109 protein-coding genes, 2 pseudogenes and 1 riboswitch (1 of these 112 only partly in view) are annotated in these 115,343 nt (G+C 34.0%); of the genes and pseudogenes, 20 read left to right on the top strand and 91 right to left on the bottom strand.

Annotated features, from left to right (window positions below; genetic code table 11):
- Window positions 1-177 precede the first annotated feature (177 nt).
- The 3 genes from tpiA to HLK68_RS01530 form a co-directional block, all read right to left on the bottom strand.
- Entirely contained in the window at window positions 178-930 is a 753-nt protein-coding gene (tpiA, locus tag HLK68_RS01520; protein WP_006783424.1) for a triose-phosphate isomerase, read from the bottom strand.
- 32 nt (window positions 931-962) lie between these two features.
- Window positions 963-2,051 (bottom strand): glycosyltransferase family 4 protein, encoded by a 1,089-nt coding sequence (locus HLK68_RS01525; protein WP_006783425.1) that lies wholly within the window; start codon window positions 2,049-2,051, stop codon window positions 963-965.
- Between the two features lie 162 nt (window positions 2,052-2,213).
- A complete protein-coding gene (locus tag HLK68_RS01530) occupies window positions 2,214-4,139 on the bottom strand; it encodes a response regulator (protein WP_006783426.1) in 1,926 nt (641 codons plus the stop codon).
- A 416-nt stretch (window positions 4,140-4,555) separates the two neighbouring features.
- Here HLK68_RS01530 and HLK68_RS01535 point away from each other — a divergent pair, with 416 nt between their 5' ends.
- From HLK68_RS01535 to HLK68_RS01560, 6 genes are all read left to right on the top strand, one after another.
- On the top strand, window positions 4,556-6,085 hold the full coding sequence (locus HLK68_RS01535) for a spore germination protein (RefSeq protein WP_006783427.1): 1,530 nt from the start codon (window positions 4,556-4,558) through the stop codon (window positions 6,083-6,085).
- A gap of 17 nt (window positions 6,086-6,102) precedes the next feature.
- Window positions 6,103-7,170 carry a GerAB/ArcD/ProY family transporter gene (locus HLK68_RS01540; protein ID WP_009606822.1) on the top strand — a complete coding sequence of 356 codons (1,068 nt, stop codon included), beginning with the start codon at window positions 6,103-6,105 and terminating at the stop codon, window positions 7,168-7,170.
- Complete coding sequence (locus HLK68_RS01545) at window positions 7,167-8,381, top strand: Ger(x)C family spore germination protein (protein ID WP_132942876.1); 1,215 nt, start codon at window positions 7,167-7,169, stop codon at window positions 8,379-8,381. The genes HLK68_RS01540 and HLK68_RS01545 overlap by 4 nt, the downstream gene beginning before the upstream one ends.
- A 236-nt stretch (window positions 8,382-8,617) precedes the next feature.
- Window positions 8,618-9,436, top strand: a complete 819-nt coding sequence (locus HLK68_RS01550) for a hypothetical protein (protein ID WP_155062087.1) — start codon at window positions 8,618-8,620, stop codon at window positions 9,434-9,436.
- Window positions 9,437-9,543: 107 nt separating this feature from the next.
- A complete protein-coding gene (locus HLK68_RS01555) occupies window positions 9,544-10,854 on the top strand; it encodes an MATE family efflux transporter (protein WP_006783431.1) in 1,311 nt (436 codons plus the stop codon).
- Window positions 10,855-10,868: 14 nt separating this feature from the next.
- Entirely contained in the window at window positions 10,869-11,681 is an 813-nt protein-coding gene (locus HLK68_RS01560; protein WP_006783432.1) for a MerR family transcriptional regulator, read from the top strand.
- Window positions 11,682-11,705: 24 nt separating this feature from the next.
- Here HLK68_RS01560 and HLK68_RS01565 read toward each other — a convergent pair whose 3' ends face one another.
- The 4 genes from HLK68_RS01565 to HLK68_RS01580 all read right to left on the bottom strand — a co-directional run bounded on the left by HLK68_RS01565 (window position 11,706) and on the right by HLK68_RS01580 (window position 15,492).
- Window positions 11,706-12,260: a hypothetical protein gene (locus HLK68_RS01565; protein ID WP_006783433.1), complete on the bottom strand. Its 555-nt coding sequence runs from the start codon at window positions 12,258-12,260 to the stop codon at window positions 11,706-11,708.
- Between the two features lie 74 nt (window positions 12,261-12,334).
- On the bottom strand, window positions 12,335-13,348 hold the full coding sequence (locus HLK68_RS01570; protein ID WP_132942877.1) for a sensor histidine kinase: 1,014 nt from the start codon (window positions 13,346-13,348) through the stop codon (window positions 12,335-12,337).
- A complete protein-coding gene (locus tag HLK68_RS01575) occupies window positions 13,345-14,016 on the bottom strand; it encodes a response regulator transcription factor (protein ID WP_006783435.1) in 672 nt (223 codons plus the stop codon). Before HLK68_RS01575 ends, HLK68_RS01570 begins: the two co-directional genes overlap by 4 nt.
- Before the next feature lie 525 nt (window positions 14,017-14,541).
- Window positions 14,542-15,492: an alpha/beta hydrolase gene (locus tag HLK68_RS01580; protein ID WP_009606818.1), complete on the bottom strand. Its 951-nt coding sequence runs from the start codon at window positions 15,490-15,492 to the stop codon at window positions 14,542-14,544.
- A gap of 169 nt (window positions 15,493-15,661) precedes the next feature.
- On the opposite strand from HLK68_RS01580, the gene HLK68_RS01585 reads away from it, so the two are divergent.
- Window positions 15,662-15,823 (top strand): DUF1540 domain-containing protein, encoded by a 162-nt coding sequence (locus HLK68_RS01585; RefSeq protein ID WP_006783438.1) that lies wholly within the window; start codon window positions 15,662-15,664, stop codon window positions 15,821-15,823.
- 247 nt (window positions 15,824-16,070) lie between these two features.
- On the opposite strand, the gene HLK68_RS01590 is transcribed toward HLK68_RS01585, so the two are convergent.
- The 6 genes from HLK68_RS01590 to rlmD form a co-directional block, all read right to left on the bottom strand.
- Window positions 16,071-16,415 (bottom strand): hypothetical protein, encoded by a 345-nt coding sequence (locus HLK68_RS01590; protein WP_006783439.1) that lies wholly within the window; start codon window positions 16,413-16,415, stop codon window positions 16,071-16,073.
- A 44-nt stretch (window positions 16,416-16,459) separates the two neighbouring features.
- Window positions 16,460-17,773, bottom strand: a complete 1,314-nt coding sequence (locus HLK68_RS01595; protein WP_132942878.1) for a sensor histidine kinase — start codon at window positions 17,771-17,773, stop codon at window positions 16,460-16,462.
- Window positions 17,763-18,455 carry a response regulator transcription factor gene (locus tag HLK68_RS01600; RefSeq protein ID WP_006783441.1) on the bottom strand — a complete coding sequence of 231 codons (693 nt, stop codon included), beginning with the start codon at window positions 18,453-18,455 and terminating at the stop codon, window positions 17,763-17,765. The genes HLK68_RS01595 and HLK68_RS01600 overlap by 11 nt, the downstream gene beginning before the upstream one ends.
- A gap of 112 nt (window positions 18,456-18,567) precedes the next feature.
- Entirely contained in the window at window positions 18,568-19,278 is a 711-nt protein-coding gene (gene mtnN, locus HLK68_RS01605) for a 5'-methylthioadenosine/S-adenosylhomocysteine nucleosidase (RefSeq protein ID WP_132942879.1), read from the bottom strand.
- A 298-nt stretch (window positions 19,279-19,576) separates the two neighbouring features.
- Entirely contained in the window at window positions 19,577-20,848 is a 1,272-nt protein-coding gene (locus tag HLK68_RS01610) for a tetratricopeptide repeat protein (RefSeq protein ID WP_006783443.1), read from the bottom strand.
- A 424-nt stretch (window positions 20,849-21,272) separates the two neighbouring features.
- Window positions 21,273-22,679, bottom strand: coding sequence for a 23S rRNA (uracil(1939)-C(5))-methyltransferase RlmD (rlmD, locus tag HLK68_RS01615; protein WP_006783444.1), 1,407 nt, complete (start codon window positions 22,677-22,679; stop codon window positions 21,273-21,275).
- 252 nt (window positions 22,680-22,931) lie between these two features.
- Window positions 22,932-23,104: riboswitch (Lysine riboswitch) on the top strand.
- A 157-nt stretch (window positions 23,105-23,261) separates the two neighbouring features.
- Between rlmD and HLK68_RS01620 the strand changes: the two genes are divergently transcribed.
- Window positions 23,262-24,869: a Na+/H+ antiporter NhaC family protein gene (locus HLK68_RS01620; RefSeq protein ID WP_132942880.1), complete on the top strand. Its 1,608-nt coding sequence runs from the start codon at window positions 23,262-23,264 to the stop codon at window positions 24,867-24,869.
- A gap of 423 nt (window positions 24,870-25,292) precedes the next feature.
- Window positions 25,293-25,445 carry a hypothetical protein gene (locus HLK68_RS01625; protein ID WP_006783446.1) on the top strand — a complete coding sequence of 51 codons (153 nt, stop codon included), beginning with the start codon at window positions 25,293-25,295 and terminating at the stop codon, window positions 25,443-25,445.
- Between the two features lie 867 nt (window positions 25,446-26,312).
- Here the strand turns inward: HLK68_RS01625 and pdaA are convergent.
- A complete protein-coding gene (gene pdaA, locus HLK68_RS01630; protein WP_006783447.1) occupies window positions 26,313-27,101 on the bottom strand; it encodes a delta-lactam-biosynthetic de-N-acetylase in 789 nt (262 codons plus the stop codon).
- Window positions 27,102-27,292: 191 nt separating this feature from the next.
- Between pdaA and HLK68_RS01635 the strand changes: the two genes are divergently transcribed.
- Both HLK68_RS01635 and HLK68_RS01640 read left to right on the top strand, forming a co-directional pair.
- Window positions 27,293-28,222, top strand: coding sequence for a YihY/virulence factor BrkB family protein (locus HLK68_RS01635; RefSeq protein ID WP_006783448.1), 930 nt, complete (start codon window positions 27,293-27,295; stop codon window positions 28,220-28,222).
- 65 nt (window positions 28,223-28,287) lie between these two features.
- Entirely contained in the window at window positions 28,288-28,926 is a 639-nt protein-coding gene (locus HLK68_RS01640) for a hypothetical protein (RefSeq protein WP_006783449.1), read from the top strand.
- A 12-nt stretch (window positions 28,927-28,938) separates the two neighbouring features.
- On the opposite strand, the gene HLK68_RS01645 is transcribed toward HLK68_RS01640, so the two are convergent.
- The 3 genes from HLK68_RS01645 to HLK68_RS01655 are packed head-to-tail and all read right to left on the bottom strand — an operon-like array spanning window position 28,939 to window position 32,815.
- Entirely contained in the window at window positions 28,939-30,057 is a 1,119-nt protein-coding gene (locus HLK68_RS01645; protein WP_055164946.1) for a GerAB/ArcD/ProY family transporter, read from the bottom strand.
- Between the two features lie 15 nt (window positions 30,058-30,072).
- Window positions 30,073-31,236: a Ger(x)C family spore germination protein gene (locus tag HLK68_RS01650; protein WP_006783451.1), complete on the bottom strand. Its 1,164-nt coding sequence runs from the start codon at window positions 31,234-31,236 to the stop codon at window positions 30,073-30,075.
- Between the two features lies 1 nt (window position 31,237).
- A complete protein-coding gene (locus HLK68_RS01655; RefSeq protein ID WP_055164949.1) occupies window positions 31,238-32,815 on the bottom strand; it encodes a spore germination protein in 1,578 nt (525 codons plus the stop codon).
- 162 nt (window positions 32,816-32,977) lie between these two features.
- Between HLK68_RS01655 and HLK68_RS01660 the strand changes: the two genes are divergently transcribed.
- Together HLK68_RS01660 and HLK68_RS01665 are read left to right on the top strand one after the other, a co-directional pair.
- Window positions 32,978-34,555, top strand: coding sequence for a ClC family H(+)/Cl(-) exchange transporter (locus tag HLK68_RS01660; protein WP_132942881.1), 1,578 nt, complete (start codon window positions 32,978-32,980; stop codon window positions 34,553-34,555).
- Between the two features lie 80 nt (window positions 34,556-34,635).
- Window positions 34,636-34,986: a hypothetical protein gene (locus HLK68_RS01665; protein WP_039930959.1), complete on the top strand. Its 351-nt coding sequence runs from the start codon at window positions 34,636-34,638 to the stop codon at window positions 34,984-34,986.
- A gap of 81 nt (window positions 34,987-35,067) precedes the next feature.
- Here HLK68_RS01665 and HLK68_RS14645 read toward each other — a convergent pair whose 3' ends face one another.
- From HLK68_RS14645 to HLK68_RS01725, 13 genes are all read right to left on the bottom strand, one after another.
- Window positions 35,068-35,190, bottom strand: a complete 123-nt coding sequence (locus tag HLK68_RS14645; protein WP_006783455.1) for a hypothetical protein — start codon at window positions 35,188-35,190, stop codon at window positions 35,068-35,070.
- Window positions 35,191-35,314: 124 nt separating this feature from the next.
- Window positions 35,315-35,905, bottom strand: coding sequence for a hypothetical protein (locus HLK68_RS01670; protein WP_132942882.1), 591 nt, complete (start codon window positions 35,903-35,905; stop codon window positions 35,315-35,317).
- A gap of 69 nt (window positions 35,906-35,974) precedes the next feature.
- A complete protein-coding gene (locus HLK68_RS01675; protein WP_238843615.1) occupies window positions 35,975-38,281 on the bottom strand; it encodes a glycoside hydrolase family 2 protein in 2,307 nt (768 codons plus the stop codon).
- 119 nt (window positions 38,282-38,400) lie between these two features.
- Window positions 38,401-40,071 carry an FAD-dependent oxidoreductase gene (locus tag HLK68_RS01680; RefSeq protein WP_132942884.1) on the bottom strand — a complete coding sequence of 557 codons (1,671 nt, stop codon included), beginning with the start codon at window positions 40,069-40,071 and terminating at the stop codon, window positions 38,401-38,403.
- Window positions 40,072-40,820: 749 nt separating this feature from the next.
- On the bottom strand, window positions 40,821-41,384 hold the full coding sequence (ahpC, locus tag HLK68_RS01685; protein WP_006783459.1) for an alkyl hydroperoxide reductase subunit C: 564 nt from the start codon (window positions 41,382-41,384) through the stop codon (window positions 40,821-40,823).
- Window positions 41,385-41,614: 230 nt separating this feature from the next.
- A complete protein-coding gene (locus tag HLK68_RS01690; RefSeq protein WP_238843617.1) occupies window positions 41,615-42,025 on the bottom strand; it encodes a zinc ribbon domain-containing protein in 411 nt (136 codons plus the stop codon).
- A 359-nt stretch (window positions 42,026-42,384) separates the two neighbouring features.
- Window positions 42,385-42,711, bottom strand: coding sequence for a (2Fe-2S)-binding protein (locus tag HLK68_RS01695; protein WP_006783465.1), 327 nt, complete (start codon window positions 42,709-42,711; stop codon window positions 42,385-42,387).
- Between the two features lie 84 nt (window positions 42,712-42,795).
- A complete protein-coding gene (locus tag HLK68_RS01700; protein WP_170837657.1) occupies window positions 42,796-44,007 on the bottom strand; it encodes a nucleotidyltransferase domain-containing protein in 1,212 nt (403 codons plus the stop codon).
- A 138-nt stretch (window positions 44,008-44,145) separates the two neighbouring features.
- Window positions 44,146-44,700, bottom strand: coding sequence for a hypothetical protein (locus tag HLK68_RS01705; RefSeq protein ID WP_132942887.1), 555 nt, complete (start codon window positions 44,698-44,700; stop codon window positions 44,146-44,148).
- A 9-nt stretch (window positions 44,701-44,709) separates the two neighbouring features.
- Complete coding sequence (locus HLK68_RS01710; RefSeq protein ID WP_238843618.1) at window positions 44,710-45,177, bottom strand: hypothetical protein; 468 nt, start codon at window positions 45,175-45,177, stop codon at window positions 44,710-44,712.
- Between the two features lie 553 nt (window positions 45,178-45,730).
- Window positions 45,731-46,657, bottom strand: a complete 927-nt coding sequence (locus HLK68_RS01715) for a nuclease-related domain-containing protein (RefSeq protein WP_132942889.1) — start codon at window positions 46,655-46,657, stop codon at window positions 45,731-45,733.
- A gap of 131 nt (window positions 46,658-46,788) precedes the next feature.
- Window positions 46,789-47,460 (bottom strand): SHOCT domain-containing protein, encoded by a 672-nt coding sequence (locus HLK68_RS01720; RefSeq protein ID WP_132942890.1) that lies wholly within the window; start codon window positions 47,458-47,460, stop codon window positions 46,789-46,791.
- A gap of 103 nt (window positions 47,461-47,563) precedes the next feature.
- Complete coding sequence (locus HLK68_RS01725; RefSeq protein ID WP_238843619.1) at window positions 47,564-48,160, bottom strand: SHOCT domain-containing protein; 597 nt, start codon at window positions 48,158-48,160, stop codon at window positions 47,564-47,566.
- A 147-nt stretch (window positions 48,161-48,307) separates the two neighbouring features.
- On the opposite strand from HLK68_RS01725, the gene galU (HLK68_RS01730) reads away from it, so the two are divergent.
- Window positions 48,308-49,189 carry a UTP--glucose-1-phosphate uridylyltransferase GalU gene (gene galU / locus HLK68_RS01730; RefSeq protein ID WP_132942892.1) on the top strand — a complete coding sequence of 294 codons (882 nt, stop codon included), beginning with the start codon at window positions 48,308-48,310 and terminating at the stop codon, window positions 49,187-49,189.
- A 766-nt stretch (window positions 49,190-49,955) separates the two neighbouring features.
- On the opposite strand, the gene HLK68_RS14850 is transcribed toward galU (HLK68_RS01730), so the two are convergent.
- From HLK68_RS14850 to HLK68_RS01760, 6 genes are all read right to left on the bottom strand, one after another.
- The gene (locus tag HLK68_RS14850; RefSeq protein WP_132942897.1) at window positions 49,956-50,261 is read right to left on the bottom strand and encodes a leucine-rich repeat domain-containing protein; all 306 of its coding nucleotides are present in this window, start codon (window positions 50,259-50,261) and stop codon (window positions 49,956-49,958) included.
- 9 nt (window positions 50,262-50,270) lie between these two features.
- Window positions 50,271-50,633: a hypothetical protein gene (locus HLK68_RS01735; RefSeq protein WP_132942893.1), complete on the bottom strand. Its 363-nt coding sequence runs from the start codon at window positions 50,631-50,633 to the stop codon at window positions 50,271-50,273.
- A 35-nt stretch (window positions 50,634-50,668) separates the two neighbouring features.
- On the bottom strand, window positions 50,669-50,854 hold the full coding sequence (locus tag HLK68_RS01740) for a hypothetical protein (protein WP_132942894.1): 186 nt from the start codon (window positions 50,852-50,854) through the stop codon (window positions 50,669-50,671).
- A 331-nt stretch (window positions 50,855-51,185) separates the two neighbouring features.
- Window positions 51,186-51,431: a hypothetical protein gene (locus tag HLK68_RS01745; protein WP_132942895.1), complete on the bottom strand. Its 246-nt coding sequence runs from the start codon at window positions 51,429-51,431 to the stop codon at window positions 51,186-51,188.
- 115 nt (window positions 51,432-51,546) lie between these two features.
- Window positions 51,547-54,693, bottom strand: coding sequence for a hypothetical protein (locus HLK68_RS14495; protein ID WP_202983261.1), 3,147 nt, complete (start codon window positions 54,691-54,693; stop codon window positions 51,547-51,549).
- Window positions 54,694-56,003: 1,310 nt separating this feature from the next.
- A protein-coding gene (locus HLK68_RS01760; RefSeq protein WP_170837658.1) for an IS3 family transposase occupies window positions 56,004-57,136 on the bottom strand; the annotation gives its coding sequence in 2 pieces (ribosomal slippage) (window positions 56,004-56,875 and window positions 56,875-57,136; 1,134 coding nt in all).
- Between the two features lie 144 nt (window positions 57,137-57,280).
- Here HLK68_RS01760 and HLK68_RS01765 point away from each other — a divergent pair.
- A protein-coding gene (locus HLK68_RS01765) for an IS3 family transposase (RefSeq protein ID WP_100068695.1) occupies window positions 57,281-58,419 on the top strand; the annotation gives its coding sequence in 2 pieces (ribosomal slippage) (window positions 57,281-57,506 and window positions 57,506-58,419; 1,140 coding nt in all).
- 204 nt (window positions 58,420-58,623) lie between these two features.
- Here the strand turns inward: HLK68_RS01765 and HLK68_RS01770 are convergent.
- The 24 genes from HLK68_RS01770 to HLK68_RS01890 form a co-directional block, all read right to left on the bottom strand.
- Window positions 58,624-59,775, bottom strand: a complete 1,152-nt coding sequence (locus HLK68_RS01770) for an acyltransferase family protein (protein WP_132943007.1) — start codon at window positions 59,773-59,775, stop codon at window positions 58,624-58,626.
- Window positions 59,769-61,319, bottom strand: coding sequence for a lipopolysaccharide biosynthesis protein (locus HLK68_RS01775; protein WP_132943006.1), 1,551 nt, complete (start codon window positions 61,317-61,319; stop codon window positions 59,769-59,771). The genes HLK68_RS01770 and HLK68_RS01775 overlap by 7 nt, the downstream gene beginning before the upstream one ends.
- A 15-nt stretch (window positions 61,320-61,334) precedes the next feature.
- Entirely contained in the window at window positions 61,335-62,438 is a 1,104-nt protein-coding gene (locus HLK68_RS01780; protein ID WP_132943005.1) for a glycosyltransferase, read from the bottom strand.
- 8 nt (window positions 62,439-62,446) lie between these two features.
- Entirely contained in the window at window positions 62,447-63,625 is a 1,179-nt protein-coding gene (locus HLK68_RS01785; protein WP_132943004.1) for a glycosyltransferase, read from the bottom strand.
- A gap of 17 nt (window positions 63,626-63,642) precedes the next feature.
- The gene (locus HLK68_RS01790) at window positions 63,643-64,827 is read right to left on the bottom strand and encodes a glycosyltransferase (protein WP_132943003.1); all 1,185 of its coding nucleotides are present in this window, start codon (window positions 64,825-64,827) and stop codon (window positions 63,643-63,645) included.
- A 15-nt stretch (window positions 64,828-64,842) separates the two neighbouring features.
- Window positions 64,843-65,823 carry a glycosyltransferase family 2 protein gene (locus HLK68_RS01795; RefSeq protein ID WP_132943002.1) on the bottom strand — a complete coding sequence of 327 codons (981 nt, stop codon included), beginning with the start codon at window positions 65,821-65,823 and terminating at the stop codon, window positions 64,843-64,845.
- Between the two features lie 14 nt (window positions 65,824-65,837).
- Complete coding sequence (locus HLK68_RS01800) at window positions 65,838-66,794, bottom strand: carbohydrate deacetylase (RefSeq protein WP_132943001.1); 957 nt, start codon at window positions 66,792-66,794, stop codon at window positions 65,838-65,840.
- Window positions 66,791-67,768: a glycosyltransferase gene (locus HLK68_RS01805; protein WP_132943000.1), complete on the bottom strand. Its 978-nt coding sequence runs from the start codon at window positions 67,766-67,768 to the stop codon at window positions 66,791-66,793. The genes HLK68_RS01800 and HLK68_RS01805 overlap by 4 nt, the downstream gene beginning before the upstream one ends.
- A 9-nt stretch (window positions 67,769-67,777) precedes the next feature.
- Window positions 67,778-68,197, bottom strand: coding sequence for an adenylyltransferase/cytidyltransferase family protein (locus tag HLK68_RS01810; protein WP_132942999.1), 420 nt, complete (start codon window positions 68,195-68,197; stop codon window positions 67,778-67,780).
- Complete coding sequence (locus tag HLK68_RS01815; RefSeq protein ID WP_132942998.1) at window positions 68,184-69,344, bottom strand: CDP-glycerol glycerophosphotransferase family protein; 1,161 nt, start codon at window positions 69,342-69,344, stop codon at window positions 68,184-68,186. Before HLK68_RS01815 ends, HLK68_RS01810 begins: the two co-directional genes overlap by 14 nt.
- 6 nt (window positions 69,345-69,350) lie before the next feature.
- Entirely contained in the window at window positions 69,351-70,388 is a 1,038-nt protein-coding gene (locus HLK68_RS01820) for a glycosyltransferase family 2 protein (RefSeq protein WP_132942997.1), read from the bottom strand.
- 12 nt (window positions 70,389-70,400) lie between these two features.
- On the bottom strand, window positions 70,401-71,576 hold the full coding sequence (locus HLK68_RS01825) for a glycosyltransferase (RefSeq protein ID WP_132942996.1): 1,176 nt from the start codon (window positions 71,574-71,576) through the stop codon (window positions 70,401-70,403).
- Window positions 71,573-72,664, bottom strand: coding sequence for a glycosyltransferase family 1 protein (locus HLK68_RS01830; protein WP_132942995.1), 1,092 nt, complete (start codon window positions 72,662-72,664; stop codon window positions 71,573-71,575). The genes HLK68_RS01825 and HLK68_RS01830 overlap by 4 nt, the downstream gene beginning before the upstream one ends.
- A gap of 14 nt (window positions 72,665-72,678) precedes the next feature.
- A complete protein-coding gene (locus tag HLK68_RS01835; protein WP_132942994.1) occupies window positions 72,679-73,734 on the bottom strand; it encodes an EpsG family protein in 1,056 nt (351 codons plus the stop codon).
- A gap of 12 nt (window positions 73,735-73,746) precedes the next feature.
- Entirely contained in the window at window positions 73,747-74,631 is an 885-nt protein-coding gene (locus HLK68_RS01840) for a glycosyltransferase family 2 protein (protein WP_132942993.1), read from the bottom strand.
- 3 nt (window positions 74,632-74,634) lie between these two features.
- On the bottom strand, window positions 74,635-75,747 hold the full coding sequence (locus tag HLK68_RS01845; protein WP_132942992.1) for a glycosyltransferase: 1,113 nt from the start codon (window positions 75,745-75,747) through the stop codon (window positions 74,635-74,637).
- A 12-nt stretch (window positions 75,748-75,759) separates the two neighbouring features.
- On the bottom strand, window positions 75,760-77,511 hold the full coding sequence (locus HLK68_RS14500) for a NeuD/PglB/VioB family sugar acetyltransferase (protein WP_202983262.1): 1,752 nt from the start codon (window positions 77,509-77,511) through the stop codon (window positions 75,760-75,762).
- 17 nt (window positions 77,512-77,528) lie between these two features.
- A complete protein-coding gene (locus HLK68_RS01860; protein WP_132942991.1) occupies window positions 77,529-78,125 on the bottom strand; it encodes a sugar transferase in 597 nt (198 codons plus the stop codon).
- A 2-nt stretch (window positions 78,126-78,127) separates the two neighbouring features.
- Window positions 78,128-79,252, bottom strand: a complete 1,125-nt coding sequence (locus tag HLK68_RS01865) for a DegT/DnrJ/EryC1/StrS family aminotransferase (protein ID WP_132942990.1) — start codon at window positions 79,250-79,252, stop codon at window positions 78,128-78,130.
- Between the two features lie 12 nt (window positions 79,253-79,264).
- Window positions 79,265-81,175: a nucleoside-diphosphate sugar epimerase/dehydratase gene (locus HLK68_RS01870; RefSeq protein WP_132942989.1), complete on the bottom strand. Its 1,911-nt coding sequence runs from the start codon at window positions 81,173-81,175 to the stop codon at window positions 79,265-79,267.
- Window positions 81,176-81,207: 32 nt separating this feature from the next.
- Window positions 81,208-81,948: a CpsD/CapB family tyrosine-protein kinase gene (locus HLK68_RS01875; RefSeq protein ID WP_132942988.1), complete on the bottom strand. Its 741-nt coding sequence runs from the start codon at window positions 81,946-81,948 to the stop codon at window positions 81,208-81,210.
- On the bottom strand, window positions 81,923-82,651 hold the full coding sequence (locus tag HLK68_RS01880) for a YveK family protein (RefSeq protein ID WP_132942987.1): 729 nt from the start codon (window positions 82,649-82,651) through the stop codon (window positions 81,923-81,925). Before HLK68_RS01880 ends, HLK68_RS01875 begins: the two co-directional genes overlap by 26 nt.
- A gap of 238 nt (window positions 82,652-82,889) precedes the next feature.
- Complete coding sequence (locus tag HLK68_RS01885) at window positions 82,890-83,540, bottom strand: CpsD/CapB family tyrosine-protein kinase (protein ID WP_132942986.1); 651 nt, start codon at window positions 83,538-83,540, stop codon at window positions 82,890-82,892.
- 151 nt (window positions 83,541-83,691) lie between these two features.
- A complete protein-coding gene (locus HLK68_RS01890; protein ID WP_132942985.1) occupies window positions 83,692-84,486 on the bottom strand; it encodes a metallophosphoesterase in 795 nt (264 codons plus the stop codon).
- A 208-nt stretch (window positions 84,487-84,694) separates the two neighbouring features.
- Here HLK68_RS01890 and galU (HLK68_RS01895) point away from each other — a divergent pair, with 208 nt between their 5' ends.
- Entirely contained in the window at window positions 84,695-85,576 is an 882-nt protein-coding gene (gene galU / locus HLK68_RS01895; protein ID WP_132942984.1) for a UTP--glucose-1-phosphate uridylyltransferase GalU, read from the top strand.
- 37 nt (window positions 85,577-85,613) lie between these two features.
- Here galU (HLK68_RS01895) and HLK68_RS01900 read toward each other — a convergent pair whose 3' ends face one another.
- From HLK68_RS01900 to HLK68_RS01940, 9 genes are all read right to left on the bottom strand, one after another.
- Entirely contained in the window at window positions 85,614-86,627 is a 1,014-nt protein-coding gene (locus HLK68_RS01900) for an LCP family protein (protein ID WP_132942983.1), read from the bottom strand.
- A gap of 464 nt (window positions 86,628-87,091) precedes the next feature.
- Window positions 87,092-87,538 (bottom strand): hypothetical protein, encoded by a 447-nt coding sequence (locus HLK68_RS01905; protein ID WP_132942982.1) that lies wholly within the window; start codon window positions 87,536-87,538, stop codon window positions 87,092-87,094.
- A 3-nt stretch (window positions 87,539-87,541) separates the two neighbouring features.
- A complete protein-coding gene (locus HLK68_RS01910) occupies window positions 87,542-88,039 on the bottom strand; it encodes a sigma-70 family RNA polymerase sigma factor (RefSeq protein WP_132942981.1) in 498 nt (165 codons plus the stop codon).
- Between the two features lie 552 nt (window positions 88,040-88,591).
- A protein-coding gene (locus tag HLK68_RS01915; protein WP_238698366.1) for an IS3 family transposase occupies window positions 88,592-89,730 on the bottom strand; the annotation gives its coding sequence in 2 pieces (ribosomal slippage) (window positions 88,592-89,505 and window positions 89,505-89,730; 1,140 coding nt in all).
- A gap of 104 nt (window positions 89,731-89,834) precedes the next feature.
- Window positions 89,835-90,973 (bottom strand): IS3 family transposase gene (locus HLK68_RS01920; RefSeq protein ID WP_238698356.1). Its coding sequence is split into 2 segments (ribosomal slippage): window positions 89,835-90,751 and window positions 90,751-90,973, totalling 1,140 coding nucleotides; the frame shifts between segments, so codons are not numbered across the junction.
- A gap of 59 nt (window positions 90,974-91,032) precedes the next feature.
- A complete protein-coding gene (locus HLK68_RS01925) occupies window positions 91,033-91,308 on the bottom strand; it encodes a glycosyltransferase family 2 protein (RefSeq protein WP_132943021.1) in 276 nt (91 codons plus the stop codon).
- Between the two features lie 16 nt (window positions 91,309-91,324).
- Entirely contained in the window at window positions 91,325-91,981 is a 657-nt protein-coding gene (locus HLK68_RS01930) for a sugar transferase (RefSeq protein WP_132943020.1), read from the bottom strand.
- A 190-nt stretch (window positions 91,982-92,171) separates the two neighbouring features.
- Window positions 92,172-92,876, bottom strand: a complete 705-nt coding sequence (locus HLK68_RS01935; protein WP_238843620.1) for a CpsD/CapB family tyrosine-protein kinase — start codon at window positions 92,874-92,876, stop codon at window positions 92,172-92,174.
- Between the two features lie 13 nt (window positions 92,877-92,889).
- Window positions 92,890-93,585 (bottom strand): YveK family protein, encoded by a 696-nt coding sequence (locus tag HLK68_RS01940; protein WP_132943018.1) that lies wholly within the window; start codon window positions 93,583-93,585, stop codon window positions 92,890-92,892.
- A 272-nt stretch (window positions 93,586-93,857) separates the two neighbouring features.
- Between HLK68_RS01940 and HLK68_RS01945 the strand changes: the two genes are divergently transcribed.
- Window positions 93,858-95,513: an ABC transporter ATP-binding protein gene (locus HLK68_RS01945; protein WP_132943017.1), complete on the top strand. Its 1,656-nt coding sequence runs from the start codon at window positions 93,858-93,860 to the stop codon at window positions 95,511-95,513.
- A 29-nt stretch (window positions 95,514-95,542) separates the two neighbouring features.
- On the opposite strand, the gene HLK68_RS01950 is transcribed toward HLK68_RS01945, so the two are convergent.
- The gene (locus HLK68_RS01950; protein ID WP_132943016.1) at window positions 95,543-96,343 is read right to left on the bottom strand and encodes a methyltransferase domain-containing protein; all 801 of its coding nucleotides are present in this window, start codon (window positions 96,341-96,343) and stop codon (window positions 95,543-95,545) included.
- A 379-nt stretch (window positions 96,344-96,722) separates the two neighbouring features.
- Between HLK68_RS01950 and HLK68_RS01955 the strand changes: the two are divergent.
- Window positions 96,723-97,626: pseudogene (locus HLK68_RS01955) on the top strand (IS30 family transposase).
- Window positions 97,627-97,678: 52 nt separating this feature from the next.
- Here HLK68_RS01955 and HLK68_RS01960 read toward each other — a convergent pair.
- The 14 genes and pseudogenes from HLK68_RS01960 to HLK68_RS02015 all read right to left on the bottom strand — a co-directional run bounded on the left by HLK68_RS01960 (window position 97,679) and on the right by HLK68_RS02015 (window position 105,784).
- Window positions 97,679-97,942, bottom strand: a complete 264-nt coding sequence (locus HLK68_RS01960; protein ID WP_132943015.1) for a hypothetical protein — start codon at window positions 97,940-97,942, stop codon at window positions 97,679-97,681.
- A 206-nt stretch (window positions 97,943-98,148) separates the two neighbouring features.
- The gene (locus HLK68_RS01965) at window positions 98,149-98,397 is read right to left on the bottom strand and encodes a hypothetical protein (RefSeq protein WP_132943014.1); all 249 of its coding nucleotides are present in this window, start codon (window positions 98,395-98,397) and stop codon (window positions 98,149-98,151) included.
- 19 nt (window positions 98,398-98,416) lie between these two features.
- Window positions 98,417-98,869, bottom strand: a complete 453-nt coding sequence (locus HLK68_RS01970; protein ID WP_132943013.1) for a lasso peptide biosynthesis B2 protein — start codon at window positions 98,867-98,869, stop codon at window positions 98,417-98,419.
- Window positions 98,862-99,152, bottom strand: a complete 291-nt coding sequence (locus HLK68_RS01975) for a lasso peptide biosynthesis PqqD family chaperone (RefSeq protein WP_238843621.1) — start codon at window positions 99,150-99,152, stop codon at window positions 98,862-98,864. The genes HLK68_RS01970 and HLK68_RS01975 overlap by 8 nt, the downstream gene beginning before the upstream one ends.
- A gap of 12 nt (window positions 99,153-99,164) precedes the next feature.
- Complete coding sequence (locus HLK68_RS01980; protein WP_132943012.1) at window positions 99,165-100,100, bottom strand: phosphoenolpyruvate carboxykinase (ATP); 936 nt, start codon at window positions 100,098-100,100, stop codon at window positions 99,165-99,167.
- A gap of 298 nt (window positions 100,101-100,398) precedes the next feature.
- The gene (locus HLK68_RS01985; RefSeq protein ID WP_132943011.1) at window positions 100,399-100,908 is read right to left on the bottom strand and encodes a dockerin type I domain-containing protein; all 510 of its coding nucleotides are present in this window, start codon (window positions 100,906-100,908) and stop codon (window positions 100,399-100,401) included.
- A 768-nt stretch (window positions 100,909-101,676) separates the two neighbouring features.
- Window positions 101,677-102,101, bottom strand: a pseudogene (locus HLK68_RS01990) (transposase); the annotation flags it as partial.
- A gap of 73 nt (window positions 102,102-102,174) precedes the next feature.
- Window positions 102,175-102,417, bottom strand: coding sequence for a glycosyltransferase (locus tag HLK68_RS01995; protein WP_055163698.1), 243 nt, complete (start codon window positions 102,415-102,417; stop codon window positions 102,175-102,177).
- Window positions 102,418-102,463: 46 nt separating this feature from the next.
- Window positions 102,464-103,117, bottom strand: a complete 654-nt coding sequence (locus HLK68_RS02000; RefSeq protein ID WP_238581437.1) for a sugar transferase — start codon at window positions 103,115-103,117, stop codon at window positions 102,464-102,466.
- Between the two features lie 157 nt (window positions 103,118-103,274).
- A complete protein-coding gene (locus tag HLK68_RS02005; RefSeq protein WP_238843623.1) occupies window positions 103,275-103,973 on the bottom strand; it encodes a CpsD/CapB family tyrosine-protein kinase in 699 nt (232 codons plus the stop codon).
- Window positions 103,974-103,991: 18 nt separating this feature from the next.
- Entirely contained in the window at window positions 103,992-104,564 is a 573-nt protein-coding gene (locus HLK68_RS02010; RefSeq protein ID WP_238843648.1) for a YveK family protein, read from the bottom strand.
- Complete coding sequence (locus HLK68_RS14545; RefSeq protein WP_238843625.1) at window positions 104,545-104,688, bottom strand: Wzz/FepE/Etk N-terminal domain-containing protein; 144 nt, start codon at window positions 104,686-104,688, stop codon at window positions 104,545-104,547. Before HLK68_RS14545 ends, HLK68_RS02010 begins: the two co-directional genes overlap by 20 nt.
- Before the next feature lie 417 nt (window positions 104,689-105,105).
- Complete coding sequence (locus tag HLK68_RS14650; RefSeq protein ID WP_262942105.1) at window positions 105,106-105,234, bottom strand: hypothetical protein; 129 nt, start codon at window positions 105,232-105,234, stop codon at window positions 105,106-105,108.
- Between the two features lie 22 nt (window positions 105,235-105,256).
- The gene (locus HLK68_RS02015) at window positions 105,257-105,784 is read right to left on the bottom strand and encodes a hypothetical protein (RefSeq protein WP_055163707.1); all 528 of its coding nucleotides are present in this window, start codon (window positions 105,782-105,784) and stop codon (window positions 105,257-105,259) included.
- 227 nt (window positions 105,785-106,011) lie between these two features.
- Here HLK68_RS02015 and HLK68_RS02020 point away from each other — a divergent pair, with 227 nt between their 5' ends.
- A complete protein-coding gene (locus tag HLK68_RS02020; protein WP_055163710.1) occupies window positions 106,012-106,263 on the top strand; it encodes a DUF2500 family protein in 252 nt (83 codons plus the stop codon).
- Between the two features lie 24 nt (window positions 106,264-106,287).
- On the opposite strand, the gene HLK68_RS02025 is transcribed toward HLK68_RS02020, so the two are convergent.
- From HLK68_RS02025 to HLK68_RS02035, 3 genes are all read right to left on the bottom strand, one after another.
- Window positions 106,288-106,515: a DUF2500 domain-containing protein gene (locus HLK68_RS02025; RefSeq protein WP_055163713.1), complete on the bottom strand. Its 228-nt coding sequence runs from the start codon at window positions 106,513-106,515 to the stop codon at window positions 106,288-106,290.
- A gap of 600 nt (window positions 106,516-107,115) precedes the next feature.
- Window positions 107,116-109,710 (bottom strand): cation-translocating P-type ATPase, encoded by a 2,595-nt coding sequence (locus HLK68_RS02030; RefSeq protein ID WP_132942837.1) that lies wholly within the window; start codon window positions 109,708-109,710, stop codon window positions 107,116-107,118.
- 178 nt (window positions 109,711-109,888) lie between these two features.
- Window positions 109,889-110,470 carry a DedA family protein gene (locus tag HLK68_RS02035; RefSeq protein WP_155062366.1) on the bottom strand — a complete coding sequence of 194 codons (582 nt, stop codon included), beginning with the start codon at window positions 110,468-110,470 and terminating at the stop codon, window positions 109,889-109,891.
- 118 nt (window positions 110,471-110,588) lie between these two features.
- On the opposite strand from HLK68_RS02035, the gene HLK68_RS02040 reads away from it, so the two are divergent.
- A complete protein-coding gene (locus HLK68_RS02040; RefSeq protein ID WP_039930849.1) occupies window positions 110,589-110,768 on the top strand; it encodes a hypothetical protein in 180 nt (59 codons plus the stop codon).
- Between the two features lie 341 nt (window positions 110,769-111,109).
- On the opposite strand, the gene HLK68_RS02045 is transcribed toward HLK68_RS02040, so the two are convergent.
- The 4 genes from HLK68_RS02045 to HLK68_RS02060 all read right to left on the bottom strand — a co-directional run.
- A complete protein-coding gene (locus HLK68_RS02045) occupies window positions 111,110-111,424 on the bottom strand; it encodes a diguanylate cyclase domain-containing protein (RefSeq protein WP_132942836.1) in 315 nt (104 codons plus the stop codon).
- Between the two features lie 149 nt (window positions 111,425-111,573).
- On the bottom strand, window positions 111,574-113,526 hold the full coding sequence (locus tag HLK68_RS02050; protein ID WP_132942835.1) for a GGDEF domain-containing protein: 1,953 nt from the start codon (window positions 113,524-113,526) through the stop codon (window positions 111,574-111,576).
- A gap of 123 nt (window positions 113,527-113,649) precedes the next feature.
- Window positions 113,650-114,684, bottom strand: a complete 1,035-nt coding sequence (locus tag HLK68_RS02055) for an oxidoreductase (protein WP_132942834.1) — start codon at window positions 114,682-114,684, stop codon at window positions 113,650-113,652.
- Between the two features lie 211 nt (window positions 114,685-114,895).
- Window positions 114,896-115,343, bottom strand: the 3' end of a protein-coding gene (locus tag HLK68_RS02060) for a tetratricopeptide repeat-containing diguanylate cyclase (RefSeq protein ID WP_132942833.1). Its footprint extends 1,505 nt past the window's final position; only the last 448 of its 1,953 coding nucleotides appear in the window; its start codon lies off the right edge, out of view; its stop codon occupies window positions 114,896-114,898.

The following is a 115,343-nucleotide window of genomic DNA, read 5'->3' on the forward strand; positions in this document are numbered from 1 at the left end:
ACAACTATCTAAGCATAAGTTATGTTAATCCACTCTACTAGGCTACAATACTCATCCAAAAAAATATAATATCTTTGAAAACCTTAAATGATTGGCATTGAAGGTGTTTTTCTTCTCTTTTAAATACATAGCTCATTAAAGAAAAAGACGTTAGGCCTACCACCTAACGTCTTTTGTTTATCCTTGATAATTAACTAAAGCTAAGAATGATTGAGGATCAAGTGATGCTCCACCAACTAATGCTCCATCAATATGTTCTTGAGCCATTAACTCTTTAATATTTGATGGATTAACTGATCCACCATATTGAATGCGTACAGCTTCAGAAACTTCTGTTCCATATACTCGTTCAACAACTGAGCGAATATAACCAATGGTTTCATTTGCTTGTGCAGCTGTTGCAGTACGCCCCGTTCCAATAGCCCAAATTGGTTCATAAGCAATGATAACATTTTTTACTTGTTCTGGCGTTAATCCTTCTAAAGCTTTCACCGTTTGAGTATCGACAACTTCATTTGTTGTCCCACCTTCACGGTCCGCTAAAGATTCACCGACACACACAATCGGAATTAAATGATTCGCGAAAGCAGCATGAACTTTTTTATTAACTGTTTCATCTGTCTCATTAAACATTTCACGGCGCTCGCTGTGACCAAGCACAACATAAGAGACACCAATTCCTTTTAACATATCCGGAGCAACTTCACCTGTATAAGCACCATTTTCTTCAAAGTGCATATTTTGTGCTCCAATACGAAGTGCATTTCCTTGACGTTTCACTAAACAACGTAAATATGGAAATGGTGCACAAATAACTGATTCAACAGTTTCTGATGATACAACGTTATCTTTAACCGCATAAATAAACTGTAACGCCTCATCTCGTGTTTTATTCATTTTCCAGTTTCCAGCAATAATTGGTTTTCTCATTTTTCTCCACCTCTAAGTTATCATGATTTCTATTATTCAACAGAAGAGGTCGTTCCCTCAACTTTCTCCTCTGCCTTCTTCTTATTTTTTGATTTTGATCTAAATAACCCCGTTGTGTTAAAGACTAACTCAACAACAACAATCGCAATCACTAACATAACTAATCCATAGAATTTCGATGAAACAGTATATAAAATAGCTGTTAACGAGAATAATAAAGCAATTCCATATAACACTAAAACACTTTTAACATGCCCTAAATTACGATCTAGTAATTGATGATGAACATGTCCACGGTCTGGTGCAAACGGTGATTGACCATTTAATGTACGTCTAATAATGGCCCATAGCGTATCGAAAATTGGAATCGATAAAACGATAATTGGAACAATGAATGAGACGAATGCTGCATTTTTATATCCAAGTAAAGAAAAGACAGAAACTGAGAATCCTAAAAATAATGATCCTGTATCTCCCATAAACACTTTAGCTGGATGGAAATTATGCACTAAGAATCCAAGAGTTGATCCTAGTAATAAACAACACATCGTTGCAACAAAAAGTTCTCCTTGAAAAGCTGCTAAAAACGCCATGGTTCCAAATGAAATCGCAGAAATTCCAGAAGACAACCCATCTAATCCATCAATCAAGTTAATCGAGTTGGTCACCCCAACAATCCAAACAACTGTGACGATTCCGCCTAACCAGCCTAAATCAATAACAGGAATAAACGGCAAGTAGATTTTATCAATCATAAAATGACCGTATGAGACCATAATGAGTGCTGCAACTAGTTGAGCCAATGCTTTCGGTTTAGCTGGAAGTTCAAACATATCATCGAGCATTCCTGTGACGATAATGACAAATGAGGCAATAAAGTAGGCATCAATAAATGCAATCTCACTCGCATCCAGTGCCTTTCCCTTTACATTGAATACCATGTATCCAATTAAAAAGGCAATGTAAATAGCGAGTCCTCCCATTCGTGGCATCACTTTACTGTGAACTTTTCGTTGATTTGGTTGGTCAACTGCATTCGTAAAATGAGCCAATTTAATCACATACGGCGTAATTACTACCGCTAAAATAAAGCAAAAGCTTATGACTAATAGGTAAATCATAATGACACCTCAATATTTAATTTTTTCTGTTATTATACCACAAATTTCATCTGTTTAGAATAATAGCTCAAAAAAGAACTTCACAAACCCTTAAAATTTCAAATAAAATCCACATATTATCCATGTATAACCAAAAATAAAAGGTAGTATAAACTCTACCCTTTATCGTTTAATTTGGTCTTCAATACGCCCTAGTTCATCTGTTACTTCCATGAACTCTTCGAGGAAGATACTTAAAATATCTTCAAATCCCGCTTCAGCTTTTAAAGCAGATTCTAATTCACGACTATATTCGTATAACTCATCTGCTCCTAGTTGTGCGGATAACCCTTTAATCGTATGAACCGTTCGAATAGCATCTTCTAAGTTCGATTCAATCAACTGAGGTAGATGTTCTACAATCATATAGAAATGTTTTCTAAAATTATGAGCGATGCGTAAATATAACCTAACGTTTCCTGCAATGCGTTCTAAAGCATATGAAATATTTAAAGACATTGATAACTCAATTAACTGTTCTGCTTTAATTGGTTTAACATCGAATGGTTTAGGGTTGATAACACTATAAACACCACTTGATAACGTATAGTGGTCTACCGGTTTTGGAACATATGCATCTACTCCATGACGTAAAATGAAATCTAACTCAAAACGATCACTAACTCCCGTTAATAAAATAACTTTAGCATCCGGATTAATGAGCTTAATCGCTTTAAAAGCTTCCACGCCACTTAAACCAGGCATGATAACATCGAGCAAGATACAATCATATTGATTTGCTGCTTTAGCATAATGTTTAACGGCTTGTTTTGGATCTGAAAAAGCAACCACACTATATCCAAAACTCTCAAGTAACGCCTCCGTAATTTCAAGATTTGATAGTTCATCATCAATTAATAAAATCTTCCCCGCACCCCGTGGAATAGATTCTTCGTTAATGACTTCTTCAATTCCATGATTGATTGGAAGATACAGTGTAAATGTTGTTCCTTTCCCAACGACTGACTCTAATGTAAGTGCTCCATTATGTGAGCGAATCGCATCGACAACTCCTGCAAGTCCCATTCCGGTTCCTTTTCCTACTTCTTTTGTTGTAAAGAATGGTTTGAAGATTTTATGTTGTAAACGTTCTTCAATTCCACAACCGGTATCTGTGATTTTTAAAATAGCATAGTCATTAGGCGTAATATTTGTATTCAAAAGATTTCCAGGAATGCTCTCCATTTGAGCATGTGTTAAAACTAATTCAATTCTCCCCTGACCTTTAATAGCATCTCGAGCGTTAATACATAAATTTAAAATCGCATTATTAAGCTGCGAAGAATCCCCTAAAATAAAATATTCATCTGGTTCAATTTGTAAATCGATACAAATTCGACGATCAATCGTATGTTTTAACATATTAACTGTATCTTTTACGATGGGAACTAAATCGATATTCATTCGTTTACTTTCCGGTTTATGTGAAAAAGCTAATAGCTGACGCGTTAATTCAGTTGAATGACGAACTGATCGCTCAATCCCATCCATATAACGAAGCAATGTTTCATCTTCTGTCATCGTTTTCATGAGCGCTACATAACCTAAAATCCCATTTAACTGATTATTAAAGTCGTGACTAACCCCACTAGTTAATTGACCAAGTGCCTGTAATTTTTCTAACTGCCCATCGATGACATCATGGCGCTTTTTATTGGTGACATCAATAATCATCCCCTGAACAACTAACACTTTGTCATCATCAAACACTTTTGCACATTTTATCATTAACGTTTCCCATGGCTCATGTTTATGACGAAGTAATAAATCCTGAGTCAGAATAACCTCTGGACTCAATAAAAAACTTTCAATGATTTCATTGATTGATTCATTTTCAAATAAACTTTGAGATTTAGAATGACGATTTGAATGCCCCTCAACATCTAAAAGTTGTTTCACTTTTTCCGTTACGTACCAAGTATTTTCATTCACTTTATATTCAAAAAAACCGCAAGCCAACTCTAATAAATTAGTATACCACGAGGGACTCCCCACTGTATCAACTTCATCATAAATTTTAACTAACCTATCCATTTCAATAATTCTCATAAAATCACCTGTTAAGTTCTAACAGAAACCCCACTTTCTACTTAAAGATTTCGATACTAATAGGTATCCCCAATACCATTTAAGTATATACATTCTTTTTCAAATTATTTCCTTTTATATCACTCCTATTATAAAGGTTTTCATAAATAGATTCAATGAATTCGCTAATTTAAATGTAGAAATACTTGGAATGTCGTAAATATCATGTTAAAAACATATTTTTTTATTCAAGAAATTTAAACAATTAAAATCCCGTTTATCTGTTGAAGCAAGAGAAATCGAATCTTTCATTATTGTCACATGACACAAATTTAAAGAAAATTTTATGGTAATTCATATCTTCTATTGTCTTTTTTAGAATAGATTTCTAAATAATTCAAAAAATATATAGACAAAAAATGAAAATAGGTGACGATATGTTCAAATTTATCCGAAGTAAACTATCTTATTTGAAGAACCCCTCACTTTATCAATATAAACCCGCTCATTCAAGTACTAACGCTGAACTACTTTCAAAGAATTTAACTGAAACGCTCCAAAGATTAAAAGAAAAATATCATGATTCGGCTGATTTAGTTATAAAAGAGACGACGATTAAAGGACGAAAGATTGCATTTATTACAATAGAATCTATGGTCGATATGACTCAGCTATCTGAAATGGTTCTAGCCCCAATGATGAACTTAGAATTAAACGACATAAAAAAAACAAATCTAAGTTCATTTATTAAAGATCACCTCGCGATGGGAGTTGATATTAAGGAGATTTCAACTTATGAGGAAATCTTTCATATGATTATGTCCGGATCAGTCACCATTCTAATTGATGGATATCAAGAAGCCATTGCATTCTCTATGGTCGGCTATGCATTTAGATCCCCCGATGAACCGTCAGGTGAAACTAATATACGCGGTTCTAGGGAGGGATTTTGTGAAGTCATTCGAATTAACATGACAATGGTTAGACGACGATTAAAATCTAATCATTTAAAATTTGAATTACTACAAGTCGGAAAAAAGAGCAACACAGATGTTTGTCTGATGTATTTAACCGATAAAGCAGATCCTGAATTATTAGCTTATATTAAGGATAGGCTAAATAAAATCAATTTAGACGTTATTCTGGATACAGGTTACCTGATTCCCTTTTTAGAAGGTAAACCCTTTTCAATCTTTTCAGACATCGGTACAACCGAAAGACCAGATTTTGTTTGTTCTAAACTTTCAGAAGGAAGAATTGTGCTTCTAGTAGATGGGTCACCCTTCGCTATTTTCTTACCTTTCTTTTTTTCTGATCATTTTCAAAATCTTGACGATTATACGACTCAACCTGTTTACGTATCATTTCTACGTATCATTAAATATATTGCCTTTATCCTCACTACCTTACTACCTGGGCTCTATGTTGCACTTGGAAATCATCATCCCGAACTACTACCTGAAATCTTACTCTACAGAATTGCTACTTCAGAGCAAACAACTGCTTTTCCTTTAATCTATCAAGCTTTAATCATTGCCTTAATCTACGAGATTATGCGTGAAGCTGGACTGCGTCTACCTCGGCCAGTTGGGACCGCAGTTAGTATTATTGGTGCTTTGGTAATAGGTGATGCTGCTGTTCAAGCTGGACTTGTCGGTACACCAATGGTCATGATTATTGCACTAACAGCCATTTCAGAATTTGTTATCCCTTCATTACATGTTCCATCCTCTTTTTTAAGAATGACTTTTATTTTATTAGGAGCTGCTCTTGGTTTATACGGGATTGCACTCGGTATATGCGGACTATTCATCAATTTATGCGCTCTCCATAATACAGGTTATTCTTATATGACTCCATTAAGTCCATTAAAATTTAAAGCCCTAAAAGATACAATATTGAGGTTTAGTCTTAAGCACACGAATTCTTCGATGGATAATGTTAACCATTCATCTAATGAAGACTAAAGATAAGGATGATATCCATGAAAAAACCATTGAGTACCGCCCAATTAGTCATATTATTATTCTTCTGTCGACACTACTCACTTTTAACCTATACCAATAGTGAACAAGCACTAGAAGCCAGTTTATACGCCATTGTAATAGCTGATATAATCAACCTACTATTTTTAATTCCTGTATTTTTATTGTTAAAAAAAAATCATTCACGTAACCTTATGGCAATCGCTCAAGATATTTCTCCATTTTTAAATAAGCTGATTTATCTTGTACTTTTTGTCTTTTTTATTCTCACTACCTTTATTTCATTAACCGAGTTTGGAACCTTTATGACAACTACTATTTTTCCAACTACTAGTTCGGCAATTATTCTGTTTAGCATGTTAATTTTTTGCATGTATGCTGCCATAAATGGACTAGAAACAATCGCCAAAACAGCTTCACTCCTTTTACCCATGATTATTATAGGGATTCTTCTTATTACCTTCTTTTCCATGTCTAATATTGATTTTGATAATTTTAGACCCATTTTAGAAAATCCAATCTTAACCATCATAAAACGTGCATGGACCATCTCAATTAGAAATATCGAATTAGTTGCGCTTATTTATTTACTGCCGTTTTTTAATGGAAGTAATAAAAAAGTGGTTGGTGGATTCTTAGGATCTTACACCGTGTCACACGCACTCTTAATCTTCATGACAATTGCTGTTCTTGGCGAATACGCCTATGTCCAACAATATCCCTCCTACTCTATTGCAACTGTCGCTAAATTTTCAATTTTCCAAAGACTTGATTCCTTATATATGGGGATTTGGGTCTTTACCGGATTTATTAGAATCTCTTTAAATCTGTGGTTATCTATCCATCTCTTAAAATATTTAGTTCCTGCTAAATATCATAAATTTCTTCTTTTAATGACTTCAATCATTTTATTTATTGTCAGCCTATATCGTAATTATTTCTTTAATATTTCATTAGCAGAATCTATTTTTCTTATTCATACGGTCCTATTTATCACTTGTCTCATCTTTTTCCCTCTACTATTGCTTATCATCCAAAAAATTTTTAAAAAGGAATCTTACTCATGATAAAAAAACTAATCTTCTCTTCTTTTATCTTCTGTTTTTTAACAGCCTGCACCAATATAAAACCTCTGAGTGAGAGATTAATTGTAGAGGTTATAGGAATAGATTATGATGCCCAAAATGGTGAATACAATTTGTCTATTCAACTATTTACACCACAGGGAAGAAGTAGTCCCACTACCATTGATCCTACTCAATCCAATACCAAACTAGTAAATGCTACAGGGGAAAGTATGTATGAAGCCTTACAAAATGCAACATTATCGATTGGTAATAGTTTCTTTTATGGAGATACACGTATTATTATTTTAGGAGAATCTGCTTCAAAAAACTGTTTCCAAGAAATCATGGATTTTTTAAGTAACTTTAGCGAAACGAGTGCTAATCTAATGATTGTCACAACTAAAGGCCCCGCTTCCGAATTATTAAAGTTAAATATCACAGAAGGGATTACTCCTGCTGTCGGGATTACTAATTTATTAAAAAACTCTCGACTTACAGGGGAAGGGATAGAACTCTCTTACCTCGAAGCGATGCAAGGATATCTTAGCAAAACCCTTTCTCCTATTTTACCAGTTGTTTCTTTAACACAAGAGAAATCTAGTAGCGAGACTGCTGTCAATGGAAGTTCTAGTGAAAAAAATGATAGTCATTCATCTTCCGAAATTTCAAATACTGCTCCAATTAAACTTGATGGCACGGCATTATTTCTCAATAAAAAATTGATTGGCTATCTTAATCAAAATGAAACAAAGGGTCTGGCTATAATTAGAAATAAGCTTGATTCAACTCATTACACGGCAAAGATAGAAAAACTTAAATATGCTAATGTATCACTCTACAACTTAAAATCAACTATTAAAGTTGAACAAGAAGGAGATCAATTTAGTTTAAAAATAATCATTAAAACCCAAGGAGATATCAAAGCCTTTACGTTTGCCGATAACGTAAATAGCTTAAATGATGACGATATCCGGCAATTAGAAAAAGAAATTGAAAATCAAATTAAATTTGACTGTGAGCAAACCATCACCAAGTCAATGAAAGAATTTAATGTTGATTTATTTAGGATAGGTGATAAAGTTTGGAAAAAAGATGCTAAAGCATATCCAAAAATTAGAGATAACTATGCTGATTTTATAAAAAACTTAGATGTCACACTCGATATCCATGTGAATATTAATCGAATTGGATTAGAAAATATCTTAAAATAATGAAATTTAAATCGTTACTCAAACAAGATAAAAATCATTGATAGATAGGACAGCATTTCCTAATGATCTAGTCTTATTGCTATATCATATCTTCATTTTCTTTAGGACTAAAAAAGGCACTGATTAGTGCTTTTTTTAATCCGTTAAAATCACTTTTATAAAAACTTGGAAGACATGTTAAGACTATTAGGCATATGCTATAAGTGAATTAGTTTGAATTTTTATGAAAAGAGGGGATGAGCGTGAAAGAGAGTCAATTAAAACAATTTCGTTCAAAATTAAATAAGACCGTAGAAGAAATTCCTGAATCTACACCCGAAGAAGAAATGACCCATCAACTGATTGAAGCCTTATCAGATAAAATCGATGATATGAATTTATTTATTTCACAAACACAAGCACTGCTTTCCCAATCATCCCTTCAAAATAAATCTGATGTTCGCTCTTGTTCAACTGAATCCTCTACGTCTAACGGTAACTCTAACACCTCTACTTCATCTGATGCCTCTTCAAATCAGACTGCTTCATCTTGTGATTGTTCAACTAATACGACTTCGGCTAGTACTAATTCAGCTAATACGACTTCATCCAATGATACTGATGAGCGAATTGGAATTGTAGGCAGTGGCATTGGAGGAACAGCAGGTTCAAAAAAAATAAGCCCTGATACTTTTCTTTTAGGATCTAGTAATTATGAATACTACTCACCAGATAAAACAAACTATCTCTATGGATTTACCAACTCTGAATTTTTTGCTTTTATTGGGGCATTAGACCCTATTGAATATATTCTTGTCATTACTGTCATTTCTATTTTAATCGCAACTCAATTAAATACTAATGAGCAACAACTTGTGGGAGGTGCCTTAATCGACATTGGAGTCACCATTGGGAATATTGTCGAACAAACCCTATTCCAACAAGCGCGTCAAAATGAAATCAATACTAAAAAACGTCAAGCGGCCTTTCAAACCGATATCAGTAATATTTACAACAGCCTTGTCACCTTACAAGAAGAAATTAATGCCTTAAGAGATGAGCTTAATCTAGATTAATTGACCTGCAAAAGCACTCCGTCCTTTTGCTTTTTTAAAAAAGTCATTGACTCTCCACTTACTATACAGTTTACAATAAAACATGATAGAAAAGGAGAGTTGATAAAATGACTAAAAAGTTTTTAAGCTATGCCATTCCCTCAGCACTAGCCATGTTCGTAGCTTCCCTATACACCGTCATTGACGGAATCTTCATCGGAGCTGGAGTTGGAGACACAGCCCTGGCTGCCATTAATCTTGTCATTCCTCTAACCATCATGTTATTTGGAATGGCAACTATGTTTGCTGTTGGTGGTGGCGCTTTAATTTCCAAAAATCTCGGAAACAATGACCCCCAAAAAGCTAACCACCTGTTTAGGCAAGTCTTTAAATTTTTACTCATCATTAGCTTGGTGATTAGTTTTATTTGTGTTATCTTCACAGGTCCTATTGTCAAAGGACTTGGTGCAACCCCTGATTTAATGAGCGATGCTAAAACATACCTCAGATTCTATTCACTATTTTGCATTCCAAACATCATTGGAATTGCCTTAAATAGTTTTATCCGAAATGACAGTCGTCCAAAACTAGCGATGATAGCAACCATCCTTGGAGCCATCACTAACATCACCCTTGATTATCTCTTCATTTTCCCGCTTCAAATGGGATTACGTGGTGCTGCCATCGCAACAGGGCTTGGACAAATCGTAACCGTAGCAATTCTACTTCCACACTTCATCAAAAAACGTGGATCGCTAAGCTTTGGAAACGTCAAATTAGACTTTACCGTCATCAAAGAATTTTCAAGTATTGGATTCCCATCCTTCTTTGCTGAAGCCGCCTTTTCCATTATTATCTTTCTGACAAACATCGCCCTAATCCAAACCGTTGGTGAACAAGCCATCACCTCATACAGCATCACCAACTACCTGACCACTCCAATCTACATGCTATTACTTGGTTTAGCATTCGGAGCACAACCTCTTTTAAGCTACCATTTTGGAGCCAAAGAACCTCACACCATGTTAAAATACTATCGATTAACCATTATCACATCTTGTATCATTAATCTCATCTTTATTGGGCTCTGTTTCTTCTTAGGACGTCAAATGATCAGTATTTTCACCCAAGATGCACAAATTATTAATATGACCTATATCGGGCTTAATATCGTCAACCTTGCCTTCACCGTAATTGGCATCAATTTAGCGACTACCATCTATTATCAAGCGATTGAACAACCAAAATACTCAAACTGGATTTGTGCTTGTCGCTGTATCATCTTTTTACCCGTTGTCCTACTCATCCTGTCATTCCTTTTTGGCATTCATGGTATTTGGGCAAGTCTACTCGTCTCAGAACTTTTCACGATGCTGACCTTCTATTTCAGAACCAATATGACTCAACTAACAACTAACGCTATCGAAACTTATGCCTAAGGAGTTGAAGAGACATGTCTACCTATTTTACAATTGGTGAAATTGCGAACATGTACAACCTTTCCATCCAAACATTAAGACATTACGATAAAATTGGACTTCTAAGTCCTGCTTATACTAACCCTAAAACGGGATATCGCTACTACTCGATTCAGCAATTCGTTAAAATTGACTTCATCAAACATGGAAAAGCACTTGGCATGACACTAGATGAAATTAAAGTATTAATAAAAAAAGACCTCGACTTATTCGCTTTAACAGACGTTTTAAATAAGCAAAAACTTCAAATCAAACAAAAAATAATTGAACTTCAAGAAATTGAACAACACATCAACAATCTACAGGCAAGGTTATCTGAAGTTGAAACCTTTGGCCTAAATAAACCCTTTTTAAAAAGCGAAGACAGTCGTCACTTTATTCGCTACAACTACGTTTCAAAAAATGAAATTGAAGTTGAAATCAACATCCGAAATGTCGTACTTGATATGGAAACTAAATATGGTCGTCATAACTCTGAACTCGTACTGGAAGCCAACTATGAGATTTTAAAATCAGAAAATCGTGTTCAGTACGATCAAATGCTCATTAAACTATTAGATTCTACCTCTTCAAACACAACATTAGAAGCGGGAACCTATGCGACATTATTTTATGACGACCATTATGGAAACAATAAAATCTATTATAGTCAACTAGAAGAGTTTATCTCTAAGCAACGACTAACCCCACTTAGCGATGTTTATGAATTTGTGATTATGCCTCGTATTGATCAAAATGGGATTGAAAAATCCATCACCCAACTTCAAGTCCTAGTCAAAAAATCCTGAATGCACATGCACTCAGGATTTTTTTTATAAATCAGCCCCATCATTTAATAAAAATCCAACAACTTGACGAATATCTTCATTCACATAAACTTTAATGATGCGTTGATTTAAATCTTCAAATCGGTAAATGACGTCATTTCCATCTTTTGATGAATCGAGCAATGATACGGTATCGGCTAACTGATGCTCACTTAAAAAACTCACGGCTAATTGTTCTAAGCTTTGTTCGTGATACTCACTATCTTTTGTATTAATATCAAAACGAATTCCAATTAATTGCCCCTCAATATATTCACCGACAATGCGATTCACATCATTTTCTTTTGGCTCACGATCTAGCACTAATCCAACACGGTCACCCTTATAATTGACCTGTGTGTCTTCTTCAGCTAAATCAGTTGATTCATAAACACCTACAGAATAATCATTTAAATCAATGCTTTGATGAAAATATAATTGATAATCCTCTACTAATTGATTAACCAGCGTTTTAACTTCTTCTGAGGGGACTTCATTCGCACACCCTGATAATATCAAAACTCCTACCGATAGAAATAAAACTAGTCTCAACCACTTCATTGATGCACTTCCTCCTTAAAAAACAACCTAAAATGCAACTTTAATAGTTACAGTATGGCAATTTTTAGAGGAAATTATTTAAAAATTAATAAATTTCCTTGTGGAAAAATCAATTTAACAGTCGTTCCTTTGTTCACTTCCGAATCGAGATAAATTCCAATACTTAACTTATGACACAGTTTTTTACACAAATAAAGTCCCATTCCCGTCGACTTACCAAAAATGCGACCATTTTCACCTGTAAATCCTTTATCAAAAACACGTCCTAAATCTTTCTCACTAATGCCTACCCCATTATCCTCAATCCTTAAAATAATTTGCTGATTATGCACGTTTGATGAAATCTTAACCACAGCATTCTCAGGTTTTGAATACTTAATGGCATTCACCACTAATTGATTAATAATAAATTCAACCCACTTTAGATCACTCAATAAGCAACCCTCGATTTCACCTAAATCGACGGAAACTTTCTTTAAAATAAAGTCTCGTGAATTTTGACGAATCACCTTCATCACAACAGATTTCAACTCAAACTCTTTAATCACATAATCTTTACTGACATCATTGCTTCTCGCATAATAGAGTGCCTGTTCAATAAAAGCTTCCACCTTTTTCACTTCATCCTCAACACGACGTGCCACGTCACTTTCATTATTTTCAAGAATCAATTTCAAAGAAGCAATCGGCGTTTTAATTTCATGAACCCATGTCTCAATATATTCCCGATATTCCGTTTCAAGTTCTTCGTATTTATTGACATTTTCATGCATCGATTTCGTAATATCATACAATAAACTGTGAAAAAGTTGGCCTTCTAAAAATTCTGGCTCTTCAACCACCTCTGCCACTAAATATTTCTCCTCAAGTTCTTCTAAGACCGACTCCAATTGATTAAAGTAACGTCGCCATTTAAAGTATTCAATCAGCATATAAGAGATAACTGGAATAAACCATAAACATCCAACTAAAAAAATAACGACTCCGCTCACTTTAGCAATAAGCATAAACATTAAAATAACTAAAAAAACTAACATTTGAATGACTAAAAAGGTAACATGATTCTTTACATAATCAACGAATCTCATGGCATGATGTACCCTAGCCCACGACGCGTTTCAATCGCATCCTTAAGACCAATTTCCTCTAGTTTTTTTCGAAGACGTGTCACATTCACCGACAACGTATTATCGTCAACAAATAAATCTGATTTCCATAAATGCTCCATCAAAACATCCCTCGAGACAATTTGGCCCTGATTTTTAATGAGACATCCTAAAATTTTCAGTTCATTCTTTGTAAGCTCCATCGTCTTTTGTTCATAAGTGATACTTCCATTCGACAAATTCAGCGTCAGACCTTTATAACAAAGCGTCTCACTTGCCGACAAAGAACCATACGTTCGTTTTAAAATGGATGAGATGCGCGCTAATAAAATTTGCGTATTATACGGTTTGGTAATAAAATCATCAGCGCCTAAATTCATACTCATTAACTCATCTAGCTCACTATCTCGACTCGTTACGACAATAATTGGAACATCAGATGATTTTCGCACTTCTTTACAAATATAATATCCATCAAAAACAGGTAAATTAATATCTAATAAAATTAATTGTGGCTTGATCGTTTCTACCTGTTCTACAATATTTGAAAAATCCGTTGGTGCTTCAACCTCATAACCATAACGGCTTAAAAAAATTTGAAGCTCTTCACGAATCACTTCTGCATCTTCAATAATCATAATTTTTTGCAAAATGATACCTCCACTTCTAAATCCAACTACTCTTATTATACCCTAGCGTCTGGTATAATTATCCTTACAATTTTGTCACAAAAAAAAGAGTTCATCTATCTGAACTCAAGTTTACTCTGCTACATATAACTCATTGACAGTCTCTTCTTTTACTCCGATTACTAAGACTAATACGATGACTTTTAAAATTTCCATTACTGCTCTTAACATGATCATCTCTCCCATCTTCCTTTAATTAAACTGATGTATTTAAAATGCTACTTGCACCACTCATTCACATTCTCTTCTTTAATCCCTACTATTAAGACTAAACCAATTACGTTTAAGATTTCGATTACAAATTTCATCTCCATCATCTCCTCAAAAAGTTTTGTTAAAACTCGCTGACAGATACATTATATCTCCTGCCCTAATCTTATAACATCGAACTAGATGACAGAAATCTTTCATTTTTGTCATATAAAAAAATCATCTCAATTCGTCTAAACGAAATGAGATGAGCCTGTCTTCATATTGTCATTCAACTTATCTAACGTATTTCTCGATAAATTGATAAATTCCACTAAAATACTCCTTCTCCATTAAGTCATCCGCTTCACAATGACCGAGTCCCTCTATGTACCAAAGTTCTTTTTGTTCATGTGGAATCGCATCATAAATATACTGGCTACTCTCTGGTGGGGTAACCTTATCTTCTGTTCCATGAATTAATAACACGGGAACCGTAATATTCGAAACAGCTTTAACAGGTTGAATATCATCATAAACTAGATTTTCTTTAAGTTTTAACACGACATTCCCAGCCCATTTAGCATAACTCACCGGTAAAAATGGAATATTTTCAGCGATAATTCCAAGTTCAACAGCACTCTCCATCGTATGATATGGCGCGTCTAACACATAAAAATCAGCATATTTACTTTCTTCATTTAACTCAGTATGCATCGTTGCTGTGGCAGCTCCCATCGAAAATCCGTGAATTCCTAAAATTCCATTTGGATATAACTCACGAGCAAATCCTGCAACAGCATCTAAATCAAATCGCTCATATAATCCAAACGTATAATTTTCACCACCTGTTAATCCGGTATGACGTTGATGGTAAACAACCACATTATAACCATTTTCTAAATAATTAAAAGCCGAATTTAAGACCTCATGATAATTGCTTCCGATTCCGTGAACAATTACCATCACATCATTTGTTGGCGTATTCGCCTTAATATCTAAAACTTCAACCTCATAGCCATTTATAGGACTCTGTACAAAGGTTGTAGCATGTTCATATTTATCTAATGTGTCTAACACTTTATCTTCACGCTCTGTGTAAAAAACAGTCATATCTTCTGCACTAACTGACGGATTCTTTCCAACTGTTCCATCATAAACCATATTCCCAATAATCCAAGTTGCTAACGCAAAAATAGATCCTGCACCAACCGTTGAACCGATAATGACCTTTTTCTTTTTTTTCATTCTAAATCACCTCTTTTTGGAATTCAGTCATTGCTTTTTATTTATTATATCAAAATTATTTTGTTTTTCAAATTATTTGATTTGTAAACATTTAACATTCATAACTTTACTCCTAAATTCTCATACTATAATTGTTGTTTAACAACAAATTTATTGGAGGATGATCACAATGCATGATAAAAATCCAGGTGTCAAATGTACAGTAAGTAGTTGTAAATTTAATAACAATCAAAAACATTTCTGTCAATTAAATCAAATCACAGTGGGAACACATGAAAAGAACCCAGTCCAATGTGAATGTACTGACTGTCAGTCATTTGAATTAAAATAATCACACGTTGTCTCCATCCTAATATCTTCTAAAGCTAGGGCTACCCTAGCTTTTAAAATTTCCCAGGAAAACCATATTTAATTCATTATATTCAGCAATTCCCTAAAATAAGACAACTGATTTAATAAAAAAGGATTTTTTTTACTTCCTATCTGATCATCATGTCTGTTTTCTTATATGCCCCTTAATTGAGTTAATAAACTGATAGAAAATAAAAAAAGCAAACATCGAGCGTTTGCTTTTTAAATTAGAATAAAAATAATTGAACAATGTTTGCAACAATGGAAAAAATAACAAATCCTTTTGCCCATCCCGTACGATGTCGATAATATAAAATAAGTCCAACTAATGCACTTGTACCAATCAAAATTCCAATTCCTTGTTCTAAATAAAAATTCGTCGGCAATGAAGTGACATTTATCCAGGCTAACCAAAAACTATAAACAGCTGAAATCCAGATCATAGCATGTGTTAGTTTAGACTTTTTAACGTTTATCAAAAGAACAACGATTAAAAATGCTAAAATAAATAAAATAACAAATAACAAAAACAAATAACCAAGTGCCATTTCATTCCCTCCTTTTTCTAACATCTGTATTATAGCATCCAAATCTTTAAAATTTATGTTGAAAAATCTTAACAATTCTGTAGGATTGGTAACTCACACTCAAAAATAAACTGATCTGATTCTTGATAAACTTCTAGTTTTCCTCCAACACTCTCAATCAGCATACGACAACTTTGCAGTCCTACTCCATGACTTTCAATCTCATCACTGATTTGAAGTAAAACTTTATTACAAACCTTGATAACTAAAACATCTTCTAATTCGCAAATTCTAAACTTAATCGGATGTGAAGCATCCGCATATTTTAATAAATTTGAACAAATATTATCGATTAAACGGTAAAAATCATGACGTTCCATCTGTAAACTAAATGAATTCTCGATTTCAACCTCTACCAAAGCCTCAAACCCTTCACTTTCCAGTGAAGAAACGACTTCATGTAAACACTGTTCAATCATCTCATCTGCATTTAGCGTCATAACTGGCGCTTTTTTTTCTTCTACAACACACTGACGAAACAACTGATCAATTAAATATTTGATCTGAAATGCCTTGCTAGACACAATCTCTAGATATTTCGTCTGTTCTCCCTTATCTTTTTCCTGCTTGATGATATCTAAATAAGAGATAACAGCGGTTAAGGGGGTTCTTAAGTCATGAGATAGTGATCTAATCATTTGAATGTTTTGCTGTTTTAATTCTTTCTCAAGTTCTATTTGTTGTTCTAAAGTTTTAGCCATGTCATTAATGTCTGCTGCTAACTGAGAGATTTCATGCTGACCTCTCACTTCAATTTGAGTCGATAACTGACCATTTTTCATTCGTTCAACGGCATGGCTAATTTCTAAGATATAAGTAATCTGTCGATGCAACAAGGTCATAAAGGTAATCATAAAAATCACCATCGAAGCTATGACACACAATACTCGTCCCCACAAATAAAAATTAAGATTAAAAAACGGATAAATATCTATCCAAGCCGTCCCGTCACTAAATTGGAGTGCATAAGTTTTTGGAATGTACATGACATCAGATTCTTGATACCCATAAGAGATTAAGCTTGAATCATAATAAAGTTCATCTCCTTGGTAAATCAAAATTAGCAAATCATCATGTGCTCGATGCCATTCTTCTAGTTGCTTAGCATTTTCTAAAGATAATTGATGATTCGTAATGTACGCCTGAATATCTCGATTGATTCGATCCATTTCGTCTGCATAACTGGGAGACTGATTCACAACTTTACTCGTTAACGAATAAAGTGATTCCTCTAAAATAACATAACTTATAAAAGATAGTAATAATGAAATGACCACATATCCTGTAATCACTAAGCTCCACTTTGGTAACCCTACCTTTTCAAGAAATCGATTAATCCACATAATACCCTTTTCCCCAAGCCGTCTTAATATAGACTGGATTTTTTGAATCCTTCTCAATTTTTTTTCTCAAATTTCGCACGTGAACCATGACGGCATTGTCACCAATCACTTGCCCTGAATCATTCCAAATACTTTGATAAATTTGTTCCATCGAAAATATTTTTTTACGATGAGTAATCAATAGTCGTAAAATCTCATATTCTGTCGTGGTCAAGGAAACCTCTTTTCCCTCTAAAATCACACGCGTCGAATTCAAATCCACCACTAAATCACCAATCGTAATCGTCGGTTCTACCTTTACCTGAGTCGTTGAATGATACTGATACGCTCGTCTTAATAATGCTTTAACACGGATCAATAAATCACTATTTGAAAAAGGTTTCGTGATATAATCATCGCCACCCGCTGAAAATCCCATCGTTTTATCCGATTCTTGGCCATAGGCCGTTAAAAATAAAATCGGAACAAAAGACTTCTGACGTATTTCAGAGCAGACAACAATCCCAGACTTCTTTGGCATCTCGACATCTAAAATCACAAGTCCAATACTCTCATCCATTAATTCAATGGCTTCCTCACCATTACAAGCCGTCACAACCTCGTACCCATCACCTGTTAATAAGATTTGAAGAATTTGACGAATATCTTGATTATCATCAGCGACTAAAATTCTATTTTTCATCTACTTCATCCCACCTTTAAAAAAATTAACTTATCTCAGTTATATCATAAATTAAATAAAATTCATCAAAAAAAGACAACCATAGGTTGTCTTTTTCAATTATTTTATATTCCTAACAATAAACACCTTTTCGCGTCATGGCTTCAAGCATCGTATAAACAACATCACTTGATCGTTCATTAGCAGCTTGAAACGCCTGTTTAAAGGTTTGAAAAGCGTCATCATCTCCATAATGAGAGATTGCTTTAACACAAATAAATGGGAGATGATGACGATAAGCGACTTGACCTAAAACAGCTGCCTCAACATCTATAAACTCAATGCGATAACTTTGATTTAAATGTTCGGAAATAATGCTACTATTAATAAAACGATCTGCTGTTCCAAAAAGTCCAACCTGGCCCTTATAATCTAAATACTTACAAGCCATTAAAGCAAATTGCTTTAAATGTAAGTCACTTGGGAAAACAACTTGATTCGTTCCAGGAATTTCAAATAATCGATAATGATTGGCTTGAAAATCGACATCATATTGGAAAACCATATCTGAAATGGCAATATCTCCAAGATCTTTTTTTTGCTTTCCGATATATCCGCAATTTCCAAATCCAATAACCGCGGTAATCGGATACTTCTCTGTAATCACACCCATTGCATAAGCAAAATTAACTTTTCCCTCTCCTGCTTGAACCAAAATGATCTCTTTCCCATTCAATTTTATTTCATAAATGTTGAAGAGATAATCTGTGACGATTTTATAATCATTCAATTTAGCTAATAATTGTTGCGCTTCAAACTTAGATTCGCAAAAAATACACAACATGTTCATCACCCTTTATCCAATTCAGGATCAATTTTATCTGACTCATTTCTACCTATCTTACTATATGCAATAGTTAATAGACGAGAACCTATTGAAGGGATTTCATACAAAAACTCGCTCCAATTATTGAAGCGAGTTTAATTAAAATGATGATCATTCGACTTAAACACGAATATCTGGGGTCGTTTCCCAACCATGTTCTGTAGTGTGATCATAAGCTAAAACTTCAAAATTGAATAAATTACTATGGATGAAGACCCCCATCATCACGAATAACCTTAATCATTTTCTCTTCATTTTAATCCCTTCCTAAACATTCGACATGAAACATCCATAATTTGAACTGTCTTTCATCAATTTTATTATGATAAAATTGATCAAACAAATAAGATTTGACATGATGAAAAATAGCGGGTGATAAATACTTCTGACCAACATACTCATTTATTTCATCAAAGAAGTTAATCATCTGTGATTCAACTCCTTTTAAAATGTACATATCAATTAAAGAACTCGTGACAGCTTTCGCTTGTTCGAATATCCCATATTTTAAAATTTTTTCTTTTGATTGATTTAAGTAATCCTCTGCCAGTTCATAATCACCTAACTCGTAATAAATAGTCCCCATTAATCCAAGTGCTAAATGCTTTTTTACTTCATCGGTCACAACCTGAACTAAATGATTTAAAACCTCCAATGCCTCTTCAAATCTCCCTTGAGATTTGTATAAATAACTTAAATTTTGATAAACTTCGGTGACAAATGGCGGATAGCATGGATTTTCAATAAAAGCAACTTGCACGTCTATGGCCTCTTGAATTCGACCACATTTGCGCAAAACAATCCCTTTAAGAATAATGTGAGCTGCCCGAGTTAGAGGTTGGGGCGTCTCTCCCTCTCTTAGTGCTAAGTCAATATGATTTAACGCTAAATCAAGTTGGTCGACCTGAAAATATCCTTTGGCTAAATTATAAAGAATTTTATAACGATACTCCGTCATATCTGGGCTTAGTGAATGAAGGCTCATCTTCAAATAAGAAATGCTCTCTTCATACATTCCCATTTTCTCCATATTTAAACCAATCCCACGGTACAATAACGTTGGATTTTGATGACTTAAAGAAGCGTAGGAAATCGCCAACGAAAAGTGTTGATTCGATTCAATCCATTGACTTTTTTGTTGATAATCAACGGCAATTAATTCTTCTAACTTTAGGCCTTCTTCATATAGTTCATACTGTGCCACGACTTTTTTAAATTTTTCATATTCAGTTGATAAGGTTTCCAATCGACAGCGCTCAGACACCCAATCCTTTGCCTGTTCAACGGCCGATTTTTTAAATGATTCTAGTGTAAACTCTTCTTGTAAAGCCCCATCTGATAACTCCAAAAGAATGCTATAAATCAACTCAACTGTTTCATTAGGAATAATGCGGCGTCCATTTTCTGCCATACTAATATAACTACGAGAAATACCATACGCCTGAAAAGCCTCTTGCTTAATATGATATTGACGTCGACACCATTTGATTTTTTCTGATACTTCTAAAAACAATTGCTTCAACTCCATCCAATCTAAATCATCCTGAGAATTTAAGTCTTTTTGAGACTAAGACATCCTATAAGTATCTATTCTCAACTCCACGAGTATCGCTAAAAATTTTCCAAGTATGAAAAACTTATTTTAAATGATAGATATAACCTAACTCTATTTTACAACAAAAAACATCATTTTTCTTGGTTTTAATGATAGAAAATAAACTTCTCATCCTCTTAATATTCTAATTCATGATTCATCTCTTATAAACCTGTCATTTTATGCATTTAAATTTCACTCATCTAAATCATCTAACAACAAAAAAAGTCAAGAACATTACAATTTAAGTAATCTTCTTGACTTTAATTCTAGTCGCAAGGTCTATGCCTTTAACCTTATAAAATTATCTTTTATGACGCTTAAGATAAAATTTATGATGTCGATTCAGTCTCCTAAATTAACGACGTGAATCTTTTTTTACTTTTTCTGATTTATCCATACGAGTTAAACGAACAACCGCTTCAACATGAGATGTTTGAGGGAACATATCAATCGGTTGAATATAATCTACTCGGTATTTTTTTGTTAACTCTTTTAAGTTTTTAGCTAACGTTGATGGATTACATGATACGTAGACAATACGTTTTGGTTGGACACGTTTTAACATCTCAATTAACTCAGGCCCCATTCCCGTACGAGGTGGATCGACGATAACCACATCTGGTTTGAATCCTTCATTTGCCCATTTTGGCACGATTGACTCTGCTTTACCAACCGCATAATACGTATTATCAATGTTATTTAATTTTGCATTTGCTTTCGCATCAATGATAGCCGCACGAGTAATATCCACCCCACGTACTTCACTTGCCTGATCAGCCACCCATTGACCAATCGTTCCAACTCCACAGTAAGCATCTACCACTTTTTCAGTTCCTGTTAAAGAAGCAGCATACTTCACTTGATTATATAACTTCACTGTTTGTTCTGGATTTAATTGATAGAAAGCGCGTGGTGATAAATTAAATTTAAATTTACCTAAACGATCTGTAATAAAATCTTCTCCCGCTACTTTAATCATATCTGGTCCAAAGATTTCATGCGTGTCATCAGAATTATAGTTGACATAAACTGACTTCACTTCAGGACAATACTTCATTAAATCAAGCGCTAAAGAATACATCTTCTTGAAGTCTTTATTCGCTAATACAAACGTCACTTGAATCTCACCTGTTCGATATCCACGACGAACGACAATGTGACGAGCTGTTCCTTTTTTCGTTTTGGGTGCATACGCAAAAACTTTATAATCATCTAATAAATCAACCGCGTGATTCACGACTTTGTTGATTTCTTCGTATTGAACCTCACAATCTGTGACATTTACTAACTCTCGTGAGTTCATGCTATAGAATCCGACCATCACACCATCTTCATCATACCCAACTGGCATTTGAGCACGGTTACGATAATTATATGGATTATCCATTCCCATCGTTGGACGGATATCTAATTCTTCAGGATCTAAATTGGTGTAACGTTCAACCGCTTGCCAAATGGCATCGCGTTTAATACGCAATTGTTCCGGGTAGGTCATATGTTGTAATTGACATCCACCACATTGTCCATAAACCTCACAAGCTGGTTGACAACGATGTCTTGATTTTTTCTTAACGCGTACTAATTCTGCTTCTGCATAACCACCTGCTACACGTGTACAAGTTGCCACAACTTCTTCCCCAACTAATGTTCCTGGGATGAACACCGCTTGTTTTTTATAATAACCGATTCCCTCACCGTTAATCCCGATGCGTTTAATCGTCACTAAAAATTCTTGACCAACCTTTAAAGGTGACATATTCATAAAAAAAACCTCCAATGCTTTTAAGCTACCCTTTATCTTACCACATTCGTGATTATTTTACATATCTTATTCGCAGATAGTTGACAAAATCCTCTCTTATTCGCAATAAATACACTGAGATGATGATCTTTCATTTATTATGTTGCAATGATACGTAATTTTATACCATTTTTACTTATTTATAACAATTTATATTGACTCTACAATAAAAGATGCTACAATAGGGATAATTGAATACGTCTCTGTTCTCTTTGATGAGTTAGAGGTGCATGGCTAAAGAGTAGGAATTTCGAGAGTGACGTCTAAGACAAATTCTAAAAGGTATCCATGCCGAAGTGAAAATAGTGTCCGCTATTTTTTGCTGGGGTTAGATTGAAGAAGTCTAACACTGTCACTGCCTATGGTAGTGGAGAACTAATGATCGGAGAGTTAAATAATACGTGTATCACTAAGGGATCTTTTTTTAGCTACCCCATTATTGAGCAATGTATGAGTTTAACTCTGCATTGCTCTTTTTTTTATAACTTTCAGAGCCGGACGAGATGATTCAATCAAAGTTCAATATAAAAGGAGAGAATGAAAATGGTTGGAACCATCTATGCCTTAATTCCGGCAATCCTCACAATTCTTTTGGTTATCATCACACGTCGCGTTATCTTATCACTAGGAGTCGGTGTCATCTGTGCTGCTTTAATTTTATCAGCATTTAGCATCGGAGATACCATCTCAACCATACTCATCACTTTTAGTTCTCTAGTCATTGAAGAGGATGGACTTTACGGATTCTTAAATGAGTGGAATATGTCCATCATCTTCTTTTTAATCGCCCTAGGTATTATTACAGGCTATATCGTCTTATCAGGAGGGGCCACTGCTTTTACAAAAGCCATTATTCGTCGCGTTCAAACACGCGAAGGGGTACAATATACCGCTGCTATTTTAGGAATTCTGATTTTTGTTGATGACTACTTCAACGCTTTAGTCGTTGGAAATGTCTCAAAACCATTAGCCGAAGCACAAAAAGTATCGCGAGCTCGTCTCGCTTATATCGTTGATTCAACGTCAGCACCTATTTGTGTCATTTCCCCCATTTCAAGTTGGGCAACTGGAATCATGGGTTCTATGGCTGTCATCTTAGCAGGAGCAGGCATTTCTTACAGTGCCTTCTCAGCCTTCTTAATGACCATTCCTTATCATTTTTATGTCATCACAACCCTCATCATGGTCTTCGTTGTCATTCGCTTTAACTTAAATCTTGGATTAATGAAAAAATACGAAGCCGACACGTTACAAGGAAGCGACAGCTCAATTGTAGGCAGCGAACTATCGAATCCTCATGAAAAAGATGTTGAATCTTCAAAAGGAACGATTTGGGACTTAATTCTTCCTATTCTAACCTTAATTATTGTCACAGTTGGAACGATGGCTATCACCGGAATTCAAGGGGCACAATCAGTCACTGATCCTGAGTTTAACTTCTTCTTCACCGTCCTTGACAACATCGCTCTCTCTAAAGCACTTCGTTATGGAGGAATGGCTGGATTAATCGTTTCAATGGGACTGGCTTATCGTCATGTTTTAAACAAAGAAGTCACACTACCTGATTTTTTAAAAGCTTTTATGATAGGAGCTCGCTCTATGTTTGGAGCGATTGGAATTTTATTATTAGCTTGGGCGATTTGTGAACTAGTTGGAGCCTTAGATGCTGGAGGCTATTTAGCTTCAGTGATTACAAGCACCAATATTAATCCAAACTTTATTCCAGTTGTCATGTTTATAGTCGCAAGTTTTATGGCTTTCTCAACCGGAACATCTTGGGGATCATTCGGAATCTTACTTCCAATTGCGGGAAGTGTTGCCGCAGCCATCGACTTAAATCTGATGATACCGGTTATGGCTGCTGTCTTATCGGGTGCAATTTTTGGAGATCACGCGTCACCGATTTCAGATACAACCCTTCTATCAGCCACTGGGTCAGGTTGTGACCTCGGAGCTCACTTCAACTCCCAACTCCCTTACGCTCTATTATCAGCAGGTATCGCTGCCTTAGGCTATATGGCGTTTGGGGTGACAGGGACTTTAATGACGTCTTACATCGTCATGGCTTTAGGATTTGCTTTGGTAATTTTCTATGCTCGACGTCAAAACGTTAAGAAAGTTGAAAACCTACACTTAATGCCAAATGAATAAGAAATCAAAACGGGAGAATATGACATAAATTTAAAAGGAGTCAATGAACAGGGGGGAAACTGATTCAATGACTCCTTTTTATTATATTTCTAAGAGAGGTTGAGAATTGGAGAAAAGATTTATCATCTTGTACTAAACATAACATAGGGGGAGAGTTACGTCTCATACAAGTACATTATGGGAACACTTTTCAAATCTTAAACAAAATAAACAAACTTTTTTAAAATTTTATTTTCTTCCTTTTATAGGATTTAATGTTTCAGATGTTGCAAAATCTGAAGAGGAAACTGAGGGCTTTATCATCACAATGATAAACTTTAAAATTCAACGAAAATCGTCATAAATTTTAAAATAACTAATAAAGTATAATAGGAAACAAATTACCTATACTAATAGTATTTCGAATAAAAGGAGAGACTCTTCATGGAAAAAACAAAAACTTTCCAACTTACCGAAAGTCAATACAATCTAGTCGAAGAATTACTCGAAATCGCACCCGGTCATACCGAAGCTGAAAAACTCATTTCTGCTCTTGAACTTGCCGTCGAAGTCGGGGCTCACACCGATATGTTTTAACATAAAAAGGTCCCAATAGAAGCGGGACCTTTTTATGTTAAATAATAAAATTCTTTTATAAAAATGAGATGGGTCACCTAGCATCTTATCCTCCGCTACTAGGCAATGGGTTACCTAGCGATTGGGACTAGCATCTTATCCTCCGCTACTAGGCAATGGGTTACCTAGCGATTGGGACTAGCAATCTTCCCCTCCGCTACTAGGGAATGGGTCACCTAGCGATTGCTACTAGCAATCTTATCCTCCACTACTAGGGAATGGGTCACCTAGCGATTGCTACTAGCAATCTTATCCTCCACTACTAGGGAATGGGCTCACACCTATGGTATTTGGCACCCCATTAGTGGAGAAAACCACTTCGTGGATGGGGTCCCCCTTGTTAGGATAACTCGGCCTGACGCCGAGTACACCACAGGTGTATAGTTGTTCTATCCTTCACTTCGTTTAGGAAGAACAGCTAACATAGTAGCGCTAATCCATCATTCTGCTAAAATCTACACCTTCTATAAAAAAAGAGATAGACTCACGTCTATCTCAGCACTTGCATGGATAACTCCGCCTTTCAGTCTACTAAAAAATATATTTTCTATAAAAATACGATAGACTCTCGTCTATCGTGGCACTTGCATGGATAACTCCGCCAAAGGCGGAGTATAGTCCAACTAATTTTCGTAAAACGAAAATAGTTGGGCTAACAAATAAACGGCCTGTGGGGGAACACAGACCGTTTAGGGAGTGAGAAAACATAATGAATAAGAAAATCAAAGGGGGAGAAAATTTTTTATCATTTTCATCCGTTTATATTATGACATATATTTATGTACGAATAATGAAAAGAGTATGTCTTTTTTGTGTTTTTTTGGGTTTTTATTCAATAGGTTCAGGCATATCACGTGTCAATAAATATTGCACAGATCTAAACTCATATCCTTCTTCTCGGAGTTTTGGAATTAGACGATCAAGGCATTCTGCGTTGTCCTTTGAAATACTGTGCATTAAAATAATCGCACCGGGATGAATGCGAGCCAAAATCTGATCATAGGCATACTGCCAACCACGTTGTTGATCGACGTGCCAATCCATATAGGCTAAAGACCAGAATAGATTATAGTATCCACGCTCTTTTGACCAATCTAGAACTTGTTGATTAAAATGCCCTTCGGGTGGTCTTAAAAAGCGCACCATTTCTTTTCCTGTAATTTCTGTATATTTATTTTCAATTAATGTTAATTCTTCGTTAAATTTTTCCTTGCTGACTTTTGTTAAATCGGGATGATGATACGTATGGTTCCCGATAATATGACCGTCATCCACCATTCGTTGTACTAATTCAGGATTTTGTTCCATAAAATGACCTGTAACAAAGAAAATGGCTGGAACATCATATTTTTTTAATACATCCAAGATTAATGGGGTATTTCCATTCTCGTAACCACAATCAAATGTTAAATATAAATCCATCTGATCAGCTGGTGCAATATAAAATGCATCATTATTTCGAACGATATCATCATATTCTTGGCCTGGCCAAGGTTGTTGATGATTTTCACCTTTAGGAATTCCCCAACCAATATTCTTTGCTGAAGCCGTAAAAAATGACCCTAAACAAAGTAATAATGTTAACATTATTGTTCCAAAGTTGAACTTTCTTTTCATTTTTATCACCTCTCATTATCAAAAAGAATTCTATAATAATTTGTCGAATTTCTGCACAATATATACATAAACAACTGATAAATTTTAGCGATAAATTTGATTCATTTATGATGATTCATTTACTATAATGGAATTAAATGTTAAAATCTAATAGTTTTTTAATCAGAAATTATAAACAGGAGGCACACCCGATGGAGCATATCTTTTCTCTCGAATTTCTTAAAAAGCTAAGTGAACAACTCAAAAAACGGGAAATCAAAGGATTACCCGAGCAAATTGCTTTTAACCTCGTGATGGCCATTGTTCCTCTTCTTGTTGTAATTGTTCAACTTGGAACCTATTTATCTTTGAATACAGATTTAGTCGAGTATTTAATCATGGCTTATGCACCCAATGAGTTAAAACTACTTTTAATGAATCTTTTTTCAACAACGTCGACCCCTTCTGGAAATATCTTTTTTCTTATTACAACGGGTATTTCGTTTATGTGGTTAATCTCTAAAGGATTCTACGGAATTGCCGCCGCTGCCAATACCACTTATCAAGTTCCTTATATGAAATTTGCCTATTTAGAACGTATTTTTTCTTTCCTTATTGTTATTTTCATGATTTTATCACTTGCCTTAGTCACAGTATTCGCTTTATTTGGTCAAGGCCTTATCATTTTAATTTTTAAAATTTTAAATATCCATATCCAATCTCATTTACTGCTGATTTTTAATATCATTAAATCACTGATTAGCTTCTTAGGTTATTTTAGCTTCTTTTTATCGCTATTCTATTTAGCACCAAGTATCAAAATGAGAGTGGGTGAAATCATTCCGGGAGCTCTTGTCACCTCAATTGGATGGAGTGTGTCATCAATTGGATTCACCTTCTATGCCAACCATATTGCAAACTATAATAAATTTTATGGGAGCCTATCCGTGATCATCATGCTACTGTTTTGGCTCTTTATTCTCGGATATACCATTATGATTGGCCTCCAAGTGAATTACATTCTTAAACGTGATTACTTCGGTGGCGTTTCCTACGAACAAAAACTTGGAATTTTCAATCGTTTTCGCTATCTATCAAAATGGACAAAATTTGCTCCTACAGAAATATCAGATTCAAAATAATCGCATATCTTTAGCACCTCATGAATAGAATTTAGCAAGACTATTTTGATTACTGAGGTGAAATCATGAAAAAATATTGCCTATCCTTCGCCATGCTCACGCTACTTTTAAGTGCATGCTCACAGGATTCAACGTTATCTAAAGTCTCAACGCCTCAAACCGTCGAGAACTTTATAACCAGTAACACCCTAACCACCACTGACACACCAACAAAAGAGACGACGACTACCACCGAAACACCTGAAGTTTCAACTCCTCAAGAAGAAGTGGCTTTAACATTCGCCACTCAACAAGACTTTGTTGATTACATGTATAAAAAAATTGTGGCCCTCGAAGACACCATTGCACTACTCGATTCTAATCTTTCACAACTATTTGCCGTGAGTACCTCAGAAGATACTTCTGGTTACCAAAGCATTCGTCAAAATTTATTTGATCAAGCCACAAATGAAATGGATAACATGGCGACTTTAACCTTACCTAACACTGAGGTAAAAACGCTACATGATTATGTGCAAAAAGCATATCAATATACCATTAAATCCAAACAAGCAGAATATGATATTTTCAATTCTGAATCACTTGATGCACGCCAACAACTATTAGAAGCTAATTCTGAAAACGAACGCTTAAGTGCCCATTATATTCAATTATCATGGGACGAAATCGATCGCTTATCAACCACAACCATTTATCGTAAATAGAAAAAAGTGAGACTAATTTGTCTCACTTTTTTCTATAGGATGCTTATGATATTTAATCTCACTAATAATCCAAACTAAAACAGGAATGGCTAATTCAAAGATTGGTAAGAGGTAAGTTGGATTTACATTTAAAATCTGATTTAAATTTTCAACTTGGCTTTCTTGGAAATGTGCCCCACATAGACACATTACTACAAGAATAGGAAAAGAAATAATTTTATGATTTATTTTTTTAAAGACTCCATTAATTAAGCTAGTACCGGCATAAAAATAAACACAAATCTTAAAGAAACAAGTGGTCATTAAAATAATAATGGCAAGAGGATCAAGACGTTCAAAAAAGATATTGACTCCGACCATCTTCATCGAGTTAAAGAAGGGATAAACAAAGTTATAAACTAAATCCTCACCTAATATTCCAATATTAAAAATATCTACCATTAAAAGCAAAATGGTTCCGCAAATTAAGGCTGCAAATCCAACCTTTAAAATTTTTGGACTCTGAGCTTTAGGCACTAAAGGGAAAATGACTAAAAAGGCAATCAATTCACCGTAAGGAAAAACAGTGGTTTTATAAATTTCTGGGATTACTTCTTTGAACCCATGTTCTAAAATCGGAAAAAAATGATCAAAATTAAAGATACCTGATGTAAACACCCCTAAAACAAGTGGAATGAAACTGATTAATACCAAATAAAATAACAATTCAGATGCTCGTCCAATCGTATTAAATCCTAACATCATTCCATACCAAATCACTAACGCTAACAATCCAAGAATTAAAAACATGCTAGCGCCTTCCATGACAGTAAATTGAATCATATTACCAGTACTAATCACAATTCGATATCCCATATAAAGAAAATATCCTGAGTAGACTAGCACAACTAGGCTTCCTAAAACCTTTCCAAATACATCTTGAAGAATTAGCGTTAAGGACTGATATCCATGTAAGTAACTAATTCGATGATAAATAACAAATAAAATACTACCCAAAACAGCCGCAATTAACATCACAATCCAAATATTTGGTCCAGATAATCGTCCAACATTACTTAGGGTTGCACTTGCGGTTAAGTATAGAATTAATAGGGTAAACATCTGATTTAAACTAATCCGTGATGTTTTCACACGACTAACCTCCCTTTATTTTTGTTGTAGATTTTGAATATCTCCAACGGATATAATATTAGCTTCTACTTCAACATCAAAGGTCAATGTCGGATAAATGTCTGACCAATACCCTTGCAACTCATGCCATTTTTTTGGATCTTTCATATAAATTTTTGATCCTACTCCAATAATATCACTCTTAAATTCAGTTTGAGTTTTCGTAATGACTTGAATTAAATTTTCCTTCATTGCTTGTGCGATATAGGTTTCAACCGTTGTCAGATTCTCAGGTTTACTTAAGTCAATTGGATATTGATTTTCCATAATATAACCTGATACTTCACATTTAACGGATACCTTATTTTCATCCATATTTGGCTTAATGTCCGTTTTAGTCCCTCGTGCTTCAAACGTAATATTATAGTCATCAACAACGGCATTCACGACATAACGTTCGGCATTATCCATCAAAACATTATAGAACTCTGCCTCATGACTATTTAAATAGCCAACAAACTTATCTTGCTTAAAAGCCGCTAAATAATTAACCTCAAATTGACTAGGGGAATTAACCTCTAAAATATTATCAACATTTTCCCCAGCACTTGGGTCATTACTTTTAATTTCAACACTATTTAAAACAAGCTCTACTCCTCTAGCATTTACCATATTAATCGCATCATATAAGTTATAACTGACTTGTCTTCCGGTACACACATGACACATGTTCGTTAAAGAATTTAACTGATTAATCGGAATCGTCTCGTTTGGAGCTAACGTTGATAAAACCGTTGCAGCCATGGTTTCTTTTGCGACGACTAAGGAAATATTAGGACGAATTTTAACATTGCGAAGAGCAGCATCTAATACATCATTAATGCCATCTTTGGCAATGTTTTCATCAATGACAATCACGCTTAGATGAGGCAAATATAGCACTTTAGAAGTCAAATTTGATAATCGACGATACGACTCAAATATCGTACTCCCCTCAGCTTGAATCGTTACGATTGGAAGTGTATTTTGATGATTACCGGCAATCGAAGTTGGATTAACAACTTGAGCTGTCATCAAATATCCCGTTGATGTTTTATCAATTCCAAGCCCTGCCACAAGTCCAATATTGCTCATTTCAATTTTATGGGCGCATCCGGTTAAACAAAAACACATCATAACTAAGATAAACAACCGTTTCATCTTATACCTCCTCTTCTCGTTTTGGATTTTCTAGATTGTGTTGGACACGATCTGGAGAGTTAAAAATTTTCGGTCTATATTTCATCCAAGAAAGCGGTAAACGAATAAATTGATCTTCTTGATCATGTAAATTAAAAGGCGCAATCGGTGCCATAAAAGGTTGATTAAAGGTCGTTAGACTACATAAATGCAGAATCAGAGCAAGGAATCCAAGGGTAATCCCATATAAACCAAATGCTGCACCGAGTAACATGAACACAAAGCTTAAAATTCGAACCGCATTATTTAAACGAATATTTGATAAAATAAAAGAAGAAATAGCCGTTAATGAACCAATAATAATCACCATCGAGGAAACAAGTCCTGCTTGAACTAACGTTTGTCCGATAATTAATGAACCCACAATGGTCATCGAATCCCCAATGGCTTTTGGTTTACGAACGGAAGCTTCCCGTAAAATTTCAAATAAGGTCATAATGATTAACGTTTCAACAATGGTAGGGAATGGATTGGCACTCCGTTGATCGATAATCGTCACCAGTAAAACGGTTGGAATCATTTCTTGATGATACGTTGAAATCGCGATATAAAGACCTGGAATCAAAATAACAATCATAAACGCTAAGTAACGAAGTAACCGTTCAAATGTTGCAATAACCGGACGATTATAGTAATCATCGGCTGTTTGAAACATCATTGGAAAATAAGAGGGGGCAATGATTTGAAATGGTGTATTATCGACCATAATGGCAATCGCACCATGTACAACAGCGGCCGTTACCTTATCAGGACGTTCGGTTTCAATCAAACGTGGAAAAACGGTCCAATGATGATCTTCAATTAATTGCATCAACTGGCTACTATCCGTGATACAGCTAATATCAATCGCTTCAATTCGTTGCTTTGCAATCTGAACGAATTCTTTATTTACTACCCCTTCAAGATAAACGACAAAGACATCTGTTTGAGAACTTCTTCCGACTTTATACGTGTCAAATCGAAGACGTGGGTCCTTAATATGACGGCGAATAAGCGCTGTATTCACGCGAATAGTCTCAACAAAAGAATCTTTTGGTCCGCGTGTGGCAATCTCTGTTTCAGGTGCTGTAATAGAGCGCATTTGCCACCCTTTACAGTCAAAAGCCATAAACTGAGCAACCCCATCTAAGATGACAATAATTTGTCCTGTCAATAATTTATCGTATAGATCAGTATAATCTTCGCCACAACTTGCCGACATCATACTGATACGTGATTGATAAATCGTTTTAAAGGTTTGTAACGGTCGATCTTTTTCTCCACTATCACCTACTAGAGATAAATCAATCATTAAAACACGAACAATAAAATCCTCGGCTTGATTACTATCAATTAACCCATCAATTCCAAGAACAATTCCTTTTAAGCCTGATACGCCTTTTAATTCAAATTCCCGAACAATTAAATCATTAGCATTTCCTAAATCCTGTTTAATTTTTTCTGTATTTTTATCTATCTGCTTAAATAAAGGAATCTTTTTTGGCTGATGCTCAGGGGCTTTTGTATTTTTCTTTCCTTTAAAAACGCGAAAGATATCCATAAAGTTCACCTACTTTTTACATTTAGTCTTATTATTTGAGAATGTGAACCAGTTATACAAAATTAACTTAATAATCACATTTACCTATTTTTGTAAAACTCCTTGAATTTCATTTCACGAGGAACTATAATAAAGACGAAAATCTTAGGAAGGGGGCCTATTATGAATGATAGAATTTCGATAAGGGGGCTCATCACGCAGTTTGACCATTTAAAATTAAAACTAGCTATGCAAGGCATTTTAGTTGGGATAGCTTCGGGATTCATGGTTGTTTTTTATCGAATGATCTTAGAAAAAGCTGAGCATATTAGACAGCTCATCACCTTAAATCAACCATTATGGATGATTGGAGGATGGTTTATTTTATTAGTTCTCGCTGCCCTTTTCGTGGGACGGCTCATGATTAAAGATCCCATGATTTGCGGGTCTGGAATTCCACAAGTGGAAGGGGTGCTTGCTAATAAACTGCATATGAATCCAGTGTCTGTATTAATTCGTAAATTTATCGGTGGAACCCTTTGTATAGGAGCCGGGTTATCTGTTGGAAGGGAGGGGCCTTCTATTCAACTCGGAGCTGCAACTGCACAGTGGATTAGCCGCCTATTTAAACGCCCAAATATCGAGGAAAAATACCTGATCACAAGTGGTGCTAGTGCAGGACTTGCTGCCGCTTTTAATGCCCCTCTTGCGGGTGTCATGTTTTCACTAGAAGAAGTTCACAAACATTTCTCACCACTCATTCTAGTGTCCGCCATGTCTGCATCACTAACCGCTGACTTTATTTCTAAACACTTTTTTGGATTAAAACCTGTCTTTCAGTTTAATCGACTTGAAACCATTCCACTGACATCTTATGGACTTATCGTTATTCTTGGAATCATAACCGGCTTATGTGGGGTCTTTTATAATAAAATAACGGAAAAAACATTAGATACTTACGACTCTATGACGTGGCTAAAAAAACAATATCGCCCTCTCATTCCCTTTTTAATGGCCGGCGTTTTACTGTTTGTGTTGCCTGAAGTTTTAGGAGGGGGGCACTCACTGGTTGAAAGTTTGACGGAAGGAAATTTTACAATTGCCTTTATTTTGATTTTGTTGATGAGTAAGTTTATTTTTTCAATGATTAGCTTTGGCTCTTCAGTACCAGGAGGCATCTTCTTCCCATTACTCGTGCTCGGAGCTTTAACTGGTGCGCTTTTTGGAAATGTCTTATCTGCTTATTTTAGAATCGATGAACAGTTTATTCAAAACTTTATCATTCTCGCGATGGCCGGTTATTTTACAGCGATTGTCAGAGCCCCTATGACTGGGATTATTTTAATTACTGAGATGACTGGCTCATTTTCACATTTACTGTCACTGTCTTTAATCTCACTCATTTCTTATACAGTAGCTGAATTATTTAGAAGTGAGCCTATTTATGAAACACTTCTGCATCGTATTTTAAAAGGCAGCCAAACAGATTCAAATGATGCCCTGTGTGAAACCAAAACCTTGCTCGAAGTCCCTATTTTCTTCGATTCTTTTATTGATGGCAAATGTGTGAAGGATTTGGCGTTGCCTGAAAATTGTTTGCTAGTCAGTGTGAAGCGAGGAAATGAGGAGATTATTCCAAGGGGAAATACGCTGCTTCATTCTGGCGATATTTTAATTGTCTTGGTAAGTGAATCGGTAGCAGGAACGATTAGAGATGACCTTCTCACCTACTGTGATTCCACTCATATTAAAACGGCGTGAAAAATTTTCACGCCGTTTTGATTAATTTTCATAAAATCATCCATAACAAACTCACGAACTAAAAAAAGGAGTGAGTTATGATGATACTTTACTTAAAAAACTATGAATTCAAAACAATTGCTCACAAGCTTGGGCTCATATACATCCTAAATATTATCGATTTAATGCTTGGGATGATTTTATTTAACGCTAACTTTAAGCCTGCTACGAACGGATTCAACGCCATTTTATTCGGAAATCCTTTCGGTATTATCTTTCTTAAAATCCTTCTACCTATTGCACTCCTTGGATACCTCCTCTATCGCATCCAACAAATCGATGATCGCCGCATTCTACGCCTCATCAATTTGACCATTAGTTTAATTCTAATCTTCTTCTTAATCACAAACCTCGTTCATCTAAGTAACTGGATTAATACGTCATTCATCTAAATGATGGCTTGAGTCGTCCTGATCTTTTACTAAATCGTAACAAGACGATAAAAAAAGTCGCTCAAACTTTGAGCGACTTTTTTAATTTGAACTACGTTTTCTTAACTTATTGAATCTTTCCTCTAAATGAACAGCATTTAACGTTAATAAAACGGTCAATACTAACATAAGCATACATAAACCTAAACCAATTAATAGGTACATCGTTCTCCCCCACTTTCCTACGACAAATTATACCAAAATCATTTTTATTTTTCAAAAATAATTGATGGCTAAATATCTGCTCAAAGTGTTTCAAAAAAAACTCGTAAGCTTTTGCTCACGAGTTCTATTGACTCATATAATTTTCTATTTCAAGCCACGACGCCGCGTTCCAATCTTTATTAGCAATCGCATCCTTATCAAAACTTAATAACATGACTTCTCCAACTGGATTTTCAATACTTGTAAAACGATTGTCAAGGTAGAGAATATCTAGCTGTTTAAGCTCACTGACATGCTCCATCTTTGAAATATCACGTAACAACTTTAACGTTTGTTTGTAAATTCGGCTTGTCATTTCATTTCTTGGATAATAATTCAACGCCATCTTAGGAATGACCTCAAACGTTAAACTCGCGATGCCATCTTCAAGCAAGACCGTTGTTTCGCACCCGACGACAAATCTTGAAATCCATTCTAATTCCGCAACCAAAGGATCAACTACCTCTTCAACTTCAACAGGCACAATCACTGGATTACTCACCAAAAGGTCCTCTTGAACCAGTTCAGTCACCATTGAACGATTCTGTTGAAATGGTGCACTAATCATCGTAATAACCCATATCCCTCCACGATAAATACCGTATCCTAACAGCCCAATCAATATGATAAAGACGATACAAGCTATCGTAAATCGTCGTGGATTAACAATTCTCATCCTAATACTCTCCTATATTTTATTTATTTTTACTAATTATAACAGATTTTCTACTATTTAAATACACTTTTAAATAATTGCAAACTCAACTTCACAGTCCCCAAACTGCCCGCTTCTAATCATCACATCCCCCATTCCCTTACCTGTCGTTTTCACATAAATCGCAGCTGCTCCTCCAACAATGGCTGGTGCATGACCAACCAATTCAATCGGACCTAGCGTTTCAACTCTTAAACTATCAAATGCATACGGCAACACATTCCCATTCTCACACCTCACCTGAACCACAATTCGATTTATCTCATACGTCTCATGAAGAGGCACCACCTCATAATCAGCCTTTGCCACCAACCTTGGATTTCTCACTGATCCCAAGCACTTCGTCTTCACCAACTGTCCACCTTTATATCCTTCTAGTCGATATACCGTGTGCGAATCTTTGAGATTTCCGACATACTTTCCATACATCCCCATCTCTTCTTCAACACTAATGCCATATCGAAGGATGGCAATCGCCATTCGTAACTTATAGCGAGGTGGTAAATTCATGCCATGCATCGAAGATGCCATCAACACCTTTTTAACATTATCAGCATCCCACTTCGTCATTCCTTCCTCTTCCTGAAGCATATCTCCAATCAAATCATCAATTAAAATAGGAGGATGCTTCAAATACTTAAACTCCCTGTGATTTGGATAAAATCCTTTAATTAACACATCATTCTTAAATAAATTTACATAATCACAATTTGTAAACACATAAATCGGACCGAGTATCCCACCAGCATGCTCCCCAATATTAAAGCTTGTTCCGACCTCCATAACGGGAATCTTTTCTTGCTGTGAAGCATAAACAAAAGCTGATAACTTTGGAATGCGATTAAAATCAAGCACCCCGTGATAACACATGCCATCGCCACTTCCAAACTCCATATGCGTTGGATAATCAAACAAACAGCATCCAATAGCTCCACTTATTCGTTTACTTCCCATCATCTTATTCATCACTTTAACATGACGCATCGCCTGCTCTAATCGCTGTTCCTCATTATCATAACGTTTCGTCGGATACATATGACCGGTATGGGCACTGACTAAATAAGGAATCTTCGAATCCTTTACCACCTTTTTCGTACTTAAGAGTGGCGCATTTGAAAAATCATCAAACGTGTAAACATCTTCAAATAATTGAGGATGCCCAAACTGACCTCCACCTCCCGTTTGACGAGTCGGATCCAGGTCATGAGCGAGTAGATTGGCCTTTGTATAAAGGGACTCGTCATCAGATGAATCATTAACTCCCACTCCCCAAAGCACAATGCTTGGATGATTTCGGTCCCTTAAAATCATATCCTGAACATTTTGAAGCATTAAATAGTGCCATGATTCACTCTCACCAACAGATTGCCAGCCTGGAACTTCCTCAAAAACTAATAATCCCAGTTCGTCACAACGATTTAAAAAATGTTTCGACTGCGGGTAATGAGACGTTCGTACCATATTCAACCCGAGTTCCTGCTTCAAAATTTCTGCATCACGCTCTTGTAATAATCTTGGCATCGCATCCCCAACACCGGGGTAACACTGATGGCGACTTAATCCAACCAATTTCACTAATTGATCATTTAAATAAAACCCATCACTTCTAAACTGTGCATCTCGAAATCCAAAACGAGTTGACGCCACATCGATGACTTCATCTCCTTTTTTCAATCGAACCTCAACCGTATATAAATAAGGATGCTCTAAATCCCAAAGTTTTGCCTGCTTCATCAACGTCGTTAAATGAACCACCTTCTGATTTAAAATAGGTACCTGTATCGCACGAACAACATTTTTTTCATGCGAGATCATGACATCAAGTTTATCAACTGACGTTGTCGATGATAACGTCACATCGACGTCGATAACCTTACTTGCTGATCCGCGTACAAAAATATTTTCAATGTAAACAGATGAGACTCGCTTCAAATAAACTTCCCGATACATCCCCGCATAAGTTAAATAATCAATCACGCCTCCAAACGGTGGAATATGCGCTTGCTCGGCACCATCGACCTCTACCTTAAGCTCGATATCACCTGAGGGAATTTCGACCTCAAATGGCGTATAGCCACCCTCATGATGAAAAATCAACTCATCATTCACAAAAACTTTGGCCGTTGTCGCCACCCCATCGAATGTTAGGAAAAAACGTTCCCCTTTAAATCTTGGCGCAAGGCTCAATGATTTACGATAAAGACTCTTGAATTGGTATGCCTTTGCGTCTAAGTAATTAGGCGGCATCATCGTATGAGTATGAGGAATTTTCACCAATTCCTCTTCATGTCCATCATATGAAAAATACCAATCATCTAGAAATTCGACTATTCTCATCAGCATATCCCTCAAACTTCATTTTAATATCTAGTCTTATTCTAACCGTTCGTCCGTATTTTAAATCAAATATAAATTAAAAAGACCAATCTTTACGACTGGTCCTTTTCTATATTCAATTAAGCGATGAAATTAATCATATCCTGGATTGATTTTGATCCGAATGTTACTTTTTCATCGTTGATGATCATACATGGTACTGACATGACTTTGTGTTTTGTTTTTAATTCTGGGAAGTTTGCGATGTCTAACATTTCTGTTTCAACGTTTGGATTTTCAATCGCAATACGTTGTGCTCCGACTACAACGTCTGGACATAAGTGGCATGATAATGACACGGCAACTTTAATGTTAACTTTTTTGTCGATTCCTTTGATTGCTTCTAAAACAGATGCATCTAATGCTTGTCCTGGTCCAGCTAAATTATAGATAGCTAATAAGAATGAGTTTAACTCATGTCCACCAGGTACTCCGTGGAATTTAACTCCTGAATATTCTCCATCTTTATTTAATAAGGCAACCACTGGATATTTATCGGCATTTACTTTTTCTTCTAGAGCTTGGTCTTCACCTTTAATTTTCACGACTGCTTCTAACTTATCACCTAAGTTTGCAATATCAATCACAAGGTCACGTAACTCGATTGATTTTTCGTTAGATGGATCCACGATTGTTACTAAAGTCACGTTATTTTCCATACGACTTAAAACGGTTCCGATTTGTTCACGTAAGGCATCATTTAATAAAGCTGAACGTCCTCCAACTGGAGCCGCTTTTGGCGCTTCAGGTTGTTTAACTTCTTGTTTAGGAGCCTCTTCTACAACTTCTTCTTCAACAATTCCTAAACGTTCTTTTTCATGAGCTACGTATTTTTCAGCTTCTAAAGAAGCGATGGCTCCATCAGATACAGCTGTTACAATTTGACGTAACATTTTTGGACGTAAGTCTCCGGCTGCATAAACTCCTTCTACACTTGTGTGCATATTTTCATCCGTGATGATATATCCTTGACGGTCCATATCAACTAAACCATTAAATACTTTTGTTTGTGGCACGTATCCTGCAAAGATGAAGATTCCAAAAGTTCCATCCTCTTCTGACGCTACATGCTCAAAAGTTTCTCCCGTTTGATTATTGATGAATTTTACTCGACGTAATAATTCGTCCCCAGTCGCTTCTACTACTTCAGTGTTGAATTTAACTTCAATTTTTGGATGAGCTAATACTTTATCAGCGATTGTTTTTGCACAAGTGAATTCAGGTTCACGGGCGATAACTGTTACTTTACGAGCGAAACGAGTTAAGAAAATCGCTTCTTCAGCTGCTGCAAATCCAGCACCAATCACGAATACTTCTAAACCTGTATAGAACTCACCATCACAAGTTGCACAGTATGCTACCCCACGTCCACGATATTCTGCTTCACCTGGGAATCCAAGTTGTCGTGGAGTTGCTCCAGTTGCGATGATCACTGAACGCGTTTGGAAATCACCATTTGTTGTTTTTAAAACCTTAACTTCACCTTCTAAGTTAGCTTCTAAAACTTCAGCTTGAGTAAATTTCACACCGAAATCTTCAGCTTGCTTATGCATTTCTTCCATTAACTTTGGTCCTGTTGTGTGACGTACCCCTGGGTAGTTCACGATTTCATTTGTTGTTTTCGCTTGTCCCCCAGCAGAACCTTGCTCTAACACTAACGTTTTCATTTTCGCACGTCCAGAATAAATTCCAGCAGACATCCCAGCTGCTCCAGCACCAATAATAATAACATCATAAATTGTTTTATTCATTTTTATTTCCTCCTTATAATTCTTCTCTTCTTATAGTTATTGTGATTAAACGTAGTGAAACCAAGAGGGAGTTTTATAGCTATTCTTGGCGAGATTTTTTGAGCTTTAGAATAGCTTAATCCTTTAGGGAATCCCGGAGATTTAAAATTTCTGTTGAACTCGTTCAACTTAGAAATTTTTCTCTGGGGATATTTCCTCCATTATCCACATTTACATTCTCTTATCTTAAATGATGAGTCGCACACCTCTTCATTTAAATGCTTCTTTATTTTTTCGTTATTATAAATAACGATCAAAGGGACTTAAATCAGTTCCTCTCATCACACATTTATAATGAATATTACAATATTATACAATTTTATTGAAATCATTTTCTATTAGTATATTTATAAGAATAAGGAGGAAATCTCCTTATTCTTATAAAATGTTACAAACCTCTTGATTTACCTAGCCTGATTATAGCTTTGTTTTATACATCACCTATCAGGACTTTGTATAAAGGCCTATCTACAAATCCAGCTTCGATTGGCAACACACTGGTAAAATTCAATAGCCACTTGTGTCTCTGACACTACGGGCTCTTATCATTTTCTGCGTGTGTTAAGCGCCAATCTCAGCTTTTTATAATCAATCTAGTTTCATCGAGCAACATCTCTATAAAGTTCTTCTCCCTCTCCTTGTTCACAATTCGAACAATCCGGTGAGAATTCACTTTTACGAGATGATAACCGCTCGACTCAACCTTTTTCTTATAGCTTACCTACTAAGTCTAAGCTTGGTGTTAATGTTTCTTGTCCTGGTTTCCATTTTGCAGGGCAAACTTGGTCTCCGTGAGCAGCTACGAATTGAGCAGCTTGTACTTTACGGAATAATTCGTCTGCATCACGTCCGATTCCATTGTCATGGATTTCGTAAGCTTTGATAACACCTTCTGGATTAACAACGAAGCTTCCGCGTAAAGCCATACCTTCTTCTTCGATCATAACTCCGAATGCACGAGTTAATTTTCCAGTTGGGTCAGCTAACATTGGATATTGAATTTTAGCGATTGTTTCAGATGCATCAGCCCATGCTTTGTGAACGAAATGAGTATCTGTTGAGACAGAGTAGATTTCGCATCCTGCTTCTTTAAATTCAGCATATTTATCTGCTAAATCTCCTAATTCAGTTGGGCAAACGAAAGTGAAATCTGCTGGATAGAATACATAAACAGCCCATTTTCCTTTAGCTGCTTCAGCAGTGAATTCTTTGAACTCCCCGTTTTGATAACCTTGTAATTTGTAATCCATAATTTGAGTACCGATTAATGACATTTTACATTCCTCCTCTAAAATAGAAACAGTAATCATTACTGATATTAGTATTATAGGCTTTGACTTCTTAAAAGTCAATATGATTTCAAAAAAATTTAAAGCTTTTTATTTGACCTAAATACCCTTGATTATTATGAACCCGTCAAAGTTGTCTATACTCAATTATCTGATAACAAAAAAATGAAAAGAATTTAGACTCATTCTAAACTCTTTTCATTTAAGTTTCTTATCTATTCTTTTTTTACTTTAAGCCAATTTAAAATTTCTTTATTGACATTCGTTAACTCTTCAATTGCTTTAGCCATTTGATAATTTTCTTTTTCAACTTGTACCATCCAATCTAAAATCTCTGCTAGCCCTAAAAAAAGAATAATGACTACCATCATTCCAAATCCAATGATACTTGCCATCATTAAATCTTCTTCATGAAGAATTTGACTGAGTATCAGAATCAATCCAAACAAAGATCCTCCAATAGCTAAAACTCGCAAACTATTAGCATATGAGCTTAACATAAAAAAAGAGTTTCTCGTTAATTTATCTGCTGGTACGACATATGCCGTCTTTTTTTCACCACATGCCTGACAAAAATTCGCTTTTTGTCTATTTAATTTTGCACACTTTTCACAGCTCCACTTCATTAAATATCCTCCAATCATACTAAATTTACCACCATTACAAAAAGATGTCTACTCTTATTCTCAATAATATTCATTTAGATATTTAATAAAATGAGGCAGAACTTTAAATAGAAAGTACTAACTTTCGTCAACTGGATTTAAACCCCTCCACTTTGTATGAAATAAACTATTTTCCTTATTAATTAATAAAAATCACCTTTCTTCAAAAAAATAGTAGTCTGAACAACTCTATTATAGAATGAAAGGTGATTTTACATTTCTCTCAAAAAAGCTATAGTCTTTAATGAAAAAGAGCATCTGACTCCATGACTATATCATCTCAGTCATTTAATACAGCTCATCTCTTAATGACACATCAATTAACGTCCTAAATCAATAACATTTTGAACTAGTGCTTTACAACGTCCGCAAGCTGTCCCAGCTCCCGTTTTTTCTCCAACTTCTTCAACCGTTGTGGCTCCACCTTCAACAGCTGCTACCACATCCGCTAACATCACTTGTTTACATCCGCAAACAGAATCTAAAATCGCTTGGATTTTTGGTAAACATCCACCACAAGCTGTTCCAGCTCCTGTCATTTCTTTAATCTCGTCAATCGTACGAGCTCCCTGAATCATTGCTTTACGAATTGTAATGTAATCCACTTGCTTACAGTGGCAAATCATTTTGTGTGCATGTCCTGCCATGATTTGATTCCTCCTAATAAAAAATAATCCTTTTTATCATAGCATATTTTGTTAGTTTGTCACATCATTTGCAAGATTATTCCCCTACTCCAAGTCTAACCAACGAATTAAATCTGAACGTTGTTTCATTGAATTCATTCCGAAGAAAAAGAATCTAACTTTTTCCCCTAACTTGTAATCCGAATGAAAAACACCAGCAAAAAAGTGGTGAATCCACGCCACAAGAGTTAAGTACCGACGTTTTTTTGCATAATCATATTTCTCACTCATCGAGTCAATCGGTGGAAAAATAAACTTCAAAAATCGCTTAAATAACTGGCGTTCTTCGCGATTATACGCCATTTCTTTAACAATTAAATTCCCTTTTTCACGGAGTCCATGGACCCCGCAATCTAAAATTTCGGTTTCTAAGGCATCTAAATACTTCAAATTCACATCTGCAATCTCTTCTAATTCCATTGGAATCTTAAAATCAAATAAATCTTCACAACAGCAAAGCATAATTCCTGTAAACGTCTCAATCTCACACTGACGAATATCTTTCTTAAATTGTGCCCAATCAATATAAGCTCCTTCTTGCTCAATCATCAACACAATATCTGTTAAAAAACGAACGCCGAATCCATGTGAAGCTGCATGAGAAGCCATATGAATCATTAAATGTAATAAAAAATCATTATAACCGAGCGTTAGTGATCTAACCCCTTCAACCTCAACCTCGCGAACTCGATTCCAAATACTTTTCTCATACTCAACACATCCTTTAAACGTTCTCTCATGACTAAGCATCCAGTGAACTTCAACCATCGGATAGCCAGATTTAATATAGACATCATGTTTTTCGCCTTCTTCTTGATACTTATAATAACCTAAAGACGTTAATAGACTTTCAACTTTTCTCAAATCTTCTTCATGGACTAAAACATCTACATCATTCATAGTTCTTAAATCTGGCGCTGGATATAAATAACGCAGTACCACGCCCTTTAACACAATGACCGGAATCTGTGCTTCATTAAATGAATTTAAAAGCTGGGCGACTTTTTTGATATGTTCCGATTGGTTCAAGCTGCCGAAAATGATATCTTTTTTCCACTTAACTAGCGTGCTTGACTCGATATCAAAAGATTCAATATTTCGTTTCAAGGCGGTATACACTAAGCCACTTACCTTATGTGCTTCTGCTTCTTCAATCAACTGATTCCAATCGTTCCCCCGAAGATTTACGCTTTCAACTGATTGTTTTTTTATTGCAGAAGATAAAAGATTAATAAATTGACGTTGAATTGAATTCATCATCCCCATCCTTTCACTTCTTGCTCTCATTATTTCATATTATAAAGAGCTTTCTTTAAAAAATTTAGCACCTTTTGTCTTTTTTTATAAAATGCGTAAAAGTTTTTTACAACTAAAAAAGAGGATTCACATCCTCTTCTACAATTCAGCTATACTCCCGTCCTCACCTACAAATAACAGCAATACAATGGGATCATCAGCTCCTTGTTCTTCAAGCTCCACTGATTTTAAGGCGACATAATAACCGATTAAATCATCGCCGTAATGTTCTGGCATCTCATCATACATATACACAATATCATCACTAGCTCCATAAACTTCAATGGCTAATTGAATGGCATCTGTTCCTGAAAAATCATGCGCGTGCGCATACTCTGAACTTGTATCCTCAGCACTCTCAATCAAAGTTTCAAGCTCCTCAATCTCAGGATAATCTTCTAAACTGAGTCCCTCAACTTCAATCAATTCTATCACATTAGCAAGCTCGAGCTCAGCACCACGTGTCTCCCCTAAACCGAGCAACATCGCAACATAATCAAGGCTTTCTGAAATAGTGGACTCAACACTTACTTCCTCGACCACATCCAAAGACTCTTGATAATCAAGCGTCAATCCCTCCGCACTTTCAAATCGCACAATATTCCCGCTACATCCGGCCAACAACAAAACAGTCAATACGCCTAACCTTTTCATCATATCCCCCTATTCATTCATCCGTCTTCGCAAATACTTAAGCTTGGTCATCTGCTCATCAAAAACCTTCATATCGCCAAGTCGCTTAATCACCTGATTAATCATCCCTTTTTCCTCACTAAACTCGCCACTCTCAACCGCCTCTTCGCAGGTAACAATCATCTCACCTAGCATCTGCTGCAGTTTCTCAATGGCAACCTCTTTAACGACCTCGGACTTCGTGTTCACCAAATTCAAATCCGTCCAAGCAAGAAGAGCGGCATCAAGCTCACCTTCCTCTAAGTACTCCATCATCTCGATTAAAGACTGCATCTGTGCATATAAAGAAGCATACTCGGGATCGTTACCTTCATTTTGCGCAAACGCAATATAAGAACGTGCCTCCTTAAAATCACCTTCCTCAAGCGCTTCAATCGCCCATCTCATCGATTGAACCGCCAAATTCTCAGAACAACCACCTAATAACAAACAACTCATCATCATGAAGACAAAGTATTTTTTCATCTCATCGCCTCACGTCATCTTTTATTCACTTGAGGATAACATGGATTAATTCAAAATTTTGGCGCATTCTCGAGAAAAATTTTTCTACTTCTGTCTCCTTTTATCAAACAAAAAGAAAACCGCCAAACGTTGACGGCAGATCACAAAAGCCTATTAAATCAATAAAAAAAACGGTGAAACAGACACATCTATTCAGCAAATGTGAAATTTCATCGTTTTTCCTCTACTTCTCATAAATCATAACCTCATATGATGTATCAACAATTTCTTTTTGATCATTAATATTTCTCCCAACTGCTAAAGAAGATAACTTAATCCAAAAAATATTTAACGTCACCTTCATTAAATCAAACATCCCAAATAATTTTAGCTGGATTCCCTACATTCAAAAAGGTATCCTCCACTAGTCGAGCAATCCCTTATTATAGCCTGATTCGCTATTAAATAAAATGAAACATTTCATTCAATAGCCTGTTATCTCTACTAGCCTGATACGACATGATAAAGCTTATCGTAAAACTAGTGACTACTCTTCCACATTATTGTCTGTCACCTCAATTAAATCTTCTTTATCTTCTACAACTTTTTGACTGAGTATTTTTATCTCTGATTCTGTACTCCTAATTTTCTCCTGAAGTGTCATAATCTGCTGTTGTGCTACTTCAAGCTCTGATTCCATTTTTAGATTCCTCTCGTGTTCTATCATTCCGATTATCAATAAACATCCCAGCATAATTCCTACAACCTTCAAACGAAACCTTTTTCTTAATTTAACATAAGAAGTCTGTTGTGCTTTGATTCTTTGTTGTAAACGTCCAAGCATCTCTTGAACACCTATTCTTTCCTGAGTTTCATAAACCTCAATCGGTTCTGTAATATCCGTAAAAGTCTTCAATAAATTAAATAGGCGATCAATTTCTTCAAGGGATAAAATTGATTTTCGACTCTTCATCGTCCGATTTAACATAGTTGCTAAATCATAAATCATCACTACATCTTCTTCATGCTCAATCCCATGAGAGTTCAATCTTAGTTCACACTCCTGATTACTAAAGACAACGACAGATTTCATTGGCTGATTCATGCCCAATTTTCTAAGCGCTCGAATATGATATTCATTCTGAAACATAGGATTTAAAAACGTATTATTCTTCACAGTACGAAAGTACTGCGTCCACCGTTTTCCATCTAGATCCCCATAAATAATTCCTTTATAGTTTTTCACCTCAAATACATATATCCCCGTTTCATGAATCATCAATAAATCAATTTCTGTCTTTTTCCCGTCAATTGGGACATTCAAATTCATTAAAACTTTAAACTTTCCTTCAACATATTGTAAGATTTCTGAAAGCACCTCAAATTCTCCAATATAGCCCTTCGCTCGCTCATTTCTTAATTCTTTTTGTCTCTCAACATCTACCCCTGTTAAATTCTTGTATGCTTGCTTCATCTCTCTTTCATCCTCCTACCCTACGAATTATAACAAATTTTTCCTAATATTTTATAAATTCATTATGATATACGCTTAATTTATCTAAATTCTTTTCTAAATATGAAAAAAAACTAGCTACGAAGCTAGTTTTACTTAATAATCTTTCTCTTTTGCGCCTTAAATTCTTCCTCTGTTAAGACGCCACTACTTCTTAACCTTCCCAAACGTTCGAGTTGTTCAAGCTTCTTCTCATTTAAATCTGTGGCTATCTTTGCACTCCTTTTACTATCAGGAATAACTTTTACCATACTACCCGAGATAATCAATTCATTACCCGATGAATCATACGCTATATTAATAATCTTATTATATCCATACCATTTGGCATAAAATCTTAGATGTGCTATTTGTACCCATTTATTTTTGGGAGATGTGACCACTCTAAAATGATACGGTTCTTTCGTTGAATCTATTTTGAAATTTTTGTGGTACGTATTTGGAAATGTCTCAATTTCATTATAATCTAACTGAACCTGATTTGCCTTTTTCAATAATTGCGCCCGTACTCTCTCATAACAAGTTTGACACAAACAAGGATTATCTTTTGGAACGCCATAACTTTTAATCAATGAATCCAAATCAAAATGATTCGTTAAATAAGGAGGCTCGGATAACTCGTTAATTAGACTTTTACGATACCCAATATCCCCTTTTAGAAAAGATTTTCGTTTCGCTTCTTTATTACATCTTCCACATCTCGCATTGGCTTCTAAACTAATCTTATTTAATCCATACGCCACCAATGGCAACCACTCATCCATCCTCTTAAGTCCTCCTTATTCGTTTACCTCACTTATTAAAACACTTAATAAAGTTTATGCCTAATGAATTAAAATAGAATAAAAACTAGCTACGAGGCTAGTTTTACTTAATAATTTTTTTCTTTTGCACCTCAAACTCTTCTTTAGTTAACACACCACTCTTTAATAAGTGCCCGAGTTTTTCAAGTCCCATCAATTGTTTGATCCATTTGTCAACATCGTGGCCTGCCTTCTTTTCCTTCACCAAGTGCACCAAACTTCCGGACAACTTAATACCGTCCTCAACCGGTGTCTGTCGCAAATTAATCACTGCATTATACCCATTCCAGCAGCCATAAAACTTCACGTGGCTCAGCTTTAACTCTTTCTCATCCTTTGTTGTCAACACCTCAAACGTATGAATGGGTTGCTCGGACTTTAGCACATACTCGCCCTTAAACGAATTATCAAACACCTTCACATTATGATAACGAACCTGCACATCCTCAGCCATCCTAAATAATTCTTCGTGCCATTTCTCATAACAATTTTCACACAGCCAATCGAACTCAAACATTGACTCAAAATCAAAGCAATCGAACAAATAAGGGGAGTCCTTCAAATCGTTAAGCAACTGCTCTTTGTAATGAACACCATCCTTATAAAACTGCTTTTTCTTGTATTTTTCTCCACACTCATGACATACCTTATGAAACCCCATCGCCATCACCCTCTTATTTAAAAGTATGTCAGTCTAATCCAAAAGATGTCTCCATTTATTAACCCCGACAAAGATTAACAAAAACATTCATTTATGATATAATAGGGTGTCAATAAAACGGGATTATTGGGATAGGAGAGTTAGTTTATGCGCAAACCAGTACGTAAAGCCGTGATTCCAGCTGCAGGATTTGGAACTCGTTTCTTACCTGCAACAAAATCACAACCAAAAGAGATGTTACCAATCGTTGATAAGCCAACGATTCAGTACATTATTGAAGAAGCGATTGCTTCAGGAATTGAAGAAATTTTAATTGTCACAAGTTCAACTAAACGTTCAATTGAAGATCACTTTGATAAATCATATGAACTTGAAGATACATTAGCTAAAAAAGGAAAACAAGACATGTTAGAAATGGTTCAAAACATTTCAAATATGGCCCAAATTCATTACATTCGTCAAAAAGAAGCGAAAGGTTTAGGGCATGCGATTTTATGTGCTAAAACGTTTATCGGTGATGAACCCTTTGCTGTCCTTTTAGGAGACGATATCGTCGTAAACGAAGAAAATCCAGCAACAGGGCAATTAATTCGTGCCTACGAAAAAAATGGATGCTCAATCATGGGAGTTCAATCCGTTGCGGATGAGGACGTCTCAAAATACGGAATCATGAAACCATCTACTTCATCTAAACCAGATGGACGCTTAGTGAAATTAAGTGGAATGGTTGAAAAACCAAAACAAGAAGAGGCGCCATCTAACTTAGCCGTGATGGGACGCTACGTCTTAACACCTGAAATCTTCGAAATGTTAGAAACGCAAGAACCAGGAGCAGGTGGAGAAATCCAATTAACAGACGCGATTGACCGTTTAATGGACCGTCAAGCGGTTTACGCTTACGACTTCGAAGGAAATCGTTACGATGTCGGAGACAAATTCGGCTTCATTAAAGCAACGATCGACTTTGCTTTAAGCCGCGAAGACTTAAAACACCAAGTAGAAAATTACTTGAAAGAGTTAATGGCATAATTTCTGTTATACTAAACTACTTATTTAAATAAAATAATGCCCGAACACCTGTATCATATAATAATTATGTAAATGATATGATTTTAAAGAATCCGTAACAACCAATATCATTTATATAAAGCCTTCTTTAATTAAAAAAGTCATTCTTCAAATCATTTACCCTATTGTGTAGACAATGTAAAAAAGTCTACGCTATAGGGTATTTTTGTTATAATTATATTTATTTAGTTTTTCGGAGGAGTTAGCGTGAACAAAAAGTTATTTACATCAGAAGAAATTGAATAAAATTAAGGCTGAACTTTTAATGTTAAAAGCGGGGAATGAACTATTAAAAAAGTTGAGACATGTTAGGAAAATACTCGAGTAATTAGTGCAGCACAGAAATTCGAATTAATCCATGAATTAATTAGGAAAGAATCATTCAAATATTTAATCTCTTATCTATGCGATTGTTGTGAGGTCTCACAATCGGAATACTATCGCTATTTTTCAATGGCGGCTAAATTAGCTTGTGTAACCCGAAAAGCACATGACGAGGAGCAATAGTAACAGTGACTTCATTATCCTTTACCACATAGGAAATATAATCACTTAAGCTTCCCCAAACCTCAATACCATCAAAATCTAATTCTTTTAAATGGACTGTTCCTGCCTGCGAACCAGTATATACTGGATTATTATAGATATTATATTCTAAGTATCTGTCTTTAATGATTTGAGCTAAAACTAATACATCTTGGATTTGATTATTTGCTACATTTAAACTTCATAAAGATGGTAATTTAATCAATAAGCTAATAGGGGTAATATTATTTGAAGAGATATCCAAATAACTTAAATATGTTAATATTTCTAATATAGAAATATCTTCAATCTGATTATTTGAAAGATTTAAATCGTAAACATTTTCTAATGATTGTAACGGCGAAAGCATTGAATTTTGATTTTTTGATAAATCTAAGATTGCTAATAACCTTAATGGACTTAATGCATCGATATTTTTAATCTGATTATTAGCTATCCTTAATTCAGTTAAATTCCTAAAAGATTCTAATCCTCTTAAATCCGTAATTCCTTTATTTTACAAATCTAACACCTTCACTTGATTAGCTTCAAACTCCGTAATCATTCCATCCTTATCTAAATCAACATCTTGTTCAATCAATGCTAACTTTAAATTTTCATCGTTAAAAGAAATCGTACTCTTTAGGTGAGCAACATTGTAAGGATTTTCATGACCGTATTGATCATAAATCATCAATTGATTATATTGAGAATGATTTGGTAACACAAGCTTTTGATTCTGTAAGATATAAGTTTGTTCATTTACAATGATTTCTTTTACATCTAAATTCTCTTTAAAAGTTAATGTTAACTCTTTATCATTAATTGAATATGAAACATAATCATCAACAACAATCCAAACTTCAATATCTTCAAACATATCTAGGCCAGAAGGAATCGTCAAATTTTCTAGTTTTACTGCATTTGGATGATCTTCATTATAAAAACAATTTTTCCAGCATTCAAATAAATCTTATACTGAGTATCTTGAAGTAGCTTAGCAATTAGCGAAATATCTCTAACAGATTGAACCCCAGACAACATTAAATATTTTAAATTTGTTAAATTACGTAAAGGTGTAACATCTGATGCTGATGCCATATAAATCTCTAATCTTTCAAGATTGGTTAGATTTTGAAGTGGAGTAAAATCTTCAATAATATTGTAAACTGTACTAAATTTCTTTAATGATGTTAAGTTTTTAATCGGACTTAAATCAATAACCAAATTAGACGTTATATCTAAAGATTCTAAGTTTACAAAATGCTCCAGTCCCGATAAACTAGAAAATCGAATACCTTCACCATCATAATCATATAAATTTCCTAAGTTTAAATTTGTTACTACTAATGCTTCTGCATAACTGATTTCTCCATCGCCATTTTAATCAATTTTTTGACTTGATAGTGACATTATTTTCTTTCTTTAAGTTTTAATCTGCAAACACAATGTTTTCAATAACCACTTGTGATTCCTCGATGACTTTTTCTGTTTCTTCTACTACTTCCTCATCATCACCCTCTGTAACCACTATCTCTAATAGATTTTCTTCGGTACTTACGTCCAATAATTCAGCTCCTTCCTCAACTACGATATGAGCTGTAGGTAATACTGATCCTAATGGACTTAATGTCTGATATAACATTGCCCCTGCCATTAATATGTTTAATCTTTTCATCCTCTTTGTCCCTTAATTGTAATAATATTACAATTATCCAAAAAAATCTCTTTGACAAAGAACCTAAAAAAGACTAGTCACTAAAGCAACTAGTCTAATATGTATGCATATTCAATTATTTACGTCTTAACTTTCTTGAGTTAGTAGTAACCCAATTAAATCCTCCAACTGTAATAACTCCAATTCCAATGAACAGATATGCCAATTTTTCTATTCCTGTAATAGGTTTACTAGTTCCCGGTGTATCGGTTGCTGTACTAGGTATCGTTACTGTTCCACTATTGTTTGAATCAATTGGTTTGTCTGTATCAATTGGTTTGTCTGTATCAGTTGGCTTATCTGTATCAATTGGTTTGTCTGTATCAGTTGGCTTATCTGTATCAGCTGGTTTGTCTGTATCAGTTGGCTTATCTGTATCAGTTGGTTTGTCTGTATCAGCTGGTTTGTCTGTATCAGCTGGTTTGTCTGTATCAGTTGGTTTGTCCGTATCAGCTGGTTTGTCTGTATCAGTTGGTTTGTCTGTATCAATTGGTTTGTCTGTATCAGCTGGTTTGTCTGTATCAGTTGGTTTGTCTGTATCAGTTGGTTTGTCTGTATCAGTTGGTTTGTCTGTCACAATAAGATTTCCTTGCTCATCTAATTTATAATCATATTTTGCTGATACGATTAAATCATTTAACTCAATTTCTTTAATAGTGTCATCAAGTTTAATTGTTTTAAAGTTTAAATCAGATGATTGATCAACTTCTATTTTTCCCTCACTTTTAAATCTGATGTCACCTTCACCCGAATTATCAAAATTAACCACAGAACCATTTTTAATATTAACCTGTGCTCCATCAACGGTTAATGCACGTCCTGTAGAATTTGTAATCGTAAGTTTAGAATTATCTAATGTAAGATTTAATCCTCCAGCCGTACTATTAATTCCATTATCCTGTCCATTCATTGTTACTGTAGAATTTTTGATATTAATCCTTCCATCTAAAAAACCACGTACAGTATTTTCGAAGTTTAAAGTAGAGTCAATAATATTAATCTTTCCAGATATTTTATTACTAGTTTTAATCACTCCTCCAGCTGAACTTCCATCATTACTTACATTTAAGATAGAATGATTTTCAATATTTAATGTACTATCATTATATACATAAACTAAAGCATATGGTGAAATATAGTCATTAGCTTGTAATTCAACTGCATTTAAAGTTAAGCTAGCACTACTTCCATAATGACCTACTCCTAAGATACAATCTGCATTACCTACAATTCCATCTAAATTAATTTTCCCATTTTTAAATTTAACATTGGCATTATTCGTAAAAAGATTAGTATCCTTTGTGAACTTTAAAGTGTATCCATTTAAATCAATTGTATAATTCTGTCTATCAATTTCCAGTGCGTCAGTAAGGATAACATTCCCGTCCAGGATAATTAGACCATTTTCATCACTTTTCCCTAAAAATTGTGTACTAGTCATTTCTCCTGCTACTGGTTTAGGTGTAATGACAATATTTCCATCCTCATCTAACTCATAGTCATATTTTTCTGAAACAATTAAGTTTCCTAGATTTGTTACGTTAACAGATTCATCAAGTTTAATTGTTTTAAAGTTTAAATCAGATGAGTGATCAACTTCTATTTTTCCCTCACTTTTAAATAGGATATCCCCCACAAGTGAATTGCTTAAATTAAGTACAGAATTATTTTTAACATTAACAGTCGTCTCATTAATTGTTAATGCACGACCGATACTTCCGGTAATAGTAAGTTCAGAATTGTCTACTGTTAGTTCTAATCCTCCAATACTACTATTAATCCCGTTACTTAATCCCTTCATATTAACTGTAGAGCCTTTTAGAATTATAGTTCCATCCACAAATCCTCGTGCAGCATTCTCGAAGTTTAAAGTAGAGTTAGTTACATTTATTTTTCCACTTTTTCCATTACTAGCTTTGATAACTCCTCCAGATAAACTTTTTTCATTTTTTACATTTAAAATAGAATCATTTTCAATATTTAATGTACTGTCATTATATACATATATTAAAGCATATGGTGATGTATAGTTTTTAGCTTGTAATTCAACTGCATCTAAAGTTAAGTTTGCATTACTTCCATAATGACCTACCCCTAAAATACAATCTGCATTACCTTTAATATCATCTAAATTAATTGTTCCATTTTCAAATGTAATATTAGCATTATTTGTAAAAATGTTAGTATCCTTTGTGAATTTCAAAGTATACCCATTTAAGTCAATTGTATAATTCTTTCCATCAATTTTTAATGCATCAGCCAAAGTAACATTTCCATCTAAGATAATTCTACCATTTTCATTACTTTTTTCTAAGAATTGTATACTAGTCATTTCTCCTGCTACTAATTTAGGTGTAAGGATAACACTCCCATCTTTTCCTAACTCGTAGTCATATTTTTCCGATACAATTAACTTTCCTAATTCTGTCTCGTCAATAGCTTCATCAAGTTTAACTGTTTTAAAGTTTAAATCAGATGATTGATCAACTTCTATTTTTCCCTCACTTTTAAACCTGATGTCACCTTCATCCGAATTATCAAAATTAACTACAGAACCATTTTTAATATTAACCTGTGCTCCATCAACGGTTAATGCACGTCCTGTAGAATTTGTAATCGTAAGTTTAGAATTATCTAATGTAAGATTTAATCCTCCAGCCGTACTATTAATTCCATTATCCTGTCCATCCATTGTTACTGTAGAATTTTTGATATTAATCCTTCCATCTAAAAAACCACGTACAGTATTTTCGAAGTTTAAAGTAGAGTCAATAATATTAATCTTTCCAGATATTTTATTACTAGTTTTAATCACTCCTCCAGCTGAACTTCCATCATTACTTACATTTAAAATAGAATGATTTTCAATATCTAATGTACTGTCATTATATACATATATTAAAGCATATGGTGAAATATAGTTATTAGCTTGTAATTCAACTGCATTTAAAGTTAAGCTAGCACTACTTCCATAATGACCTACTCCTAAGATACAATCTGCATTACCTACAATTCCATCTAAATCGATTTTTCCATTTTTAAATGTAACATCAGCATTATTGGTAAAAAGATTAGTATCTTTTGTGAACTTTAAAGTATATCCATTTAAATCCATCGTATATTTTTTTTCATAAATTTCCATGCTATCAGTGATGGTAACATTCCCGTCTAAAATAATTAGACCATTTCCATCACTTTTCCCCAAAAATTGTGTACTAGTCATTTCTCCTTCTATCATATCAGTAGCGAATGCCAACTGGGTAGACATCATGAATAGCACAAATATCAACAAAAACGCTTTCGAAAAGTTTTTTTTCATTTTTCACTTTCTCCTTTCATACTCACTAATTTTTATTAATTAGACATGTTTCCCCAATACAAAAAAATCATCCTTTTTATATAAATTTTATACACATCTAACATTAAAAATATTACAACAAAAAACACCATATATCAACATAGTTTATACAACAAAACCCAAATTTCGAAATATTTACGTTTTTTTTTGTTATATTGGCGCACTTTTTAAAATTTTTTATATTTTTTCTGATATAATATTTTTTAATATTTTTTATAAGACGAATTGTCAATACAAATGTGACAGTTGCTCAATTAACCTCATCTTCAGTTATCCATGCTAAGTCTGTCTTCTTCAGGAAAAATTTCGAAGAAGACCATTGGTGTTTTTATTACTTACTTTTTGCCAAGATGAATAGGCCTCTGCAAAATAAACAAGTACCTTTAATTCAGCTTCAACTGCGAATAGTAGGCAAACCCTTTTCCTCGATCAATCGTATATGTTTTAAATGTATTGAGTAGATAGCGTATATACATTTTCGATACATTTCTAAAGCCGAGCGATTTTCTACCTTAAGCGCCACATAAAAGCGTGTTTGACGTTCAACAAAGGCTGCTAAACAACCTTTACCAAAACTTGAAACAATCGTATCAAATTCTCAATACCCAAATGTTTCACGTTTTTTTTACTTCTTTTGAACGTTGGTGAATAGATGTTCCAATGTTAAAACGGCCTCGTATTTCTCGAGGTTTTCGGCGCTTTCCTTTTTGCCTTAAACAACTTAAATCTCCCAATAAAATCGGTCCGTCATACATCAAACGATAAATAGTTTTAAATGAAATAACGTCTTTTAAAACCATATTAGAAATTTGTTCGGGCGACCAAGTTAGCTTTAAATAGTGTTGGATGGTTTGAATAACTTCTTCAGATTTCTCTAGACAATAACAAACTAAACGACGCTATCCAGCCAGTCCATCTGCTAACTCAGCCTGATACGTCTGTTGACTATCTCGTTTGAGTTCACGGGCAATCGTTGAGTAATGGCGATTTAATTTCCCTCGTTTAATAACCCCTTTTTGAAAGAATTTCTATACGTGTACATTCAAATGTGTTAAGATGTTGATAGCTCATAAATAGATCTCCTTGTTAAGAATTTGGTGTGGTAACTTCATTCTATAACAGGGGCTCTATCTATGAGATTTTTTTATGTGTCGTACTGGATTGTCAACACTAAACTAAACAACTTTTTTAAGGGTATTTTGACGATATTCAACTGGGGATAAATATCCCAGTGAAGAGTGGATCCTATGATTGTTATACCAGTTAACGTAGTCGGCAAATTCATAACCTAGTTGTTCTTGGGTTTCAAATATCTGATGGTTTACAAATTCTGTTTTGATTACTTTATAGGTCGCTTCTGCAACAGCGTTGTCATAGGGACATCCCTTCATACTTAAAGAGCGTTCAATTTCAAATACCTCTAAAATCTCATCAATGATTTTATTCTTAAATTCGTTACCTCGATCCGTGTGGAAAATCTTGATTTGACTTAGGTTAGTTTGGACTGTACTGAACGCCTTCTTAACTAATTCTGCATCCTTATTAGGCCCAGAGCTATAACCGATAATTTCACGATTAAACAGGTCTACAAGCACACAAAGATAGTGCCAGCGATTTTTTACACGAACGTACGTTAAATCACTGACAACAACGTTTAAATGTGGTTGTTCATCAAAGTTACGATCCACGATATTTTCAGTGTTATCTTCGTTACATTTAGCTGTATGCGGCTTAAATTGAGCAACGGTATAATTCGATACAAGGCCTTCTTGTTTCATGATACGACTAATACGACGACGTGAAACTTGTTGTCCCATCTTTTTTAACTCTTGCTTAATTTTTCGAGTCCCGTAATTATTTCGGCTTCGACGAAAAATCTCAATGATATCAGTAACCAGTTGAGTTTCATCTTTCTTCGGTTTAGACTCATAATAATAAGTGCTACGAGGCACATTAAGGACTTTGCACATCTCTGAAACTGAATATTTGTGTGTATTGTTTTTAATCACATTTATCTTCGTCCTAAGATCAGCGCGGCTTGCTTTAAAATATCATTTTCCATTTCCAATTGCTTAACTTTTTTACGAAGTTGGATTAACTCCTGTTCTTCTTCTGAGCGGTTATCTTTCTCCTTAAAAGAACCTGTAGAAGTTGACTGTTTAATCCATTTATCGAGTAAAGACGATGAGATATCATATTCACGAACAATATCACATTTACGTTTCCCATTTAAATAAAGCTGGACTAATTGGTTTTTAAATTCATCTGTATACGTACGGCGTGGTCTACGAGTTTTAGTTTGGGTCATGTTAAAGCTCCTTTAGATTGATATTATTTATAATTCTACATGACCTTAAAAAAACTGTCTAATTAATTGTAACCTATCCAAGTTTTATGGACACATTTAAGTTAAGTCGTTAAAATAGACTTAATCATTAAAGGATGTGTCGATATGAAAAAATATAATACTGAATTTAAATCAATGATTGTTGAACTGTATAAGACTGGACGATCAGTGAAAGATTTAAGTCGTGAATATGGTGTGTCAGAAGTGACAATTTACAAATGGATTAAACAGATTTCTCCAATTGCCTCAGTTGAGGATACAGAGATTACTCTGGAAGACATTAAACGTATGAAGCAAGAAATGTTACGTTTACAAGAGGAGAATGAGATTTTAAAAAAGGCTATGACCATATTCGCGAGAAAGTAAGTCAATCTGAATTATGTCAGTTTATCGATCAGCATCGTTCAGAACATGATGTTAAGCAACTTTGTGAGGTTTTAAATGTTCCAAGAAGTACTTTTTATCAATCTAAGCATCAAAGCGAGTCTAAGTGGAAACTTAAAAATCAACAACTGCTTGAACGTATTAAGAAAATTTATTTTGAGAGCAAGCGTCGATACGGTGCCATTAAGGTACATCGTCAATTGCTTAAAGAAGGATTGTATGCCAGCTTGAAACGTATCCAACGCTTAATGAAATTAGCTGGATTAGCCTCTATTATTCAAAAGAAATACACCCCTTATAAACAATCTAAAGAACTTGTTCTAGAACGTGATAACATTCTAGAACAGGACTTTTCAACGACCTCAATTAACCAAAAATGGGTATCAGATATTACTTATATTCACGTTCAAGAAGAAGGTTGGTGCTATTTAGCATCAGTGATGGATTTACATTCAAAAAAAATTATTGGTTATCACTTTTCTAAACAAATGACAACGGATATTATTGTTCAAGCTTTAAAAAATGCTTATATTTCTCAAAGACCTAAAGATGAGGTTATTCTTCATACTGATCTAGGCTCACAGTATACAAGCAAGGACTTTAAAGACTTAATTTCGGATCTGAATATCGTTCAGTCCTTTAGTCGTAAAGGGTGTCCTTACGATAATGCCTGCATTGAATCTTTTCATGCGACACTAAAGAAAGAAGAAGTGTATCAAACAGTCTATGTTACCTTTAAACAAGCTAGAATGGCTTTATTTCAATACATAGAAGGCTGGTATAATCGCAAACGAATTCATGGAGCGATTGACTATTTGACTCCTGAAGAATGTGAGCAACTTGCACGACAGACTGCTTAAAAACTTAACTTTTTTGTGTCCAAAATATTGACCTAGATCCACAAAATAAGCTTGTACTAACCTACTTATTTTGGTTTTTATGATTACAATATTATCATTATAAAATATTAGTTGCACACCTAAGTTGATTTCATATAATAAGCTAATCTAAATATCGAGATAATTGAACAATAAATTAACAATTTTTAATGCGGAAGCAAAATATTATTTATATAAGCCTTTTTTTAAGAATTTTAAATATAAAAGGGAGCTATCCTGTTTATAGATTAGATTCTTAGAATTTCTACTTACATAAGAAACAAGCACATTTATAATATATGAACATACTAAACTTATAATTATTAACATTCCTACTATCAATATAGACAGTCTTGGTAAGTATATGAATTTTTGAAAATATAAGTTGCAAAAAAAGCCGTGAATTAACCATAAATTATTAGAATGATTTCCCATTATTTTTAATAACTTATTGATTTTAAACAAATCAATAATATTTAAACTAAAATATAAAAATAAAGGTGCTAGCACTGCATCTATCGTGACAATATTACTTAAAGCTAATTTATAAAAAATACTGTGAATCAGGTAATTTCTTAAAAACACTACTAATATTACTCCTACTATACAAACAAAAATTTTTTTTGTTACTTTCAGCGTGAATTTTTGATTTATTTTATCAAAAATTCTATATTTAGCACATAAAATTCCTACACTAAAATTTATTTGATAGGCTAATGTTAGTAATATGAAATTGTAAATATTCAAATTACTAATTAAAACAAATTGAGGTAGTATGTTATCCATTAAAAAAGTACAGTAGTATAAACAATGAATACCTAAAATCAATATAATATTCATAAAAAAATTACTTTTATTAATTATATTATTCAATAATAGAAATAATAAAGTCAATCCTATATAGGGAGCTATAAACCACCAATTAGGATTATAAGAATACTTTAAAAAAAAGAAGTTTTCTATAAACTCTTTCAAATTAAAATTGTCAATAAATCCATAAAAAAATCCAACGGATATAAAAATTAAAAAAATTATCCATACTCTCGTGATAAATTTACTTAACCGAATTACAATATCCTTAATCGTTATTATTTTTCTTATACTCTGAACATACATTCCATAACCACTTAAAAACAAAAAACCACCAACGCATATTTTTCCAAAATTACCAATATAAAATTCGATTGGAATATTATTTATTTCAAAGATAGACATATATGTTACGTCTTTTAACCACTCAGGAAATGCAAAGAGATGATGAATCAACATTAAAATAATTAATATTCCTTTTGCACTTCTTACCCTATCTTTTGAAAAAAACTCATTTTTCTCTAACATATCGATCTCTTTTCTTCATATTTGAAATTAATTTTATTAACTATTTGATTTTTTAATATTTTCAATAAATACTTTACTTCTTTCGTTCTCAAAAATAGAATTAAAAAAATAATATTAGGAACACTGATACAAATTAATCCCCTAATAACTAATGATACAAATGTATATCCTATAATATTTGAACAAATTATTGTTGTTATAGTAAGATTGAATACAAGAATGATTAGATACTTGAAATAATCTACAAAATAAATTTTTAAAGATTTTTGAAATAATTCTTTATAAACAACTTTTGGCTGTGTCCAAAAAACAGTAAGAATAGTGCTTAGTGTGGTTCCTAAAAAAACTCCAATAAAATCAAATCTTTTAATTAGAATAATAGATCCTATTAGATTTATAACTCCCTCAAAAATAGACACATATTTATCTTGGACAAATAATCCAGCTTTATTTTTAAACGTTGAGATAGGCCCCCTCATTCCTGCTATATAAAAATTAAGCAAAATGACAATGAGAACACTTTTATCCAATAAATATTTTTCACCAATCCACCAACTAATAAAAGGTTCAAGTAAATTGAATAAAAAAATAGTAGCAAATCCATATATCCAAAAACTTATTAAATAGGATGTTTTAAAAATAGAATATGTTTTCTCTTTACTTTCAGTTGCAATTAAATTTCCTACACTTGCCGATATGCCCGATGTAATAGGCGTTAATAAGGCAGATAATTGACTAATAATCATTGTGTAATTAGAATATAGCCCTACTGCTTTAACACTTACTAACGCAGATATTAATAAATTATCTGTACTAGTCACCAGATACCCACCTATATTATGAAAAAACATCGCTTTAACATTTTGATTAATATTAGCAGTTGTCTCTTTATCCAAAGGAACAACGTTTCGTTTATTTAAATAAGGATATCTTCGCCTTACAATAAAAGTATTAATCAGATTTTGCATAATAAAAATAAGGATTTCTACAATTAAGAATAAAATATAGCTCTCTGTTTTAACTAAAACTATAATTTTAGCAATGGTTGTTAGGATTTGAAATACCATATTACTTCTAGCAATAACATATCCACGTTGATCAGCATTTATTAATGCCCACTTATACGCATTTAAATAAGAGATAATATTTTTCATCACAAAAATAAAGTATACTAATCCTAGTCCAGGAATAGGTTGCTCTAATTTCATAAAATAATTTAAGAATGGATATAAACCTAAACTTACTAAAGACATAATAACAGCTAGTATAAAATAAGCCTTTTTATACATAAAAACTAACGTGTTTATTTTTGAATAATCATTTTCTGCCAAAGGTTTATATAAATTATAGACAATACTAATCCCAATTCCACTTTCAATAAGTACCATCATTGAAAGAACATTAGTCATAACACCATTTATCCCTAAGTATTCAGATCCTAAACTATTAATAAAAACCTTTCTAGAGATAAATCCCAGTAAAACAATAATTAGTTGTGATACCAAGCCTACAAATATATTTTTCATAGCAAATTTTGTACGCATTTTCAAATTCTCCCCTTATCCTAATCCTTCCATAACGTCTTGTATCTTGACTACAATATTGTTTACTTCAGAATCGATTAAATAACCATTTTCTCCGTCAGTTATCTGCTCTAATGCCCCTGCAAACTTTGTTGCAATCACTGTCTTATCTAAACACAAAGCTTCCGCTAATGTTAAACAATAACCATCATGTCTTGATGGTTGGACATATAAGTCTGCATGCTTCATATAAGGATAAGGGTTCGCTGTCGCTTCAATAAAAAAGAAATCATTTTCTAATCTATACTTTTGCACAAGAGCTTCGTATTGTTTTCTAGCACTTCCACTCCCAATACAATACCAGTGAACTTTATATCCTTCTGACTTTAAAACATTCAATGCCTCTATTGCTAAATCTTGACCTTTTTCTTTAGATAATCTCCCAACGGTTACAATATTAAAATAATGTTGATTAAATGTAACTTGAGGGACTTCATTTGCCATTTCTCTAATTAAATCTGGGGAGATAACATTATAAACTACCTGACACTTTGTTTCCTTTGAAGGAAACTTTTTTATTAACTGCTTACAAGCCTCTTCTGACACCACGTAAAGTTTATCAAAATTCCGCCATATACAATCATACAACGAATGGTTAATTGGAAACTTAGACACATCAAAATGAATCCAACTAATTTTTTCTTTTGCCTTTACTTTGAATGAAATATAAATATCTATGATTTCAGTAGGGGCTGCATAAGCAATGGCGATATCATATTCATCATACAGTTCAGGAATCCACCTCATAATTTGCTCATAATACTTAAGTCGGTTCTCTCCTTTTTGATCCATCATATAGCCATATAAAAAACGTAATCCTTTTATCCATTGAAACTTTTTAATAAAACTTTGAATTGTTTGATACGGGCTTTGCATAATAATAGGCTGAATTTCTTTAAACCAGGTGGCCTCTTCTACTTTAACCCATTCCGGTAACATCTCTAAAAATCCACCTTTTTTCTCAAGCAACAGTACCGTCACATCATACTTATCCTTTTCCATCGTTGACAACAAAGATAATAAAGATTTTTCTACTCCTCCAATATTCATACTGCTAAGCATAAATAAAACTTTTTTCATAATGCCCCCTAAGTAGTTAATTCATACAGTAGACTCAGTTGATTTTCCTCCTGTTCTTCAGATGAAAAATGATTACTTTCTAAATTTTTAGTATCTATGCTTTGTTTAATAGCCTGATATAAATCACACGCCTTAGCTTCTACAATCTTGGCCGAATGATAAGTTATTAACTGCTCCTTAGCACCCGTAAAATCTGTACTAATAATAGGCTTATTAAAAATCTTTGCTTCAGCTAAGGTAATACAGTAGCCTTCATGCCGAGAAGACTGAACATACAGATCACATTGTGCCATATAGGGATAAGGATTAGTGGTAGCACCTAATAAAATAAAATCACCTTCTAATTCATACTTTTTAATTAATAGCTGTAATTCCGAGCGAAAATTTCCTTCACCAACGCAATACCACTTAACGTTATACCCTTCTTCTTTTAATAAACGTAAAGTTTTAACACATAAATCTTGACCTTTTATATAATCTAGACGTCCTACCGTTAAAATTTTTAATCCATCATAACCATCTAAAAATCCAGCATGTAATCTTGACTGCAATAAGATTTGTTCTTTTGAAATAATATTATGAAAAACCTCAATCTTATCTGCAATGCTAGGAACAACTTGACAAAGTTTTTCTTTTCCTTCTTTTGAAACAACAAAAATACGATCAAACATCGGATAAATTTTCTTAACAAAACTAATATTAAATCCTATTTTTGTAATATCAAAATGAATCCATTGAACTTTTTTATTTGCTTTAATTTTATTTAAGACGTAATAACTAATAAAATCCATAGGACCAGCATAAGCCACTGCTACATCATATTCATCCTCAATATTTTTACATGATTCTAAAAGGTGATTAAAAAAAACGATTGAATTTCTATAAAGCTTAGTCATTGCATAAAAATATAAATATTTTAATCCCTCTAAGTATTTCTTATTTTTAAAATAGTCAATTGCTATTAAATGAAGTGGTGTTCTTAAAATATGTTTAAATTTTGGAAATTCATTTACATATTTAATCTGAATCCAAGAAGGGATGGAATCTAAAAATCCTCCATACTCTTCTAGCATCAAAATAGTAACCTCGTATTCTGTTGAATCAATTTGTGAGAGCATGCTTAATAATGCTTTTTCAGTTCCCCCAATATTCATATTAATCATCATAAATAATAGTTTTTTTTTCATAAATAACTCTCTCTTTTTTAGAAGTTCTCAACTAATTCATAGAACTTTTCCAACTCTTCAATGTTTCCTTTTTTTTCATTAGTCAAATATTCCACAATAGATTTTTTCAACTGTTTATCTTCAATAAATTGCTTAATCCCCTCTGCCACGGATTTCCCATTCATATCCACAACTAGACCATTTTTCCCGTGAATCATCTGATTATACACCGCATCAAATCGTGTTGTAACAATAGGTTTATTTAACATACGAGCCTCCGCAATAGCTAATCCAAATCCTTCGAACTTTGACGTTTGAACATAAATATCACAATCTTTTATATAAGGATAGGGATTTGACTTTACTCCTAATAAAATAAAATAATCTTCTAACTGATAATCATTAATTAATTTTCGGATTTCATTTTCTAAGGGTCCAACTCCTAATGCGTACCACCTAAAATTAACTCCCTCATCTCTAAGAATACGACACGCCTCCAATGCAATATCATATCCCTTTTGATGTGCTAAACGACCAATCGTTAACATTCTAATTCCCGTAAAATTATCCTGATAACTTTGTCCTGAATTAGCCATTTTACAAATCAGGTTAGCATCATTAATATCATAAATAACTTCTATTTTAGACGAATATTGAGGAAAAACTTCAGAAAATATCTCTTGTGCAGAATCTGAAACAGCCACAATCTTATTATATTTTTCATAATATTGAGTTTGAAATTTTTTATCTTTTCCTTCTAGTCGATAACTAACATTGACCCAAGCATACTTGTTCTTTGCTTGAACCTTGTCAACTACATAAAAAGTTGGAACTCCTTGTGCATAACTAATAGCTATATCGTACATTTTAGGACTGTTCTCAATAACTGAAGAAACACTCTGCCAAAAAACACGTGCTTTTTGAGCGTTATTATATTTTTTTATTCTTAAAGCTAATGAGTATCTTAATCTAGCACTCCCCAATCTGAATTTATTTAATATTAATGCCTCCCTGATACCTAAATCAGCAAAATTAAAATATTCCAAAGGAGGTAGGAGATTAACTTCTTTAGGAAGCATTTCTTCTAATGCTCCCCCATATCCAAACAACTGTAAATCCACTTCATATTGATAATAGTCTAATAAAGATAATAGAGTTATTAAACTTTTTTCGGCCCCTGCACAATGAAGTGAATCTATCACGAATAACATCTTTTTTTTCATAAATTCCTCACATTATTAAACAAATTTTCTAACTTTAGAGTATAATCTAGGACTAACATAAAACAATCCTAAAATTAATTTATGATTAAAGGAAATATACACACCTTGGCTAAATAACCTAAAGTTTTTTCTGTATAATTTTCTCATTTCTTTAAGTTTTTCATGATTATAACCTACTTCTTTTTGAATACATTCATAACTCCAAAAATATAAGTCGACAAAGTCTTTATTAGCTCTATACATCAAATTAATTAAATTATGTTCTTTATAAAATTTAATTCTATCTAATTTAGCCAATATCTTATCCGCTTTCTTGATATTTGAAGAAGATCCTAAAATACTACTCTTTCTCTGTAAATAGTAATAATAACATTCTTTTAGACATACAACATTTTTTGATTTAAAAAACAATTTATGAGCAATATATTCATCCTCATAAATTAATCCTTCTGGAAAATAAATATTATTAAATAAATTTTTTTTATAGAGCTTATTCCAAGGGAGAATATAATAATCGTCCAATCTATAAAAGTCCTTTAAACAATCTATACCACTTTGTATAGAATCGAATATTCCTTTAATTGAAGGTTTACTATCTAATAACATCTCTGTTTGTTCATCTACTAAATAAAAATTACATATTACTATATCTGCTTCATCTTTGATCGAAGCTTTATATAATATTTCATACATATTTTCATGAATATAATCATCTGGATCAATGAATGCTATATACTCGCCAATTGCACAATTAATTCCGACATTGCGAGCACTCCCTACTCCTTTGTTAGATTGATGTATTACTTTAATCCTTTTATCCTTTAAACTATATGCATCACAAATTTTTCCACTTTCATCTGTGGATCCATCATTAACTAATATTAACTCAAAATCTTTAAATGATTGGTTTAATATTGAATCAACACATTTTGACAGATATTTTTCAACATTATATATTGGAACTATAATACTAATTTTTGAGCATTCTAAATTCATTTTCTTTTATTCTCCTAAAATTTTTTAGTCATTGTTAATTTAATTTTTATTTGTTTTAAAATATAACCAAAACCATAATTTAGTAAGTAATATAAAGAAGTAATTTTTCCCCTAGAACCTCCGATATTAGCAATGTCATTATAAGTTATTAGTTCTATTTCCAATTCTTTAAACTTTTTAATAATATCCTCATCTAACATTAACTGATATTCATAAATTCTTTCTTGATATGTTGAGGTAATTTCTCTAATATCTTCTCCATCAATTGCAGGATGAATATGTACTTCATTTATACCTTCTGGAATATTTTCAAGTAACCTTAAAAAAGAACTCTTTTTAGAGTCGTAAGATTTTAAAACATCTGCATAAGGAAACTTATATACATAATCAGGAATTGGAACTTTTAATAAATCTGCTATACATGAGAAAAAAGCTGCTGCTGGATTTGAATCACAAAGATTTGGAATCTTCTCATCAATAAAATAACTACCTTTTCGACACCATCTTGTAGCCACATTAATCTGGCTACACTTTAAACATAAGTAAAAAAAGACAAATGGATTATATGTCGGATAAATAGAATAGCGATGTGTATCGACATGCGAAATTTTAATACCATCACTTAATACTTTCTTAAACTGTAAATCAATTTCTCTTTTCAAATCCTTAAATTTAAAATTTTTCATAAAACAAAACTTATCTAAAAATAAAAAACCATTTTCATTTTCTAGTGTTTTCCCTCGACTCAAACTTTTAAAATTATAAGATGAACCACCATTAACTAAAGTTAAATGTAATCCAACCTGATTTATCTTCCCTTTACTCCACTCCATTGCCTGATTATAATGTGAAGTATTAGGCATTATTGTAGCAGATGAAATACGTTTTTTTTCAAGCAAATCAATGATAGCTGAGTTAACATCTGCGCATAATCCAAAATCATCAGCATTTATAATTAAATACTTCTTCATCTTAATCCCCTCTTTAAATCATTAATATACAGTACAGTATTTGGATTTATATATAGCAAAATTAAATTAAATTTATTACGAATTGTCAAAATAGGGCTTTTTAAAATTAAATATTTTTCTTCTTTAAAATATTTTCTAATTACATTTAAAAATTCAATTTGTTTTTTCTCATCATCCAGTTGGGATAAAACATACGTCATATGATCTAAACAAAAATAACTATAACAGGCAATCACCTGATTAATTAACTTAGGATATCTCTGTTTGATAAATTCAATTATCTCTTGCCACCCCATAAATGCCTGTAACCTCTTTTCATTATAGCGACTAGTTAGTATGCTTTCTTCTCTCTTCACATAAATATAGCCTTTAAAACTCTGATAGACTATCTTAGAAGCCTTTGAAAATAATAAGTATGTTGTCGATAAATCCTCATGTATTCTTCCCTCAGGAAATTGAATCCCTTCAAAGCAATGCATCTTAAATAACTTATTACATAATGAAAAACGATATAATATCCCCTTAAATAACTCAACCATTCCATGTTCATTGTCTAACTCGATTATTTGTTTTTCTTCCTCATTATACTGAATTTTTCCGTTTATTTCCCTAGCAAACTTACATACCGAAATATCAGCATTTCTATCCTTACACAAATTAAATAACGTTGAATACATCTCAGGATCAATATAATCATCAGGATCAACAAATCCAATATAATTCCCTCTTGCAGTATCTAATCCAGCATTTCTTGCAGAACTTACACCACCATTTTCCTTATGAATAACAACAATTCTTGAATCTAACGCTGCATAGCTATCACAAATTTCTCCACATTTATCTGGGGATCCATCATTAACTAATATCAATTCAAAATTTTTGAAACTTTGATTTAGGATACTATCGATACACTTTGGCAAATATGTTGCAACATTATATATTGGCACAATAATACTAATATCTATATTTGACATAACATCCCCCTATATCGCCATCAACTTCTCTCTTAAAATAGTTGACGATGTATTCTTTGTATATGGGAAGTACACCACATCAACGCCAATTCTTTTAAACTCTTTTTCGACCTCCATAAACAATGGTTTCCCTTTCCAATCATCGCCTACAAACATCACATCAAATTGCAATTTATGTTGAGCAGCTATCTTGTCTCGACTTTTTTGAGCCACAACTAAATCAACAAATTCAATCGATTGAACAATCTCAGCCCTCTCCTCGAACGGAATAATCGGTAACTTATGCTTATACCCCATCACTAACTCATCTGTACTAACCCCAACAATTAAATACTCACATTGTTCTTTAGCTCTTTTCAAAATGTTTAAATGCCCCACATGAAACATATCAAAAACCCCTGTCGTATACCCTACTTTATATTTTTTCACATGTTGTCCCTCCATAACAAACTTCACGAATTCTCTCTACCACTCTTTCGCAGCACCTTCCATCTTCAAAACTACCGACTTGATTTAAGAATCTAACCACTTCTTGTTCATAATTCTCCTGATTAAACTGATGAATTTCCTGGCTTAATTCCTGTTGATTAAAAACCGAGATAAATGGTAATGATAATAAATCAAAATATAAACCTCGATCATGACTTGTATACTCTTTGTAGTCACTCATATATAAAAAACAAGGTCGTTTGGTTAGAGCATAATCAAACATTAAAGATGAATAGTCAGAAATCAAAACATCTGATATGTACAATAATTCTTGAATATCTGGATAATCAGTCACATCTAAAACATTTGCTCCCTCAGTCAATTGTTTTGAAAAATTCATTAAATGCGGATGCAATTTAACTAAACAAACCCACTCTCCATCAAATCGTTCGTTTAAATCTGTCGTTAAATTTCCAAAATCTAACTGATAATAATCCAAACGAGGATTCTTTCTAAAAGTTGGGGCATACAAAACAATCTTAGTTTCGAGTGAAATTCCTAAATTATTTTTTATCTTCTCTAATAATGCAACATTATTCATAAAAAAAAGGTCGTTTCTTGGACTTCCTGCTTCAAAAATCTCACCTTTATACCAAAAAGCTCGATTAAAAATTTCCGTACTAACCTGGCATCCAGACAATAACAAATCAATCTTCGGAGAATCCATCTTGGCCATGTGAATATATTGTTTTGATAATGATTCTTCAACATCCTTTTCAATCTGCTTTAGTCTTAATGAACTATGCCAAGTTTGAATATAGTATTGATCCATTCTTTTCTTAAAATCGATTGTTGTTCTAAAATTAGTCACAATAACTTTAGCCGTTGCCAACTCATAAAAATATCTCAAACTTCTATTTCGAACAACCCTTACCCCTGTAATGTCTATTGGATTATTTAAACACCAAACAACATCAAATTCATTACCTGATGTATGATTAGTTATCCATTCCGATATATACTTTGGATTGCATCCATACTGACTTCCATAGTAACTTTCGAAAAAAATCTTATTCTGTTTGATAGGAAGAGCCTGACAAACATTAGTTAATATTTTATGGACACTATCTTTAACCTGATTTTTCATAACTTCCTATCCCCCAAAACTTATCTTCTTCAATTCCTTATAATCTTCAATAATCCCTATTTTTCTTAAACTATAGTTAATCAACCTTTCAACCTGTAACAGGTTTGGATTTATTAAGAATATTTTTAATTGCCAATATAACCGTCTATCATTTTTAATACTCTCGAATAGCGACTGTTGATTCATTCTTAAATAATCTTTTAATTTTGTTCGATAAACCTTCTCTCGGTCTTGTGTCTCATTCATTGATAATAAATTAAAATGAATCAACATTGATTGAACAATGATTTTATCTTGCTCGGATATTAAACTTGGATAATAATTAACGACAAACTCTTTTCGTTCTATTTGTCCTCTTATCAAATCTAAGTTTTTTATTCTATACTGGGCAACAATACTATCCATCCGTTGTCGATAAAAATATAAAGGTTGATGAATCAAAACATATTTTTCTATCCGAGCAAAAACTTGATGCATCCAAAAGATATCTTCAAACAAAACACCCTTTTCAAATGGAATGTCATGCAATAAAGAAGCTTTGAATAACTTTCCCCATGCAAAATTTTTAATTCTTTCATTTTGAATTAATTCTTTCATTGCCTCATGATGATTTAGCACGTAATATGGATCATTTTCATTAAACCAACGATTATCGTATTCTAGACATTCATCATAAGTATAATAAAAACCACACTGAACAATATCAGCAGCTTCTATTAAACTAACATTGACTAAGCTTTCTACAAAAGATTTATCAATCCAGTCATCACTATCAACGAATAAAACATACTCCCCAGTTATATAGCGCATACCATAATTACGCGCATCGGATAAGCCGCCATTTTCTTTATGAAAAATACGGATTCGTTTATCCACCTCTAAATAACTACTTATGATTTGACCACTTTGGTCTGTTGATCCATCATTAACTAAAATAATCTCAATATTTTGATAAGTTTGAGAAATAATGCTATCGATACATTTTCGTACATAATTTTCAACGTTATAGATTGGAACAACAATACTAACAACCGGTAGCTTCATAATAATTCTCACCTACATTAGTGCATATAATTTTTGTAACTCATAACTATTTCCGTAATTTGTTCTCTGTGTCATTAACTCTAATTTATTTTTTAACTCATAATTCGAATATAGCAATTTAATCCCATTTACTATTCCATTAATTGATAAATCTGTAATATATCCATCAACTCCATGCTCAAGTTGAGAATGAGCTGTATCATAATTCGTAATCAAAACAGCTTTTCCTAAAATTTTAGCCTCTGTTACTGTAACGGCTTTTCCCTCATATCTTGATGGTTGAACATAAAGATCAGCAGCCTTCATATAAGGATATGGATTAATTTTCTTTCCATGTAAAATAAAAGAATCCTCTAATCCATATTCTTTTATCAATGCTCTTAACATTTCTTCATCAGTACCATATCCAATAATATGCCATTTAATATCAGTTAACCCTTCATCATATAACTTTCTTAATGCTTTAATGGCATTATCATAACCTTTTGCATAACAAAGTCGACCAACTGAAACCAAATTAAAATCTTGTGAATTAAATCCTTTAATTTCTTCATTCACTTGATTTTTTATAAAATCCGGAGAAATAATATTTTCTACTAATGAAATCTTATTTTCTAAACTTGGATACTTTGATAAGAATGAAGCTGTTACATCTTCTGAAATTGAAATGATATGATTAAATCGATTCCAAACTTTTAAATCTCGCTTTATATCAGTCCTAATTTTAGAATAATCCGTATGAATCCAAGCTATTTTCTTTTTTGCTTTTACCTTATATGCAACATAATCATGTGGCCATAAAAAACTAATCGCGACATCATACTCTTGATCCAATGATTTTAAAAGTGGTAATGAATACTTCCACATATCCTGCATTTGAATCACACTTTCACCATCAGTCCCTTCTAATTTTGACTTTAAATTAGCCCCAATTCGAGATAAAGCTAAGAGAAAGTGCCCCTCTTTAATTAAATAAACCACTGGTTTTCTAAAAGAGGCTAATTGATTAATTTGTGGTAGTAGATTTATCTTATTAGTTAAGAAAGGAAAGAAATCTCCGCTATGATGATATAGTAATAAATCCACTTCAAATTGCTCATAGTCGAACTGTTCAAGCATACTAATTAAACTTCTTTCAACTCCACCAACTTCTAAATCATAAGAGGCAATTAAGATCTTCTTTTTCATGCAGATTCTCCCTTATAAATATTCATCAGATTCCCAACAACCTGTTCTTTTGTATACCCTTTTTCATAAAGTGCCGAAATCAATGACTGAGAATCATCTAATTTACTAGATGATCGATTTAATACTTGTTCACACCATAAATCTAAATTGTCTGTCAATCTTAATTGACTCATAAGTCCTAATCCTAAATCTGCCTCTGGTTGGATTGCCTCAGAAACAATACAAGGAACACCACACATCTGTGCCTCAAGTAAAACCAATCCTAATCCTTCAAATATTGACGGGAATAAAAACACATCAAAGCAATGTAATATCGTTGAAATATCTTCTCTGAGTCCTAAAAACAGAACATGATTTTCTAAATTCTTTTCCTTAACAAGAAACTCAATATCAGTCTTCAAAGATCCTTCCCCTACTAAAACTAAATACGCATTTGAATTAATCTGAACTATTTTTTCCATTAAATTAATCATAAAAATATGATTTTTTGCTTCTGTAAATCGTCCAATATGACCAATCACATACCTATTTTCTAAATGATATTGCTTCTTAAAACTACTAACTGCTGCTTTATCAATCATCATAAATTTCGAATAATCAATTAAATTAGGTAAATAAAGATATCTCTTATTCTCTCCAAACAAATACTTTCCTGCTTCTTGACTACACGATAACAAATTAGTTGATGAAAAATGAATGACCTGTCTCATTAGATTAATATAAGTACGCCTAATCACACTACTCTGATTATCTAATGTCGTATGAGCATGAGCGATTCTAACAGGTATCCCTGCTAACTTCCCAGCAAGATTAGCGATGCCACAGTGAAATAACGTATGTGAATGAATAACATCATATGGCCCATTCTCTTTAATAACTTTCATCAGCTGCTTAACCGAAGTCGTTTTATTAAGATGAAAAATGCGCCCACCTAACTTTAAAATTTCATCATCATAATAAGCTTTATTAGGACTGTAAGAAACAAAATCAAATTGTATCTCATTTCGATTAATCGAACGAAAAACATTCATTAGCATCGTTTCCGTTCCCCCCATATTCATCGCACCAACAACATGTAATACCCTCATTTTCCTCCCCCCCCCTAAAATAAACTAATAATACTCTTATACCCTGATCCTAATCCCTGTAACACCTGCTCATAATACATAAAAATAAAATAACAGACTAAAAATCCATAATATAATAATCGCTTCTGCTTTAAATTAGGCCATTTCATCAAAATATACGGCAGTAGTACAAACGAATAAGGTAGAAAATAATAACTTAACCTTGCAAAAATCCAATTATACATTGAGAAACATAAGATAATTCCATTAATTAAACACATATTGACAAATATTTTGCTTTCAGGCCACTCCTTCTCTAATTTATCTTTGAATAAATAGGCTCCTATGACAGGAAGCAATCCAATAAATGCACGAATAAAGCTCGATCCACCTTCATCAAACTCTGAATAATGTCCGTAGTTTGTATTTCCTAATATCTCAAAGATAATTGGCTCTAAAATATCATATAAGATTAATCCTACTCCTAAAAATCCAATCATCATCCATATTTTTTTAGACCATGGTTTCTCTTGTACAACAAAGTATAAAGGAATCATAATGAGTGCTGATTCATGAATACTACACAATAAAACAACAATTAAACAATATAGCCAAAACTTTTTTTTTATAATTAATGGTGTACAGGCAAATAAAATAGCCGCAGCCATCGCTTGCCGAATACCATTCATTGTTGTCAACCAATAACCAGATGTAATAAACATAAATAACTGTAACTCAAAATAATTATGGTAGCGATACATTGTAAAAACAGTACTAACATTAGTAATTAGAGCTGTAAAAAAAACTAAAAACTGAGGATTTGTAGAAATAGAAATTAAAATAAGCTGAAAAATAACAAAACCAATATCACGACCATCCTCTGGTAAAACAGGATTTTGAGCTAACAATTCATAGGTATGCTTATAAAAATACGTATCTCCAATCCCTGTTCTACTTCCCGCTACCCCAACGAAAATAGCAGTGATGACAAACACAAAAAAGTATTTTATGTACTTATATTTATTACTTGTCAGTCGTGTGATAAGACCTAAAATAAATGTTACGATTAATGTTGTGTAAAATACTTGCATGATAATTCCCCTTTAATTGGATGTCTTTTTTAAAATCACTCGATATAATCCATATCCTAGAGGACTAGCTAATGCAGTAAGGAACTTTTGTGGATTCTCATGAAAAATAGATTTATTGTTAATTAGGCAACAACTCGAAACATAATGCACACACTCTTTAAATTTGTAACTTAATGAGGCCTGTGGATTCTTTAAATTCTCTAATCGATAAAAAGCAAAACCTTTTGGATTTTTACGATATTGATGCCACATGCTATTTGATGAACCGTCAGGTAGATATTCAACAATACATAATACCTCATTTAGTAACCCAAGCTTATGCGTTTGATCAATCTTATAATACTTGTAAGCCAATCCTACATATCGTTCTCCCTCAAATAAAGGATATGGGTAATCTCTAGTTAAATCTGTTCGATAGACGATTTTCTTATCTCCTCTAACACCATGTTTTTGATATAAATTAAATAAGGTTTCAGACTGGACTTCAACAGGTAACTTTGTTCCAATAATTGTTCCATCTTCAAAAGCATCTAATCCAACAAAGCCAGCTAATGAATCACTTCGATGCTGACTCCAATAGTTAACAATCTTTTCTACTGCATCTATTGGCATATAATCATCCGAATCAATGCAAACATTCAACTCAGTATCAATCAGCTCATAAGCTGTGTTATGTGCTCCATGCATGCCTTGATTTTCTTGATAATGATACGTAATATTCAACAAGCCTTCTGCCATCCACTGAGTCACTAACTCTTTTGTATCATCAGTTGACCCATCATCAATAATCAACCAGTTAAAACTTTGATTCGTTTGATATTTTAAACTCTCATAACATTTAGATAGCGTATAGGCCCGGTTATACGCCGGTGTAAAAACTGTTAATAATGGTTTCATCAATTATCCCCCTATCACTGCTACTTCATATAATGATTCTAATTTTTCTTGATAGCTGGCTATCCCATAATTCTCACAAACAAACTTATGACCTCTTCTGGATAATAAAGAACGTTTTCGAACTTGATTTTTAAGTTTAATCATTTCTTCTATGAATTGTTTATACTCTCCCTGATAAACTAATACGCCTCTATCATCTTTCAGTAATTCTCCGATACTACCAACATTCATGCTTACGACGGGTAATGAGTTAACCATTGCTTCTAAAATAACCATTGGCAAACCCTCATAAACCGAAGGAAGAAAGAAAACATCAATCAATTGATAAAATTGTTTAATATCTTCCTGAAAACCAGTAAAAATAAAGTACTCTTGCAAAGAATGTTCCTGAATTAACTGTTTAATCTCTCCCTCTTGTTCACCACTTCCCACAAGAAGGATTTTACAATCATTAAATCTTCCTTTAAAGTTCACAAATTCTTTTATGAAAGGAATCAATCCCTTAGCTTCCGTTAATCTTCCAATAAATCCGAATATAAAATCATTCTCTTGAATTCCATAAAAATTCTTAATTTTTTGAATATTAATTTGAGGAAGCTTTATTAAGTCTGTTGTATCAATAGCATTAGATAAAATATAGGAGCTATCTTCATCAAAATAATCAGAGTTTAATACATAGTGATCCTTAACTAATTCCCCGCACAAAATATTATAATCAACACGTGGTCTTAAATAAGAATCAATTTTTTTATTGAGATTATCCCCTATTAACCAAGGGTAACAACTATGGACGTGAGAAATAACTTTCACATCTAATCGATACAATCTTTTTGTTAAATACGCCGCTAACGTAGCCGTGTTATCATGAGCATGAATTAATTTAATTTGATGAACTTTTATCGTTTGCTTTAATTGGTGAAGCGTTAAAGGAAGTTTAGCTTTTGAAAAATTCATGCTATACGCTTGAATGCCTTCCTTTTCAAACACTTTCTTTAACACCTCTCCACCTGTCACAACAATCGGCTCATACTTTGTTAAATGCTTGCAAATTAACAGTGCCATCTTTTCAGCGCCACTTAACTGATTCATCGGTAAAATATGTAGTACTTTCTCCACCGTCATCCCCCTCTAAACTAAAATCTTTTTAAGCTCTCCGACCACTGACTCCACATTATATTTCTCAACCTCTTCTAACGCTCTAACGCCCATCACACTTACCAATTCAGCATTAGACATCAGTTTCTCAATACAATTAGCAGTAGTCACGGCATCTCCAACAGGTACTAAGAATCCAGTCTCTCCATCAATCACTAAATCACGAATCCCACGAATATTCGTTCCAATCACAGGTTTGCCACAAGCCATTAATTCCATGATATTTCGTGGCAATCCTTCACGATATGACAACAAAATTCCAATATCGCTAACCCCGATTAATTCTTTAATATCCGTTCGATAGCCAAGCATCTGAATACAGTCTGATAACCCGCGTTTCTCCACCTCAGCAACAACCTCAGCAAATAACGATCCTTCACCTGCACAAAGCACCTTAACCGATTTTCCTCTTTGCTTCAATAATTCAACCGCTTGAATCATCTGATGATGATTTTTATTTTTGTTCACCTCTGCAATCATCAAAATCACAAAGTCATCCTTCGCTAAATCATACTTGTATCGATTGAACTTCGCTTCATAATCACGTAACTGATAATCACTCACCGTAACGCCAACACCATTCACCTTATAAGTTGCTCGAACTCCGAGTCGTTTTCCACGCTCAAAATCCTCATCATTAATCGTAATCAACTGATCCGTAAACTTTGCCATCACCCACTCAATTGGATAATACATCAGCCACCCGGATAATGAGCCACCTTGATGAAAATGGAATCCATGCACCGTATAAACTGTTTTTAAAGTGTGATATTTGAGTTTTAACAATCTTCCATACAACGCGGCAATCGGAGTATGAACATGCACCGTTTCATACCTATTCTCTTTTTGTATCTTTGATAATTTCCTAAATGCTTTTAAATTCCTTAGATCAAGCGGATTTCTTGTAAATGGAAGATCATAAACTTCCACACCTCGATTAAGCAAGATATCATTCACTTCTTGATCAACACAACAGGCAATATCCACAAGGTATCCTTGATCAAGTAACATCATAATATGGGGAACTAAAAAAGCATTGACCGTTCGACTAACCGTTGTCACATACAATATTTTCTTCATCTTTTTTCCCCTAACCACTTTAGCAGGTACCCCCACCACAGTACAGTAACCATATGTACTCTTTAATACAACACTTCCAGCTCCAACCTTCGTTTGTGGGCCAATTTTTAATCCTTGAATAATTGTGGCTCCACTTCCAATAAAACACCCTTCTTCAAGAGTCACATGACCTGAAATATTACAATTCCATAAAATATCACAATAATCTTTAATCACACTATCATGCCCAATGCCTGTTGATGCACAAACAATGACGTGATCTCCCAACATCACATCAACTGTCATCATTACCTGCTGATAAATGATACATCCTTCTCCAATACTCATGAATGGATTTAAATCCACCTTCGGATGAATTAACTTCGCAAACTTCACCCATGGATAAAACTCTTTAATTTTCATGATGATTTTCTTTTTGACTGTATAATTAGCGATAGCACATACCACATAAATCGGCCCTTTATATTGCGTTAAAATATCTAATGGGCCAAGAACAGAGACCCCATTATATTCCGTTCCGACCGCTGTAAAATCATCAATGAAACCTAGTAAATCCCAAGTAGGATGAACACGATTAATTGCCTCAACAATTAGCGTTGCCTCGCGTCCAACACCACCTGCCCCAATAATCAACAGAGGTTTCATTTTATTCTCCCTTTCCCTTAGACGATTCTTCTCTTAAACTTCTCCATCGTGACTTGCCCTTCCTGGCTAATTCCCTCCCGCTTCAATACCTTAATAACGGTCATCCACAGGATTTTTAAATCTAACCCAAAATGACGATGGTCCACATACCAGACATCCAAATTAAAACGTTCCTCCCAAGAAACCAAATTTCGACCGTTCACTTGGGCCCATCCCGTTAATCCAGGTCTGATTTCATGACGTCTAATTTGATGCTCATCATATTCTAGCAAATACTCAACAAGCAGTGGGCGTGGTCCCACAAAACTCATTTCTCCCTTTAAAATATTAAATAACTCTGGAAGTTCATCCAAACTTGTTTGACGGAGAAATTGGCCAAATTTCGTGAGACGCATCTCATCTGATAATGGCTGCCCCTTTTTATCGACCGAGTTACTCATTGTTCGAAATTTATAGATTTTAAAAATTTGATTATCTTTCCCAACACGTTCTTGTACAAAAAATACGGGCCATCCCATCTTAATCCCAACTAAAACAGCGACTAGCAGTATAACAGGCGATAATAAAATAATTAAAACAAGACTCATCACAATATCAAAAACTCTCTTTCGCATCCTTATTCCCCTTTAAATAAAGACTTAATGATTTCGATAACATATTCTTGTTCTTCGATGGTCATCTTCGTATCAGATGGTAAACAAAGGCCACGATTGAAAACATCTTCACTCACTGAGTGATTATCGTCCATATAATAAGGATAATCTTTAAAAATCGGTTGCAGATGCATTGGCTTCCAAATCGGGCGTGATTCAATATTTTCAGCTTCTAAAGCCAAAATAATATCTAATGGTTTAATCTGACACTCTGCATCTAAAATGGCACAGCTTAACCAATAATTTGGTTCCCCGTACTCACGAATTGGCATCATATTAAGTCCTTCAATCTCTTTAAAGGCTTCTTCATATCGTTTGAAGATGGCTTTCTTTTGTTGAATTCGAGTTTCTAAGACTTGTAGTTGCCCTCGTCCAATTCCTGCCAATACGTTACTCATACGGTTATTGTATCCAAGTTCCTTATGTTCATAATGACGGGCGGCTTCTCGCGCCTGAGTTGCCCAAAATCGTGCTTTTTCAACATGAGCCTGATGATTTGAAATCATCATACCACCACCCGATGTTGTAATAATCTTATTGCCATTAAACGAATAAATTCCAATCTCACCGAGTGTTCCTGAAGCTTGGCCTTTGTACGTTGCACCTAATGATTCTGCCGCATCCTCTAAAATCGGGACCCCATGTTCATCACAAATAGCTTTGATTTCATCCATATCAGCACTTTGACCGTATAAATGGACAACCACGACAGCTTTTGGTGTATAATCTTCAAACGCTTTGCGAAGTGCATTTGGTGACATATTCCAAGAATTTATTTCCGAGTCAATAAAAACGGGCGTTGCTCCTTCATAGATAATTGGATTACAACTTGCTGAAAAGGTAAGTGTCGAACAAAACACCACATCACCTGGTGAAACACCAAGGGCTTTTAATCCTAAATGAATGGCTGCTGTCCCAGAAGATAGTGCTGCCGCATGTGAAGTTCCCACTCTATGGGCGAGCTCCTTTTCAAACTCATTAACATTCGGTCCAAGCGGTGCCACCCAGTTCGTTTCAAAAGCTTCAGCTACATAAGCTTGCTCGGCCCCTCCCATATGAGGTGAAGCTAAATAAATCCGTTTCCCCATGTTTATCTCTCCCTAACTAACATCCTCTACGACTAAATTTAACTCTTTCTTAAAATGATGGTCTGGCTCTTTATATGTTGTCACAATTTCTTTCATCATCTCTCTAACCAACTTGTCATCTGAAAGGACACATTTTAATTGATCCAAATGATGTTGCAACCTTTCAAAGCTTTCTACTGGAGGACGGCCAATAAATATTTTCTTATTCGCGGTCTTTAATAGTCCCTCTTCAGATAGCAACAATTCTTCAAACATTTTCTCACCAGGACGAAGCCCTGTATATTTAATATCAATGTCTTTTCCAAGTTCGAGTCCTGACAGACGAATCAATCCTTTAGCTAAATCGACAATTTTAACCGGTTCTCCCATATCTAAAACAAAGACTTCGCCCCCACGAGCCATTGCTCCAGCTTGTAACACCAACTCAACAGCCTCTGGTATTGTCATAAAATAACGAATAATATCAGGATGTGTTACTGTGATAGGGCCACCATTTTCTATCTGACGCTTAAACAATGGAATCACACTCCCATTGCTTCCAAGCACATTTCCAAAACGAACCGCGACATACTCACAACGGCTGTGCTCATTTAAACTTTGAATAATCATTTCCGCTAATCGTTTTGAAGCTCCCATAATATTTGTTGGATTCACAGCCTTATCCGTTGAAATTAACACAAAGCGTGACACCTTAAATTCATGTGCACATTTAGCAACATTTAAGGTTCCAAACACATTATTTTTAATCGCTTCTTGTGGACTAGCTTCCATGAGTGGTACATGTTTATGAGCTGCCGCATGATAGACAATCTGTGGGTGATACTGATTAAAAATTTGTCTGATACGGCTAAAGTCACGAACCGATGCGATGATAACTTTTAAATCTAATCCTTTTCCATACATCGCTTTTAACTCATTTTGAATGTCATACGCTGAATTTTCATAAATATCGACGATAATTAATGTTTTCGGGTTGAAACTAGCAATCTGACGACAAAGTTCAGAACCAATCGAACCGCCACCTCCTGTCACTAGCACCACTTTACCATGAATGAAGTTACTGATTTCTTCAAGGTTTGTTTCGACCGGATCACGTCCAAGTAAATCCTCAATTTCAACATCTCGTATTTTTCGAATATCGACTTCTCCGTTAATTAACTGATACAATCCCGGCATCGTCTTCAATTTACACGGCGTTTTCTGACAAATATCAAGAATCTGCTTCATCTCTTTTCCATTCATCGATGGAATCGAAACCAAGATTTCATCCACGTTCTTCTCTTCTACGACTCGCACGATATCGTGACGCGTTCCAACGACATCCACCCCATGTAACGTGCGACCTTGCTTACTTTTATCATCATCAATAACCCCAACCGGACGTAATTTTACATCCTCATTGATTTGAAGCTCGCGAATCACTGTTGATCCGGCATCTCCTCCGCCGACAATCAATACATTTTTCCACTTTGATTTAGGTTGCAGTTGTAAAGTAAATCGGCGATCGCGTCTTACCACACGATAAGCAAATCGAATCCCTCCGATAAAGAAAACGAGCAGTAAAATATAAACTGGCATTAAAATCACATCAAAATTAATATGCAAGATTGGGTTAATAACAAGAAATAAGATTAATCCCCCAATGACACAGGCCTTTAATACATTTAATAATTCTGAAATACTCGCATATTGCCATAAACTTTTATACAGTTTAAACAAATAAAATAACCCGACTAAACAGATAGAATAAGGGAGAACACTTTTTAAAAAATCATCTCCAAAATAGATAGGCCAATTGACCCCATATTTAAAACTTAAGATGAGATACGTACTAAGCTGTATTAAACAAACATCAATAAAGATTAAACTCATTTTCCAAACTTGGCCTAAATACATTCCTTTTAACACAGTCTCGCTCTTCATCTAACCCCCAACCTCTTTTCAATTCTCTTAATTTATTTTCTTCCAAATGCTTTTTTACCAAATGATTTTCTTCGCATAGGTTCCTCTTGCGTATAAGTATAATATTGATATCCTAAATAACGAGCAGACTCCACTGGTACCATCGTTAAAACGGCTCCAAGTAATCTTGCATTGACCTTTTCTAGATGATTCTTTGCCTGTTTCGTTAGCTCGATTTGCGTTTTTCCCGAAGCTACAACTAATAAGGTTCCATCTGTTTTAGTTGCAAGTAAGGCTGCATCCGTCACAACACCAACCGGTGGCGTATCATAAATCACGACATCATATGTTTCTTTTGCTTTTTCAAAGAAATGATTCATAGCACGTGAACTTAAAAGTTCTACTGAATTAGGCGGAATCGGGCCCGTTGTTAAGACACTTAAATTTTCTTTCACTGCGTGTACCACTTCAGAAATTTCTAAACGACTCGCCACTACATTTGTAAGTCCACGTGAGTTTTGTAAGTCAAAAAACTTATGTAATTTGGGACGACGTAAATCAGCATCGATTAATAAGACTTTTTTTCCTGTTTGAGCATAAGCAACGGCTAAATTAACTGATGTCGTGCTCTTTCCTTCTGATGGTCCTGGACTTGTAATCGTCAATGTTTTGATAGTTTCATCTAATCCTGAGAATTGAATATTCGTATATAAGGTTCGATAGGCCTCAGTAGCAGGAGACTTTGGACTAATCAAACTAATAACGTCATTATGCTCGACTTGTTTTCGCTTCATCCTTTTTCCCCTCCATCATTTTTTGTGCTCGATATTTTGAGAGTTCAATATCAGTATTTGGAATGACTCCCATAATTGGAATGCCCAGTTCATCTTCTACTTCTTTTGCTGTTTTAAAAGTTGTATCTAAAACTTCTAATAAAAGGATGATTCCAATTGCTAAAACAACTCCAATCATGCCCCCTATCATAATACTTCGATTTAAATTCATTCCTGATGTCACATACGGGACTCGTGCTTCATCAACGACAGATAAATCAATATCAGACATCATTTTCTTTACCATATCCATTAAAACTTCTGCTGTGATATTAGCAACTTTGGCAGCTGACTCTGCATTTGTATGTGTCACCGATAATTTGACGAGTGATCCATCCCCAGCACTGATACTAATACTTCCTAATGAACCACTACCTACTGCCTCAGCTATTTGTGTTCGCACTGACTGACTATTTAACATGCCAGTAAATGTTGTGATCACATTACTTCCAACAGAAAAATCACGACTACTCGTCGTCAATCCTGTGCTTTTATAGTGCATTAATAAAGTCGTTGACGCTTGATAAACTGGAACATAACTACTATAGGTACGGTATCCCATTAATCCAGCTAACAAACCACCTAATAGGACGATGAGCCACCAACGTTTTTTTAATAAATCAATGTACTCATAGAAATTAATTCCTTTTTCAGCTATTTGCATCTTTTTATCCCCCTATTTCTAAAAATTAAACTTGGTGTGGCTAAATGTTCATTTTATTCATTTCTGTAAAATTTATATCTTATTTTGCCTGTCAGATAGTGTCATATTATCAATAAGAATCATATTTATTGGGATATTCGACGTGTAGTGTAATCTTTTTCACTTGATTAGTTAAAATTCACTATTGTAAATTGTCAAAAAGGGGAATTTAATATTTTTTAGTAAAATATGTAACAATTTATATGTTATCGTAATAAGAAGAAGAATTGATGGAGCTTTTTGTAAAAATAGTTCCTATTACATTCGCCTTGACTTGATTTAATTGCTTTTGACACAGTTTTACTTTTCCTATTTTTGATTTACCTTCCTCTATTAAAAATAAAACCCCACTTGAGTGAGTCGAAAGAATCGTTGCATCATTCACAAAGCACATTGGAGGACTTGTCATTAAAATAACATCATAGTTAGTTTTTAAATGAGATAATAATGAATTCATTTTCATCGAACCGATAACCACATTCGGATGAGGGACTAATGGTCCCGATGGTAACACATGAAGATTATGTTCAATTTCAGTAATGGCTTTTCCTATGGGAATTTCATTTAATAATACATTACTCATCCCCGGTTCTTTGTTCAGTTGAAAAAAGCGATGTAAACGAGGACGGTATAAATCTCCCTCTACAATTAATACGCGCTGACCAATTTTAGCAAACATCAAGCCGAGTTGACTGATGATGGATCCCATTTTTTCATTGAGTTCATACGAGACAAATAAAAATATTTTATGTTTCTCATTTAAAGCACTGTATTGTAAATTCGTACGTAATGTACGATAATATTCCGAAGCATGCCTATATTCTTTAGTTATTTTTTGCGACTTTTTCATCGATTCTTCCTCCAATCAAATTAGTTTTATGTCTATTATTAGAACGATTAAAACTTATCTGAAGTTATATATATGTCAGTCAATCATTAAATAATACTTTATTAAAAAAATACCCAAAAAAAAGCAGACCATTTACTAAGTGGTCTGCTACTTATTTTTGGTTAGTTAAAGTAATTAAATTGATTTCTGGTGGATTAAACCATCGCTTTTGAAGCCATTTACTAGAGGCACTCGCGCCTAGGCCCGCTGTTGTATATTGGCTATACCCTTCAAATTGTTTTAAACCCATGACGTCTGATTGGTCAGGAAACCATTGTTGACCATCAATATTTGGAATAAAAATAGCTCCATATCCCGGAATCCGAATTTGTCCCCCATGATAATGACCTACGAGTATCAAATCATAGCCAAGATTTTGAGGGAGTGGCTCATGTCCAAGACCAATAACCACTTTGTCATCGAATTCATCACCTAGTACGGTATTCCACACGTATTGTTTAATCAGTAGCTCTTTCCCATTGCGATTAAAAACGTACGGTTCATCTAACATTTCTAAACCATGTTGCCGAATAATTTCCACATCCTCGAGTGAATCAATGTTTCCTTTCACAAAAAATTGTGGTGCATCTGACTCAATCCCTTCTAACACATCAAAAAATGGAGTTAAATCAGGATTATGTCGATCCACAACGTCTCCTGTAATGGCAATCATATCAAACGATTGCTTGTTAATGAGTCTTGTGAGAATCCATTGGTCCCGTCCAAAGGTTTTTCCATGTAAATCGCTAAATTGTAAAATTGTAAATCCTTCAAATTCATCTGGTAAGTCTTCAATATAGATGACTTCTTTTCGAACGATTGGAAAAAGATTTAGGAATTCATTAAATAAATAAATCCCCATGATTCCTATACATAAACTACAAACCATCACCTTAAATTCTCCCATTTTCCCCTCCTTTTTTATTAGTCAACTATATTATAAAAAAACAAGTCCTACAAAATTCATAGAAAAGTGCCACTGTTCATTAAAACGCTTTATATTAAAGTTTTTATATTATCGTTTATTCAAATATGATATAATTTAAAGAGTATTTTTGTAAAAAAATAGGGATTTTTACGAAATATTTGAATATGGGATTGGAGAGATAAGTTTTATGAGAAAGCCTGTACGTAAAGCCGTGATTCCCGCTGCAGGATTTGGAACTCGTTTCTTACCTGCAACAAAATCACAACCAAAAGAAATGTTACCAATCGTTGATAAGCCAACGATTCAGTACATTATTGAAGAAGCGATTGCTTCAGGAATTGAAGAAATTTTAATTGTCACTAGTTCAACTAAACGTTCAATTGAAGATCACTTTGATAAATCATATGAACTTGAAGATACATTAGCTAAAAAAGGGAAACAAGACATGTTAGAAATGGTTCAAAGCATTTCAAATATGGCTCAAATTCACTACATTCGTCAAAAAGAAGCGAAAGGTTTAGGGCATGCCATTTTATGTGCTAAAACGTTTATCGGTGATGAACCCTTTGCTGTCCTTTTAGGAGACGATATCGTCGTAAACGAAGAAAACCCAGCAACAGGGCAATTAATTCGTGCCTACGAAAAGAATGGATGCTCAATCATGGGAGTTCAATCCGTTGCTGACGAGGACGTCTCAAAATACGGAATCATGAAACCATCTACTTCATCTAAACCAGATGGACGCTTAGTGAAATTAAGTGGAATGGTTGAAAAACCAAAACAAGAAGAGGCGCCATCTAATTTAGCCGTGATGGGACGCTACGTCTTAACACCTGAAATCTTCGAAATGTTAGAAACGCAAGAACCAGGAGCAGGTGGAGAAATCCAATTAACAGACGCGATTGACCGCTTAATGGACCGCCAAGCGGTTTACGCTTACGACTTCGAAGGAAATCGTTACGATGTCGGAGACAAATTCGGCTTCATTAAAGCAACGATCGACTTCGCCTTAAGCCGCGAAGACTTAAAACACCAAGTAGAAGCTTATTTAAAAGAATTAATGGCATAAAAAAATGAGGAACGACAGATGATCGTTCCTCATTTTTTTATTTATTTGTATATCCAAACTTTTCATAAATAGCTGTTTCAGTTTGTAAAACAGTGTCTGATGGTTGATAATTTTCATCTCCATAAATATTTTGGTGTAGTTCTTTAACAATCGTTTGATAGCTATTCATGACATATAACGGGCTATATCCTTTGTAACTAACGCTATGGTTAATATCTGAATATCCATTAGTCGGAATTTGATATTGTTCAATGTTAGCAAGATCTATTTTAAGAGCATCAAGCCCTAAATTAATGATTTCATCTTTTGAAAGATTGGTTTCAATATAAGGAAGTGTCTCATTTAACAGGGTTAATAATTGTGTATATGGTGTCTGTTTCATTTTAGCGAAGATTGCTTTCATCACAGTTGTTTGGCGCTCCATTCTAACGTAATCGCTATCTGCATATCTAATACGCATATAAGCCATGGCTTGCGCACCATTTAAGTTTTGTAATCCTGCCGATTTAATTTGATCACGAGCATATGGAACTTCAGATTCTTTGACATCGATTTCAACCCCACCAACTATATCAACTATTTTTTCAATTGCGTCAAAATTAAATGAGACATAGCGTGTTAAATCTAAATCAAAATTGTAATTGATGGTTTGCATGGCAAGCTTTGCCCCACCATAAGCATAAGCATGATTTAATTTATCAAAATCTTGTACCTCTGCTGGAATATAGATAAGTGTATCACGCTGTAAAGATGTTACAGCCGCGCGTTTATTTTCAGTATCTAAAGATAAAACCTTCATCGCATCACTACGCCCATCCGATCCATCACCATTTTGATCGAGACCAAATACCGCAATATTGACCACTTTTGATTCTTCTTCTTTTTGAATGATTTGCTCAGTAATCCCTGCCTCTTCTTTTGTTATACTCTCCGTCATCACCATCTGATCAAGCGTAGAGTTAATGACATAGTTTGCGAATATAAATCCACCACCTATTAAGAGCATCAGTATGCTTAAAATAATCGCCAATGTTATCCCAAATTTTTTCATAAAATCATCCCCTAATTTTCTATCCATTCCTATTTTATCACAATATTTTACACATTAAGATTGTTTACATTATTTTTTCAAAATTTTAAACGTTTTATAAAATCATTATCACTCTTTAATTCAATTTTAAATACTTTTTTCTAAGAATGGTTGGTGCTAAACATAGGATTACGAATCTAAAATTACAACAAAAATGTTGATCGCCTGTAAATTCGAATGACATTCAATAGTCGACTCATCACATGTGCTAATCTTCTCATAAAATAGTCAAAATAATAATTTAGTTATGAAACCTTTGACTTCAACTGAATACGGCTTTAGTTCTAACTTGTTTAAATGAGATACTGTAAGTCAGTGTAACCTTATTCACTTAACGTCTTCGTCTCAAATCAAGTTTTCTATCAACTAAAAAGATGCTATCACAAACGTGATAACACCTTAACTCTATTTCATCCTCTTTTTAATTAATCTCTAACTTTCTTTAAAAGTTGAAGCTTACGCTTTCTTGCCGTTAACCTAAAAATTAATGATTCACTCAAACAATACTTCTTTGCAATCTCATCCCAATCCAAATATGCCTCTACCTTCAAAAGCTCTTCTTTCACATGTTGAGCTCTATGATACCGAATCTCTGGATTAATCGATTCAAACACATTAAAATACCAATCACCGGGTAAGTGGCTCTTTTTATTAAACACCATGACAGTTAGATTAGGACAACCGCATTCCTTACAAATCATCCATAAATTTTTAAGATGGTTGACAGAATCTTTGGCACTAAGTTTAAGGCCTGACTGAGCACAAAGCAAAGAATGATTTAAAATTTCTGCTGTTGGATCGACTAAGTGCCAAAGAATCGTTTCCATAAAAGTAGTACAAATCTCAGCAGGAGTTGGTTTAATAGTCCCCATCTTTTACATTTCCCCCTTCAAAATCTTTCTTAACTTCTTCAGCGCATCTCGAGTACGATTTTTAACTGCGTTCACACTAATCCCTAAATGTTTTGCTGTCTCTTCAACTGAATAATCATTAATATAACGTTCCCTAATAACCTCTTGTTGATTTTTCGTTAAATAACGTAAATAATTTTCCATGATTAAATCATTAATAATGTTCTCACTTTTAGAAAACTCTTCTTCATAAGTTTCTAGAAAGTGATCCTCTGTTAAGCAAATTCGTTCTTGATATTTAGTCATTCTTGTCAGCGATGTCTTCATTCGATTAATAATATAAGAGTAAGCAAAATGATCAAATTCTCCTTTTTCTTCATTATAACGAAGTGAAGCTTCCCAAAGTGCTACCAACCCAATTTGATAAAATTCATCTAAATCCCCTCTAAGATGCAATTTTTTCATTGCCCCATAAACAAGATATAACTTTTCTTCATACCAATGTTCGAATTGCTTTTCCATGATTATTCCCCCTGTTAGGTTTAATTTTTGCCACAAGAAAATTATACCAAGCATTGTAACCGTTTTCTAGTTCGTCAAAAAGGCGATGAAATCGCCAAAAAAATTTGATTTCTTTAAAAAACAGCCACACCACGTTCAGAAGCAATTCACAAATCCACACAAGCGTATGGACAATTTTGATAACTTAATCAAAAAAACAGCCAAAAAATTTATCAAAATTTTTTTATTTTTGGCTCATTTTATTACGATTTTAACGCTTTTACCTAAATTTAGCCCACTTTTGTCGAAAAATGTTATCACAGTTATATAACTGAAACAAACAAAATCAAATAAATTATTCCCTATTTTTATAAAAACTGTAGTATTTAAACTCAAAATAAATAAAAAATCACTCATAAACTTAATTTTTTCAACTCTAATAAACATATCTATTTAATAAAAAAACAGCAGAAACATCCTTAATAACATTAATACATCTTTTATAAAATAGTCTATATCAAACCGTGAACGATGGATCTAAGTCAATATTTTGGACACAAAAAAGTTAAGTTTTTAAGCCACTTGTCGAGCAAGTTGCTCACATTCTTCAGGTGTTAAATAATTAATCGATCCATGCATTCGTTTTCGATTGTACCAGCCCTCTATATATTGAAACAAAGCGATTCTAGCCTGTTCAAATGTAACATATGTTGTTTGATACACTTCTTCTTTCTTTAGAGTGGCATGGAAAGATTCGATACAAGCATTATCGTAAGGACATCCTTTACGACTAAAAGACTGGATGATGTTAAAGTCTAAAGTTAAGTCTTTAAACTCTTGGCTGGTATACTGCGATCCTAAATCAGTATGGAGAATAATCTCACCTTTAGGTTTTTGAGAAAAATAAGCATTCTTTAAAGCTTTGACGATAATATCCGTTGTCATTTGTTTAGAAAAGTGATAACCAATAATTTTTTTAGAATGTAAATCCATGACTGATGCTAGGTAGCACCAACCTTCTTCTTGAACGTGAATATAAGTAATATCCGATACCCATTTTTGGTTAATTGAGTTGGTCGAAAAATCCTGTTCTAGAATGTTTTCACGTTCTAAAACAAGTTCTTTAGATTGCTTATAAGGGGTATATTTCTTTTGAATAATAGAAGCTAAGCCTGCTGATTTCATTAATCGTTGGACACGCTTTAAGCTAACAGATAATCCTTCTTTAATCAACTGACGGTGTATCTTAATAGCACCATATCGACGCTTACTTTCAAAATAAATTTCCTTAATACGTTTAAGCAATTGTTCGTTCTCGTACTTCCATTTAGATTCCGTTTGATGCTTAGATTGATAATAGGTACTTCTTGGAACATATAACACCTTACAAAGTTGTTTAATATCGTATTCTTCTCGGTGTTGCTCGATAAAGTGACATAATTCAGATTGGCTTACCTTCTCGCGAATATGGTCATAGCCTTTTTTAAAATCTCATTCTCCTCTTGTAAACGTAACATTTCTTGCTTCATACGTTTAATGTCCTCTAGGGTAATCTCTGTATCATCTATTGAGGCAATTGGAGAAATCTGTTTAATCCATTTGTAAATTGTTACTTCTGAAACACCATATTCACGACTTAGATCTTTAACTGAACGCCCAGTTTTATAAAGTTCAACAATCATTGATTTAAATTCAGAATTATATTTTTTCATATCGACACATCCTTTAATTATTAAGTCTATTGTAACGACTTAACTTAAATGTGTCCATATGACTATACTAGCACCAATATTTTGGACACAAAAAAGTTAAGTTTTTAAGCAATTTGTCGTGCAAGTTGCTCACATTCTTCTGGTGTTAAATAATTAATGGATCCATGAATTCTTTTACGATTGTACCAGCCCTCAATATATTGAAATAAGGCCATTCTAGCCTGTTCAAACGTCACATATTTGGTTTGATACACTTCTTCTTTCTTTAAAGTGGCATGGAACGATTCAATACAAGCATTATCGTAAGGGCATCCCTTACGGCTAAAAGATTGAACGACATTAAGTTCTGAAGTTAAGTTTTTAAAGTCTTGGCTGGTATACTGTGTCCCTAAATCAGTATGGAGTATAACCTTGTCTTTGGGGCTTTGAGAAACATAAGCATTCTTTAAGGCTTGAACAATAATGTCCGTTGTCATTTGCTTAGAAAAATGATAACCAATAATTTTCTTTGAATGTAAATCCATGACTGAAGCTAAGTAGCACCAACCTTCTTCTTGAACGTGAATATAAGTAATATCTGATACCCATTTTTGATTAATTGAAGTCGTCGAAAAATCCTGTTCTAGAATGTTATCACGATCTAAAACAAGTTCTTTAGATTGTTTGTATGGGGTATATTTCTTTTGAATAATCGAAGCTAAACCGCCTGATTTCATTAATCGCTGAACACGTTTCAAGCTAACAGAGAATCCTTCTTTAATCAATTGACGGTGTACCTTAATGGCACCATATCGACGGCTACTTTCAAAATAAATCTTCTTAATTCGTTCAAGCAGTTGATGATTTTCACGTTTCCACTTAGATTCAATTTGATGCTTGGATTGATAATAAGTGCTTCTTGGGACACTTAAGACCTCACAAAGTTGCTTAATATCATGTTCTTGATGATGTTGATCAATAAACTGACATAATTCAGATTGAGTTACTTTCTCGCGAATATGGTCATAGCCTTTTTTAAGATTTCATTTTCCTCTTGTAGACGTAACATCTCTTGTTTCATGCGCTTAATCTCCTCAAGTGTGATGTCAGTATCATCGATTGAAGTAATAGGAGAAATTTGTTTGATCCATTTATAGATAGTGACTTCTGATACACCATATTCACGACTAAGTTCTTTGACTGAATGTCCGGTTTTATAAAGTTCAACAATCATTGATTTAAATTCAGTATTATATTTTTTCATACAGACACATCCTTTTATTAAGTCTATTGTAGCGACTTAACTTAAGTGTGTCCATAAAACTATACTAGCACCATATCTTGCGTAATAAATATTAAAATATCACCTTGAGCTTTTTTAGCAGCTTCATGTCTAGTTAAACCATGATTAAAATTTTCGAATCGATAAACATTATCAAATAATTCTTTAGCTAAATTATAACTGTTATCTTTTGATTTACTAATTGGAGCAATAATTTCAACATATCCATTATATTCTTGTTCACTAATGCTTTTCTTTAAGTTTTTTAAATACTTTTCACCATTGTGTACAGGTAATATTATCGAAACAGATTTCAATTCTTCACTTCCTCTCTTAGTAAGCTCCCCTTCTTAACAAAACACTTTCAATAGTTCTAAAGATAATTTTCATATCTAAAAAAATAATTCTATTATTAATATAATAAATATCCATTGTAACCCTTTCTTCGTATGAAGTATCACTTCTACCAAATGCTTGCCACATTCCTGTTAAACCTGGAGTTACTGATAGATATAAATCAGCATTTTGTCCATATTTCTCTAACTCTGCTTTTACAATTGGTCTTGGACCCACAATGGTCATTTCACCCTTTAAAACATTAACTAATTGTGGTAACTCATCTAAACTCGTCTTTCTAATAAAATTTCCTATCTTTGTTATACGAGGATCATTTTTTAATTTAAATGTTTCAGCATACTCTTTTTTTTGTTCGGGAGTAAATAGATTAAACATTTGATCTGCATCTTTAAACATCGATCTAAATTTATATACTGGAATTACTTTTCCTTCTTTACCTAATCGATTATGTGAATAAAAAACTGGACCTTTAGGATCTTCTAGTTTAATCAAAATTGAGATTATTAAAAATACTGGAGATAATATTATTAAACCAATACCACATCCTAAGATATCTATCAAACGTTTAATAAAAAAATAACTTTTATTTAAATAATTTTTCATATCTTTAGATTTATCATACAAAAATTCCATATTCTCACCTCAGGTCAATATTCTTCTAATCAAAAAGGTTTCTTAAGTTTATCAAATGATAAAGTTAAGAAACCTTTTAGACATATATAAAAACAATCAAAAAATATTTTGACTTATCCCATATCTGTATTTGTTCTATTTAACTCTACCCTAATTTTTTAAACTCTCTGTTTATCTATTCACGAACTAATTATCGACGTTTACGTCTTTTTTTCGTCTCTACCTGTTCTTCATAGTTATAATATTGATAACCGTAGTATCCCTTTTTACTAACCGGCATCATTGTCATCACGACCCCAATGATTCGTGCATTGACTTGTTCTAATAATTGCTTCGCGCGTTTTGCCCCGTCAATTTGCGTTTTATGAGAAGCAACCGTTAAAATCGTCCCATCTACCATCCTAGCCACAATGGCCCCATCCGTTACCACTCCTACTGGTGGTGTATCAATTAAAATGACATCAAAATGTTGTGATAGCAGTTCAAGTAACTGTTTCATTGCTTTAGATTCCAGTAATTCCGCAGGATTTGGTGGAATTGGACCAGAAGTCAAGACTTGAAGATGACTTCCGGTGATTTGTAAAACATCCTCAAATTTTTCTTGCCCTGTTAAAACATTTGTAAGTCCGACTGCGTTCGATAACTTAAAAACTTTATGAACGCGTGGCTTTCTTAAATCTGCATCAATAATTAATGTACGCTTTCCACTTTGAGCAAACGTCTCAGCAACGTTACATAATGTCGTCGTTTTCCCTTCACCCGGTCCAGAACTTGTAATTGAAATCGTCTTTAAATCCCCATCCACATTTGAAAACTGTAAATTAGTACGAAGTGTCCGATACGCCTCAGATATCGGTGACTTCGGTTGTGTTAATGTGATAACGTCTAAACTCATCCTCATGTCCCCCTTACTTCATCTTTTTGCTTAATTCAAGATCTGGAATAGCTCCGATAATCGGTAATCCTAGATGACGTTCAATATCCGTCGGTGTTTTATACGTACGATCTAAAAACTCTAAAACTAAGACTAATCCAACACTGACCATCATCCCAAGAACACCCGCAATCGCGATATTCATCATTTTATTCGGTGAGACTGGATTGACAGGAATTTCTGCTGTATCAATCGTTGATACATTATCAACCTTCATCATACTTTTTACTTCTTTTTTAAATACATACGCCACTGTATTCGCAATATTAGCTGCTAACTGAGGATTCTCATTTTTTACTTTAATTTGAATGACTTCGGTATCACCCACACCAGAGACACTCAACATATCCTGAACTTGTGATGGAGTTAAATCTAAATCTAACTTTTTAATCACATCTTCAGCAATACTACGACTTTTTACAATTTGACTATACGTATTAACGAGTTTCTGACTCATCTGCATATCGCTATACGTCATCGTTGTTTCTTGATTTTGCTTATAATTGACTAACATTGTCGTTGATGCCTCATAATTTGGAACCAACACAAAAAAGCTAATAATTCCTGAGGCAATAACAGCAATCACCGTTATGCTAAAAATCATTAACCAGCGTTTTTTGAGCATGCTAAAAATCTCTCGTAAATCGATTTCGTACTCGTTATTCTCCATGTTCAACTCCCTTTCCCATTTAACCCCTGTCATCCTAACCCATTTCAAATGACAGTAAAAATATCCTGTTTTATACAAACAAGCTCACTATAACACGTTTTTTTTACATTTCCACCTATAATACGACACTTTTACCTATTTTTTTCTAAAAAACGTTTTCTATAGTTAAGTTAATTAATGAGTTTTCCGTTGTTTTATAACAAAATTAGAAAAATTTCGTCTTTCTAATTTTGTTATAATTTAAATAAATAACAGTTTGGGGGGAACACGTTATGAAAAAAAATTTGAAGGTTTTAATTTGGATTTTTAAACACGGAAAATCAGTCTTACCGCTCATCATCCTGACATCTATCTTAGGGGGGATTTTATCAGGAATCGGAGTTTATTCAGCATTAGTTTCGAAGTCATTAATTGATGCTGCAACAAGCGGTAATATGAATTTAGTGATTAAATGGCTCATTGTAATGGGGGCCATCTACTTTATTCGTCTTGGATTAAATATCGTGAGTTCATTAGCATCAACTTATAGTTCAACAAAGCTCTTTAATGAAATTCAAAAAAAGCTGTATATGTCCTTAACCTATAGCGAATGGATGGCGCAGTCGAAGTATCACAGTGTTAATTTACTGACGCGAATTACGAGTGATGTGGGGACCGTCTCAGGAGTGATTTTATCCTCTCTAAACTCAATTATCTCACTATCCGTAACGCTTGTGACTTCCTTCCTCGCCCTACTTTATTTAGACCCAACCATTGCGATTTTTACAGTGACGATTACACCGATTTATCTCATTTTTAGTAAAATGTATAGCCGACGTTTGAAAACCATCTATAAAGAGGTACAAGATCAGGACATCAATTATCGTGCCTTCATCCAAGAATCTATTCAAAATCTGATGATTGTGAAGACATTTTGTCATGAAGAGCAAAATTTTGAAACATTGAATCAGCATCATCAAAAGAAACTTCAATTAAATTTGAAATCAACGCGATTCAGTTTATATTCAAGCATGATTTTTGGAACGATTTCTTTCTTTATTTATTTTGCAATTTATGGATTTAGCGCAATTAAGCTAACGACTGGTGCGCTAACATTTGGTAGTATGACCGCTCTCCTCCAACTTTATGGAAAAGTTTCAGGGCCACTTAGCAGCTTTGCTGGAATCGGAAAGCAGTTTATTCATGGAATTGCAGCTGCAGAGCGCTTGATTGAAATTGAAAATCTGCCAACAGAACGCATTAATAAAGACTTAAGTTCTTTGCATATCGAAAAACCGGTCATTGAATTTGAAAATGTCTCATTTGATTACACGCAAAAACAAAATATATTAAAAAATATCACCTTTAAGATTAAACCAGGTGAAACCGTTGCTTTAGTCGGGCCTTCAGGTCAGGGTAAAACGACAATTATTCGACTGATTTTGTCACTCATTAACGCGAACAAAGGAAAACTAACCATTCAAAAACAAAAGATTAGTCGCGAACACCGTCAGTTAATTTCTTATGTTCCACAAGGAAATACCCTATTCTCAGGAACGATTCGAGAAAACATCACTTTCGGAACGCCACATGCCACAGATGCAGAAATTATCGAAGCGGCTAAACAAGCATATGCGTGGGAATTTATTAATAAACTTGACGATAAACTAGACACTCGTATCGGAGAAAAAGGCCTTGGATTATCAGAAGGTCAGGCACAACGAATCGCGATTGCCCGTGCTTTCTTACGTCGAAAGCCAATTTTAATTTTGGATGAGGCAACCTCGGCACTAGATAGTCAGACCGAAATAGATGTTCTAGAATCCGTTAAAAATCTACCTCATCAACCAACATGCATCATTATTACACACCGCCCATCCGCCCTTGAAATCTGTGACCGCGTTTTAAAACTTGAAAGTGGCTACCTTCAAGAAGAATTAGCTGGATAAACAAAAAAGTCATTAAACTCACGGTGAGTCTAATGACTTTTTTCTATTTTCTTAAAAACACTATATCTCGTTACTTTTTCTGTTATCAGTTCACTATTTTTATCAAAAATAGCTGATGTGTAATCATCTTGATTATACGAACCGAACACTTCATAATTCGAAGCAACCTTCGTATCAGTTACGGCGTATTGACTAAAATGAACAACCAATAATCCCTCTGGTTTTACATAGCTATCTAACTCAGCAACCTGTGTTTCAAACTTTTCAAATGGGTAGATTTTTTTTAAACTTTTGATGCCTTTTTCTGTAACCAGATGCGGTGTTCGTTGTAAAACAGCCATGCAAAAAACAAGATCGAATGGTCCATATTTATTTATTTCACTCGGTTTTGACGTAATAAATTTAATGTTATCATCTACCGAATGACTTCTACAAATTTCTAAACTATGTGGATTAATTTCTGCGCCAACAATCGTTGCATTCGGAAAATACTGACGAAGTGTTAAGACTTCTTCTCCCGTTGAGCAACCATAAGATAAAATTTTAAGATTTTTATGTCCATCAAAGTAGTCACGACATCCCGAAAAAATAATAGGATAACGATCCATTCCAGTGTATGGTGTGGTCTGTTGCAAACGAGTCGATTTAAAAACCTTCATATACATAATAGCACGATAATTCTTATCACAGACTAAACACTTCATGCTATTTAAACCTTTAACCCCAAAATCTAAACTTCCAATAACCACCCTAATAAATACATTTTTAGATGACCGATGAGTCCTAACCCATTGCCGTCCCCTTGTTAACCCTAAAAATCTAACTCCCATTTCTCTTCTTTCCTCCCTAATAATTCTTCTTTCTAACTTGCTATCAAACGAATAACTCTATTTTACCACGTATTTCACCTACTTCATGAATTTGACCATTATATGACAAATGTAGTCTTACCTAAAAAATAATTCTATTTATCGCTTCCCAATATATCCTTCTACTGAGCGTAAAATTCGATATATTTTTTAAAAGTATATATCATTTAATCACGCTATTGCACCATCTATTCTAATGACAGATTGTAATATTAAGTGCGACATATAAAAAAACTCATAAATAGAATCTTTGTTATAGAATGAAGTTAGCATACCAAATTCTAAACAAGGAAATCTATTTATGAGTTATCACCATCTTAACACATTTTAGCGTACACGTATAAAAATTCTTTCAAAATGGGCTATTCAACGAGACAAATTGCAAGCCAATTAAATCGCATCATTCAACCATTGCTCGTGAATTGAAACGAAATACTCAACAGACCTATCAGGCTGAGCTAGCAGAAGAATTAGCTAGGGAACGTCGCTTAGCTTGTCATCGTCCAGAGATAAAGTCTGAAGAACTCATTCAAACTATCCAACACTATTTAAAGCTAACTTGGTCGCTTGAACAAATTTCTAATATCGTTTTAAAAGGTGTTATTTCATTTAAAATCATTTATCGTTGGATTTACGATGGCACGATTTTATCAGGAGATTTAGGTTGTCTAAGACAAAAAGGAAAACGTCGAAAACCTCGAGAAACACGTGGACGCTTTAACATTGGAACCTCGATTCATCAACGTCCAAAAGAAGTCAAAAAACGTGAGACGTTTGGGCACTGGGAGTTGGATACTGTTGTTTCAAGTCGTGGCAAAAGTAAAGGATGTTTAGCGACCTTTGTTGAACGTCAAACACGTTTTTATATAGTCATTAAAATAGACAATCGCTCAGCATCCGAAATGTACCGAACGATTCATCAGTTATATGAACATTTTCCTAAAAACACCTTTAAAACCTATACGGTTAATAGCGGAAAAGAGTTTGCTTGTTATTCCAAAGTAGAAGCCGACTTAAAGGTTCCTGTTTACTTCGTAGATGCCTATTCATCTTGACAAAGAGGAAGTAATAAAAATGCCAATGATCTTCTTCGAGAGTTTTTCGCGAATAAGACAGATTTAGCACGAGTCAGTGATAAAGAGATTAATGAGGCACTCCCCCTCATAAATCATCGACCACGAAAATGTCTAGGTTGTAAAACTTCATTCAAGCTATTTCATGAACAACTATTGCATTTGTATTGACAATTCATCATATAAAAAAATCCATTAAGCCTTATAGCTTAATGGATTTTTATCAAGACATTGGATTATTTTCCTCACTTCTTGGCGTATAGCAACAACAAGTATTCCCATGTTCAGGACAGCCAACACTCATGAAATGATCATTTGGTTTTGGATTAGAATCATTTGTATGATTTCCAGAATGACTTCCACTAGGATTGTGATGGCAGTAGTGTTTCTCACCTCTTGCAACACTCATTTCACATTCACAACCATATTCACCATGTGTCTTATCCAATTCTAAGTTTGAAATAATTGGCGTTTCCCATTTCTTCATCTTTAATCATCCTCCAATAAATTATATATTATATTAATGACAACGATAACTCCATCAAACATTACTGGCAAAATACTTCAATGGATTCTTCATATCATGTCAATTAATACCCCCATCACTCACATTTTTATAAGACTATTTATGCTTAAGCACTGGTAACGGTTATCCCCAAATAACGTATCCAGGCATGTTTCTCTAAATTCATACTAAGATAAAGCACCGCAGACTGTCGAAGCTACATTACTATCCACCCAGTAATCTCTATCATTTGGATGTTCTGGATGATTATCTTTACCTGCATTACTATGTAAGTGACTCATAATCCCACTACAGTCATTTGTTTTAAAATCACAGTAATTACAATAAATATATGAGATTAGCGCTGGTTCAATACCATCCTCATCTGTTTTATTTATAGTTAGATTAACTACTTCTGGCTTCATCCACTGTTTCATTTTTCATCTCTCCTTTTCCTTAAACAAGAATTTCAGCATTTGAAAAATAGGCAACTTGAATAAAGTGATCTTTCTCATACTGACCCGTGACAATCATTTCCCCACAGCGAATCCAAGCATGAGCCTTCATATTGTTTAAATCATCTTTATTAACTCCAAGATAAATAGTGGTTGCTATTTTTTTACGCTTTAAAAAATGTTGTACCAGCATCGCACGAATGAGGCACTTACTTTCCCACGGAGTATATTTGCACACCAGTAAGACTAATCCTCTAATCTCTTTCGCAAGTCGATACACTTCAATTGATTCTTCTTTAGCAGACTCTTTTTTAGGAACTCCTAGTCGTTTTTTGACATATTTAAATGGTAGATACAACACCATAAAACGATAAACTCCACTTAAAATAAATGCTTCAATAAACATTAGCTGTTTTCTAAACCCAAGCTCCCAAAAAATCTTTAATTTATGCATGAATCATCACAAGGTTAGCGTGATGCATATTGTGTAATAAATCTTTAACTGATGCCTCACATTCTGCACGTTCTACCTCATACTCATTCATTAAGGATGTGATAATCGTTTCAACAGACGTTGGAGTTTTCATTAATTCCCAAACATCTCCGGCTACCCCATTTAACATAAAATACTGACCTTTTTCAAGATCCATCATCACTTTTTCTCCATCTAAATCTGTTGCATCAATTTCATGATTACGTTCAACGACTGTAGATAATTTCACACAATGACAACACATACTAGCGCCTCCCTAAGCTTTTAATCTTTCTTCATTTACTAAGAATGTTTCTTCTAACCATTTAATTTGTGCATCCACCGTCATCACACCTTTTGGGCGATAAATACGGTAGACTGGAATCTCTTTCGCAATCTCAACGCACTTCTTAAAGTACTCCGGATTCACCCCCGCAAATCGTTTCATCTCAATTCGATAAATATTGTTATAAATCGTCATCAATTTCTCCTGACCTTTTAACAACTCCACCTGAATTTCATGAATATCATCCACCACTTTTAACTCAACAATTCCGTGAAGTGGAACCTTATCATAAACAAATGATTCGCGTGCAGGGATTAAATATTTCATCTGTGTATCGCTCATCAAAGTTTTAAACTCATCTAGCTTGTACCCTAGCTGATGCATAGCGTCTTGGCACAGTTTTTGTTGTGGAAATCCAGGATGAATAAAATGACGTTGGCCGACCTCAACAGAAGACACATCGTCTGCCACAAATGGGTATCCCTTTAAACGAAGTGCCGATGTAATCGTCGATTTCCCAGCTCCACGATCTCCTGTGAAAATAATCCCTTTCCCATCAAAAACAATCGTTCCCCCATGAATCGCAATCATGTTACGCTGTAACATAATCATCCCAAGACAACTTCCAAGTAAGTACTGCTTTGCCATTGATAAATCTGCGCCATGACATAACTCAATTGAAATCAAGTTCCCATCTTGCATCCAATATGTCGCTATTTCTGGAACATGGAACCACATACTTTCATTGGTATAGTCAGAACGACGACCCAATTCAATTTGTTCATGAATTTCAACCGATACCTGATTGACATCAATCAAAACATCATATTCATGTTCGTGTAGCTCATCTAATCTCACAAGTTCAGGACATTCGATGTCTGATAAAACCTTTAATCCATAAACTAGATAACTAAATTTTTTCCCCATATCCTACCCCTATTTAATTAACATTTAATCAATGTTATATTATCACAACACCATATATATTTCCATATTATAACAAAATTAACGTTCGACTAATTTTCCATAATAAATACAAAACTCGTAACATCCCCCCCATACTTTTCATTCTCTTATTACATCTTATCCTATGATGAAGCTCATTCTGTTATGATAAAAAAATTAGCAAAAGATTTCCTTATCATTTACTATCTCATAAAAAAATCGACCTCTTACCCTTTAGCTTAGGATAGGAGGTCGATTTAGACCAGTTTACATCAATTTATTATTTATTCATTTTAGTACTAATGTTGACAATATCATATAAGTCAATGATGCCATCTCCATTTAAATCGAATTTTTCATTCCATTCGGAATCTTGACTGGTCACCTGATATAACGTAGCTAATAGCTCAAGATCCCTCTCATCGATCACTCCATCGTTATTTAGGTCTAAATGACCTAAAACAAGTACTTCTTGACTTAAAAGTCTCCCGTCATAGTTACTATCGCGAACTTCGACTGAAATAACTTGTCCACTGTACTCTTTTGTTACCACAAAGGTTGAAGCAGTCGCACCAGGGATTTCTGTTCGATCCGCAAACCATTGATACGTGATATTTTGCATCCCAGCTGGTAATCCACTTAATTCTGCCGTTAATGTTTCTCCGATTTTTGGAGTTCCTTTTAACGTAAGAGTCCCTGTTAATTCAGGTAATAACACGCGAGTCGTTGAAGTGGATAAGTGTTCGATATAATCATCAGCTGTCACAACCACACTAATAATGTGTCCCACATGTTCTGGCTTTAACTCTAAAGTAGCTGAAGTGGCTCCTGAAATCTCTTAATCCTCCATTAACCATTGATACTTTAACTGAGAGGTTTGAGCATTTTCTACAACTGCTTGTAAGGTTTCTCCCTGTCTTGGAGTTCCTTCTATGCGGACGGTTCCTTGTAATTTATTCGTTAACACAGTCTTTTCTGAACTTGAGACACTTCCAATATAATTGCTTGCTCGAACTTCGACTTGAATCGATTTCCCAACATAGTCTTCTTTTAATTCTAAAGTCTGCTCCATTCCATCGTAAACTTCTTGTCCATCTACTAACCATCTATATTTTAATCGCTCTGCATCTTGAGGGAAATCTTTCGTCGTCGCCGTTAATGTGTCTCCCACTTTTAACGTATCACTCAATTCTACTGAACCTGTTAGATGAGGAATACTTTCATTTTCCTGACTTCTTAAAACAGTAATCATTTTTGTAATCACCGATCCCGTTGGGATATGTTCTAATTTAATCGTTAAGTCACCCTCATAATCTTTCAAATCAAGTTCGCCTGAATTTGGATCATCTGGATCTGGATATTTATAAATAAATGCGATTATAACATTTCCATCTAAGTCAAAATAGACAGTTAAATCCATATCATCATCTTCGGTCACTTCAAGATCATTTTGTGAATGTTTAATAAAAGATAATTTAAAGTTGCCTAAATCATCTGGAATATACTCTTCATCAAACTCATTAATATACTGCACAGGGAAGAGATATTCCTCCATAGCGATAGGATTAATCAGTTGAGTTTCATCTTTCTTCGGTTTAGACTCATAATAATAAGTGCTACGAGGCACATTAAGGACTTTGCACATCGCTGAAACTGAATATTTGTGTGTATTGTTTTTAATCACATTTATCTTTGTCCTAAGATCAGCGCGGCTTGCTTTAAAATATCATTTTCCATTTCCAATTGCTTAACTTTTTTACGAAGTTGGATTAACTCCTGTTCTTCTTCTGAGCGGTTATCTTTCTCCTTAAAAGAACCTGTAGAAGTTGACTGTTTAATCCATTTATCGAGTAAAGACGATGAGATATCGTATTCACGAACAATATCACATTTACGTTTCCCATTTAAATAAAGCTGGACTAATTGGTTTTTAAATTCATCTGTATACGTACGGCGTGGTCTACGAGTTTTAGTTTGGGTCATGTTAAAGCTCCTTTAGATTGATATTATTTATAATTCTACATGACCTTAAAAAAACTGTCTAATTAATTGTAACCTATCCAATAATTTCTTGTATATTAACAGCCTGTATCCAGATTGGGAGACCTCTACCGTATGTAAAACAAATTTCATCTAATCTCTTTTTATTTTGTTCGCTAATTCCACCATCTAAAATATACAAAGTAATACTATTTGCATCTTTGTTGTTTTGAAATAAAGACACCATCGAAACACCTAGAATCTCCGCAAACTTATTATCTGATGCATAAACAATATGAAAATCTGAATTTATTTCCATACATTCACCTTCTTCAAATACTGTATTCTTTTTTATAAAAATAAGTTTAACTTGCGTTCTCATCACCTAGCAGTGCTGGAATTGTCATTAAAATCAGTTTAATATCTAACCATAAATTTCTTGTTTTAATGTATTCGATATCTAGATCCACCCACTCATCAAATCCAATATGATTACGTCCACTCACTTGCCAAATACAGGTTATTCCAGGTTTTACAAGTAATCGTTGCATTTGATAATCATTATAAAGTTTTACCTCACGAGGAATCGCGGGACGTGGTCCTACAAGACTCATCTCACCTTTTAGTACATTAATTAACTGAGGTAATTCATCTAAGCTTGTCTTTGGAATAAATTTTCCTACTTTCGTAATCCGTGGGTCATCTTTGATTTTAAAAACAGGACCTGTTTGTTCATTTAAATGCATCAATTCTTGAATTCTATCCTCAGCATCCACATACATACTTCGGAATTTATACATTTTAAAAGTGTTAGGATACTGTCCTACACGGACTTGTTTAAAGATAATCGGTCCCTTAGGATCTTCAATTTTAATCAAAATGGAGACTATCAACATTAAAGGAGAAGCTAGAATCAGACCTGTTATTGCAACGACTATATCTAATAATCGTTTTAAGAAAAGATATAGCTTTGTATCATTTACAATTTGTTTACCTTGTTTCAATAAAACTATTTCCACTACTTCATCACCTTCTATCTAATTCGATTTTAAAAAAAGAGACTATATCTAACATGAAGATAGATTTAGTCCCTTTTCAAACGCAAAAAACAGAATCATACCATGATACTCAAACTAATCTATCTTAATGTATTAGATTGTTTCTTTCTCCCTGAACCTAATTTCGTCTCTTTTTCTTTAATTCATTTTCTTCATAGTAACCATAATACTGATACCCGTAATACCCTTTTTTACTTACTGGTATCATTGTCATCGTTACGCCTAAAATACGAGCCCCAACATTCTCAAGTAGTTTTTTTGCACGTTTTGCCCCATCAATATCAGTTTTCCCCGATGCCACTACTAAGATGATTCCATCTACAATGGCTGATAAAATAGCCGCATCTGTTACCAATCCAACTGGAGGTGCATCAATTAAAACAATGTCATATCTTTTTTTTAACACTTCCAATAAATCTTTCATTCTTTTTGACCCCAATAACTCTGATGGATTTGGGGGAATCGGACCACTAGTAATGACTGTTAAATCAGATCCAGCCACTTGAATCACATCTTCAATCTCACTTTGTCCTGATAGTAACGTCGTGACACCTTTTGTATTCGTTAATTTAAAAATCCTGTGAAGACGCGGCTTACGCAAATCACAATCTATAATCGCAACTCTATTTCCAGCCTGAGCAAAGGTTTCTGCTAAGTTTGAAATGGTCGTTGATTTTCCTTCTCCAGGCCCTGAACTGGTTACACAAATAGTTTGTAAATTTCCATCGATATTTGAAAATTGAATATTCGTACGAAGGGTGCGATATGCCTCGGCAACTGGTGATTTTGGATTTGATATTGTAATTAAGTCACTCATCATTTCACATCCTCTTTCCTATTTAAGTTTTTTTTCCATTTCAATATCTGGGATAGCTCCAATAAGCGGTAATCCTAATTGACGTTCAACATCTGTTGGAATCTTCAAGGTACGATCTAAAAATTCTAATATAAATGCAAGCCCTACACTCACCATCATACCAAAAACACCTGCAATGGCCATATTCATGATTTTATTTGGTTTGACAGGACATTCAGGTACTTGGGCTGTATCAATGGTTGACACGTTGTCAATTTCCATAATGTTTTTAATTTCTTTTTTAAAAACATCCGCAATCGTATTTGTCAGTAAAGTAGCGGTCTCAGGATTTGTATCACTAACTTTAATTCGAATGATTTCGGTATCATTCACCTTAGAAACTGTAATCTTTTTTGATAATTCTTCAGCTGTTAAATCTAAATTTAATTGCTTTATCACAGCTTCAGAAATACTTCGACTCTTAATAATTTCACTATAAGTATTCACAAGTTTTTGGCTCATGGTTAAATCATTATAAGTCATAATACTTTCCTGATTTTGTTTATAACTAACTAATAACGTTGATGAGGATTCATAAACAGGTGATAAAATAAAAAAAACTAATAACCCCTGCTATAATGACAGAAGTTGCGGTAATACTACAAATCATTAACCAACGTTTTTTTAGGACATTAAAAATGTCTCGCAAATCAATTTCATATTCTGTATTTTCCATGTTCAACTCCCCTTCTTCATCCTTCTATTTATTAATTCGACTTCACACAAAAAACTATTTCTTCAAAAACAAAACCATTATAGCACCTTTTCTTTTCCCCCTTCGGTCATTTCACGACTTATTTCGACACATTCAAGAACGACCGATTCAGGCAACTTTTATTTATTCTATATTTTTCTAATGATAGCTATTTCAAACCTAAAACCAGATTTTTCTTATATTTATTTAAAATTAATTGATTCCTGATTTCATCGCATCGAGTAAAATCACAGATCAGTTTCATGTATTAAATTGATGGTATAAAAAAAAGCCATAGTGAAATCATTTTTTGACTTCACTATGACTTTTTTTGCAATCTCATTAAACTTAAATCGTATGAATCATTGACTATATATATCAGAAAAATCTTCTATTTGGCTATAAGCCTTCTATTGTTTCATGAATCATATCATGTTGATGACTTATCGTTTCACTATCCTTATAATAACCATAAATATTCTCATGAGCATCACTTGCTAACTTCACATAATCCTGTAATAGATACACCGGTTCATATCCTTTTTATTCTTTATTCTCCACTCACCATTAACTGAATCACCATTCCAAGAAGTAAAATGGCCGTCGTTCCAACCCCTGTTAACATATACTTCTCATGATCATTTTTCCAGTGATGGCGATGCTCCCGTTTTTTCTTTTCTCGCTTTTGGCGTTTCTTTTTCGACTTTTCATCCTCTTCCTCTAAATCCTCCTCCACCTCAACTTCTTCTACAACCTGCGTCAACGCATAAAAATGAATCGCCAAATCTAAACATAAATGATATCTCTTACGCGAAAAATTCATCTCAAGCGTCTTCTTAAGTTTCGCATAGCCCTCTTCACTCCAATGATTCACATCATAATCTAAAATCTCATAATTATGGCGCTGGAAGATAAGTGAATCATTTTTAACTAAATCGTAGCATGTGATTAAAAAGTCGGCATCGTCTGGACACAACGTCAAAACGTCCACCAACATGTTTCGCACTGTAAAAATACTGCGCTTCCTGATATTCACCTTAAATTCATTTAAAAAAGCTTCTTTCTCTTCAGGTAACATAAAAAGATTCCCCCTTTTCTATCTTTACAACCCTGACTCATCACATTCCTACAAACTAACTTTAGAAGTTATAAAATATTTTTATTTCAAACAAATTACAACGTCTTATATCTCATTTTATTCAAAAAACGATACCGAATATGACACATTCATCCAAAAACCTGTTATAAAAATAGTCTTTTTACGAAACACTACACATATATTAAGTCAAAAAGGAGAATAACGGTATGAAAAAACCTCCTAAAATAAAGCAAGTAGAAAGCTTTGTCGTGACTAAACGTCGCCACCATCCGCATCATCTCTTTAAAAATGCCCCTAAATCACCTTCGTACTTCGTCACCTTCGAAATTCAAGATGGAAGCCAACTCGAACTTGAAGTCCCATACGAATACTTTACCTTCTTTATAGAAGGAGATGAAGGAGTTCTTTACTACCAAGACCGTGCCTTCCTGTCCTTTGAAAGAACCAAAAGATTATAAAAAAACAGCCAAAATGGCTGTTTTTTATACTTTTGGAGTCCGTTCAAAAGAAACAAATAAGTGTCCTTGAAATTGTAATAATCCCTCATCTCCCTCAATCATATATCCATATTGATTGGAAGGAACACGAAGTTCCATCCGTTGTCCGGTTATAAATTCAAAAGTAACATCATATGTCGTAGAAGTTGAGTGATGTATATTGTCATTCATTGAATGATGATGCCTCGAAATATTCGTCCGATTCGCTACCACAATTCCCCCATTAGCGGATAAAACCTACTTTGCAGGATGGGGGCCCCGCACTTTCCGTTTGAATTGGCTTCGATTTATCCTTCGCATAATGAATACCTGAATAAATAAACATCCCAATTATGATACAAAAGATCATAATAAAAAATTACCCCATCCATTGAGGAGAGCTAAGACTCACTCTTCGAGTTTCGTACTTAGTTATCAACTAGTGAAAAAAATGGATCGTACATCAAAATTCCCCCTTACCTGATCTCACCCTTATAGCATCATCAGTATAAAAATATATTAAATAATGGAAAAACGAAGAAACATAAACAATTAAACATCTAATCATAAAAAAACAGCCAAATAGCTGTTTTTTTATTAAATTCTGCTCAGGAATTTGTTTTATTGGTGAAACCATACCTTTCACGCATCTAATACATTATATGGATTTTTCAGTTAAAAGATACCTGATTCGCTACATTTTTTTCAAAATACTATGATAATAAGGAACAAAAAGGTGATTCCTAGAAAGAATCACCTTTTAAATGTAACGAAACCTTATCCCCGCCTGTCACGCTACTAATATTATATGTAATACATTCCTGCATGATGTTTTTATCGTTTAAATAATCTCACAATTTGAATCATTAACGTTGGCATAAATCCAAGGATGTAGATGATTCCAAGTTGAGATAACGTAATGTCAGTGACCATAAATAATGAATTTAAAGCTGAATTTAATAAGATTAAATTTAATAGCCCAAATCCAATAACGAATGCCCCGATACTATACTTGTTAGTAAACAATCCAAGTTTGAAGATTGACTCACGTCCACGACAGTTAAATCCGTGGAATAAACGCGCTAAGCAAAGCGTTGCAAATGCAAGTGTTGCTGCCAATCCATGACTTTCCTGAAGTCCAATGAAGTAAGCAATCATCGTAAACACCGCAATTAAAGCCCCTTGCCATCCGATTTGAATCATGGTGTCTTTATCCAAAATCGATTCTTTTTGATGACGTGGTTTGTCCTGTAATAAATTACGCGTCGATTTCTCCATTCCAATCGCGATAGCTGGTAAACTATCTGTCACTAAGTTAATAAATAATAAATGCACTGAGTAAAAGGGTACCGGTAAAGCAAATAACGTTGCAAATAAGACGCATAAAATTCCCGAGAAATTCCCTGATAATAAATACTTGATTGTATTTTTAATATTGGCATAGACATTTCTACCCGTCATAATCGCCTTCACAATCGTTGCAAAATTATCATCCGTTAAAATCATAGAAGCGGCATCTTTTGAAACTTCTGTTCCGGTAATTCCCATCGCAATTCCGATATCAGCCGCTTTAAGTGCTGGCGCATCATTCACACCATCCCCTGTCATCGCGACTAAATGTCCAAGTTCTTGCCAAGCTTGTACAATACGAATTTTATGAGCCGGAGCAACACGCGCATACACTGAAATCTGTTCTAACTTTTCATGTAACTCGGCATCAGACATCGCATCGAGTTCGTTTCCATCTAAAACAAGATCCCCCTCTTGATAAATTCCAATTTGCTTAGCAATACTTTTTGCGGTTACTTTATGATCCCCTGTAATCATAATTGGCTTAATTCCAGCCTGTAAACAGTCCGCTACCGCCTCTGCACTTTCAACACGAGGAGGGTCCATTAATGAAATCAATCCAAGGAAGGTTAAATCGTACTCATCCTCAAGTGTTAGAGCCGAATCATCATGTGTTTTCATCGCAAATCCAAGTACTCGAAGTCCTTGCTCTGCAAACTGCTGATTCGTTTGTTCAATTTTCTCAATTTGTTCTGGTGTGAAATCAAAAATTCCATCTGGTGTTAAAACAGAGGTACAACGTTTGATTAATTCATCGGTTGCCCCTTTAACAAACATCGTATACTCGCCACCCACTACTTGAAGTGTACTCATCATTTTACGATCAGAATCAAATGGTAGTTCTGATAATCTCGTATATTCTTGACGTAAATCTAATTCATCCATTTGATATTTTTCAAGTAAATCAACTAAAGCAAGTTCTGTTGGATCTCCAATTCGCTGATCAGCTGTTGTCGTGGAATCATTACAAAGACCGCACGCTAAAATTAATAAGTGATCCGCTTCTTGATGTGGATTTAACCCATCTGCATCGACTAAATGATGGTTGACATAAACTTGCTGTGCAATCATTTTATTTTGGGTTAACGTTCCTGTTTTATCTGAACAAATCACAGACACTGACCCTAAACTTTCCACACTATTTAAATTTTTAATGATGGCATTTTCTTTCGCCATTTTTTGTGTCCCAATCGCTAAAACAATCGTTACAATGGATGCTAATGCTTCTGGTATTGCGGCAACCGCTAAAGCTACAGCAAACATCATGGCATCAAGCGTCGTTGCTCCTTGTAAATCGTTTAAAATATAAACAAAGATACAGATTCCAATAATGACGAATGATAACTTTTTACTGAAGTTATCTAAGTTACGTTGAAGCGGTGTTTTACGCGCCTCTGTTTCATTCATCATCGTGGCAATTTTACCAATCTCGGTCTCCATCCCAACGTTTGTGACAATCGCAGTTCCACGACCATAAGTCACAAGACCGCTCGAGAAAACCATATTAATTTGATCTCCAAGAGGACAATCTTGTTTCTCAATCATCGCTGTACTTTTATCAACACTCACCGATTCACCGGTTAGGGAGCTTTCATTAACTTGTAAACTGTAAGCTTCAATTAAGCGTGCATCAGCACTGACAACATCTCCCGCTTCAAGTAATAAAATATCCCCAATCGTTAATTCAGTCGATGGAATTTCTTGCTTGATTCCACCACGAATGACTTTTGCCTGCGGTGTCGATAAAGCTTTTAAGCTTTTTAAAGATTGACGTGCCTTAACTGTTTGCACGGTTCCTAAAATCGCATTTAATGAAATGACAACTAAAATAACGATGGCACTTTCTAAATGACCCGAAAGCATTGAAATAACAGCTGCCGCAATTAAGATTAGAACTAAAAGGTCCTTAAATTGCGAAATAAATACCATGAAGACAGATTCTTCTTTTTCCTCAAGCAATTGATTTGGCCCATATTGCTCAAGACGTTTAATCGCTTCTTCCTCACTTAAACCTAAATGAGATGTTCGATAGCGAGAACATACTTCTTCAATCCCTTGCTCATAAACCTTTTTCTCCACTTTAATTCCTCCTCGTATCCTAACATACACTGAATTTTAAAAGGACAAACCATCCCACTAATGGTGAAGAAGCCCTCACCCGTGCAAGGTTTTAAAGGTTAAACTTTTTATCCATCTCTTTTCAAGATCATCGCAACAATAAAATAATCATCCAACTGTTTGACTGAACCGATAAGTTCTATGCTTCTTTTTGGCGGCTCTTTTTTAAAATTAAAAGACCGATGACGGCACAGCCAAGTAATAAAAGAATCCATTTACCTGAATCATAATATCCCATGACGTTTTTCCATTCATCTGCTAACCAATAACCAAGCCCCATCAGTAACGTATTCCATACCGCAATTCCTAATGTTGAAGCAAGTAAAAAGGTACTGACACGTTGTTTCGTGATTCCTGCGATAAAGGAAATATAGGTTCTAAATAACGGAATGACACGTCCAAGTCCTACTGAATAAGTTGCATACTTTGCATAAAACTGACGTGTTGATTCAATTCCTTTTCGTGTACTCGGATACTTTTTCATCATTCGATCGATCACTGCGTTTCCACCTGTATATCCGATACTATAACAAATCATTGAGCCTATTAAACCAGCCATAATACTGATTAAAATCGCAAGCATAATTGAATCTCCACTTGCTAAAACCATGGCTCCTGACAGTGGTAGAATCACTTCACTTGGAAGTGGGAGACACGCATATTCTAAAATTATAAATAAAAACATGGCGACGAGTCCGTACTGCGTCATAAATTCAATCATTAAATCCACTCTTGGTTCACTCACCCTTCTTAAATGTATAACCGTTTCTCTTAATCATATTGAGGATGAGAATTCTTTATTACCAGTTTATTTCGATGTTTGCTGTGAGATGGATAACATGAGAACTCGTATTTTTGGCAACAAAAAAACGAGCCTCATTAAAAGCTTAACTCCTTTTAATAAAGCTCGTTTAAATTTGATTGACGATACAAATCAAGCAAAAAATAGTATGAGCCTTATTAAAAGTCCGATTACTTCTAATAAGTCTCGTTTAATGAAGTCGTTAGCAAAATCATAAAAAGATGAATTAAGCTACGTCCTTCACGACATGACCAGAGGAACTACCCTACTATCATTTAGTATTGCCCAAGTACTTGATTGTTAACATAAATCAAATACAAGGGACCTCCTCGCGATTGTTGACCATGTCTCACCAAAATCAACATTTGGTGTGAACTACTCCCTTATTTATAACTAATATAACATCAATTTATTATTTTGTGAACCCCCATTTTGAATTTTTCCCATATATTTCTGTCAGTGATTGAAGTAGAAATTTAAACCCTCATCTTTTTTGTGCACGATCGGCGACACGATTAATAGGATGCATAGCTATAGCTACAGGTTTTCATCTATTATTTAAATTGAAGAGGTTGTAAACTTATTATTACCACGCTGTCTTGATTTTTCTAAGTTGTTCGTTGCCAACTTAATTTGTTGATCGATTGCCTCTTCTGAATCTAGGATGCCGCTGCTAATCCCTGCACTAATCGTCAAACGTCTATCTTTTAAATCGGTTGAATTTTCAATATTTAAATCGTAGATTGTTTGCATTAAATGCATTAAATTAGGAACAAATGCCTCCTTTGAATGATACGACACAATAATAAATTGATTGCCCAAATGACGTGAAATATATTCATTTTCAAAAATCTCTTTAATACAATTTACCAAAGTTTTTAAGGCGGTCTACCTGATTAATCATCGATCACGAAAATGTTTAGGTTGGAAAACTTCATCCGAATTATTTCATGAGCAAGTGTCGCACTTATATTGATAATTCATCATAAAAAAAGATTTTTGTAGTTGATTTATCCATACTTTTATACAGTAAAGGTATTACATCCTCTTTGTCTTGAAACTTCTAAATGGTGTGACGCTACTTTAATATAGTGATCGATATCCTGCTTAGAGTGAATGATGCCGCTACTTAATCCTGCACTAACCGTCATTCGCCTATGCTCTAAAACAAGTGTATTGATAATATTCAAGTCATATATCATCTGTAAAAGTTTTTTTACTTTAAGAACACAATTTTCTTTAGAGTCAGTGGAAACAATAATAAAGAAATGCCCCGAATGACGGGCAATATACTCTTGAGTAAAGGTGTTTTTAATTTGATTCGACAATATTCTAATAATATGATCGCCATTTAAGTATCCGTAAACTTCATTATATCGCTTTAAATCATCATACTGAACAACGGTAAACGTCAATTCTTGCCCGAAATATTTTTCTAATCTGTTATATAGAGCAGACTTCGTTAAAGTATGGGTCAAAGAATCAAAATCTTTTTGAGCTTCGACTTCCGTCACTAAATCTAGTATTCTCTTTTTATGATTGGATATTAAATACACAATCGACCCTATGCCCATTGTTGTGATTGATATCATAAAGAATAAAACAATCCTTTTGCTTACATTTCGATTTTGTCTCTCTTCTTTCGTTTTAAGATAAATCTCATTTAAATCAATAAGGTCATCATCAAGTAATTCATTATCAACAATCTGAGCACGACTCTTCATCGCATCATAAGCCAATGAATAATGATTAAGCTTTAAACTTTGATTGACAATTTCATCTAACAAACTAATTTTACTAATGAAATATATGTCAGAAGATGCAATTTTTTTATACAAGTCAATATACTGCTCAATGATTTGATCACTTTTTTCACCTTTTAAGACCAAAATATCTAAGTCTATTTTTTGTATCCAATAGTTTAACATCGCATGGAGACTTGTCTCATTTTTTTCGTAAATAACTCGTGCTCGATTAAGATAAATCTTTGCAATCTCTGGTTTATTTTCAAAAACTGACAATTCTGCTTGTAATAATTCTACCCAAAACTGTAACCAAATTTCGTGATCCGTCATCGAATTTTTAACACTCTCGATGTGTTGATTCAAAAATTCAATGGCATGATCATATCCATAAACCACTCGTAAAGATTTAGCTAGCTGCTCAAAATAAGTGATTAAATCAAGATCTCCCCATGTTAGCAAACAGGGATATAGCGTTTCAACTGCTTCTTCATAATTTTTATTTAAAAAATAGGCGTTTCCTAATTCAATTGTAATCGCTCGCTGGAGATTTTTATAATCGTTCCAAACAGATACTTCAAAAGCATCTAACAGATAGTTAATGCTTTTACTATATTGGCCAGAGAACAAATAAATTTTAGCTAATAACCTTAAATTTTGAATTTCTTGAAATGGTTCTTGTTTTTTAGTTTTATTAGACTCCAATATTTTTATAATTTGTGCTTTGTAATCTTTTGTAACATCTAAGGCCTGTGAGAATCGATAATTCAAACTCATCACTTCCGCTTCATCGTCTTTAAAAGCTTGAAGCGCCAAATTATAATACTCAAATCCTTTTTCGATTTTCCCTTGATGAATCGCATTAAAGCTTAACTCTCGATAGACCATTCCACATAAGGTATCACAATGCATGCTATCTATACTTAATGCTCGATAATAATAATCATTTGATTGATTATAATCTTCATTTAATGATTCAATATAACCTAAAGAAAAATAGCTGTGTTTTAGCGCGTCACGGTGTTCGGTTCCTTCAACTTCTTGTTGAATTTTATCCTTATAAAATTTAAGATTATTTTTTAAATCATCTTCCTGAATTGTCCCTATTTTATTCAAAAAATCTTTCGTCATAGGAGGTAATGTTAAATAATCAACAGCTAAACCTATACATATGACAGTCACGATAATAAAAAAAATTAATATTGCCTTGAAAGATTTTGACTTCAAAACCATCTCTCCCCTATTCAAACCCAATCCAATTCACTTCTATCACAAAGGTATCATATTTTCCTACAATATAACAATATTTTCAACAATTATACACAAAAATCCTGATAAATTTTTATCAGGATTTTTTTATTTCATTCGAATACAGCGTCTACCTTCACGATAATAAAGACCATAACAACGATTACATGAGACACACTTTGATTTGTGGCCTGCTTTTAATTGTCTAACCAGATTTGGTTCACAAATAAAAGGACGGCAAAATGAAATCATGTCGATTCCATTTTGCAAAACGTGCTCAATATCAGATAAGGTTCGAATTCCTCCCACTAAGATTAATGGAACAGTTGTTAATTCTGCTAGTCTTGAGGCACGTTCTAAATAGTAATTGTGATCGGTATATTTTTTCTTGCCAAAGTCGCATCCGCTTAGTTCGACTGCTTCCACTCCTAGAGTTTCAAGTTCATTGAGCATATAAAGTAAATCTGATTCATACGCTTCGTCATTTAGTTCAACATTACTATTGATTTTTATAAATATTGGATAATTTTCTCCGCAAGCTTGTTTGATTCCTAATATGATTTCGCGTGGGAACCTGAATCTATTTTCCACGCTCCCACCATACTCATCCTGTCTTAAATTATGTTGGGGCGTAATGAATTCACTTAATAGATAACCGTGAGCCATATGAACCTGTACGCCATCAAATCCCGCTTCTTTTGCGCGTTTTGCGGCATCAATAAAAGCGTGGCGAATGCTTTTCAACCCTTCATGCGTTAATGCCAAAGAAGGCGTATCTCCCCGTAGCCATAATTCTGAAGGTCCAACTGGTTGTGCTACCCTTGCTTTTGCTCCTGCATGCGCAAGTTGTGCAATAAACTTACTATCATACTGGTGAACAGCGTCGACGACTTCTTTTAACCTTGGAATAACAGCATCACAATCAATGGCATTTTGATCCTCACTCGCACGTCCTTCTTTCGAAACATAAAGATGTCCCGTCATAATTAAACCCACCTGGTTTTTCGCTAATTCCTCATATATTTCTAACTGTTTATCACTCATCAATCCATTACATTCTTGAGCATAATCGTGTGTGGCGGAGCGCACAAAACGATTGATTAATGATAAGTTTTTTAACTCCAATGCTTTAAATGGACTCATCGAAATCCCTCCCGTTAATTCTCACATCTCTAATTACTACTGTAGTCTATTTTAAACACACAAACAACCCTTCAAATAATATCCCATGGTTAAAAATAAAGAAAAGCTATGAGCCTTTTTACTACATAGCTTTAATATGATCTGTGAAATGGATGATCCCTTTCTTCAAGAGGAAACCTAGCTTCGCTAGGATAGGCCCCCCCATTCTTTTTTAGACTGTCACCTTATTTGATCCACGTTTTTTAGATAACTCTAATTTATAAGTCGCATCATTAATATGTTGATCAACCTGTAATTTGGTTAATACTTTACCAGTCGATAATCCTGCACTAATCGTCACACGTCCATCGACTAGATTAGATGTATTCTCTATATTTTCATCATACATCTTTTCTAATAAATACTCCAATTTCAATAAACAAGCTGAACGATCATTAGGTGAAACGACAATAAAATGATGCCCTGCATGTCTTGCCACATAAGCCTCCGGGAAAGTTGTCTTAATTAACTGAGCTAGCTTTTGAAGCACCCTATCTCCAGTTAGATAACCATATACCTCATTATAACGTTTAAAATCATCAATATTAATCACCATAAAATTCAATAAATCATCTTGACCCATATGAACTTCAAGACAGTCATACAACGCTTCTTTCGTT

The organism is Turicibacter sanguinis (genome assembly GCF_013046825.1).
Classification (GTDB): domain Bacteria; phylum Bacillota_I; class Bacilli_A; order MOL361; family Turicibacteraceae; genus Turicibacter; species Turicibacter sanguinis.

What these genes read in the sequence shown, in the direction of transcription:
- tpiA (WP_006783424.1), bottom strand. Translation starts at nt 930, where the DNA reads ATGAGAAAACCAATTATTGCTGGAAACTGGAAAATGAATAAAACACGA.
- HLK68_RS01525 (WP_006783425.1), bottom strand. Translation starts at nt 2,051, where the DNA reads ATGATTTACCTATTAGTCATAAGCTTTTGCTTTATTTTAGCGGTAGTA.
- HLK68_RS01530 (WP_006783426.1), bottom strand. Translation starts at nt 4,139, where the DNA reads ATGAGAATTATTGAAATGGATAGGTTAGTTAAAATTTATGATGAAGTT.
- HLK68_RS01535 (WP_006783427.1), top strand. Translation starts at nt 4,556, where the DNA reads ATGTTCAAATTTATCCGAAGTAAACTATCTTATTTGAAGAACCCCTCA.
- HLK68_RS01540 (WP_009606822.1), top strand. Translation starts at nt 6,103, where the DNA reads ATGAAAAAACCATTGAGTACCGCCCAATTAGTCATATTATTATTCTTC.
- HLK68_RS01545 (WP_132942876.1), top strand. Translation starts at nt 7,167, where the DNA reads ATGATAAAAAAACTAATCTTCTCTTCTTTTATCTTCTGTTTTTTAACA.
- HLK68_RS01550 (WP_155062087.1), top strand. Translation starts at nt 8,618, where the DNA reads ATGAGCGTGAAAGAGAGTCAATTAAAACAATTTCGTTCAAAATTAAAT.
- HLK68_RS01555 (WP_006783431.1), top strand. Translation starts at nt 9,544, where the DNA reads ATGACTAAAAAGTTTTTAAGCTATGCCATTCCCTCAGCACTAGCCATG.
- HLK68_RS01560 (WP_006783432.1), top strand. Translation starts at nt 10,869, where the DNA reads ATGTCTACCTATTTTACAATTGGTGAAATTGCGAACATGTACAACCTT.
- HLK68_RS01565 (WP_006783433.1), bottom strand. Translation starts at nt 12,260, where the DNA reads ATGAAGTGGTTGAGACTAGTTTTATTTCTATCGGTAGGAGTTTTGATA.
- HLK68_RS01570 (WP_132942877.1), bottom strand. Translation starts at nt 13,348, where the DNA reads ATGAGATTCGTTGATTATGTAAAGAATCATGTTACCTTTTTAGTCATT.
- HLK68_RS01580 (WP_009606818.1), bottom strand. Translation starts at nt 15,492, where the DNA reads ATGAAAAAAAAGAAAAAGGTCATTATCGGTTCAACGGTTGGTGCAGGA.
- HLK68_RS01585 (WP_006783438.1), top strand. Translation starts at nt 15,662, where the DNA reads ATGCATGATAAAAATCCAGGTGTCAAATGTACAGTAAGTAGTTGTAAA.
- HLK68_RS01590 (WP_006783439.1), bottom strand. Translation starts at nt 16,415, where the DNA reads ATGTTAGAAAAAGGAGGGAATGAAATGGCACTTGGTTATTTGTTTTTG.
- HLK68_RS01595 (WP_132942878.1), bottom strand. Translation starts at nt 17,773, where the DNA reads ATGTGGATTAATCGATTTCTTGAAAAGGTAGGGTTACCAAAGTGGAGC.
- HLK68_RS01600 (WP_006783441.1), bottom strand. Translation starts at nt 18,455, where the DNA reads ATGAAAAATAGAATTTTAGTCGCTGATGATAATCAAGATATTCGTCAA.
- mtnN (WP_132942879.1), bottom strand. Translation starts at nt 19,278, where the DNA reads ATGTTGTGTATTTTTTGCGAATCTAAGTTTGAAGCGCAACAATTATTA.
- HLK68_RS01610 (WP_006783443.1), bottom strand. Translation starts at nt 20,848, where the DNA reads ATGGAGTTGAAGCAATTGTTTTTAGAAGTATCAGAAAAAATCAAATGG.
- rlmD (WP_006783444.1), bottom strand. Translation starts at nt 22,679, where the DNA reads ATGAATATGTCACCTTTAAAGGTTGGTCAAGAATTTTTAGTGACGATT.
- HLK68_RS01620 (WP_132942880.1), top strand. Translation starts at nt 23,262, where the DNA reads ATGGTTGGAACCATCTATGCCTTAATTCCGGCAATCCTCACAATTCTT.
- HLK68_RS01625 (WP_006783446.1), top strand. Translation starts at nt 25,293, where the DNA reads ATGGAAAAAACAAAAACTTTCCAACTTACCGAAAGTCAATACAATCTA.
- pdaA (WP_006783447.1), bottom strand. Translation starts at nt 27,101, where the DNA reads ATGAAAAGAAAGTTCAACTTTGGAACAATAATGTTAACATTATTACTT.
- HLK68_RS01635 (WP_006783448.1), top strand. Translation starts at nt 27,293, where the DNA reads ATGGAGCATATCTTTTCTCTCGAATTTCTTAAAAAGCTAAGTGAACAA.
- HLK68_RS01640 (WP_006783449.1), top strand. Translation starts at nt 28,288, where the DNA reads ATGAAAAAATATTGCCTATCCTTCGCCATGCTCACGCTACTTTTAAGT.
- HLK68_RS01650 (WP_006783451.1), bottom strand. Translation starts at nt 31,236, where the DNA reads ATGAAACGGTTGTTTATCTTAGTTATGATGTGTTTTTGTTTAACCGGA.
- HLK68_RS01655 (WP_055164949.1), bottom strand. Translation starts at nt 32,815, where the DNA reads ATGGATATCTTTCGCGTTTTTAAAGGAAAGAAAAATACAAAAGCCCCT.
- HLK68_RS01660 (WP_132942881.1), top strand. Translation starts at nt 32,978, where the DNA reads ATGAATGATAGAATTTCGATAAGGGGGCTCATCACGCAGTTTGACCAT.
- HLK68_RS01665 (WP_039930959.1), top strand. Translation starts at nt 34,636, where the DNA reads ATGATACTTTACTTAAAAAACTATGAATTCAAAACAATTGCTCACAAG.
- HLK68_RS14645 (WP_006783455.1), bottom strand. Translation starts at nt 35,190, where the DNA reads ATGTACCTATTAATTGGTTTAGGTTTATGTATGCTTATGTTAGTATTG.
- HLK68_RS01670 (WP_132942882.1), bottom strand. Translation starts at nt 35,905, where the DNA reads ATGAGAATTGTTAATCCACGACGATTTACGATAGCTTGTATCGTCTTT.
- HLK68_RS01675 (WP_238843615.1), bottom strand. Translation starts at nt 38,281, where the DNA reads ATGAGAATAGTCGAATTTCTAGATGATTGGTATTTTTCATATGATGGA.
- HLK68_RS01680 (WP_132942884.1), bottom strand. Translation starts at nt 40,071, where the DNA reads ATGAATAAAACAATTTATGATGTTATTATTATTGGTGCTGGAGCAGCT.
- ahpC (WP_006783459.1), bottom strand. Translation starts at nt 41,384, where the DNA reads ATGTCATTAATCGGTACTCAAATTATGGATTACAAATTACAAGGTTAT.
- HLK68_RS01690 (WP_238843617.1), bottom strand. Translation starts at nt 42,025, where the DNA reads ATGAAGTGGAGCTGTGAAAAGTGTGCAAAATTAAATAGACAAAAAGCG.
- HLK68_RS01695 (WP_006783465.1), bottom strand. Translation starts at nt 42,711, where the DNA reads ATGGCAGGACATGCACACAAAATGATTTGCCACTGTAAGCAAGTGGAT.
- HLK68_RS01700 (WP_170837657.1), bottom strand. Translation starts at nt 44,007, where the DNA reads ATGAATTCAATTCAACGTCAATTTATTAATCTTTTATCTTCTGCAATA.
- HLK68_RS01705 (WP_132942887.1), bottom strand. Translation starts at nt 44,700, where the DNA reads ATGAAAAGGTTAGGCGTATTGACTGTTTTGTTGTTGGCCGGATGTAGC.
- HLK68_RS01710 (WP_238843618.1), bottom strand. Translation starts at nt 45,177, where the DNA reads ATGAGTTGTTTGTTATTAGGTGGTTGTTCTGAGAATTTGGCGGTTCAA.
- HLK68_RS01715 (WP_132942889.1), bottom strand. Translation starts at nt 46,657, where the DNA reads ATGAAGCAAGCATACAAGAATTTAACAGGGGTAGATGTTGAGAGACAA.
- HLK68_RS01720 (WP_132942890.1), bottom strand. Translation starts at nt 47,460, where the DNA reads ATGGATGAGTGGTTGCCATTGGTGGCGTATGGATTAAATAAGATTAGT.
- HLK68_RS01725 (WP_238843619.1), bottom strand. Translation starts at nt 48,160, where the DNA reads ATGGGGTTTCATAAGGTATGTCATGAGTGTGGAGAAAAATACAAGAAA.
- galU (WP_132942892.1), top strand. Translation starts at nt 48,308, where the DNA reads ATGCGCAAACCAGTACGTAAAGCCGTGATTCCAGCTGCAGGATTTGGA.
- HLK68_RS01735 (WP_132942893.1), bottom strand. Translation starts at nt 50,633, where the DNA reads ATGTTTGAAGATATTGAAGTTTGGATTGTTGTTGATGATTATGTTTCA.
- HLK68_RS01740 (WP_132942894.1), bottom strand. Translation starts at nt 50,854, where the DNA reads ATGGCATCAGCATCAGATGTTACACCTTTACGTAATTTAACAAATTTA.
- HLK68_RS01745 (WP_132942895.1), bottom strand. Translation starts at nt 51,431, where the DNA reads ATGAAAAGATTAAACATATTAATGGCAGGGGCAATGTTATATCAGACA.
- HLK68_RS14495 (WP_202983261.1), bottom strand. Translation starts at nt 54,693, where the DNA reads ATGACTAGTACACAATTTTTGGGGAAAAGTGATGGAAATGGTCTAATT.
- HLK68_RS01770 (WP_132943007.1), bottom strand. Translation starts at nt 59,775, where the DNA reads ATGTTAGAGAAAAATGAGTTTTTTTCAAAAGATAGGGTAAGAAGTGCA.
- HLK68_RS01775 (WP_132943006.1), bottom strand. Translation starts at nt 61,319, where the DNA reads ATGCGTACAAAATTTGCTATGAAAAATATATTTGTAGGCTTGGTATCA.
- HLK68_RS01780 (WP_132943005.1), bottom strand. Translation starts at nt 62,438, where the DNA reads ATGAAAAAAGTTTTATTTATGCTTAGCAGTATGAATATTGGAGGAGTA.
- HLK68_RS01785 (WP_132943004.1), bottom strand. Translation starts at nt 63,625, where the DNA reads ATGAAAAAAAAACTATTATTTATGATGATTAATATGAATATTGGGGGA.
- HLK68_RS01790 (WP_132943003.1), bottom strand. Translation starts at nt 64,827, where the DNA reads ATGAAAAAAAAGATGTTATTCGTGATAGATTCACTTCATTGTGCAGGG.
- HLK68_RS01795 (WP_132943002.1), bottom strand. Translation starts at nt 65,823, where the DNA reads ATGAATTTAGAATGCTCAAAAATTAGTATTATAGTTCCAATATATAAT.
- HLK68_RS01800 (WP_132943001.1), bottom strand. Translation starts at nt 66,794, where the DNA reads ATGAAGAAGTATTTAATTATAAATGCTGATGATTTTGGATTATGCGCA.
- HLK68_RS01805 (WP_132943000.1), bottom strand. Translation starts at nt 67,768, where the DNA reads ATGTCAAATATAGATATTAGTATTATTGTGCCAATATATAATGTTGCA.
- HLK68_RS01815 (WP_132942998.1), bottom strand. Translation starts at nt 69,344, where the DNA reads ATGAAAAATCAGGTTAAAGATAGTGTCCATAAAATATTAACTAATGTT.
- HLK68_RS01820 (WP_132942997.1), bottom strand. Translation starts at nt 70,388, where the DNA reads ATGAAGCTACCGGTTGTTAGTATTGTTGTTCCAATCTATAACGTTGAA.
- HLK68_RS01825 (WP_132942996.1), bottom strand. Translation starts at nt 71,576, where the DNA reads ATGAAAAAGAAGATCTTAATTGCCTCTTATGATTTAGAAGTTGGTGGA.
- HLK68_RS01830 (WP_132942995.1), bottom strand. Translation starts at nt 72,664, where the DNA reads ATGAGGGTATTACATGTTGTTGGTGCGATGAATATGGGGGGAACGGAA.
- HLK68_RS01835 (WP_132942994.1), bottom strand. Translation starts at nt 73,734, where the DNA reads ATGCAAGTATTTTACACAACATTAATCGTAACATTTATTTTAGGTCTT.
- HLK68_RS01840 (WP_132942993.1), bottom strand. Translation starts at nt 74,631, where the DNA reads ATGAAACCATTATTAACAGTTTTTACACCGGCGTATAACCGGGCCTAT.
- HLK68_RS14500 (WP_202983262.1), bottom strand. Translation starts at nt 77,511, where the DNA reads ATGAAACCTCTGTTGATTATTGGGGCAGGTGGTGTTGGACGCGAGGCA.
- HLK68_RS01860 (WP_132942991.1), bottom strand. Translation starts at nt 78,125, where the DNA reads ATGCGAAAGAGAGTTTTTGATATTGTGATGAGTCTTGTTTTAATTATT.
- HLK68_RS01865 (WP_132942990.1), bottom strand. Translation starts at nt 79,252, where the DNA reads ATGGGGAAACGGATTTATTTAGCTTCACCTCATATGGGAGGGGCCGAG.
- HLK68_RS01870 (WP_132942989.1), bottom strand. Translation starts at nt 81,175, where the DNA reads ATGAAGAGCGAGACTGTGTTAAAAGGAATGTATTTAGGCCAAGTTTGG.
- HLK68_RS01875 (WP_132942988.1), bottom strand. Translation starts at nt 81,948, where the DNA reads ATGAAGCGAAAACAAGTCGAGCATAATGACGTTATTAGTTTGATTAGT.
- HLK68_RS01880 (WP_132942987.1), bottom strand. Translation starts at nt 82,651, where the DNA reads ATGCAAATAGCTGAAAAAGGAATTAATTTCTATGAGTACATTGATTTA.
- HLK68_RS01885 (WP_132942986.1), bottom strand. Translation starts at nt 83,540, where the DNA reads ATGAAAAAGTCGCAAAAAATAACTAAAGAATATAGGCATGCTTCGGAA.
- HLK68_RS01890 (WP_132942985.1), bottom strand. Translation starts at nt 84,486, where the DNA reads ATGGGAGAATTTAAGGTGATGGTTTGTAGTTTATGTATAGGAATCATG.
- galU (WP_132942984.1), top strand. Translation starts at nt 84,695, where the DNA reads ATGAGAAAGCCTGTACGTAAAGCCGTGATTCCCGCTGCAGGATTTGGA.
- HLK68_RS01900 (WP_132942983.1), bottom strand. Translation starts at nt 86,627, where the DNA reads ATGAAAAAATTTGGGATAACATTGGCGATTATTTTAAGCATACTGATG.
- HLK68_RS01905 (WP_132942982.1), bottom strand. Translation starts at nt 87,538, where the DNA reads ATGGGGACTATTAAACCAACTCCTGCTGAGATTTGTACTACTTTTATG.
- HLK68_RS01910 (WP_132942981.1), bottom strand. Translation starts at nt 88,039, where the DNA reads ATGGAAAAGCAATTCGAACATTGGTATGAAGAAAAGTTATATCTTGTT.
- HLK68_RS01930 (WP_132943020.1), bottom strand. Translation starts at nt 91,981, where the DNA reads ATGGAATTTTTGTATGATAAATCTAAAGATATGAAAAATTATTTAAAT.
- HLK68_RS01935 (WP_238843620.1), bottom strand. Translation starts at nt 92,876, where the DNA reads ATGAGTTTAGACGTTATCACATTAACACAACCGAAGTCACCGATATCT.
- HLK68_RS01940 (WP_132943018.1), bottom strand. Translation starts at nt 93,585, where the DNA reads ATGGAGAATAACGAGTACGAAATCGATTTACGAGAGATTTTTAGCATG.
- HLK68_RS01945 (WP_132943017.1), top strand. Translation starts at nt 93,858, where the DNA reads ATGAAAAAAAATTTGAAGGTTTTAATTTGGATTTTTAAACACGGAAAA.
- HLK68_RS01950 (WP_132943016.1), bottom strand. Translation starts at nt 96,343, where the DNA reads ATGGGAGTTAGATTTTTAGGGTTAACAAGGGGACGGCAATGGGTTAGG.
- HLK68_RS01960 (WP_132943015.1), bottom strand. Translation starts at nt 97,942, where the DNA reads ATGAAGAAATGGGAAACGCCAATTATTTCAAACTTAGAATTGGATAAG.
- HLK68_RS01965 (WP_132943014.1), bottom strand. Translation starts at nt 98,397, where the DNA reads ATGAAACAGTGGATGAAGCCAGAAGTAGTTAATCTAACTATAAATAAA.
- HLK68_RS01970 (WP_132943013.1), bottom strand. Translation starts at nt 98,869, where the DNA reads ATGCATAAATTAAAGATTTTTTGGGAGCTTGGGTTTAGAAAACAGCTA.
- HLK68_RS01975 (WP_238843621.1), bottom strand. Translation starts at nt 99,152, where the DNA reads ATGTGTTGTCATTGTGTGAAATTATCTACAGTCGTTGAACGTAATCAT.
- HLK68_RS01980 (WP_132943012.1), bottom strand. Translation starts at nt 100,100, where the DNA reads ATGGGGAAAAAATTTAGTTATCTAGTTTATGGATTAAAGGTTTTATCA.
- HLK68_RS01995 (WP_055163698.1), bottom strand. Translation starts at nt 102,417, where the DNA reads ATGGAAATAAATTCAGATTTTCATATTGTTTATGCATCAGATAATAAG.
- HLK68_RS02005 (WP_238843623.1), bottom strand. Translation starts at nt 103,973, where the DNA reads ATGAGTGACTTAATTACAATATCAAATCCAAAATCACCAGTTGCCGAG.
- HLK68_RS14545 (WP_238843625.1), bottom strand. Translation starts at nt 104,688, where the DNA reads ATGGAAAATACAGAATATGAAATTGATTTGCGAGACATTTTTAATGTC.
- HLK68_RS02015 (WP_055163707.1), bottom strand. Translation starts at nt 105,784, where the DNA reads ATGTTACCTGAAGAGAAAGAAGCTTTTTTAAATGAATTTAAGGTGAAT.
- HLK68_RS02020 (WP_055163710.1), top strand. Translation starts at nt 106,012, where the DNA reads ATGAAAAAACCTCCTAAAATAAAGCAAGTAGAAAGCTTTGTCGTGACT.
- HLK68_RS02035 (WP_155062366.1), bottom strand. Translation starts at nt 110,470, where the DNA reads ATGATTGAATTTATGACGCAGTACGGACTCGTCGCCATGTTTTTATTT.
- HLK68_RS02040 (WP_039930849.1), top strand. Translation starts at nt 110,589, where the DNA reads ATGAGAACTCGTATTTTTGGCAACAAAAAAACGAGCCTCATTAAAAGC.
- HLK68_RS02050 (WP_132942835.1), bottom strand. Translation starts at nt 113,526, where the DNA reads ATGGTTTTGAAGTCAAAATCTTTCAAGGCAATATTAATTTTTTTTATT.
- HLK68_RS02055 (WP_132942834.1), bottom strand. Translation starts at nt 114,684, where the DNA reads ATGAGTCCATTTAAAGCATTGGAGTTAAAAAACTTATCATTAATCAAT.